Below are 115,343 nucleotides of genomic sequence, written 5' to 3'. Positions count from 1 at the left end.
CATCCGTTCGCCGCAAGGGGAGCGGCGACAGGTCGATACGCCAGTCAGTCATATCGATTTACTGCCGACAATGATGGCGCTGGCAGATATTGAAAAACCAGAGATTCTGCCGGGGGAAAATATCCTTGCCGTGAAAGAGCCACGCGGCGTAATGGTGGAATTTAACCGCTACGAGATTGAGCATGACAGCTTTGGCGGTTTTATTCCGGTGCGTTGCTGGGTGACGGATGACTTTAAACTGGTGCTCAACCTCTTCACCAGTGATGAACTTTACGATCGCCGTAATGACCCAAATGAAATGCATAACCTGATCGATGATATCCGTTTTGCAGACGTTCGCAGCAAAATGCATGACGCCTTATTGGATTACATGGACAAAATTCGCGATCCGTTCCGCAGTTATCAATGGAGCCTGCGTCCGTGGCGTAAAGATGCACAGCCGCGCTGGATGGGGGCATTTCGTCCACGCCCACAAGATGGCTATTCGCCAGTAGTACGCGACTATGACACCGGCCTACCGACACAAGGGGTGAAGGTGGAAGAGAAAAAACAGAAGTTCTGACGATAATGCCCGCTGATGATCACCCGGCGGGCATTATTCAGGCTGCTTAAACCAGCGAACCGCCGGTCAGGAAGGAAAAGATAAGGAATATCAGCAAAATGCTGCACACGATGCCGATACCAAAAAGCAAGGTATGGAAAGCCAGCGTCCCGCCGCCAAAAACCAGCGCGCCGCGAATGCCCCAGCGATTTTCCTTACGCATACCGCCAACAAATGCGCAAAGTAGCGCAGCAATGGCCAGTGCGATACCGCTTTGATCGAGGATTTTATCGACATCCACGTCCTCTTTTTTCTCCACGGTGGTAATTTTTTCGCCTTTTATTCCGGCGAGAAGACCTCTTTTAATTTCAGCCGTTTTATCCGCCACGATGCTTTCAAGCGTTGGCTGTGGTGCGGAAAAAGGGCCGAATGAAAAGTGGATAATCCCCATCATTAAAGCGATGGCACCGAACAGCATGCCCAATGAACTGATTTTAGTTTGCGCTATGATACCCATCTGACCTCCTTGTAGCGGATGGCAAAAGCATATCAGGAAACGGGCGGACGAAATTCTTAAAAAAATCGCTAAAGATAGAGCGTTAGTGAAATTGCAAAGGAGCAACAATGAAAATTTCCCGCCTCGGAGAAGCGCCCGATTACCGCTTCTCGCTGGCTAATGAGCGTACTTTTCTGGCGTGGATCCGTACCGCACTAGGATTTCTGGCGGCGGGGGTTGGGCTTGACCAACTTGCGCCAGATTTCGCCACGCCCGTCATTCGCGAACTGCTGGCGTTGTTGTTGTGTCTGTTTTCCGGCGGGTTAGCGATGTATGGCTACTTGCGCTGGTTACGCAATGAAAAAGCGATGCGTCTGAAAGAGGACCTGCCCTATACCAACAGCTTATTAATCATCAGTTTAATATTGATGATCGTGGCGGTGATCGTCATGGGACTGGTGTTGTATGCCGGATAGCCGCAAAGCCAGACGCATTGCCGACCCAGGGCTGCAGCCGGAGCGTACATCACTGGCGTGGTTTCGTACCATGCTGGGCTACGGCGCGTTGATGGCGTTGGCTATCAAACACAACTGGCACCAGGCGGGCATGTTATTCTGGATTTCGATTGGCATTCTCACCATCGTGGCGCTGATCCTCTGGCACTACACCCGTAATCGCAATTTAATGGATGTCACGAATAGCGATTTTTCCCAATTTCACGTAGTCCGTGACAAATTTTTGATCTCCCTCGCGGTGTTATCTCTCGCAATACTGTTTGCTGTAACGCATATACATCAACTTATCGTATTTATTGAGAGAGTCGCATGACAGGAAGTCAGGTCATTGATGCTGAAGAGGACAGGCATAAACTGGTTGTAGAGTACAAGGATGCTCTGCAACCTGCCGATTTTTATCACAATTTCAAACAACGGGGTATCCGCTCCGTACAGCTCATTCCCCATCTTGAATTTGATGACCGGGGCGATCTGACGGCCGCTTCGGTGACAGCAGAGCTGTGGGGGAAATTTTTAATTACCCTGTTTGAGTGTTGGGTGCGGGCAGATATCAGTCGTATTTCGATTGAGCTTTTTGACGCCACCCTACAAAAATGGTGTGGCAGCGAAAACCCGCACTCGCGCCGTGACTGCCAAACGTGCGACTGGCATCGGCTGTGTCCGCACGCTCGGGAGGAGACGCCAGACAGCGTGCTATGTGCGGGCTATCAGGCGTTTTATTCTTACTCCGCACCGCATATGCGGGTGATGCGTGATCTGATAAAGCAGCATCGTTCTCCCATGGAGCTGATGACGATGCTGCGGTGATGTGCGCTTAAACGGGCTGCCCCTGATGCGACATCCGCGTCGCCAGCGGTAGCCAGCACAGCACGATCAACAATCCCATTAAGGTCATCAACAACCCCAGGCTGCCCTGACCGGTTTGCGGCAACATCGCTGATAGCGACGCCAGCACGCCGGAACCAATGTTTTGCAGACCGCCGACCAGCGCGCCTGCGGTGCCCGCCAGGAAGGGGAACGGTTCCATCGCGCCGCTGGTCGCCAGCGGAAACAGCATCCCGGCACCGAAAAAGAACAGCGCGGCGGGAACGAGCAGCGTCCAGACATTCATCACGCCAAACCAGTCGGGGATCCACATCAGCAAGCCAGCCAGCAGGCAGCAGATAACCGACTGCCACATCAACGTTGAGAAGCGTTTATTAGGACGTCCGGCAAACCATGCCCCAAAAAATGCCGCCGGAATCGGCAGAATAAACAAAATACTGACCGTCATACTGCTCAGCCCTAATACCGCGCCCATCAGCACGCCGGAGCAGGCTTCAAAGGCGGCAATCCCGGCCAGACCGCCAATCAGCATCAGCAAATAACAGTTAAAACCGCTGTTACCGAAAAGCGTTTTATAACTGGTAAGCAGGCGTGTGCGCGGTGCGTCGACCGGACGCGTTTCCGGCATCCAGCGGGCCATACTGAAGGTCACACCGGCGCAAAGTACCAACAAAAAGAGATAACAGGCGCGCCAGTTCCACATCGTATCCAGCAGACCACCGATTAGCGGTGCGAGCAACGGACTGACAAGAATCCCCATGTTTAACAAGCTGTTAGCGTGGCGCAACTGTGTCCGTTCATATAAATCACGCGGCAACGTACGCGCCATTACACCGCCAACGCCGGTGCCCATGCCCTGCATCGCGCTGGCGGCAATCAATACCGTCAAACTGGAGGTCGTGACCGCGACTAGCGTTGCCAGCATAAAAATGGACATTCCGATGAGGATCACCGGTCGGCGGCCCACGCGGTCGGAAATCGGGCCATAAAACAGCTGCGAGACACCGTAAGTCAGCAGATAAGCGCCCATTACGCTCTGCACCGCCCCTTCACGGACGTTGAGATCGCGCGCCATATCGGCAATAGCTGGAATATAAATGGTTTGCGCCATCTGACCGACGGCCACGAGTAATACCAACATCAATAACAAATTGACGTTTCTATGCCTTTTCATTATCACGGATGCTTTTATAAAAATAATTAGAATAAGTCACTACGCATTCCCATAAATGCGGGAGAGGAATCTATCACATTGATAAATGTTAGCCAGATATACGCCAGGAATGGGGAATTGTTTAGCGGCAGAATATGTAAACAAAAGCGGCAATAAATGTTGCCGGGAGGGATGGTAGGGCGGATAAGATGCATCAGCATCGCATCCGACACCAACCCGCACGCTAAATATGAAAGGGGAGCGGTTACCCGCTCCCCTTTGGTGCGACTTGAATCTGAATTACTTCAGGTATTTCAGAACAGCATCAAGCAGTTGCAGTGCTGCAACAATGAGTTTGAGGATAAGAATGGCGATATCCACCAGGCTCATACGCGTCTCCTGTGGTTCAGGAGCACTGCCAGCTGACGTACCTTTCCGCTGCCTGTTGCCAGCTGTTGTGCACGCGGTATCTCAAGGAGAAACGTTGTGCTTGTTGACATAACACAGTGTGCTCACGCGGGGTTAAGGCGCTGACGGCACCACCCGTTTCAGCCAGGACTTAGTGCGCCGGGTAACGATGCGGCCCCCACATAACACATTGCGTACAGTGATATTATAGAAGTTTACTGTATAAATAAACAGTAATATTTGGACAAAACGCAAACTATGATCGATACTCAACTATGCACTAAATACGTCAAAATTCGTGCCGAAATTGCGCGTTCTGCGCGGAACACGTATACTTTCAGTGTTGACATAATACAGTGTGCTTTGCGGTTACCAGCCGCAGGCGACTGACGAAACCTCGCTCCGGCGGGGTTTTTTGTTACCTGCAATTCAGTACAAAACGTGATCAACCCCTCAATTTTCCCTTGCTGAAAAATTTTCCATTGTCTCCCCTGTAAAGCTGTGCTTGTATAAATATTGTTAAACACAAAACCAACAAGGTCCCCAATGACTACTTCCATGTTCAACGCAAAACTACTACCAACTGCGCCATCCGCCGCAGTGGTCGTCGTGCGTGTGGTGGTGGTCGTCGGCAATGCGCCGTAGGGACTGGAACAACACACGATTCCAAAACCCCGCCGGCGCAAACCGGGCGGGGTTTTTCGTTTAAGCACCTCCCGGAAAGTCGGCCCAGAAGAAAAGGACTGGAGCATGGCAAGTTCGGGCACAACATCAACGCGTAAGCGCTTTACCGGCGCAGAATTTATCGTTCATTTCCTGGAACAGCAGGGCATTAAGATTGTGACGGGCATTCCGGGCGGTTCTATCCTGCCTGTTTACGATGCCTTAAGCCAAAGCACGCAAATCCGCCATATTCTGGCTCGCCATGAACAGGGCGCGGGGTTTATCGCTCAGGGAATGGCGCGCACCGACGGTAAACCGGCGGTCTGTATGGCCTGTAGCGGGCCGGGCGCGACTAACCTGGTGACCGCCATTGCCGATGCGCGGCTGGACTCCATCCCGTTGATTTGCATCACCGGTCAGGTTCCCGCCTCGATGATCGGCACCGACGCCTTCCAGGAAGTGGACACCTACGGCATCTCTATCCCCATCACCAAACACAACTATCTGGTCAGACATATCGAAGAACTCCCGCAGGTCATGAGCGATGCCTTTCGTATTGCGCAATCAGGCCGCCCTGGCCCGGTGTGGATAGACATTCCTAAGGATGTGCAAACGGCCGTTTTTGAGATTGAAGCACAGCCCGCTATGGCAGAAAAAGCCGCCGCACCCGCTTTTAGCGAAGAAAGCATTCGTGACGCAGCGGCAATGATTAATGCTGCCAAACGCCCGGTGCTTTATCTGGGCGGCGGTGTGATCAATGCGCCTGCGCGAGTGCGTGAACTGGCGGAGAAAGCGCAGCTGCCTACCACCATGACTTTAATGGCGCTGGGCATGTTGCCAAAAGCGCATCCGTTGTCGCTGGGTATGCTGGGGATGCACGGTGTGCGCAGCACCAACTATATCTTGCAGGAGGCGGATCTGCTGATTGTTCTCGGCGCGCGTTTTGATGACCGGGCGATTGGCAAAACCGAGCAGTTCTGTCCGAATGCGAAAATTATTCATGTCGATATCGATCGCGCAGAGCTGGGTAAAATCAAGCAGCCGCACGTAGCGATTCAGGCGGATGTTGATGACGTGCTGGCGCAGCTGATCCCGCAGGTGGAAGCGCAACCGCGTGCAGAGTGGCACCAGTTGGTAGCGGATTTGCAGCGCGAATTCCCGTGTCCAATCCCGAAAGCGTGCGATCCATTAAGCCATTACGGCCTGATCAACGCCGTTGCCGCCTGTGTCGATGACAATGCGATTATCACCACCGACGTGGGTCAGCATCAGATGTGGACCGCGCAGGCTTATCCGCTCAATCGCCCACGCCAGTGGCTGACCTCCGGTGGGCTGGGCACGATGGGCTTTGGTCTGCCTGCGGCCATTGGCGCGGCGCTGGCGAACCCGGATCGCAAAGTGTTGTGTTTCTCCGGCGACGGCAGCCTGATGATGAATATTCAGGAGATGGCGACCGCCAGTGAAAATCAGCTGGATGTCAAAATCATTCTGATGAACAACGAAGCGCTGGGGCTGGTACATCAGCAACAGAGTCTGTTCTACAAGCAGGGCGTTTTTGCCGCTACCTATCCGGGAAAAATCAACTTTATGCAGATTGCCGCCGGATTCGGCCTCGAAACCTGTGATTTGAATAACGAAGCCGATCCGCAGGCTGCATTGCAGGAAATCATCAATCGACCAGGTCCGGCGCTGATCCATGTGCGTATTGATGCCGAAGAAAAAGTATACCCGATGGTGCCGCCAGGTGCGGCGAATACTGAAATGGTGGGGGAATAAGCCATGCAAAACACAACTCATGACAACGTGATTCTCGAACTCACCGTTCGCAACCATCCGGGCGTAATGACCCACGTTTGTGGCCTTTTTGCCCGTCGCGCTTTTAACGTCGAAGGCATTCTCTGCCTGCCGATTCAGGACAGCGACAAAAGCCATATCTGGCTACTGGTCAATGACGACCAGCGTCTGGAGCAGATGATAAGCCAAATCGATAAGCTGGAGGATGTGGTGAAAGTGCAGCGTAATCAGTCCGATCCGACGATGTTTAACAAGATTGCAGTGTTTTTTCAGTAAGGAGCGACATTAAACCGCTCGGGGGAGTTACTGATGAGCGATTTTTGATAGATCCGTTCAGATATATAGGGTGAAATTGTGCCAGAGACCATCTCAGGCACAATTTATTAGCCCAGGACGTTAATTTAAGTCGCTGCACCGGTAACCTGGGGGGGACAGTTAGGGCTAAAATTTCCAGCGATGGTGTTAAATTCTGATTGCTGTATATACCAGTGGTCATGACCAGCATTCTATTAATTAATGGTTCATCGAGAGGTATATTATGGCAAGCCCTATAAACAGCGGAATAATGATGGCAAATCTCTGCCCTTCCACCTTTTTGGATAAAAATATAAATATCGCTGCTGAGCTTGATATTACAAATAATGAGAGAAAATATTCACCTGGCAGTAATTTTGCAAAATGGATGTTGCAGGAAATAAAGCGCTTAATACTAAATATCATGTCCGGTTCTCGGAGTGTTAACACCGATATTCTTGACTATTTCCACCCTATGCCAGGCACGGAAAATAATGGCAATCGTACCTGGATGGCGGCAACTGGAGAGAACGAATATACCGAAATCAAACAAACAGGTGATAAAGCCTTTAAAGTTATACAGTATGACGCCGGTGAAAAAAATACAAAAAAAACAGTAAAAGAAACATCATATTCTGGAGTGGCTGTGGCGACTATTATCAAGTCGCTGTCTGAAAAAACTGCTGCGTTAGAAACACATTCTGCTGATATGGTTTTGAGGAAAAAATTAGTTAATAGTATTGTTCTGATGAATGCGGATTGTAATTACGAAATGCCTGCAGAAATTTTGAGTAATACATATGATTTATTAAACCTGCGAATTCAAAAAGATGAGGGGCATTTACCTGTTCAGGAAAAAATTGATATTACTGAGAATTATTTACACTCTGTGACTATGGATGCTCATAGATGTATAAAAGAACAAACTAAACCAAGTGGTGCTGCAAAAATAACTTGCTGTGGTGTTGAGTTAAGTAAAGATATTCTTGAAATATTTGCAAGCAAAATTGAAATGATTGAAAAAGATCTAAGTTATAGTCAAAAGACACCTGAACAATTGGTTGCACAGGTTTGCTTTAATGATGATGAATGTGCTCGGGTAAGAGAATTATTAAAACAATCAAATGGTAATATTACGGATGATAAGATTGATGAAATAATCGCTTGCTTAGCCAGTCCTCAGGGGATTGCATGTTTTTATTATTCTTCCGCACAAGGCTATCAGACTTGCTTACAACATACATCTCAAGATGTTCGCGAGTTACTCTCAAAAAGTATTGATACTTTCATTTCACCAACAGTGGATTTAAAAAAATCAGGAAATTCTTTTTTTGGGTCTGGAAAGTATCTTAATGAAATGGATTTTACTATAAATGGGTTTAGTCAGAAGATGTATGTGATGGCGGTTAATAAAATTGAAAATGAAGTTAAACTTCAGTGTGCTCGTTATTTCACTACCGGTATGGTCGACAAAGAAAACTCCAAAATAGATAAAGTCGCTTTTACATTTTCCGCTGCCGCAACAACTGCTGATTTATGATTTTTTCTTGATGAAGCGCGTTTATCATTAAGGTGAACGCGTATTGTTAACCGTCTGTGTGTAAACAGTCTTTTTGAAAAAATGAGCGATTTTTGATAGTGAATAAGTAGTGTTAGTGATGCAATTGCATTGGGAAAATCGTTCGGAAAATAAGCTCCAGTATTATTGCATTTTTCTTAACGAACTGGCACATGGAGGTCGCTTTATGACCAATTGTGGCGCTAATATTAATGCTTTGAATAATATCAAAGTTGTATATATGAATATTGAGAAAAACCATGAGGTTATTATGGGAACTTATAGCGTAACCACCAATCCAGTTAAACAGAGTGTTCTGTTTCACCAAAAACAGCAAAATTTAAATAAGAGTATTAAGCGTGATCTTAATGTAGATTTTTCTAACATTGACGTAATGAAAAAAAGTGGTCTGATTGACAATTGCAGAACAGTACCAACAGAACCCGTGAAGGTAAGCTTTAGAGAATCATTTGTAAATATATTAACTCATCTGCTGGAAATATTGCATCTTTATCGTTATGAGGTTAATTCTAAATTCATCCCTTATTTTCATGTTACACCTGAATCTCAGGATTCGAATAATAAAATATGGATTGCTGTAACGGGTTTAGATAGTTATGTCAAAATTGAACAACTCGGTAGTGACAGTTTTAAAGAAACCCAATTGTATCGTGAATATCATAAGAAAAAAAATGGTAAAACTGAAAGTATAAAGCATGAGGAAGTCAGGGTATTTTCAGGGCCTCACGCACAAGAGTTTTTGCAGCTCTTATCACAACATGATCAACAGGAAAGAGAACAACTCTCAGAATTAACAGTTGCTGCAAATACTCTTAAGCTGGAAGTTGCTAAAAATAACTATGACATGAAATACTCTTTTGATAGGCAAATCGAATGCCGAATGATAGAGCTTTTAAGGGAACAAAAAGATTTAATTCCAGAAAAGTATTTACATCAATCATCTATAAAAAACCTTAAGCTTCGTGAGGAAGAATTTAGCTCACTCCTTGCAGATGTAGAAAGACAAGTTCTGGAGGGAAGTTCATTTGTTTTATGTTGTGGTGAAAAAATAAACGGCACTATAAGTGAATTACTTCGCAAAAAAATTACAGATTCATCACATTCCACCAAATCTCTCACTCTCTCTGAATCTCCTTCTTATGATTTTTATGAGGAAATATTCAAGAAAGCTCTTTTCACACCTGATGAATGTCATCTGGTGAGAGATTCTTTAGTGCAGGATGGTATAAAGCCAGAAAAAATAGCAAAAATTATTTCTTGTTTATCCAGTCGTACCGGGATTGGAAATTTGTTTTATGCCTGTTCACAAGCATTTCATGTTGCTAATGATAACGCTGCACTTGATGTGCGTCGCGCCGCTACGTCTGTTGGCGATACAATAGATGTTTGTCCGAGTTTTGTTGCTTTGAATGGTAGAAATTACCATCAGCATGTCGATTTCTCAGAATACGGATTCACACAAACCCTTTGCGTCTTAGGAGCAGTCGTAAATAACGCGAATGACACCTTTGATGTTGCTAATTATATCTATACCACTAAAGGCGAAAATATTATCCATAACGACGCTGAAAATGATGTCCGCAATCTAAGGAGAAATATCTCAGGCAATATTACGATTGCAACCTACAAATAATTCGCTTTTTCTCAATAACACGCACCAAACGCTTACCTCTCTGGTAAGCGTTTTGACGATAAGCTCAACATCATTAAGCCAATACATACCCCATATCCAACTTGAACAACATCGCGCTTATCGTTAAGGTATGCGCGTTTTTTATCCGCCAGGACCCAATCATGATCACCGTTGCCCTTATAGACGATCACCTCATCGTCCGCTCCGGCTTTGCGCAGTTGCTGGGGCTGGAACCTGATTTGCAAGTAGTTGCCGAGTTTGGTTCGGGGCGCGAGGCGCTGGCGGGGCTGCCGGGGCGCGGTGTGCAGGTGTGTATTTGCGATATCTCCATGCCCGATATCTCCGGTCTGGAGCTGCTAAGCCAGCTGCCGAAAGGTATGGCGACGATTATGCTCTCCGTTCACGACAGTCCGGCGCTGGTTGAGCAGGCGCTTAACGCGGGGGCGCGCGGCTTTCTCTCCAAGCGTTGTAGCCCTGACGAACTGATTGCTGCGGTGCATACGGTTGCCACAGGCGGCTGTTATCTGACGCCGGATATTGCCATTAAACTGGCATCCGGTCGCCAGGACCCGCTAACCAAACGTGAACGCCAGGTGGCGGAAAAACTGGCGCAAGGAATGGCGGTGAAAGAGATTGCCGCCGAACTGGGCTTGTCACCGAAAACGGTACACGTCCATCGCGCCAATCTGATGGAAAAACTGGGCGTCAGTAACGACGTTGAACTGGCGCACCGTATGTTTGATGGCTGGTGATGAAGACGTTGTTCTCCCGCTTAATTACCGTTATTGCCTGCTTTTTTATCTTCTCTGCCGCATGGTTTTGCCTGTGGAGCATCAGCCTGCACCTGGTTGAGCGCCCTGATATGGCGGTGCTGTTATTTCCGTTTGGTCTGCGTCTGGGGCTAATGCTGCAATGCCCGCGCGGATACTGGCCGGTGCTGCTGGGCGCGGAGTGGCTGCTGATTTACTGGCTAACGCAGGCGGTCGGGTTAACCCATTTCTCCTTATTGATGATCGGTAGTTTACTGACGTTATTGCCCGTGGCGCTGATCTCGCGCTATCGCCATCAACGTGACTGGCGCACCCTGCTGTTACAGGGGGCAGCGCTGACGGCGGCGGCGTTGTTGCAGTCGCTGCCCTGGCTTTGGCACGGCAAAGAGTCGTGGAATGCGCTGTTGCTGACTTTAACTGGCGGCCTGACGCTGGCCCCGATATGTCTGGTGTTCTGGCACTATCTCGCCAATAACACCTGGCTGCCGCTCGGGCCGTCACTGGTTTCTCAGCCAATCAACTGGCGCGGGCGGCATCTGGTCTGGTACTTGCTGCTGTTTGTTATTAGTCTCTGGCTCCAGTTGGGATTGCCGGACGAACTGTCGCGCTTTACGCCATTCTGTCTGGCGCTGCCGATTATCGCGCTGGCCTGGCACTACGGCTGGCAAGGGGCGCTGATTGCGACGTTGATGAACGCCATCGCGCTGATCGCCAGTCAAACCTGGCGCGATCATTCGGTGGATTTATTGCTCTCGCTGCTGGTGCAAAGTCTGACAGGGCTGTTACTGGGCGCAGGCATCCAGCGGTTGCGTGAACTTAACCAGTCGCTGCAAAAGGAACTAGCGCGCAATCAGCATCTGGCTGAACGTTTGTTAGAAACTGAAGAGAGCGTGCGCCGCGACGTGGCGCGTGAGCTGCACGATGATATCGGCCAGACTATCACTGCCATTCGTACTCAGGCGGGCATTGTCCAGCGGCTGGCGGCAGATAACGCCAGTGTGAAGCAGAGCGGGCAGCTCATCGAACAACTGTCGCTGGGCGTTTACGACGCGGTGCGCCGTTTGTTAGGGCGGTTACGTCCGCGCCAGTTGGATGATCTCACCCTGGAGCAGGCCATCCGCTCACTAATGCGGGAAATGGAGCTGGAAGGGCGCGGCATTGTCAGCCATCTCGAATGGCGAATCGATGAATCAGCGTTAAGCGAAAACCAGCGCGTGACGCTGTTTCGTGTCTGCCAGGAAGGGCTGAACAACATTGTGAAACATGCTGATGCCAGCGCGGTCACCCTGCAAGGCTGGCAGCAGGATGAACGGTTGATGCTGGTGATTGAAGACGATGGCAGCGGTTTGCCGCCGGGTTCCGGGCAACAAGGTTTTGGCCTCACCGGAATGCGCGAGCGCGTAACGGCGCTGGGCGGCACATTGACCATTTCCTGCCTGCATGGCACGCGTGTCAGCGTTTCTCTACCTCAACGCTATGTCTAAGGTTTGATGATGTTGCCGTTTCTGAAAGCGCCTGCCGATGCGCCATTAATGACTGATAAACATGAAATTGATGCCCGCTATCGCTACTGGCGTCGGCATATTCTGCTGACCATCTGGCTGGGTTACGCGCTGTTTTACTTCACGCGGAAAAGTTTTAACGCCGCTGTACCAGAAATCCTTGCTAATGGCGTGCTCAGCCGTAGCGATATCGGCCTGTTAGCGACCCTGTTTTACATTACCTACGGCGTGTCGAAGTTTGTCTCCGGCATTGTCAGCGACCGCTCAAATGCCCGTTATTTTATGGGGATAGGGCTTATCGCCACGGGCATCATCAACATTCTGTTTGGCTTCTCGACGTCGCTATGGGCGTTTGCCGTACTTTGGGTGCTGAACGCCTTTTTCCAGGGCTGGGGTTCACCGGTGTGTGCGCGTCTGTTAACGGCCTGGTATTCTCGTACCGAGCGCGGCGGTTGGTGGGCATTATGGAACACGGCGCATAACGTCGGCGGCGCACTCATTCCCATTGTGATGGCAGCGGCTGCACTGCATTACGGCTGGCGTGCCGGAATGATGATTGCGGGTTGTATGGCGATAGTCGTGGGGATTTTTCTCTGCTGGCGGCTGCGCGATCGCCCGCAGGCGTTAGGTTTACCTGCGGTTGGTGAATGGCGGCACGATGCGCTGGAGATTGCTCAACAACAAGAAGGGGCAGGGCTGACGCGTAAAGAGATCCTCACCAAGTATGTGTTGTTGAATCCGTATATCTGGCTGCTTTCGTTTTGCTATGTGCTGGTCTATGTGGTTCGGGCGGCGATCAACGACTGGGGCAATTTGTATATGTCCGAGACGCTGGGCGTCGATCTGGTCACGGCGAATACAGCAGTGACGATGTTTGAACTGGGCGGATTTATCGGTGCGCTGGTAGCGGGTTGGGGCTCGGACAAACTGTTTAACGGCAACCGCGGGCCGATGAATTTGATTTTCGCTGCCGGAATTTTGCTTTCAGTCGGCTCGCTGTGGCTGATGCCATTTGCCAGCTACGTGATGCAGGCAACCTGCTTCTTCACCATTGGTTTTTTTGTCTTTGGCCCGCAGATGTTAATCGGCATGGCGGCGGCAGAGTGTTCCCACAAAGAGGCGGCAGGGGCGGCGACGGGGTTTGTCGGCTTGTTTGCTTATCTGGGGGCGTCGCTTGCTGGTTGGCCGCTGGCGAAAGTGCTCGATACCTGGCACTGGAGCGGATTTTTTGTGGTTATCGCCATTGCCGCCGGGATTTCCGCACTGCTGTTACTGCCCTTTTTGAACGCCCAGACACCGCGCGAAGCGTGATGCATCTCACCTTTTCACTTCATATCCGGCAAAACTAAGAAATTTTCCAGGTTTTGCCTGGACGCTATCTCAGGCCTGATTTGCTGCTGATTTTTACAATGCCATCATTCATTAATTCTTTCCCAAAATAATTCAAGTTGCAGGAACGCAGCAAACGCGTGAGTCCCGGGAGCATAGTGAACTATGTGACCGGGAGGAATGCGTGCAGCTAAGGCACCTGCGGCTTGAAGTATGAAGGGAAATCAGGAGTAACCCATGCTGGCTTTCTTAAACCAGGTTCGCAAGCCGACCCTGGACCTTCCGCTCGAAGTGCGGCGCAAAATGTGGTTCAAACCGTTCATGCAATCCTACCTGGTGGTCTTTATCGGCTACCTGACGATGTACCTGATTCGCAAGAACTTTAACATCGCGCAGAACGACATGATCTCGACCTACGGGTTGAGCATGACGCAGCTGGGGATGATCGGCCTGGGTTTCTCCATCACTTATGGCGTGGGTAAAACGCTGGTTTCCTACTACGCCGACGGCAAAAATACCAAACAATTCCTGCCGTTCATGCTGATCCTGTCTGCCATTTGTATGCTGGGCTTCAGTGCCAGTATGGGCAGCGGCTCGGTTAGCCTGTTCCTGATGATTGCCTTCTACGCCTTAAGCGGCTTTTTCCAGAGCACCGGCGGTTCGTGCAGTTACTCCACCATCACCAAATGGACGCCGCGTCGTAAGCGCGGGACCTTCCTCGGTTTCTGGAACATTTCTCACAACCTTGGCGGTGCAGGCGCAGCTGGTGTGGCACTGTTCGGCGCAAATTACCTGTTCGATGGTCATGTCATCGGCATGTTTATTTTCCCGTCGATTATCGCGCTGATTGTCGGTTTTATCGGCCTGCGTTACGGCAGCGACTCCCCGGAATCTTATGGCCTCGGCAAAGCTGAAGAGCTGTTTGGCGAGGAGATCAGTGAAGAGGATAAAGAGACAGAATCTACCGATATGACCAAGTGGCAGATCTTTGTTGAGTATGTGCTGAAAAACAAAGTGATCTGGCTGCTGTGCTTCGCCAACATTTTCCTCTATGTGGTGCGTATTGGTATCGACCAGTGGTCAACCGTGTATGCGTTCCAGGAACTGAAACTCTCTAAAGCGGTGGCGATTCAGGGCTTTACGCTGTTTGAAGCTGGTGCGCTGGTCGGTACGCTGCTGTGGGGCTGGCTCTCTGACCTGGCGAACGGTCGCCGTGGCCTGGTGGCCTGCATCGCGCTGGCGCTGATTATCGCCACGCTCGGTGTGTATCAACATGCCAGCAATCAATATATCTATCTGGCTTCTCTCTTTGCGTTGGGTTTCCTGGTCTTTGGCCCGCAATTGTTGATTGGTGTGGCTGCTGTTGGCTTTGTACCTAAAAAAGCGATTGGCGCTGCCGATGGTATTAAAGGCACCTTCGCTTACCTGATTGGCGACAGCTTTGCCAAGTTAGGTCTGGGAATGATTGCCGATGGGACGCCGGTATTCGGCCTTACCGGCTGGGCAGGCACCTTCGCCGCACTTGATATCGCCGCGATTGGTTGTATTTGCCTGATGGCGATAGTGGCGGTGATGGAAGAACGCAAAATCCGCCGCGAGAAAAAAATTCAGCAGTTGACAGTGGCATAAACGTAACTGGTGACTTTTGCCCGGCATGACGCCGGGCTTTTTTTTATTATTCCGTGACTTCCAGCGTAGTGAAGGCAAACTTCTCGCCATCAAATAGCCCCTGACTGGTTAGTTTCAGCGCGGGGATCACTGGCAGAGAAAGAAACGCCATCTGAATAAACGGCTCATCGGGTAACGGACCGCATTCACGGGCGGCAGCTTTCAAGGCGTCAATTTGCTCCGCCAGTGACTGCGCCGTGTCGGTGCTCATCAGCCCGGCAATGGGCAACGGCAGATGACTCTGTACCTGGCCGTTACGGACCACGCACAACCCACCGCCATCCTGAATCACCTGATTGACCGCCAGCGCCATCTCTTCGGCACTGCGACCGATCACCACAATATTATGGCTGTCATGGCTGACCGTCGCAGCCAGCGCGCCTTCATTCAGACCAAAGCCGCCGAGCAAACCACAAGCCGGAGCCAGACGTTGCCCGTAACGCTCAAGTACGGCAATAAAGCACACATCATCGCGATCAAAACCATTTTCGCTGTAGACGCTGGAGTGGGAGTGCGTAATCAATTCGTTATGGATGACGTCAATGACCCGATAGCGTTTTCCGGGCGTAAATTGCAGGGCAAAGTCGCTGGCGGAAACTGGCTGGCGGGCAATGGTATTGCCATACGGGGGAGCGGATTGTGCCAGTCTCGCCGACTCTTCCGCCTGTAAGGTTTGCGCATCAATCGGCTCGCCTTTCACCAGTACCTGCTGCACCGTGACCTTACGCGCATCGCTCAACAGGACGATATCGGCCTGCTTGCCGGGTGCCAGTAAGCCGAGGTGATTCAGACCAAAATGGCGCGCCGTCGACCAGCTGGCGACGCGATATGCCACATGCAGCGGCACATTGTGTTGTTCGATCAGGCGGCGAATTAAGGCATCGATGTGTCCTTCATGGGCGATTTCCCACGGGTTACGGTCATCGGTACAGAGCATGCATTGCGGGCTGTTAAATTCGTTGATCAACGGTGCCAGCGCGTTGAGATTGCGGGCAGCGGACCCTTCGCGGATCATCAACGACATACCGAGTTGTAATTTCCGGCGTCCTTCTTCCAGCTGATAACTTTCGTGGCAGTTTTCAATACCCGCAGCAATATAGGCGTTAAGTGCTTTACCACCCAAACCCGGGCAGTGACCGTCCAGCGTCAGGTGGCGAAATGCATCCAGTTTATCGAGCAGCGCATTCTGCCCGCTAATTACGCCAGGGTAGTCCATCATTTCTGCAAGGCCGGTAACCTGCGGATGGTCCCGCTAGGCGAGCATCTGTTCAAGGGTAAAACTGGCACCATTAACATCGCAGCCTTCCAGGGCGGGTACGCAAGAGCTGACCTGTAAGTACTGGTTTTGTCTTGCCTGTTCGGCACAGCGGGCAAACCAGGCGAATCCGGCTTCGCCCATCACGTTGACGATTTCATGAGGGTCGCAAATAACGGTCGTCAGGCCACGCGGCAGGGTAGCGGTTTCAAAGGTGACCGGCGTCATCATGCTGGATTCAATATGCAGGTGAGCATCAATAAACCCTGGCACCGCCGTTGCGCCGTGGGCATCAATCCGCTGCAAAGCCGGAGCATCAGTGTATTCTGCGCCAACACCGGCAATGTAACGCCCTTTAATCACAATTGGGCCGGAAATTTCTCCGCCATTGATCAGGTCGAGAATAGAGACATTATCAATAATATAATCGGCAACAGCCTCGCCACGGGAAACGGCTAACAATTCCTGGTATTCCGCCCGGCTAATGTGATGAAATTTATGGTTAATAGAATTATTCATATTTTTCTCATTTTGATTTTATCAATTTGATTATTATTTATCATAAAGAAACGTCGCGAGATTATTAAAGAATATCCATTAATGTGCAATTGAAATGTGATAATTATCACTGAACCGTTGTTGTCATTTGTTTTACAAAAGCAAGGGATTAAATCTCCTCCAATGGACAAAAAAATGAATAATGACAATACCGATTACGTGAGTAATGAATCAGGGACGCTTTCGCGATTATTTAAACTACCTCAGCATGGGACCACCGTCCGCACAGAATTGATTGCGGGGATGACCACTTTTTTAACCATGGTGTACATCGTTTTTGTGAACCCGCAAATCCTCGGCGCGGCACAAATGGACCCGAAAGTGGTGTTTGTTACCACCTGTTTGATTGCCGGTATCGGCAGTATTGCGATGGGGATATTTGCTAACTTACCCGTGGCGCTGGCTCCAGCAATGGGGCTGAACGCCTTCTTTGCGTTCGTGGTCGTGGGGGCGATGGGTATCTCCTGGCAGACCGGGATGGGCGCGATATTCTGGGGCGCAATTGGGCTATTTTTGCTCACGCTATTTCGTATCCGGTACTGGATGATCTCCAACATTCCATTAAGTTTACGTATTGGTATCACCAGCGGAATCGGATTATTTATCGCCTTAATGGGATTAAAAAATACTGGCGTTATTGTCGCCAATAAAGACACCCTGGTGATGATTGGCGATTTAAGTTCTCACGGCGTGTTGTTAGGTATTTTAGGGTTTTTTATTATAACCGTGTTGTCATCACGTCATTTTCATGCCGCGGTGCTTGTTTCTATTGTGGTGACGTCTTGCTGTGGCTTATTTTTCGGTGATGTTCATTTTAGCGGTGTCTATTCCATTCCGCCTGATATTAGCGGCGTCATTGGTGAAGTAGATTTGAGCGGCGCGTTAACACTTGAACTCGCCGGTATCATTTTCTCCTTTATGCTGATCAACCTATTTGATTCATCAGGAACATTAATTGGTGTAACTGATAAAGCTGGCTTAATAGATAGTAACGGTCAATTCCCCAATATGAATAAGGCGCTGTATGTTGATAGCGTCAGTTCGGTGGCAGGCGCATTTATTGGTACCTCATCTGTTACTGCCTATATTGAAAGTACTTCTGGTGTGGCGGTCGGTGGTCGCACGGGGCTGACGGCTGTCGTGGTCGGCGTTATGTTCCTGTTAGTTATGTTCTTCTCACCGCTGGTGGCGATGGTTCCTCCTTACGCAACCGCCGGAGCGTTAATCTTTGTTGGCGTGCTGATGACTTCGAGCCTGGCGCGCGTTAACTGGGATGATTTTACCGAATCGGTGCCCGCATTTATTACCACGGTGATGATGCCCTTTACTTTCTCGATCACCGAAGGGATTGCACTCGGCTTTATGTCGTACTGCATCATGAAAGTGTGCACCGGGCGCTGGCGCGATCTGAACCTGTGTGTGGTGGTGGTCGCAGCTCTGTTTGCACTGAAGATTATTCTGGTGGATTAGTAACTGGCGAGGGTTTCCAGATATCATGAGTTCTGATTACGCAGGAGAACTCATGATCTGGATAATGCTCGCCACGCTGGCGGTAGTGTTTGTGGTTGGTTTTCGGGTGCTGACATCCGGGGCCAGAAAAGCGATTCGCCGTCTCAGCGATCGGCTGAATATCGATGTCGTACCCGTGGAGTCGATGGTCGATCAAATGGGAAAGTCAGCCGGTGACGAATTTTTACGTTATTTGCATCGTCCGGATGAGTCGCACCTGCAAAACGCCGCGCAGGTGTTGCTCATCTGGCAAATTGTCATTGTCGATGGTAGCGAACAGAACCTGCTGCAATGGCATCGGATTTTACAAAAAGCCCGTCTTGCCGCTCCCATTACCGATGCTCAGGTCAGGCTGGCGCTGGGTTTTCTGCGCGAAACCGAACCTGAAATGCAGGATATTAATGCTTTTCAGATGCGCTATAACGCGTTCTTTCAGCCTGCCGAGGGCGTTCACTGGTTGCATTAAAACCGCTTCGTCTTATCAGCCTACAGACCGCGCCTGACCTGTAGGGTGGATAAGGCGTTCATGCCGCATCCGGTATCGGAACTGACAGTAGGTGAACGCATTATCTACGTTCTATTTACAGCAGCACCTCCAGCCCGTGTTTTTGCACAATGCTGAGCAGTTTTAATGAAATGCCATTGGGGCGTTTAGCGCCACTTTCCCATTTTTGTACAGTTGAAACGCTGGTATTGAGATAGTGAGCGAAGACGGGCTGACTCACTTTTAATTTTTCCCGCAGTGCTTTTATCTCAACAGGTTGTAAGTCTTGCACGCTGGTCAGGCAGGCTTTGTCAAAAGTACGCATCGTTTCGGCAGAAATAGCATTGACGCTGGACAATCCAGCCGCTGCGCTGTGAATAGCCTCAAATGCAGGACTTTTAAATTTAGTTTTTGCAGTCATAGCAGATCTCTGTCAGTTCTTTAGTGTTAATCATTGCTGTTAGTTGGGCTTTCGTCAGGAAGGCATAATGCTTTGCAAGTTCACGAAACCCAGCCAGTTCCTGACTATTGATGTTCGACATATCCTGTTTTGCATATAAAAACGTGTAAAACCAATTGCTTCCCCCTTTCGCCAGAATAATTGCACGCTCACGATTTTTGTGAAGGCGCTTTTTAAAAAAGCCACCGCCAAGTGCATCAGCTTTACCTTGTTCTGTTTCTAAAATGGCCCGGCACAACTCTTCATCTGTTATTGCATGAGACCTGGCTTCCCTTGCAAACCATTTGGTTTTAAACACGCGTATATCGTTGAGGTCCTGTTATTAAAGTATATCACCAAGTGCAATACTTTATCCCTTGTTCCCAACACAATCGCGAAAATACATATCACCTTGCCCTATGATTTTTATTTCTTCGAGCAGCCTCGAGCTTTTCCCACAACACCGTAAAAGTTGCAAAAACGTTAAATGCGTCACACATTTCAATGTTAAAGTGGTCGGCTTTTCCCCTGAAACATGCCACGGGTAACACCATGAGTGAATTTATTGCCGAAAACCGCGGCGCGGATGCCATCACCCGACCGAACTGGTCAGCCGTTTTCTCGGTGGCGTTTTGCGTCGCCTGTCTGATTATCGTTGAGTTTTTGCCTGTCAGTTTGTTGACGCCAATGGCCCAGGATTTAGGCATTTCGGAAGGGGTTGCCGGGCAATCGGTGACCGTGACCGCCTTTGTGGCAATGTTTGCCAGTTTGTTTATTACCCAGACAATTCAGGCCACTGACCGCCGCTACGTTGTTATTTTGTTTGCCGTTTTGCTGACGCTCTCCTGTTTGCTGGTTTCCTTTGCCAACTCATTCAGTTTGCTTTTAATCGGTCGTGCCTGTCTGGGGTTGGCGCTGGGCGGGTTTTGGGCGATGTCGGCGTCGCTGACCATGCGTCTGGTACCGCCGCGTACGGTGCCGAAGGCGCTGTCGGTGATCTTCGGCGCGGTTTCTATTGCGCTGGTGATTGCCGCACCGTTGGGCAGTTTTTTAGGCGAGCTTATCGGTTGGCGCAATGTCTTTAATGCGGCGGCGGTGATGGGCGTGCTGTGTATTTTCTGGATTATCAAATCATTGCCTTCGCTGCCAGGCGAACCCTCGCATCAGAAACAAAATACTTTCCGCTTATTACAACGTCCGGGTGTGATGGCAGGGATGCTCGCCATCTTCATGTCTTTCGCCGGGCAGTTTGCTTTCTTCACGTATATTCGCCCGGTGTATATGAACCTGGCGGGATTCGGCGTGGATGGCTTAACGCTGGTGCTGTTGAGTTTTGGTATCGCCAGCTTTATTGGTACGTCGCTTTCGTCGTTCATTCTTAAACGTTCGGTAAAACTGGCCTTAGCAGGCGCGCCATTAATACTGGCTGTGAGTGCGTTGGTGCTGACGTTGTGGGGAAGCGATAAAATCGTTGCTACCGGCGTGGCGATTATCTGGGGGCTAACTTTTGCATTGGTTCCTGTCGGCTGGTCAACGTGGATCACCCGCTCACTGGCCGATCAGGCAGAAAAAGCCGGGTCTATTCAGGTGGCGGTTATTCAGCTTGCTAATACCTGTGGCGCGGCAATCGGCGGTTATGCGCTGGATAATATTGGTCTGACTTCGCCGTTGATGTTGTCTGGCACATTGATGTTGCTGACGGCGTTATTGGTCACCGCAAAGGTGAAAATGAAGTAACGTATTTACAGGAGGGGTTACTGCTCTGGCGGGAAGCTCTCCTGTTCTTCCTCCTGATAATCCTTGATCAGGTATTGTTCTTATCTTGTTGTTATTTCCATTATTCCGCCTGTATTCATCATTTGCTAATCATGAATCATCATTTTCCCTCATGTTAAAGAAAGGTCATTTAATCTGAACGCATAGCGACAGGGATGACAAATGGCAGGGAAAGTGCATGGGAATGGCGATCGTCGGGGCGATAACACCATATGTGGATTGGGGGATCGTTTACGTCGTCTGACCGCCGGTATTTGCCTGATAACACAAACTATTTTCCCTGTTATGGCTGCTGCCCCTACGCATATTAATCCTGCGCACTCGGATACTGCCGCGTCACTGATCCTGCCGAAAGTTAAAACTATTCCATATACCCTGGGTGCGTTGGAATCGCCACCAACGGTCGCGGCACGCTTTGGTATCACCGTTGATGAATTACGTCGCCTGAATCAGTTCCGTACCTTTGCGCGGGGCTTTGACAATGTGCGTCAGGGCGATGAAATAGATGTGCCCCTCATTAACAGTAACAGCCCTGAAGCGCGCAACCTGAAAGCAATGCAGATGGAGCGCGATGGCAAAGATCCGCAAATGCAGGTCGCGGAAGTGGCGCAGCAAAGCGGAACACTTTTAGCGCGCGATATGGACAGCGAACAGGCTGCAAGTATGGCGCGTGGCTGGGTGGCTTCTTCTGCCTCTGCGCAGGCAACGGACTGGCTCAGCCGTTGGGGAACTGCCCGGGTATCTCTTGGTGTGGATGAAGATTTCAGCCTTAAAAGCTCGTCATTTGAATTTCTCCATCCCTGGTACGAAACGCCGGATAACCTGGTCTTCAGCCAGCACACACTTCACCGTACGGATGATCGCACTCAAACCAACCACGGTATCGGCTGGCGTTATTTCACATCGAGCTGGATGTCTGGCGTCAATATGTTTATCGATCATGACCTGACCCGCTATCACACCCGAACCGGGATGGGCGTTGAATACTGGCGCGATTACCTGAAACTGAGCGGCAACGGTTATCTGCGCCTCAGTAACTGGCGTAGTGCACCGGAACTCGACAATGACTATGAAGCACGTCCGGCGAACGGGTGGGATCTTCGCGCCGAAGGCTGGTTACCGGCCTGGCCGCAGCTGGGCGGCAAGCTGGTCTATGAACAATATTATGGCGATGAAGTGGCGCTGTTTGGTAAAGACGAGCGACAAAATGATCCTCACGCGATTACCGCAGGTTTGAGTTACACCCCCGTTCCCCTGATCTCCTTTAGTGCCGAGCAACGGCAGGGCAAACAGGGAGAAAACGACACCCGAATTGGTATGGAGTTGACGTTGCAACCCGGTCATTCACTGCAAAAACAGCTCGATCCGGCTGAAGTTGCAGCACGACGCAGCCTTGTGGGCAGTCGCTATGACCTGGTCGATCGTAATAACAATATTGTCCTCGAATATCGCAAGAAAGAGCTGGTGCGGCTGACGCTGACCGATCCGTTGAAAGGCAAGCCGGGTGAGGTTAAATCGCTGGTTTCTTCCTTGCAAACCAAATATGCGCTGAAAGGTTATGACATTGAAGCCGCCTCCCTGCAATCAGCGGGCGGAAAAGTAGCTGTTTCCGGCAAGGATATTCAGGTCACCATTCCTCCCTACCGATTCACGGCAATGCCTGAAACCGACAACACTTACCCGATAGCGGTTACAGCGGAAGATTCGAAAGGAAATTTCTCCCGGCGTGAAGAAAGTATGGTGGTCGTGGAAAAACCCACACTAAGCCTCGCCGATTCAACGCTTTCTGTCGATCTGCAAATCCTGCTTGCTGATGGAAAATCAACCTCAACGCTGACCTATACCGCGCGAGATTCCAGCGGCAAGCCGATCCCCGGTATGACGTTAAAAACACAGGCAAAAGGTTTGCAGGATTTCGCCTTAAGCGAATGGAAAGACAACGGTAACGGAACCTATACCCAAATAGTTACCGCCGGGAAGACGTCTGGCGCGTTATCGCTGATGCCGCAATTTAACGGCGACAATGTTGCTAAGACGCCGGCGCTGATTGCTATCGTGGCGAATACAGCATCCCGCGCTGACTCCACGATTGAGACAGACCAGGATAATTACGTCGCGGGTAAGCCGATAGTCGTTAAAGTGACCCTGAGAGATGATAACGGCAACGGGGTTACCGGAAGAAAAGAACTTCTTAAACAAGCCGTTAAAGTAGACAACACGAAGGCTGATGCCGTTAGTGCCTGGACGGAAGAAAGTGAGGGAATTTATAAAGCAAGCTATACGGCCCATCTTATTGGCGACAAATTAACGGCCCAGCTGACGATGCCCGGCTGGAAAACCAAACATTCGGATGCGTTCAGTATTGCGGGTGATAAAGATACCGCCAAAATCGCTGCGATGCAGATCACCGCGAATAACGCAGTTGCCAGACGCGATCACAATACCGTCGCTGTGACGGTCAGGGATGTGCATCAAAATTTACTGCAGGGACAAAATGTTACCTTTACGGTCGTGAATGGTGCGGCGGTTTTTGCCGATCCAAATGGCGGTATTGTGACGACAGATAAAGACGGGATTGCCAGCATTAACCTTGCCAGTGACCAGGCGGTAAACAGTCTTATCAAGGCCGAGATCAATGGCAGTAGTCAGTCTGTGGAAGTGAGCTTTATCACTGGCGATATCTCGCAGCTGACCTCCACCATCAAAACGGACGATGTGACATACACCGCGGGTGGCCAGATAAAAGTGTCCGTCACCCTTATGGATGAGCAGAAAAACCTGGTGAAAGGGATGGCTTCGCTGCTGGCGGGTAGCGGTGTGGTCGAGGTGAGCGGTACAGATAAAAATGAAACGGGTAACTGGAGCGAAGAGTCTGACGGCGTTTACACCACCACCCGAACCGCGAAGATTGCTGGCGATCGCCATTACGCCACGCTGAAACTATCGACATGGAGTAGCGCGCAGCAATCCGATGCGTATGCCATCCGCGAAAGCGGAGCTGTGCTGGCTTATTCCTCCATCGTTACCGACAAAACGGCCTACACCGCGGGCGGTGCGATAAAAGTTACGGTGACACTCAAGGATAGCTATGAAAACCTGGTCGGGGGGCAACGATACGCTATCAACCAGGCTATCCAGCTGCCAAATACAAAAGCGGAAAGCATCGCCTGGAATGAAGATCAAAAAGGAATTTATACCGCAACGTATACCGCATTACTCCCTGGCACCGGTTTAAAAGCACAGCTACAGATGTCCGGCTGGGCGAGCGCTTTGACTTCAAATGATTACAGTATTAGTGGCGATGCCGCCAGCGCACAAATTGTCGCGATGCAAGTGACAACGGGTAACCCGGATGTGCTGGCGAATGGCAGCGATCGACATACGGTGAATGTCCGGGTGGAAGATCAGTTTGGCAATGTGCTGCCGGAGCAGACCGTCACCTTTACGGTGACGAAGGGGGCGGCTGTATTTGCCAATGCAGGGCAGAGCGCAGATATCAGGACGGATGCGCATGGCATGGCAGAGGTTGATCTGAGCAGTACCGTAGCGGATGCCAGCACTGTTGAGGCTAAGGTTAATCAAAGCAGCGATAGTAAAACGGTGAACTTTGTTGCTGATGTTAGCACGGCGCAGGTCGCGGAGCTGGTGGTCATTAAGGATGGTTCAGAGGCGGACGGTTCGACGGCGAACACGCTGCGGGTGAAGGTCACCGATGCGTTCGGTAATACGCTTGCCGGGCAGACGGTCAGCGTGTTGGCAGGCAACGGTGCCACGACTGCTCCGACAGTCACTACGCAGCCGGATGGCACGGTGGAGATCTCTGTCACCAGCCAGACGGCGGGCACCAGTGCGGTCACTGCCAGCATCAACACCAGCAGCCAGAGCCGGGATGTGACATTTATCGCAGATGTCGGGACGGCGAAGATCGCTGATCTGGTGGTCATTAAGGATGGTTCAGAGGCGGACGGTTCGACGGCGAACACGCTGCGGGTGAGGGTGACGGATGCGTTCGGGAACACGCTAGCCGGGCAGACGGTCAGCGTGTTGGCGGACAACGGCGCAACGACAGCCCCAACGGTCATCACAGAGCCGGACGGGACGTTGGAGATCTCAGTCACCAGCCAGACGGCGGGAGTCAGTGCAGTCACTGCAACCATCAACAGCAGTACTCAGAGTCAGAACGTGACATTTATCGCCGATGTCAGGACGGCGAAGATCGCGGATCTGGTGGTCATTAAGGATGGTTCAGAGGCGGACGGTTCGACGGCGAACACGCTGCGGGCGAGGGTCACCGATGCGTTCGGTAATGCACTTGCCGGACAGACGGTCAGCGTGTTGGCGGACAACGGCGCAACGGTTGCTTCGACCGTCACCACAGAGCCGGACGGCACGGTGGAGATCAGTGTCACCAGCCAGACGGCGGGAGTCAGTGCAGTCACTGCCAGTATCAACAACAGCACCCTGAGCCGGGACGTGACGTTTATTGCGGATGTCAGGACGGCGCAGATCGCGGACCTGGTGGTCATTAAGGACGGCTCAGTGGCAGACGGTGCAATGGCGAATATGCTGCGGGCGAGGGTCACCGATGCGTTCGGTAATGCGCTTGCCGGACAGACGGTCAGCGTGATGGCAGGCAACGGTGCCACGACTGCTCCGACGGTCACCACGCAGCCGGACGGCACGGTGGAGATCAGTGTCACCAGTCAGACCGCCGGAATCAGTGCGGTCACCGCCAGCATCAACAACAGCAGCCAGAGCCGGAACGTGACGTTTATTGCCGATGTCAGCACGGCGAAGATCGCGGACCTGGTGGTCATTAAGGACGACTCAGTGGCAGACGGCGCAATGGCGAATACGCTGCAGGTGAAGGTGACCGATGCGTTCGGGAATACACTTGCCGGGCAGACGGTCAGCGTGACGGCAGGCAACGGCGCAACGGTTGCTCCGGTGGTCACCACGCAGCCGGACGGCACGGTGGAAATCAGTGTCACCAGCCAGACGGCGGGAGTCAGTGCAGTCACTGCAACCATCAACAGCAGTACTCAGAGTCAGAACGTGACATTTATCGCCGATGTCAAGACGGCGAAGATCGCGGATCTGGTGGTCATTAAGGACGACTCAGTGGCAGACGGTGCAATGGCGAACACGCTGCGGGTGAAGGTCACCGATGCGTTCGGTAATGCGCTTGCCGGACAGACGGTCAGCGTGTTGGCAGGCAACGGTGCCACGACTGCTCCGACGGTCACCACGCAGCCGGACGGCACGGTGGAGATCTCTGTCACCAGCCAGACGGCAGGCACCAGTGCGGTCACTGCCAGCATCAACAGCAGCAGCCTGAGCCAGAATGTCACCTTTGTACCTGGTGATGCATCGCAGCTCACTTCAACCGTTGAAACAAATAAGTCGAACTATACGGTTGGAGAGACAATCACCATCACGGTAACGCTCCGGGATGCGTTCGATAATCTGGTAACCGGTGCAGCTTCACAGTTAGCCGCTGATGGTGTGCTGACGGTGGCTGGCACTGACCCGTCAGAAACGGGAAGCTGGGTTGAATCAGGTGGCGTGTATACCACAACCCGAATGGCGACGATTGCCAGTACCAATCAGCACGCCAACCTGCAATTGCAGACGTGGAGTGATGGCGTAACGTCAGATCGCTATGACATACAGTCCGGTTCTCCGGCGCAAGCCACATCAACTATCGCTACGGATAAAAACGCCTACACCGCTGGTGACACTATAACCGTCGCTGTGACGCTGAAAGACGCGCACGGTAACCTGGTTGAAGGGGGCGAGTCCTTATTGTCTGGTGATAACGTAACAGTAGAAGGAGCCGTACGTTCAGGAGGATGGTCTGAAACTGCCGGTGTTTATACTGCTACATGGTCGGCGCAAATGGCGGGAGACTCTCACCACGCGACGCTGAAGTTGTCTGAATGGGGCAGCAGTAAACAATCAGAGAGTTATTCCATCCACAGCGGTGCTCCGGTGCAGGCAAATTCTGCTATCAGGACAGATAAATTGGCATATATCGCTGGGGAGCCATTAACCGTCACAATAACGTTGCGGGATGAGTTTGATAACCCTGCTTTAGGGCTGACATCAGAAGTCATCGAGTCTTATATCGATAATTTCGCGGTAGGTGGCGCAACTCCCGATTCTCTGCAGTGGGTCGAGCAGAATAATGGTGAATATACCATTGTCTGGACAGCATGGGTTGCCGAGGAAAATCTGGTTGCCAGTCTGAAATTAAAAACATGGGGAACGGAGATTAAGTCCTCATTATACGGGATACAACCAGGTGCGGCGGCAAAATCTCAATCCACGATAGTCACGGACAAAACGAAATATATCGCTGGGGATAGCATAACGGTGACCGTTGTTCTTAAAGATGCCCAGGGTAACTTTATTACTGATGGTGTCGTTCAGCTTAATGAGGAAAACGTACAAGTCAGGAACGCTGATTCTATTCAAGGCAATAATTGGATATACAATGGCAATGGGCAATATCAAAGACAGTATATGGCACATTTTGCGGAAGCGAATTTGAATGCGCAACTGAAGATGGCGGGTTGGGTCGATGCCAATTATTCAAAAAGCTACACTATTAACAGAGGTGAAGTAAGTAAGTTTCGTTCACAGCTTCGTATACACGAAGTTTTAGTGGTAGCTGGGGCGGATATACCTGTCAGTGTTTTATTATCTGATGAATTTGGTAATCCTGTGAATGACGGTCTGGATTTGCTGACAGATGATGCAGTGTACTTACAAAATGTGGAAAAGAAACATTGGTCCAGTTGGACATTTGTAGGTGATGGCAGATATGAGCGTACCTATATGGCCTACAAAGAAGGAGAAAACTTAAACTCATATCTACATATTAATGGTTGGTATGTAGACGGGCAACCGTCTTATACCATCCTTCCTTTTGTGGAAGTCGAGTCGCTGAGTGTTAATGGTGCAAAATTCAGGGCGGCAGATGGTTTTCCAAAAACAGGGTTTGATGGTGCTAAATTTACACTGATATTAACCCACAATATGAAAAACACGGATTATAATTGGACCAGCGGTATACAGGGTATTCAGGTCGATAGTAATGGTATGGTGACTTTAGAATATATTCTAAAGAACGAAATTACTATTACAGGAACGCCGAAAAGCAATAAAGGGAATAAAGTCACATATAGATTCTCACTGCAGAAATGGTTTTTACCCCAAGGGGATTTTCAGGAAGCATGGAGTGTAATTAATTCATATTGTAGTGATAGGGGCTATAGATTACCGTCTAGTACGGATATAGTGGGGAGTGCAACTAGCGGTGCTGTCCCGCGAAAAGTAGGTTCGTTATGGGGTGAATATGGTAATCTGACTTCTTATGACGGAATATTTCGCTCTGAACATTATTGGCTCGACAGCGGTATGATATTTTATCCAGGAGATGGTCATCTCTCGATAGCGTCACGTTCATCCGCATTGTGTTTGCAAGAGTTCTGATGTTACTTATATTTTTGCCCTGCATATGCAGGGCAATTTATCTTAGTTCTTACGCAGAAGTACGCATCACACCGATAGTATTAAATTCATTTTTTACACTGAGCAAACGGGGGTCATGAAGCAAAACATTTGACCATAAATCATTGTCTTTAATTAATTGTTGCCAGCGCTTTTCATATTCTTTTTTACCATACACAGTGTAAATCAACGGCAAAATAACACCATTGATTTTGTTGGTGTTAATATTTGCCAGTAACTTCATAATGTCATTTTTTATAGATGCGCCATAGATCAGAAATTTCGTATAAAGCGAGTTAACACAGGTGTAATCAAGACCATGTTCAGGCTCAAGTTTAAGCAATAAACTTTTGGCTTTGTCATTATGTCCTTTCAGTGCCATGAACATAGCCAGAATAGAGGTAATAATTGGATTATTACAGGTGTTTTGACTGTTAAGATTTAATGCAAAAGATATCGCGTTATCGAGGGGGGATGTGTAATAAAGTATAATTAATTTAAGAATGCTTATACCCATTTTATTGGGTTCAAGAGCAATACTTTTTTCTATTAGATTAAATGCTCTTGCAAGGTCACCGTTCAAAAAACATAGCAGAGACTGATAATAATAAACGTCTGGCGAATTAGGTTTGAGTAAATGTGCTTGCTTAAATAGCACATTAGACACTGAATGTTCATCTTTTAGCCCACTGATTAAACCCAGTAAACCCAATGCCTGAGAATTTGAAGGGTTAATTTCAAGAGCCTTTTCAATGGAGGTTACTGCCGTAGTTATTGCTTGTTTTTGTTCACTGAGTCCAAGGAGGGCTAATGATATATGGCATTCCGCCAGGCAACAGTAGGGCAAGGTATTTTGCGGTTGCGTACTCACACAATCTCTAAATATTACTAATGCTCGTTTCAAACTCTCTGGTGTATAACGATACATTTCCATTCTGCCATTCATATACATAACAGCAGAATCCAGAGATGGCATTTGTTGTGTATTAATAGATTTAAAATTAATATTGGGTATTTTTCAATAAGAATATTAATTACTTGTGATAATAATACGGAAAGAGGATTGTCGGGGTTGAAATCAATACTTTGATGATCAATCAATTTATGTGTTCTGGCATGAATTAACTCAATAAATAAACGCCAGTTTTTACCATAGTGAACGACCTGACCCATAATATAATATTCTGGACCTGTTTTATTGATAAACTGATGGATAGTGGAGAAATCACTGGCCTCATTTGTTACCGAAGCGGGTAAAATATCTAAACCACAAAAAGCATATTTAGAAAGGCCCTGGACAAGTTCGTAATGGAGTTTTAGAACATTGATCGAACCTTCAGTACGAAAGGGAAAAACGGCAAGAGTGGTGGTCGACTTTACCGGTTCATTATCGGTCACAATCACAATAGGTACAGTAAAACGGTATCCACGACCATAGACCGTTTCGATATACTTACACTGTTTATTCTCATGCAAAAGTTTGCGCAATGCATAAATACATCGTGTTAGAGATTCATCACTGGCAACACTCGCGCTCCAGACCTTATCGATAATCTCTTCTTTGCTAACAATTTCACCGTCAGCATTAAGCAATAGAATAATAACGCCAAGTTCTTTCGGGGGAATATGATATTCTTTGTTTTTGAATAATAATATTCCATTGTTTTTTAATACAAAGTCGCCAAATATATATTGTTGTGTGTTATTTTTTCCATGTTGCAGTTGCATAGAACGCTCCTTCCGTTTTCTCTATTCATAGTATTAATTTGATCAATATAAAATAAAGTATTGGCAGAATTGCTCTATCAAAAAACGCTCATTTTGTAAGATTGTGATGAAGAAATGAATGAAAGCTGATGCTTAATAATATGAAACACTGGTCCCATTTTTCGGGACCAGATAGTGGGCGATAATTGTGGGTGTTACTTAATCAGAAACGTAAATAATCTTTTGCTGAATCAAACAACGCAGTAATGGTTGAAGATAATAATTTGATAATTGTATCGTAGGTGGAGTTGGCTGTACTGTATTTAGTCGTGATAACCTGCACGTCGGTTTTCATGTTTTCTGCCTGGCTGTTATAACCCGCAAGCCATGCCTGGTATTCAGCCGTGCTTATTTCGTAGCCGGTGAATTCTTTAGATATATTTTTTTCCTTCCCTTTATCGTCCCTGTGTACCATTGAGTCTGAAGACTGACTCATACTGTCAATAATCTGAGGGTTGGGAATAATAACATACAGACCGCTACCTTGCGGTTCAACTTCGACTATAGGAGAAGGTGTGCGGTGTTTGGGATCGGGTGGAATTACCGGAAGACCTAAAGCGGCGCACCATTTTTCTGCTTCTTCCAGTGGAACACCAATTTTGTCAGCAGGTGCCGGAGGGTATAAAACATACTCTGGATTGTAGTGATAATGAAAGTCACCATTAGGATATTTATCGATATAATAAAAATGCATCAAGGCCTTTTGAAATGCATTGACATCAAAAACTATCGCATCGCCTTTTTTATTAGAGTGAGTCCACTTTCCCATATTGCTTTGGATATGTTCACTGAAGTCCTGCCAGTATGCGCTCATTATCTCAACGCTATTTGCATAGATTTCGAGGTAGTCGCTACCGAGCACACTCATCAAATCAGCAATATCACTGCATATATATTTATCACTTTTAAATTCGTTTGAACTACTGGCCGTTAAAGTACTGCTGGTTGCTGAACTTCTCATTTCAGGCGCAGAACTATCTAAAGAAGCGATAGCGTGAGTTAAGGTTCCTTTGGTCGTTGCCATTGCAATTGACCCGGTTGTGTTGTGAGCAACGTTAGCCAGGGTTTTTCTCACAGAGTTATGCAAGGTCAATATTTTAGCGGGATCCTTTAATTTTCCGTCAATAGTATTAACATTTTCTGTAAGCTGCAGAACGTTTTTTATCAGCGAATAACTTTCGTGTAAGAGCGCAGATCCCTTCTCTGACAGGTTCTCAGTTGGGAAATTTCTGAGCATGTTTTTAACGAAGTTGAGTTGTATGTCATGCTGGCATTTCCAGTCTTCATTTCGCGGGCTACGTTCACTGACTAAAGTTGATAGTTTTTCAACATCTTTCTTGAGCATAGTGCCAATATTATTATCCTTACTGGCGCTGTTATGCAAATTACTCTCGCTTTTGCTGTTTCCCAATTGATGAGGCTCCTCACTTTGCGAGGATGCCTCTTTAAGAGGAATGTTTGCATTCTGCTGACGTAGAATATCTATATTTAAATTATTATCTTTATTAATCATGTGTCATTCCTCCTTAAATATAAGGAACTATTATTGCAATAATTTATGAGCGAATGCCTTGAACGATAGCACTATCAGTATCAATAATGGTTTGTATTATTTGCTGTAATAAATTGAGTGCCTGATCTCTTCCTTGAACATCACGATTAATTTGATCCAGATAGCTACTCATAACTGAATGCATAACATTTTTAGCTTGCTCAGCCAAGTCTTTTTCTGCACGAGTATGTTCTGCTGCCACTGTTCCGCCGTATTGAGATAGATTTGCAATAGACTGAAATAGATTATTGGTATGAGAAATAGAACTGGTAATACCATATCTTAGATTGTGACTATTAATTTTTTCTTTGTCTTTAATTTTATTAGTGATACTTTCTTTTTCTTTTTGTAACTTACTTGATTGCTCTTGTTTGTCATTATCCTCAATATTCTTGTTATTTGATAAATCTTTTTGTTGATTTTCTATTTCGGCAAGTCTGGCTTTCGCATTTGCCATATCTTCTTTTGATTTTATCCGAGTTTGGCTATCTGGTTTGTCTGTATTTTGTTCCTGGTTTTCTGCGATATCATCTATCTTCCCCGCGGGCTTCGCAAGTTCTGCACCTGCCATAAATACAGCTCCCGTAACATTAATAGCTGAGCCTGCTAATGAACCTGCAAAATTTGCCCAAGAAGCATTTTTTGTTTCGTCACTCTGAAGCTTGACAAGCTGTTCAAAAACGATACTCATACTAGCATCAGCCTTAGCAGAGGCATTGTACATTGATGTAAAGACTCTTAGAAAGGCCTCCATAATGTTCTGTTGTCTCATCGTCAAATTATCTAACATATCGAGAATATTAAATGTTATGGTTTTCTCTATTGACTCGGTAGACTGACAGGATGATTTTGTTGCTATGGCAGAATTTTGATTTATATTATGTAGTGTATTCTTAGCATAATTAAGACCATCTAGTACCTTACATTGTAATTCAGGAGAGAGAGCACGGACAGACTCTATCAGACTAATAAATTTAGTATTTGTATCAACTTTAATATAATTTGGCGCAAAACTTTGCAGTATTTTTTTAGCTTGTGATACTCTTGTTTCATAAACAGGTTGTTCATCGAATGTTGTTTTATCGAGATTCTTATTATGAGCTGTATTGTTTATATTGCTAATATTATTGGTCATTTTTGAATCCTCTTATACGATAGAATGAGAAGCAAATTTCAAAGCTTCAGTTCGGTGTTGTAATACACGCACCATCTGAGCTACCTCTTGTTCGACGGTTTTATCTATCCTTTGCATCACTGTAAGCATTTGTTCGCGCGTTTTTGATAGATTGCTTATATCTTGTTGTAGAATTTCGATATCTGCAGACTTACTGGCAGCGTATTGATTCATGCTCGATGTAATTATTGTACAAACGCCCGAGGCAATTTTTTCAAGAAGAATAGTTATTTTTGCAAATATCATTATAAATTGTGATGATGCTTTTATTTTGTCACCGAGAAAATTTAATGCTGACATGATTTTTTTTGATACTGACTTGATCATAGATTCCACGGTGGATTTTATACTGTCAGTTATTTCTTTTGTGATTTCTTCGGCGGCAGTTTTTGAGAGTGCCTTTACAAGTTCACTTATTGCTACTGAACAAATTAATGTTGCACCAATCATTAATGTTACCATAACAATAGAAGCGGCTGCAGATGAGTAAATATCTTGTACTAAATCAATAGTCGTTTGTTGGACACCCAAGGCGTCCAGAAGAGCGCAGATTGCGAGTAGTGTGGGGTCATATTTAGAAATAATACCCGCAAGACCTTCAGTTAGTTTTCCCAAAATCCAACCGGTAGCCGTGGTACCCAGAGTGATTTGACAAATAATATCAACACCTAATACTACTGCCCCCGCGATTCCTCCAATTAGTGCCAGCGCTCCAGCAAAGCTTGCCCCAGCACTTGGAACTGCTGCGACAATACCAATCACAATTAAGGCTGCACTTACGGCAAAGGTAACTACAGTAACGACCTCATTAATAATGTTTAAAACTTTTGTCCATGTAGTATAGCTGCGTGCTGTTTTATTGAGTTTATTTTCCCTGACATGGTTAATCTCTTTCATTACCTCAGACTGATTTTTAATAGATTCGCAATTGGTATCGCCAATAACTTCCATTACTGAAGTAATCAAAAGGATAAATGTGGCTGTCGCGTTTCTGTTTTTCTGGTTTTCCTGGGTCAGGCAAATATTGGTGGTGAAGTTATTAATCTGTTCTTGCTGTTGAATTTCATCAAAAATCTCCATACTTTGGCCGATCGCAGCATCAGCATCCATAATGGCTGTATTTAACGATTTCTCAGCTAACGATTTTTTTTGTAATGACAGCGTGAGTATTTTTTCAGCCGCATTTTTTTGCGTCAGTACTTTATTATATTGCGGATCGCCAGGTTGCAGTTGCGACAGCTCTTGATTCAATGTATTGACTTTTTTCTCCAGCGATTGCACCTTTTTATCGACCGTATTGTAATTATTATTGGCCTGATGCATGATGTCGTCGGCTTTTTGCGCGGAATCTAATGACGAGGAGTAAGCGTCACTTAATTCACGAAACTTATTATGCGCCATTTCGTGTCGAAGCAGGGTGCTGTCAAGGTTATTATGCAAACGTGTTGTAATATCCTGATCGGCAATGCCTGTTAGATTACCCAAAATCATCGTCAGGCGGGCATCGTTCGTCTTTGCTGTAGTGGCGTTGTCGGAATCTGAAACCTGCATTTCAGGTGGAGCAAGCATAGGTTTGTTTTCAAGACGAGCGCGAATATCGTTATCAAGGGACTTCGGGTTTTTATTAAGCCGCATGGGATCAACTTGCGTTTTGTTGCTGTCCTGCAGTCTTTTTTCCGCATCGCTATACTGTGTGCGCAATGTTTCGCTGATTTGTTCAAACGTGATCGTTTGTCCCGTAATTGGTGCCGACATAATTCACCTCCTTTTTAAGCTATCATCGGGTGTAATTAATTCTTTTTTATTTAACTCATGGCAGATGTTTATTCCCATCTAAAATGGCATCAACGGGAAAGTAAGTAATGTGTTTATTGTTATTCTTCTCATTTATTTTATCGCCATGGTTATTTTTTAAATCAACCGGGGCTTCCTCATGATATTTCCTGATTAACTCTTCAGGCGTAAAAGAAGACTTTTTTCCGTTTATGTTCATTTTGCCGACTCACTCTGTTTGAACTTCTTCTTCGGTATTTGCTGTCAAGAGTTCAAGATAAGCAGTAGCCATCTCTTTAACTTTTTCATTTTGGCTGTAGGTTACGACTGTATTAAATAACTCCGTGGCCATTTTAGTGTTTTTTAAGCCCATCTGGCATTGGCCCATATAATAAACTAAAGAGAAATCGTTATCGGGAGATAGCATTAAACAGATATGATACATGTCGAATGCCTTTTGATAATCTTTCTTCAACTGACAGACGGCGGCATATCCTTTTAAATAGTTATAATTTTGGAAATCATAAATACAGAGAAATTTAAAAAAGAGCTCAGCTTCGTCAAGTCTTCCTTTTTCATAAAAGTTATAAGCGTAAGCATAAACGCCTTCAAGGGTATCCGGAGTAATGCCATGCAGCTCTGCAAGTGTTGCTCCCATACCTAATGCACGTTCGAACTTACTGGCAATTTCTTTATTTTCTTCTAAATCCAGATTTGCGCTTTCCATCTCTACTCTCTCCTTTCGAACATTCTTTGTTCAGACTTCACCATTTTTTAGAGGGGGGTGATATCAAAATTCGCTCATTTTTATGCCCATCCGTTGGGCTTCCTTTTCTGCATTAAAAACAAGTATTGTTTCAATGAGATAAGATTTTCTATGTGATGAAATGAAAACAATGTAGAGGGAAATTTATCCACAATCCTGATGAACGGGTTCAATTTTGATTGGAATTTGAAAAAGCAGGTGATTTACTGATGTGCGAGCGTACGTCAGCGGCTGCTGGCCTGAGCGCGGAGGTGTGCGAAATTCACATATCCGGGCATTCCACCTTACCCAGCGCTTCCCAGTAGTTATTCTGATTATTACGCTCCATCGCCACAATAGCTTCGCGGATATGTTGTTTGTTACTCTCATCAGACAACATTAATTTTTCCCACGCTTCGTCTGATAATGACGCCTGTGGCGTGCAAATTTTACGTAAATCTTGCAATACCGTAGTTTTCTCTTTTGCCGACTGTAGCGAACTGAATGGCGACTCGGCCTGAGAAATGGCTGGAAAAGTCAGGAATACGGTAATCATGAGTAGCATCGTTAGCTTCATAGTTGCAACCTTCTGCAAATGTGCATCGAATGAAGCATAAGTGTAGTTTGCTTTTGCCGCTCTCATCATGCTGTACGAAAGGTGTTTGCGTGGTCAGTAAGAAGTGCCAGTTTTATATACCTTTTTCTTCTATTCGATAGCTTTTCGTTTTTTAAATCGTAGTGATCTTGCCATTATAGTCAGTTAACGATTAAAAAAAGGATAAAAAAGTGAAACTGACAACACATCATCTACGGGCGGGGGCCGCATTATTACTGGCAGGAATTCTGCTGGCAGGTTGCGACCAGAGCAACAGCGATGAAAAGCACATTAAAGTGGGCGTTATTAATGGCGCAGAACAAGATGTCGCGGAAGTCGCTAAAAAGGTGGCAAAAGAGAAATATGGCCTCGATGTTGAACTGGTAGGATTTAGCGGTTCGTTGCTACCGAACGATGCGACAAATCATGGCGAGCTTGATGCGAACGTCTTCCAGCATCGGCCCTTTCTTGAACAAGATAATCAGGCACATGGTTATAAACTGGTAGCGGTGGGAAATACGTTTGTCTTCCCTATGGCGGGTTATTCCAAAAAAATCAAAACCGTGGCGCAAATAAAAGAAGGCGCGACAGTGGCGATCCCCAACGACCCGACCAACCTTGGTCGCGCGCTTTTACTGTTGCAAAAAGAGAAGCTAATTATTCTGAAAGAGGGAAAAGGGTTATTACCTACCGCGCTGGATATAACCGATAATCCTCGTCATTTGCAGATTATGGAACTCGAGGGGGCGCAGCTCCCGCGCGTACTGGATGATCCCAAAGTTGATGTGGCGATTATCAGCACCACTTACATTCAGCAGACCGGACTTTCTCCGGTGCACGACAGCGTATTTATTGAAGATAAAAATTCGCCGTATGTGAACATTCTGGTAGCACGGGAAGATAATAAGAATGCAGAAAACGTGAAGGAATTTCTGCAATCTTATCAATCATCCGAAGTCGCTAAAGCGGCAGAAACCATCTTTAACGGTGGCGCGGTGCCTGGCTGGTAATTCTCACTCATCCCGCGCCGGACGATTTATTTTTCTGGCGCGGCGACGGGAATCCATTGAAATCAAAATCACCGATGACAGAATCAGTAGCGTTCCCAGCCAGTCCGTTAATGTGAACGTGATCCCCAGCAACAGCAAAGAGAGCAGCGCGCTACTTAATGGTTCTGCACAGCTTAAAATGCTGGCTTTTGGTCCACCAATTAATTGTGCACCTTTCAGGTACAGACTAAATGTCAGGGACGTACCAATGACGACCAAATAAAAAAACGCCAGAATCAAACTGCCGTTAACGACAAAGTTTGTTCCTTGTCTGGCATAAAAAGGCAACAGAATCAGACCGCCGATCAGCATACTCCAGCCGACGACAGGCAACGTGCCATAGCGGGCAATCAGCGTTGAGGGATAGGTGGTATAGAATGCAGCAGCAAATGCCGAGGCAATGCCCCAGAATAACGCGGCCGGAGAGATCGATAATGACGTCGGATTACCGTGTGTCACCAATAAAAAAGTCCCGATCAGCGATGTCAAAATAGCGCAGAAAACCAGAATGCCCGGGCGAGATTTACGCACCAGTGAGAACCAAGCGACGATAATCGTCGGTGAGAGGAATTGCAGCACCGTTGCCGTGGCAGCATTCGATTTTTCAATGGTTAGTAAAAAAGTGAGCTGTACGGTTAGCGCACCAACCACGGAAAAAATCAGCAGACTAATGGCATCTTTGTGATTGTTAATAATAGAAAAGATTTTATCGCCATGCACAAATGACAGCGTCAGCAGAATCAAACCGGCGAATATCAAACGCGTCATAGTCAAAAACTGCGACGACATCTGGCTTTGCTCCATGATGTATTGCGCGCAGACCCCTGAACTTCCCCACAACACGGCGGCAATCAGAACGTTCAGCATCCCCTTTCTGGTGGAACCCATTTTTCCCTCTGCATACTGTTTTGTCGTTTATGTATGCAGGCATGATAGCAAAAATGGCGAGGATGGCTTTGTTTGCGCCACGCCGATTTTTCTTAGCCCAGACTGGTGAGCTAAATATCTTTAATAAACAGCAGGCAAATCATCGCAATACCCAACATCCCTATCGCCAGCCAGAACAACGCGTGGTAGCTCCAGATTTCAACCATAATTCCGTCAACAGAGCCGGCGATAATCCAGCCGACGCGTGAAGTGTTTGCATATAACGTTGTCGCAGAGCCTATTTTTTCAGGCATCAGGTCCTGAAAATAAAGCATGCCGATACCACAGAGAATACCAAGGAAGATGGCATTAAGAATTTGCAATTCCAGCTCAACTGCCGGAGTCGTCGCCATGAGTACGCTGGCGTAAAAACACATTCCACTCATGATAGCAATGAGCATTAATAGCCGCTTGCCAATACGTTTCATGTAATAGCCTGCGATTAACATCATCGGAATTTCCAGACCGGCAGCAATACCAATCATTTCTCCAGCCAGTTTATCGGTTAGATGCAGTTCATCAATAATAAATAGCGGCATATTTATCATGTAGAGATTATTCGCCGCCCACATCATTGAACAGACCACAAAAAGTAGCCGCGTATCCCGCTTCCTGTGGGTGGAGGGTAAAATTTCTACGGGTTGGGTAACGACAGGAATATTTCTTTGTATTGATGGCAAAAACAACCAGACTATCAGTCCGCAAACAACAAATGCGATGGCAGCGGTGAGATACATCACTTTAAAACTAAATCCCATTGCCAGTTCATAAGCGAGCGGTGGCCCGATAACCCAGGCAAGCGAGATCTGAGCACGTAAAAATGTACTGAACATTACCGTCTCACGGCCTGTTCTGTCGGCGTGTTCACGGGCGAGGGCGAACATTTGCGGGTTTGCGGTGGAAGCAAAACTACTCAGAAGTACGCCCGTTGAGAGCAGAATGAAGTAGTTGCGATTCCACGCAAAAAGCGTGCAGGCCAGCACTCCAAATAAGCAACATAGCAGAATTAGTAATTTACGGTCGCCTTGTTTATCGGAGTGCCTTGCCAGAAATTGACTGACCAGAATTCCCATAATAGCGCTACCGGTGAAGAAAAAACCTACCATTATAGGACGGGCTTTTAGTTCATCTGCGAGGAATATACTTAGGGTGGGAGTCTGGAGAGCGCCCGCAATACCCGTCAGAAAGGCGACAAGTAAAAATGCCGCGGCAGTGAGATCAAGTATTTTTGATGGAGTGGTAGCCGTTTTTTGCATTCTTCTGAATCACCGGGCGACAAAATATAACTGAGTTACAAATAAGTACCAGTCGAATGAGTATTGTATTAAGAATTTTTGAGTATCGCTGATACAACCAGAAAGCAATGCTAGCGCAATATTATAGGGCCAGCAATTGAGATTATTAGCAAAAGCATGTTAAGAATTAATCACCGAATTTATATATTAATTATAGTAAGGCAATGAGCTATTTTTGATAGTAAAAATAAAACAAGTTGATTTGATATATTAAATGAAAAAATTAATCTTGATGACAGTCTGATTATTGGTGAAGTTTACAGGTCAGTTTTTTTCGCCAGCTGTTAAAGGAATAGAATAGTCGTATAAAAAAGGGTGTTATGGAGCGTGTAAAACAATATCTTCACCTTAATGGCGATACAGTTGGCTGAGAGTCAGCAGGGGGCAAATCACCTGCAATTAAACACGGCGCATGCTGGTGCGAATATCGCGGATGCGTTCGAGGACAGAAGAACCGACAGGCGGATTCTTCAGTCGCTCATCGTCCATCATAAAACCTTTGATCAGGTATTCCTGAAGCCGATTGAATATTGAGCAGTAGAAAATCTCTGGATTGACAGTATTACAAGGGGTTGGAGAACGTATGAAGAGGCATTTTGGCGGAAGATCACAGGAGTCGAACCTGCCCGGGACCGCTGGCGGCCCCAACTGGATTTGAAGTCCAGCCGCCTCACCGGAGACGACGATCTTCCGCGCCTCGATTGCTACATGGAGGCGGGGCGCATTATAGCTACTTCCTTGAGTTTCTACATCCCCCAGATCAGTTTTTTCCGCCTAATACACGCAGCGTATTATCACGAAAGCATTATAATTCATATAAAATCCATATTTTACAATGATATATGAGCGGAATTAACGCTACCACGATCACATAAAACAAGAATCATAAATTAATAACCAGATATCGGAATATTCGCTCTCACAGGGATGGTTTACAAAATGCGTTATCGGTCTCAGCACCCCTATAGCATCAAGGAAAAGCAGATGAAGAGTGAAGTGTTGTCCGTTAAAGAGAAAATTGGTTATGGCATGGGAGACGCCGCCAGCCACATTATTTTCGATAACGTAATGTTATATATGATGTTCTTTTATACCGATATTTTTGGCATTCCTGCCGGATTTGTCGGAACCATGTTTTTGGTCGCTCGTGCACTGGATGCGATTTCCGATCCTTGCATGGGGTTGTTGGCCGATCGAACGCGCTCTCGCTGGGGTAAATTTCGTCCGTGGGTACTGTTTGGCGCACTGCCATTTGGGATCGTCTGTGTACTGGCCTATAGCACGCCAGATCTCAGTATGAACGGAAAAATGATTTATGCAGCAATTACTTACACCCTACTTACCTTACTTTATACCATCGTTAATATCCCTTACTGCGCATTGGGTGGTGTAATCACCAATGACCCGACTCAGCGTATCTCGCTGCAATCCTGGCGTTTTGTGCTGGCGACCGCGGGAGGCATGCTCTCTACTGTGCTGATGATGCCGCTGGTTAATTTAATTGGTGGTGATAATAAACCACTCGGTTTCCAGGGCGGTATCGCGGTCCTTTCTGTGGTGGCATTTATGATGCTGGCATTTTGTTTCTTCACCACTAAAGAACGCGTTGAAGCACCACCTACAACGACGTCTATGCGGGAAGATTTACGTGATATCTGGCAAAACGACCAGTGGCGGATTGTCGGTTTACTAACCATTTTCAATATCCTGGCGGTGTGCGTACGCGGTGGAGCGATGATGTATTACGTCACATGGATTTTGGGTACGCCGGAAGTGTTTGTCGCTTTTCTCACCACTTATTGCGTGGGTAACCTGATTGGTTCCGCTCTGGCAAAACCGCTGACCGACTGGAAATGTAAAGTCACTATCTTCTGGTGGACGAACGCCCTGCTGGCAGTGATTAGCCTCGCGATGTTCTTTGTTCCTATGCAGGCCAGCATCACCATGTTTGTCTTCATCTTCGTGATTGGTGTGTTGCATCAACTGGTGACACCTATCCAGTGGGTAATGATGTCCGATACCGTCGACTACGGCGAGTGGTGCAATGGTAAACGCCTGACCGGGATCAGTTTTGCTGGCACGCTGTTTGTGCTCAAACTGGGGTTGGCCTTCGGCGGCGCTCTTATCGGCTGGATGCTGGCTTATGGCGGATATGATGCAGCAGAAAAAGCGCAGAACAGCGCCACGATTAGCATCATTATTGCGCTATTCACGATTGTTCCAGCGATCTGTTATTTGCTGAGCGCGATTATCGCTAAACGCTACTACTCACTCACGACGCACAATCTGAAAACCGTTATGGAACAGCTGGCCCAGGGCAAACGCCGTTGCCAGCAACAATTCACCTCTCAAGAAGTGCAGAATTAAGGAAAGGCAATGAAAATTAGCGACGGAAACTGGTTGATTCAACCTGGCCTCAATTTGATTCACCCGCTTCAGGTGTTCGAGGTTGAACAGCAGGGTAATGAAATGGTGGTCTATGCTGCCCCCCGTGATGTGCGTGAACGTACCTGGCAGCTTGATACGCCTTTATTTACGCTGCGCTTTTTCTCCCCACAGGAAGGTATTGTCGGTGTACGGATTGAGCATTTTCAGGGGGCGCTGAATAACGGTCCTCATTACCCGCTCAATATTTTGCAGGACGTGAAGGTCACAATCGAAAACACAGAACGTTACGCTGAGTTTAAAAGTGGCAACTTAAGTGCGCGAGTCAGCAAAGGTGAGTTCTGGTCACTGGATTTTCTGCGTAACGGCGAACGTATTACCGGTAGTCAGGTGAAAAATAATGGCTACGTGCAGGACACGAATAATCAGCGAAATTATATGTTTGAGCGGCTGGATCTTGGCGTTGGCGAAACAGTTTACGGTCTGGGAGAGCGCTTTACTGCCCTGGTGCGCAATGGCCAGACGGTAGAGACCTGGAACCGGGACGGCGGCACAAGTACTGAACAGGCGTATAAAAATATCCCGTTCTATATGACTAACCGTGGCTATGGGGTACTGGTCAATCATCCTCAATGCGTCTCTTTTGAAGTGGGATCGGAGAAAGTCTCCAAAGTGCAGTTCAGCGTTGAGAGTGAATATCTCGAATACTTTGTTATCGACGGCCCGACGCCGAAAGCGGTACTTGATCGTTATACCCGTTTTACTGGTCGTCCGGCGCTGCCGCCCGCGTGGTCCTTCGGCCTGTGGCTAACCACTTCATTTACCACCAACTACGACGAAGCGACGGTAAACAGCTTTATCGATGGTATGGCGGGACGCAATCTGCCACTGCATGTTTTTCACTTTGACTGTTTCTGGATGAAAGCCTTCCAGTGGTGCGATTTTGAGTGGGACCCGCTGACTTTCCCGGACCCGGAAGGGATGATCCGCCGCCTGAAAGCGAAAGGGCTAAAAATCTGCGTCTGGATTAACCCCTATATCGGGCAAAAATCCCCTGTCTTTAAAGAGTTGCAAGAGAAAGGCTATTTACTCAAACGCCCGGACGGTTCGTTATGGCAGTGGGATAAATGGCAGCCAGGTCTGGCGATTTATGACTTTACCAATCCGGATGCCTGCAAATGGTACGCCGACAAACTGAAAGGTCTGGTCGCGATGGGCGTTGATTGCTTTAAGACCGACTTTGGCGAACGTATTCCAACCGATGTTCAGTGGTTTGACGGTTCCGATCCGCAGAAAATGCATAACCATTATGCGTACATCTACAACGAACTGGTGTGGAAAGTGCTCAAGGAAACCGTTGGCGAGGAAGAAGCCGTCTTGTTTGCTCGCTCGGCCTCCGTTGGTGCGCAGAAATTCCCGGTACACTGGGGTGGTGACTGTTACGCTAACTACGAATCAATGGCGGAAAGCCTGCGCGGTGGTTTGTCTATTGGCCTTTCAGGTTTTGGTTTCTGGAGCCACGATATCGGCGGCTTTGAGAATACCGCTCCGGCGCACGTTTACAAACGCTGGTGCGCGTTTGGTTTGCTCTCCAGCCATAGCCGTTTACATGGCAGCAAATCTTATCGTGTGCCGTGGGCCTATGATGATGAGTCCTGTGATGTGGTGCGCTTCTTCACGCAACTGAAATGCCGCATGATGCCGTATCTGTATCGTGAAGCTGCTCGTGCGAACGCGCGGGGTACGCCGATGATGCGGGCCATGATGATGGAGTTCCCGGACGATCCGGCTTGTGATTACCTTGACCGTCAATACATGTTAGGCGACAACGTGATGGTTGCTCCGGTGTTCACTGAAGCGGGCGATGTGCAGTTCTACTTGCCGGAAGGTCGCTGGACACATCTGTGGCACAACGATGAACTCGATGGTAGTCGCTGGCATAAACAGCAGCACAGCTTCCTGAGTCTGCCCGTTTATGTGCGTGATAACACCCTACTGGCGCTGGGCAACAACGAGCAACGTCCCGATTACGCGTGGCACGAAGGCACGGCATTCCATCTCTTTAATCTGCAAGACGGGCATGAAGCTCTTTGTGAAGTGCCCGCTGCTGACGGTTCGGTGATCTTTACTCTAAAAGCAACACGTACTGGTAACACGATTACTGTGACTGGTGCGGGCGAGGCGAAGAACTGGACACTGTGCTTGCGCAATGTTGTGAAAGTAAATGGTCTGCAAGGCGGTTCGCAGGCTGAAAGTGAGCAGGGGCTGGTGGTGACGCCTCAAGGGAATGCGCTGACAATTACGTTGTAATCTATTGACGGAATGCCGGGTACGTCTGAGTCGTACCCGGCGAGATTGATTTTTACTGCACCGGCTCCGTCGACGTAACTTCACCACTGGAAACGACGCCCGCATTCATGGTTTGAGTCACTTGCTGCTTTGCGGCGTTCACGGCATGGAGTTGCCCGCTAACCGTAGGTTTCAGCGGGATATTGGCCTGAATATCGCCGCTGGCGGTAAGCTGAATATTGCCGTCGCCAGTCAACGGTAATTCAGGCCATCCCCACTGTTGCAAAATATTCACCGGCACACCGCGTCCATTCAGGCTGATATGGGTCTGACGTTGTGGCGTTTGTGAAACACTGGCGGTGGCTTCCAGAATGCCTTTTTCAGTAAATGCACTCAGTTCGCTGATATTCACCGTGCTGCTGTTGGCGGTCAGCGCCAGCGATGGGCGACGAACATCAACACGATTGAATGTCGCGGCGGCGGCATTCAGATTCGCCGAACCACTCCAGACGCCCCATTTATGATCGGTAACCAGCGTCAGGTTGGCACCGTAACCATCGAGCGCGGTGAGCTGCCACGGGAAGTCAGGGTCGATATCAATGATCAGATTGCGGCTGGCGCTAAATCTCTTCAGTTGCAGGCTGTTTAACCAACCCGGTGTCGTTTCCATCCACAACTGTTGCCAGTTTTTTGGCAAGGTATATTCCAGTCCGGCAATTGCCGCATCATCAAGGATCAACGTTTTCCCGTTGCGCAGCCAGTTCCCGGACGTTCTGACCATGCCCCCTTCCCAGCGGCTGGTGAACTGGCGCAGCGCTACGCCCTGCGGGGAAAATTCCGCGTTTATAATCGGGTCAAATAAATGCAGCGAACCATAAATGAACTCGCTAGCGTTCATCGACAGTTTGCCTTCCTGTGTCTGCCAGTCATCTTTACTGAAGGTCATGTTGCGCAAGCTGAGATCGAGGTCGGTCACCGCCCAGTCCGGACCTTGCAGGCGAGCGTCGATGACTTCCAGGCGACCAATCTGCAACGACGGGACAGAGAGTAATGGCGCAAAGAAGTCGGTTAGCGATTTTTCGCTTTGTAGACGGATATCCGCCATGCGCAGATTTTCCACTTGCCAGCTGCCGTCGGCGTTACGCTGCGCGTTTCCGGTTAATGTCCCGCGGGCGATGTCGGCACCCAGGTTAGTCAGCGTAACGCGATCGTTATCAATACTGCCTTCAATCAGTACATTGGTGGCAGGAACATCATTGAGCGAAAGCGATCCGGCACTAAACTGAATCTGCGCCTTCGTACCCAGCACTTTACCGGCTTCTGGTGACCACGGAACCACGCCGCCATTTACCCGCTGCGCGCTCAGTTTCCATTCGCTATTCGGGCTATTAAACGCCATATCACGCAGTTGCAGACGATCGGCTTTGAACGGTAGCGGCGCGGTCTGGTCGGTGAGATTCAGCGTCCCGTTTTCCAGCAGGATGGTATCGACATGGCGTGGTTCGGTCAGTTGGCGACTGCTTAGCGCAATGTCGACACTTTTGGCCACCAGGGTCGCGGGCTGACCATCACGACCAAACGTGACGTTCTCCAGCACGATATGAGATGGCGCGGAAAAACGGTGATCCATCGCCCCGAAGGCCAGATGATAGTCACTATTTTCGGAAACCCATGCGCTGATATGTTCTGCTCCCCAGCGGGTTTGCAGAAGAAAATAGAGGCCAGCGATCACCACTAACAGAGCGATGAGAATGTAGAGAAGCAGCTTCCCAATAAATTTCATGGTCTTCCATCCCGTGAAATGCACATAAGGGAGTTATGCACGATTTACGCGCAATCCTCAAGGCGGGAATGGTGAAAGAGGTGAGACTGCGGCGGTAATTATCTTACCGCCGCCAGTGAATTACTGTTTTTCTGGTGGGAAAATCAGATTCAGCACGATGGCAGTAATACCGCCCGCGGCGATCCCGGAGGAGAGCAGGTTTTTCAGCCATTCAGGGGCAAACTGCAAAATCAGCGGCTGCTGAGACACGCCCAGACCGACCGCCAGCGACAGCGCGATAATCAGAATCGCCCGACGGTTCAGCGGCTCACGAGACACAATGCGCACACCGGAGGCGGCGATGGTGCCAAACATTACAAGCGTTGCGCCGCCCAGAACCGGTTCTGGAATATGTTGTACAAAACCGCTCACCGCCGGGAAGAGACCCAGCACGATCAACATCAGCGCGACGACAAAACCGACATAGCGGCTGGCAACACCGGTCAACTGGATCACACCGTTGTTCTGCCCGAAGCAGGAGTTCGGGAAGGTGTTAAATACCGCCGAAACAAACGAGTTCAGGCCGTTTGCCAGCACGCCGCCTTTCAGGCGTTTCATGTACAGCGGACCGGACACTGGCTGTTCGGAAACGTCAGAGGTCGCCGTGATATCGCCAATGGTTTCCAGCGAAGTGATCATAAAGACCAGCATCAGCGGCAGCAGCAGACTCCATTCAATGCCAAGGCCGTAATAGAGCGGCGTTGGTACCATAATCAGTTCTTGCGTCATCGGTTCGTTGCTTTCTGGCAACATGCCCATAAACCACGCCAGCGCATATCCGGCCGCCATCGCAATCACCAGTGAGGCCACGCGCAAATATGGGTTACGTTGACGGTTAAGCAGGATAATTAAGGCTAAGACCACGCCTGCCAGCAACAGATTTTTCGGTGCGCCGAAGGTGTTATCGCTCATGGCTGCGTAACCGCCGCCAATGGATGTTAGCCCCACCTGAATTAGCGACAGGCCGATAATCATCACCACAACGCCAGAAACCAGCGGCGTAATAATGCGGCGCGCCAGATGCAGAACACGGGAGATCACCATCTCGGTGCAACTTGCCAGCATCAACGTGCCGAACAAAGCCGCCATCATGGTAGGAACATCAGCACCACCGGTTTTCAGCGCGGTACCGCCCATAATCAGCGGGGCAACAAAGTTGAAGCTGGTGCCCTGAATAGACAACAGCCCGGAGCCAACCGGACCCCAGGCCTTAATTTGAATAATCGATGCCACACCGGAGGCAAACAGCGACATACTAATAATGTGTTGCGTGTCTTGTGCCGGTAAACCCAGCGCCTGGCAGATTAATAGCGCTGGCGTGATCACCGCAACGAACATCGCCAGCAGATGCTGACAGGCGGCAAACAGAGTTTGAGGAAGCGGCGGACGATCTTCAAGACGGTAAATCAGTTCGCTGTTTTGAGTCTGCGCAACCGGTTGCGCATTTTCTGACTCGAGGGTGGAAACAGACATCGAAAACAATCCCGTGGTAGCAAAGCGGGCATTTTAGCTGACCGAAAGATAAAAGCAAACGTTTGCCACATCCTCATCTAAATATTTAAATGAGATAAATGCACTTTTTTATATAACTTTTGGTATTTTTCTGCTTAAAATCCATGCCATTTGTTCATTAACAGCTGAGAATTTGACCCAGGAAAGCATAACTCGATACCCGTCATAGTTCATAAGTTGCCACTGCGCGATGAAGTATGACGAGTATGAAAGAGTGATGCGGATACAAAGGAGTAACTATGTTTCATCTCGATACTTTAGCAACGCTTGTTGCCGCAACGCTGACGTTGCTGCTCGGGCGTAAGTTGGTCCATTCCGTCTCCTTTTTGAAGAAATACACCATACCGGAACCAGTTGCGGGTGGTTTGTTGGTGGCGCTGGCGCTACTGGTACTGAAAAAAAGCATGGGCTGGGAAGTCAACTTTGATATGTCCCTGCGCGATCCGTTAATGCTGGCATTCTTCGCCACCATTGGCCTGAACGCCAACATTGCCAGTTTGCGTGCCGGTGGGCGTGTGGTTGGCATCTTCTTGATTGTGGTTGTTGGTCTGTTGGTGATGCAAAATGCCATTGGCATTGGTATGGCTAGCCTGTTAGGGCTTGATCCGCTGATGGGGCTGCTGGCCGGTTCTATTACGCTTTCCGGCGGTCACGGTACGGGAGCTGCATGGAGTAAATTGTTCATTGAACGTTATGGCTTCACCAATGCGACGGAAGTGGCGATGGCCTGTGCGACGTTTGGTCTGGTGCTGGGCGGCTTGATTGGCGGTCCGGTAGCGCGCTATCTGGTGAAACACTCCACCACGCCGAACGGTATTCCGGATGACCAGGAAGTCCCGACGGCGTTCGAAAAGCCGGATGTGGGCCGCATGATCACCTCGCTGGTGCTGATTGAAACTATCGCGCTGATTGCTATCTGCCTGACGGTGGGGAAAATTGTTGCGCAACTTTTGGCTGGCACTGCTTTTGAACTGCCGACCTTCGTCTGTGTACTGTTTGTTGGCGTGATTCTGAGCAACGGTCTGTCAATGATGGGCTTTTACCGCGTCTTTGAGCGTGCGGTATCCGTGCTTGGTAACGTAAGCCTGTCGTTGTTCCTGGCGATGGCGCTGATGGGGCTGAAACTATGGGAGCTGGCTTCGCTGGCGCTGCCGATGCTGGCGATTCTGGTGGTACAGACCATCTTCATGGCGTTGTATGCCATCTTCGTTACTTGGCGCATGATGGGCAAAAACTACGATGCGGCGGTGCTGGCTGCGGGTCATTGTGGTTTTGGCCTCGGTGCAACGCCAACGGCAATCGCCAACATGCAGGCGATCACTGAACGTTTTGGCCCGTCGCACATGGCGTTCCTGGTAGTGCCGATGGTCGGTGCGTTCTTTATTGATATCGTTAACGCGCTGGTGATTAAGCTGTATTTAATGTTGCCGATTTTTGCGGGCTAAAAATGAAAAAGCGTCGGAAGGAACCGGAAACGCTACGTGAACACTGTCGCCATATTTTTGGTGATGAGCCGCCAGTACTCTGTGTATGGGAAACGGAATTTGATTACGCAGATGCCGAACTCAAGGCGCTGGCAGCTAAAGAGTGGCAACAGATAGGCGAATGGGATTTGAGTGCTTACTATGTACTCAATCTCGTTTATAACGAACCGATGCAAATAGAGCTGTTTCGCTATCTGTTTCCGCTATGCTTGGCGCAATGGCATGAAGCCGTTTTGGCAGGTGGTTATGGCGATCACTTCGAAGAATCCTTAATGAAGGCATTGCGTCGGCCCTATCTCTGGCAGGAGATGATGAATGCTTCCCAACGCCAGCAGGTACGGCAATTTTTACTGGAAACCGCGTTGCAGCGTATGGATAACGAGCGTGGTTTCAATAATGTTCTTTGCTGGCTGGCGGTGTTCAATACTCTGGGCGGGGCCGCGCCGTTAATTCATTCTCTCTGGTCACGCTGGTGGGGGCTGGATACGCCCGGCAAAGCAGTGTGTGCTATCCAATATGCCGCGCATCTTATTTATCCCATAGAAGCAAATCCGCTTTGGCCGAAAGGATGGTTTGGCTGGGAGCATCCATTAGGCCATAAAGATGGCTGGTCCTCTGAGAATCGCGCTTTTCTTCGCCAGATGTTAACACCTGAAATGATTGTGGCTGGCGTACAGGCAGCGGCTGAAATTCTGCGTGGTGAACCGGAAGGCGCAATGGCGGCGCGAATTGCGCAGGATGCGTATGAGGCAATGGATATCATCACTATCCAGATTGAAGATTTACTGCGTGACTTGTCTTGCGATGAGTCAGGTCATGCGTTGGAGTAGCGTTCTGTTTCTGGCATCCAGCGTTCTATCAGGGCTTTTGCCTGCTGTGGGTAACGTTCGTGAATATGGCGTGCCAGGCGCTGAACTTCCGGGATCATCGCCTGATCGCGCAGTAAATCCGCCACTTTAAACTCAGCATTACCCGTCTGACGCGTACCTAACAGTTCACCCGGTCCGCGAATCTCTAAGTCTTTCTGTGCAATCACAAAACCGTCGTTGCTGTCGCGCAGCACTTGCAGCCGAATTTGCGCGGTTTTGGAGAGCGGCGTTTTGTAGAGCAGCACGCAGTGAGAAGCCACCGCACCACGACCTACACGCCCGCGAAGCTGGTGTAACTGCGCCAGACCCAGACGCTCAGGGTTTTCGATAATCATCAGACTGGCGTTAGGCACATCAACACCGACTTCAATAACGGTAGTGGCAACCAGCAGGTGTAGTTCACCTTGTTTAAACGACGCCATCACCGCCTGTTTCTCGGCAGGTTTCATCCGCCCGTGTACCAGGCCGACGTTCAGTTCCGGCAACGCCAGTTTCAACTCTTCCCAGGTAGCTTCCGCCGCCTGCGCTTCCAGTAACTCTGACTCTTCAATCAACGTACAAACCCAGTACGCCTGACAACCTCCAGTCATGCAGGCGTGGCGCACGCGGTCAATGATGTCGGTACGGCGAGTATCAGGAATAGCGACCGTAGTCACTGGCGTGCGGCCTGGCGGCAGTTCATCAATGACCGAGGTGTCGAGATCAGCATACGCAGTCATCGCCAGCGTGCGGGGGATCGGCGTGGCGGTCATGATCAACTGATGCGGATGGAAGCCTTGCTGCTGGCCTTTCTCCCATAACGCCAGACGCTGATGCACGCCAAAACGATGCTGTTCGTCGATAATCACTAGCGCCAGGCCGTTAAACTGCACCTGTTCCTGGAAGATGGCGTGTGTTCCGACAATCATCTGCACCTGACCGCTGGCGATGGCTTCCTGCTGTGCCAGCCGCGCTTTACCTTTCTGCTTACCGGCGAGCCAGCCCACTTCGATACCGAGCGGTGCAAACCAGTTACGGAAGTTATTGGCGTGCTGTTCGGCGAGTAATTCGGTTGGTGCCATCAATGCCACCTGTTTGCCGTGGGCAATCGCACGCAGCGCGGCGAGGGCGGCGACCAGCGTTTTACCGGAACCTACATCGCCCTGTACCAGGCGCATCATCGGCACATCCAGCGCCATATCGCGCTCGATCTCCGCCGCTACGCGTGCCTGTGCGCCCGTTGGCTTGAACGGTAAGGCTGCGAGGAGTTTATTTTTCAGCGCGTCATTGGCGCTCAGTGGCTGGGCATGGAAACGTTGTGCACCAGCGCGTAACGCCAACATGCTGAGGTTGTGCGCCAGCAGTTCTTCCAGAATCAGACGGCGTTGTGCCGGATGCTGGCCGGTTTCCAGATCGCTAAGCTGTAGCGTCGGCGGCGGTCGGTGCAAAGTGCGCAACGCTTCCGGCAACGTCATCATTCCTTGTGACAGTTCCGGCGGCAGGAGTTCTTCAATGGCGCAGGTGTCGAGCAGATCCAGCGCCTGATCGGTTAATTTACGCAGCGTGGCCTGCTTTACGCCTTCCGTAGTTGGGTAAACCGGCGTTAGCGTTTCCTGTAATTCTGGCGTGCTGAGATCGCCCTGCACGCGGTATTCCGGGTGGATCATCTCCGCACCATATTTGCCGCGCTTTGCTTCGCCATAGGCCAGCACGCGGCGGCCTGTCGCCAGGCTATTTTTCATTGCCGCATTGAAGTTGAAAAAGCGCATGGTGAGAATGCCGGAACCGTCGCTGATCTGGCAGGTCATCATCCGCCGACCTCCGAAGGAGATATTGCAGTTCAGCACTTCGCCTTCCACCGTGGCATAAACGCCTGGCAGTAGTTCTCCGATGGGGTAGAGATGGGTGCGATCTTCGTAGCGCAGGGGAAGGTGTAAGAGTAGATCCTGCACGGTATGCAGGTTGATTTTCGCCAGTTTGTTACTAAGTGCTGCGCCAACGCCCGTTAGGGAACTGAGTGGGACAGCATCTAACAGGCGACCTTTCATGGCACTTACCCTGCAGCCTGCATAGTAGCCCACCAGTCAGCATCGGCTTCAATTTCGCCTTGCTGATTAACGTGGGGGTAAGGCAGGCCTTTGCGTTTTGCGACTTTCGCCAGCACCGGATAGCCGCCTTCAAACAGCAGGCGTTGTTGCTCTGCTTCCGGCAACATGCTGTTTTCACGCAGGTACATGCCTGCATTTTGCCGCTGGCGCTGGGCTTCATAAAGAATGAGGGCTGAGGCAACGGAAACATTCAGCGACTGCACCATGCCGATCATCGGTATGATGATGTCCCGATCCGCCAGGGCTAACGCTTCCTGAGTGATGCCCGTTTTCTCCTGACCCATCAAAATACAGGTCGGGCGGGTGTAATCAATTTCGCGGAAATCGACAGCGTTATCAGAAAGATGGGTTGCCAGAATCTGCATGCCCTGGCCTTTCAGATGAGCGACGGCATCGCCAATGGTGCGGTGCGTTTTCACCTGCACCCAACTGTTACTACCCGCAGCTGCCGAAGCCATGGTGCGCATCCGGCTACCAGGCCAGACAGCATGAACTTCATGTACACCAACGGCATCTGCGGTACGAATAATCGCAGAAACGTTATGAGGTTTGTGGACCTGCTCCATGCAGACGGTCAGATCAGGCTGCCGCCTGGCGAGCATTTCGCAGATGCGTGCATAACGTGTTGGGTTCATAAAACATTAATTTCGGTTTCGGGTGACTTTAATCACGTCTGGCATCACGCGGATTTTGCGCATGATATTTGCCAGATGTACGCGGTCACGGGCGGTCAGACGAATAAAGGCGCTGTAGACGCGACCATCTTTTTCTTCTGTATTCAAACTTTGAATATTCGAGGTGGTGGTGTTAATTGCCGCCGTCAGGTTTGCCAGCGCACCCTGATGATTGAACATCTCCACCTTGATTTCGGTGATGAACTCCTGCGCCGTCTCTTTATCCCATTCCACAGCCATAAACTTCTCTGGCTCTTTCTGGTAGCCACGGATGTTACGGCAGGATTCATGGTGGATCACCAGACCTTTACCGGGGCTGACGTGGGCGATAATCGGGTCGCCAGGAATAGGGCGGCAGCATTTCGCAAAGGTGATCAGCACGCCATCGGCACCTTTAATGGGCAGATGTCCGTGACTTTGGGTTGCCGGTGGAATGGAGGCGTCCCCATGTTGCAGATTTTTCGCGACCACCACGCTCATTGCGTTACCAAGGCCGATTTCAGCCAGCAGATCGTCAAGCGTTGCCAGCTTCATGCGGTCCAGCTCGCGCTGAATATTTTCCTGCGGGATTTCATTGAGCTTGCGGCTGCCACCCAACGCATGGTTGAGCAGACGACGGCCCAGGCTTACAGAATCATCACGCTTGAGGTTTTTCAGCAATTGACGAATTTTGGCGCGCGCTTTCGAGCTAACGACAAAGTTCAGCCACGCGGCATTCGGGCGAGCGCCCGGTGCGGTAATGATTTCAACGGTTTGACCGCTGGTAAGCGGCTGCGACAGCGGGTAAGGCTGGCGGTCAACGCGTGCGCCCACGCAGGCATGACCGATATCGGTATGCACCGCATAAGCGAAGTCGACGGGCGTTGCACCGGCAGGCAGCTCGACAATTCGCCCTTCCGGTGTGAAAACGTAAATCTCATCCGGGAAGAGATCGGATTTAACGCTCTCGATAAATTCAAACGAACTACCGGCGCTCTGTTGCAGCTCCAGCAGGCTTTGCATCCAGCGCTGGGCGCGGATTTGTGCGGTAGTACTGGTTTCGCCGTGCTCTTTATAAGCCCAGTGCGCGGCAACACCCATCTCCGCCATCTGATCCATATCTTCGGTACGGATCTGGACCTCAACCGGCACGCCGTGCGGGCCAATCATCGAGGTGTGCAAAGACTGATAGCCGTTCGCTTTTGGAATGGCGATATAGTCTTTCACGCGGCCCGGACGCGGCTTGTACAGGCTGTGCATCTGGCCCAGCACGCGATAACAGGTGTCAGAATCATTGACGATCACGCGGAAAGCGTAGATGTCCATGATTGAGTGAAAACGCTGCTCTTTGAGCACCATTTTGCAGTAAATCGAATAAAGATGCTTTTCGCGACCACTGACGCGGCACGGTATTCCCGCTTCCTGCAAACGCCCTTCGATTTCAGAAAGAATCTTCTGGATCATCTCTTTACGGTTGCCGCGCGCGGCTTTCACCACTTCTTTGATTACGCGATAACGGTTGGGATACAGCGCCTCAAAACCCAGCTCTTCGAGTTCGGTTTTAATGTGGTGGATACCTAAACGGTGCGCCAGCGGGCTGTAAATTTCGAGAGTTTCACGTGCGATGCGGCGACGTTTGTCCGGGCGAAGTGAGCCCAGCGTGCGCATGTTGTGGGTACGGTCGGCAAGTTTGATGAGGATGACGCGGATATCCTGCACCATCGCCATAATCATCTTGCGAAAGTTTTCGGCCTGCGCCTCTTTCTTATCGCGGAACTTGAGTTTATCAAGTTTCGACACCCCCTCTACCAGCTCGGCGACGCTTTTACCAAAAAGCTGTTCCATGTCCTGGTAGGTGGCGGGAGTATCTTCAATCACGTCATGCAGCAGCGCCGCCATTAGCGTTTCATAGTCGAGTTTCATCTCGGCCAGAATGCAGGCAACCGCTACCGGGTGCGTGATATAGGGTTCACCGCTTGAACGTGTTTGCCCCTCGTGAGCATCACGTGCAACGAGATACGCCTGCCGCAGACGCTTGATTTGGTCTTCCGGCAGGTAGGTTTGAATCAGTTGATTCAGGCTTTCAAACAGATACAAGGGCGACCCGCTTTGTGATTAACGACGACCTTCAGCAATAGCGGTAACGGCTTGTAATTCAGCGGCTTCCTGCTCTTGCTGTTCCTGGCGTTCACGAACGTCGAGGATCTGGTTGTTGATCAGACCTTCTTCGATTTCGCGCAGCGCGATTACAGTGGTTTTATCGTTTTCTTCCGGTACCAGCGGATCCTTTCCGCCTACCTGCATCTGACGAGCGCGACGCGCGGCGACCAGTACCAGGTCAAAACGGTTACCAATTTTCTCTACAGCGTCCTGAACAGTTACGCGTGCCATACTTAAAAAGCTCCACAGGTGAAGAAATGACTGGGCATGATACTGAAATCAGGTTCAGTCTGCCAACAATTTGCTGATTAAAGCGTCATGACGCTGCTTTTGGCGGCTCATGCGCAGACGTTCGGCGCGAATAATGGTCTTCAAATCGGTCAACGCGGTATCGAAGTCATCATTCACAATCAGGTAATCATATTCGGCGTAATGGCTCATTTCTGCAACAGCTTGCGCCATACGCTTTGCAATGACCTCTTCGCTGTCCTGACCGCGACCGCGTAGACGGCGGTCCAGTTCAATTTTGGACGGCGGTAAAATAAAGATACTCCGCGCGTGCGGCATCTTCTGGCGAATTTGCTGCGCACCCTGCCAGTCGATATCGAGAAAAACATCGACACCGGTCGCCAGGACTTGCTCAATGGCCTCACGCGAAGTGCCATAGTAATTACCAAAAACTTCTGCGTGTTCGAGGAACGCATCTCTGCTAATCATTTCTCTAAATTCATCATGATTAACAAAGAAATAATGTTCACCGTGGACTTCACCAGGACGCGGTTGGCGTGTGGTGTGTGAAACAGAAACCTGGGTGTCATACAACGGTTGGGTTTTTAATAAAGCCTGAATCAGGCTGGATTTACCCGCGCCACTGGGGGCAGAAACAATATAAAGCGTGCCTTGAGCCATGAGTATCTTTCGTATGTGATTAGCGAAATAAAGCCTACATACGAGCTTATTATACACGGCGTGGGCATGTGACGTAGCCCTTGCTCACACTTTTTGCGCAAAGTTGTTGCGTTTTGCGTAGCTGCTTCCGCATTTGCCTGTCATTCACTGCAATAAAGACGATTCTCAGGAAGCGTCCTCGCAGACTCCGTTTTTGCCACTCGGCTTTGCTTTCATCACGTTGTATATCTGCCTGACTATCTACAGCGGAGGTGATGATGAAAGTATGGATGGCGATATTAATAAGTATCTTGTGCTGGCAATCATCTGCGTGGGCGGTCTGTCCGGCCTGGTCGCCAGCCAGAGCACAGGAAGAAATTTCCCGCCTGCAACAGCAAATAAAACAGTGGGACGATGACTACTGGAAGGAAGGGAAAAGTGAGGTTGAAGATGGTGTTTACGATCAGTTAAGCGCCCGTCTTACGCAGTGGCAACGCTGTTTTGGGAACGAGACCCGCGATGTGATGATGCCGCCTTTAAACGGTGCGGTTATACATCCGGTAGCCCATACGGGTGTACGCAAAATGGCGGATAAAATCGCATTAAGTCTGTGGATGCGCGAACGTAGCGATCTTTGGGTGCAGCCAAAAGTTGATGGCGTTGCGGTAACCCTGGTTTATCGGGACGGGAAACTGAACAAAGCAATCAGTCGCGGCAATGGCCTGAAAGGCGAGGATTGGACGCAGAAAGTTCGCTTAATTTCCGCTGTGCCGCAAACCGTTAGCGGGCCTTTAGCCAACAGTACGCTTCAGGGGGAAATATTTCTCAAACGCGAGGGGCATATCCAACAACAAATGGGGGGAATAAATGCCCGCGCAAAAGTTGCTGGCCTGATGATGCGCCAGGACGATAGCGACACGCTGAATTCTCTGGGCGTTTTTGTCTGGGCATGGCCGGATGGACCGCAGTTAATGACCGATCGTTTAAAAGAGCTGGCTACCGCTGGTTTTACTCTAACGCAGACGTATACCCGTGCGGTGAAAAATGCTGATGAGGTTGCGCGCGTACGCAATGCGTGGTGGAAAGCGAAATTACCCTTCGTCACCGATGGCGTGATTGTGCGAGCGGCTAAGGAACCCGAATCCCGTCATTGGCTACCGGGCCAGGCGGAGTGGCTGGTGGCCTGGAAATATCAACCGGTAGCTCAGGTTGTCGAAGTGAAGGCGATTCAGTTTGCGGTGGGTAAGAGCGGTAAAATATCGGTGGTTGCGTCACTCGCATCTGTCATGCTGGATGATAAAAAAGTCCAGCGGGTGAATATTGGTTCCGTCAGGCGCTGGCAGGAGTGGGATATTGCGCCTGGTGATCAGATCCTCGTCAGCCTTGCCGGTCAGGGTATTCCTCGCATTGATGATGTGGTCTGGCGCGGTGCAGAACGTACAAAACCGACACCACCAGAAAACCGCTTTAACTCGTTGACCTGCTACTTTGCTTCTGACGTTTGTCAGGAACAGTTCATTTCACGCTTAGTCTGGCTGGGGTCAAAACAGGTTCTTGGGCTGGATGGCATTGGTGAGGCCGGCTGGCGCGCGCTGCATCAGACTCATCGCTTTGAGCATATCTTTTCCTGGCTTTTATTAACGCCAGAGCAATTACAGAACACGCCGGGGATCGCGAAAAGTAAAAGTGCGCAGTTATGGCATCAGTTTAATCTGGCTCGTAAGCAGCCTTTTACTCTCTGGGTGATGGCAATGGGAATACCGCTAACCCGGGCGGCGCTTAATGCCAGTGATGAACGGTCCTGGTCGCAACTTTTATTGAGCACGGAACAGTTCTGGCAGCAGCTGCCGGGGACTGGATCGGGGCGCGCCAGACAGGTTATTGAATGGAAGGAAAATGCGCAAATCAAGAAGCTGGGCAGTTGGCTGGCTGCCCAGCAGATCACAGGTTTTGAACCTTAGTGTCCTTCGTGGCTGTAGTAAAAGACCGGTAATCCCAGCTTAAGGCGTAGCGCCAGTAAGCGGGCAAAAAAGCCGAATACCAGGGTGGAGATAATTACCACATCATGGTTAGAAACATAGTGTTGCAGCGCGATGTAAAGCACGGCGGAGGCAAATGAGACACCGGCATACAATTCTTTCTGGAATACCAGCGGGATGCGTTTACAGAACATATCGCGCAAAACGCCGCCAAATACGCCGGTCGTCACAGCTGCGACAACGGCAATGATCGGGCCGTGTCCCATATCCAGTGCAACCTGTGCGCCAATGATAGAAAAGACCACCAGTCCGAGCGCATCGAGCACCAGAAACACTTTGCGCAGGTAAGGCATTACAGGAGCAACGATAGTGGTGAGTACTGCGGCGGTAGCGACAATAATCACATATTCCGGGTGTTTGACCCAGCCGAGCGGATAGTGGCCCAGCAGAATATCGCGCACTGACCCTCCGCCAATTGCGGTGGCGGTCGCAATAATAATTACGCCAAATGTATCCATGCGCCGTCGTCCGGCCGCCAGCGCCCCCGTCATGGCTTCGGCAGTAATGCCAACCAAATACAAAATGTGTAACAGCATGGTTCTCTCCCTAAAAATCTGTCTGGCAGGGTAGCGATTTGTGCGTATTGTCACGATTGAGATTTTTTAAGGTGAGAGGAAATTGATAACTTGTAGTTATGTGAAATCGCTATTTTCTGTAGCGTAGATGCATTCTTCTGACTTCTTGTCTGAGAAAATGCATAAGAAAAAATAGGTTAAAATTGAGGGGTGGAAAAGAAAGGTGCAATGTTTAGCCATTGTGTTCACCGCACCTGGACTTTGGCTTACGCATCGGGTATCTCAATCAACAAAAAGAGTTTTTCGTTTCTGCTATTTCTTCTCTGTAATTTTTACACTGTTTTCCAATTGCTTGATGCTGACCTGCGGGGTCGGCAACTTAATACAACCATTTTGGTGGTTTCAACGAAATGGTCAGATGCAGCTTGATTACTGGCTTCGCACGCTTGAGTCGCGCGGGCCAGTACCTTTTGAAAATTGCGCCAGTCCCGATAATCCAGTAACGGTGCCAATTCTCTCGCTGACCAAAATTCTTGCCCTTCAGTGCCATAATGCCGTATTTCTTCAAAAGGTTGATGATGTTCGTTCATTGCCCACTCCATGTGATATCGATTGCAAGGAAAGTAAGTTTACAACTGTGTTTATATACAGTTGTGAGTATCTCACCTTCTCACTGCGCTGGGCAAAAAAACATCGCAAAATCTGGAGCAGGCACGCAAAACAGAATTGAATGTTGCGGGGAGGAAAAATGCCGCTCTGTTTGAGTGGGCGGCATTTGTGAAGGCTGAAAAGGAAGAATTGGCGTTACGAGTTATTCAATGTTCTGGATCTGCTCGCGCATCTGCTCAATCAACACTTTCAGCTCGATGGCAGAATTCGTCACTTCGGCATTGATAGATTTCGACGCTAGAGTGTTCGACTCGCGGTTGAACTCCTGCATCATAAAGTCCAGACGACGACCAACCGCTTCTTTTTTCTTCAGAATGTTGTAGGTCTCTTTGACATGCGCTTCGAGGCGGTCCAGTTCTTCGGCAACGTCAATTCGTTGTGCCAGCAGAACCAACTCCTGCTCCAGACGGTTGTTTTCCAGTTGCACCTGAGCATCTTCCAGCTTCGCGACCAGACGCTCACGCTGCCATTGCAGGATTTCCGGCATATGGGCGCGGACTTTGACCACTTCGGCGGTGACGCCTTCCAGACGCTGCTCGATCAATGCTTTCAGCGCCTGACCTTCGGTTTCACGTGCGATGATAAAGTCGTCCAGCGTACCATCCAGCGCCGCGAGAATTTCAGCAGCAATCGCGTCGAGATCCTGCTCCTGGGCTGCCATCACGCCCGGCCAGCGCAGAATATCAACCGGGTTGATTTCCCCTTCGTCACTCTGCATTTTTACCCAGTTCGCGGCAGTTACCAGCTGTTTAGCCAGTTTTTCGTTGAGGATCAGCTCACCTTGTGCGCTAACATCTGGCTCATAACGCAGGGTACATTCCACTTTACCGCGCGTCAGGCGAGAACGAATACGCTCGCGAACGACAGGTTCAAGGCTACGGAACTGCTCCGGCAGACGAAAGTAAGTTTCCAGATAACGCTGGTTTACCGAGCGCATTTCCCAGGTTGCGCTCCCCCATTCACCCTTGATTTCACGCCGGGCGTAGGCGGTCATACTGCGGATCATAGACGTTCCTGTTTATAAAAGGAGAGGTGGAAGGATTATAGCCATCGATGCCTTGTCAGGATAGGAATAACCGCCGGAAGTCCGTATAATGCGCAGCCACATTTGTTTCAAGCCGGAGATTTCAATATGCGTCCAGCAGGCCGTAGCAATAATCAGGTGCGTCCCGTTACCCTGACTCGTAACTATACAAAACATGCAGAAGGCTCGGTGCTGGTCGAATTTGGCGATACCAAAGTATTGTGTACCGCCTCTATTGAAGAAGGCGTGCCGCGCTTCCTGAAAGGTCAGGGCCAGGGCTGGATCACCGCAGAGTACGGCATGCTGCCACGTTCTACCCACACCCGTAACGCGCGTGAAGCAGCGAAAGGTAAGCAGGGTGGACGCACAATGGAAATCCAGCGTCTGATCGCCCGTGCTCTTCGCGCGGCAGTAGATTTGAAAGCGCTGGGTGAGTTCACTATTACGCTGGACTGCGACGTGCTTCAGGCCGATGGTGGCACGCGTACCGCGTCGATTACGGGTGCCTGCGTGGCGCTGGCAGATGCGCTACAGAAGCTGGTGGAAAACGGCAAGCTGAAAACCAACCCGATGAAAGGGATGGTAGCCGCAGTTTCTGTCGGAATTGTGAACGGCGAAGCGGTTTGCGATCTGGAATACGTTGAAGACTCAGCCGCAGAGACCGACATGAACGTAGTGATGACCGAAGACGGGCGCATCATTGAAGTGCAGGGGACGGCAGAAGGCGAGCCGTTCACCCATGAAGAGTTACTCACCTTGTTGGCGCTGGCCCGAGGGGGAATCGAATCCATTGTAGCGACGCAGAAGGCGGCGCTGGCAAACTGATTTTTAAGGCGACTGATGAGTCGCCTTTTTTTTGTCTGTAGAAAAGTAAGATGAGGAGCGAAGGCATGAAACCATATCAGCGCCAGTTTATTGAATTTGCGCTTAGCAAGCAGGTGTTAAAGTTTGGCGAGTTTACGCTGAAGTCCGGGCGCAAAAGCCCCTATTTCTTCAACGCCGGGCTGTTTAATACCGGGCGCGATCTGGCACTGTTAGGCCGTTTTTACGCTGAAGCATTGGTGGATTCCGGCATTGAGTTCGATCTGCTGTTTGGCCCTGCTTACAAAGGGATCCCGATTGCCACCACAACTGCCGTGGCGCTGGCGGAGCATCATGACCTGGACCTGCCGTACTGCTTTAACCGCAAAGAAGCAAAAGACCATGGTGAAGGTGGCAATCTGGTCGGTAGCGCGTTACAAGGACGCGTAATGCTGGTGGATGATGTGATCACCGCCGGAACGGCGATTCGCGAGTCGATGGAAATTATTCAGGCCAATGGCGCGACGCTTGCTGGCGTATTGATTTCGCTCGATCGTCAGGAACGGGGGCGCGGCGAGATTTCGGCAATTCAGGAAGTTGAGCGTGATTACAACTGCAAAGTGATCTCTATCATCACCCTGAAAGACCTGATTGCTTACCTGGAAGAGAAGCCGGAAATGGCGGAACATCTGGCGGCGGTTAAGGCCTATCGCGAAGAGTTCGGCGTTTAAAGAAACTCGCCGGATGAAAAGTCATCCGGCGTCATATTACTGCAACTGTGCGGCAATTAGCGGCCAGCGGGCGTCAAAATCATCCGTCGGGCGGTATTTAAACTCGCTGCGGACAAAGCGTGACAGCATACCTTCACAGAAGGCCAGGATCTGGCTTGCCAGCAGGGTTTCATCGGTGGTGTAACCTTCACCCTCACGCATTCTCTTTTCGCGCAATACCTGACGCAACTGCGCTTCAATACGCTCGAACAGCTGGTTGATGCGCCCTTGCAGGCGATCCTGTTCAAACATTAGTGCATGACCAGTGAGGATGCGGGTCAGGCCAGGATTACGCTCACCAAAACCGAGAAGCAGCAACACAATCAGACGCAGGCGCGCTGTGGTGTCCTTCTCATCTTTCAGAATCAGATTGATGCGAGTAATCAGGCTATCTTCGATAAACTCAATCAGGCTATCGAACATGCGGGTCTTACTGGGGAAGTGGCGATACAGTGCCGCTTCGGAAACGCCGACAGAGGCGGCCAGTTTTGCCGTCGTGATACGTTGGCTTCCATCGCTGGATTCCAGCATCAGCGCCAGAGACTGAAGTATTTCCTCGCGACGGTTCCTTTTCGCAGTTTGTTTTTCTGCCATGTTACAAAATACCCCTGAAAATAAGCACTTGCCAGGCGGCACCCACGCTATGACCGCAAACGAAATGTTTGCGGCTATGTTATGACGTTATTCGGATGCGTATGTGTTACTGACGACCAGAGTGACCAAAGCCGCCTTCACCGCGGTCGGTGGCGTCGAAATCTTCCACCAGATTAAATTCAGCCTGTACTACCGGAACAAAAATCATCTGGGCGATGCGTTCGCCAGGTTGAATGGTGAAGCTGTCCTGACCACGGTTCCACACGGAAATCATCAACTGGCCCTGATAGTCAGAATCGATCAATCCTACCAGGTTACCAAGCACGATACCGTGCTTATGTCCCAATCCGGAGCGCGGCAGCATCATTGCCGCCAGTGAAGGATCGGCAATATGAATCGCCAGCCCGGTCGGAACCAGCGTAGTGTCACCCGGAGCCAGTTCTACGGCGTCGTCGAGACAGGCACGCAGGTCAAGTCCGGCAGAGCCAGAGGTGGCATAAGTCGGGAGCGGAAATTCCTTCCCAACGCGCGGGTCCAGAATCTTAACGTCGATTTTTTTCATCATAACGGGTCACGATCTCGTCGAGTAATAATTGGCCAAGGAGCTCTTTGCGCTCAAGCGGTAAGACTTTATCTCCGTCCTGCCAGAAAAGGTGTAATGCGTTGTTGTCGCTGTTAAATCCTTGAGTTGGCTGGGAAACATCGTTCGCGCAGATCAGATCAAGGTTTTTACGGATACGTTTTTGCCGGGCGTATTCTTCCACATTATTTGTTTCGGCGGCAAATCCAACGACGTAGGGTCGATGGTCTTTTAGTGCGGCAACGCCTGCGACGATATCGGGGTTTTTAACCATTTTTATTGTTAATTCATCACCCTGCGTGGCCTGCTTTTTGATTTTCTCTGGGGCCACGGTAGCTGCGCGATAATCCGCCACGGCGGCACAGCCGATAAAAATATTTTGCTGCTGTACAGAAGCATTCACGGCCGCTTCCATTTCCAGCGCGGTCATCACATCAACACGTTTAACAAACGGTGGCGTCGGTAGTGAAACCGGACCTGATACCAGCGTGACGTTCGCGCCACGACGGGCAGCGGCGGCGGCGATAGCAAAACCCATCTTGCCGGAGCTGTGATTAGAGATATAACGCACCGGATCGAGCGGTTCACGCGTCGGGCCGGCGGTAATCATAATGTTCAGATGTTTCAGGTCGTTGACGGGCGAAAAATGCGCTACCGCCATATCAACAATGGTTAACGGATCGAGCATTCGCCCAGGGCCGATATCACCACAAGCCTGACTGCCACTGTCTGGCCCCCAGATAAGCAAACCACGGGAAGCAAGCACCTCTAAATTATGCTGCGTGGCAGCGGCACGGTACATCTGCTGGTTCATGGCGGGGAGCACGGCTACAGGCGCAGGTGTGGCCAGACAAATCGTCGATACCAGATCATTCGCCATTCCGGCAGCAACACGGGCAATCAAATCTGCCGTGGCAGGGGCGAGAATCACTAAATCAGCCCATTTACCCAGCTCAATATGGCCCATAGCGGCTTCGGCTGCCGGGTCCAGCAGACTGTCGGAAACGGGATAACCAGAAACCGCCTGCAAGCTAAGTGGGGTGATAAAGGCTTTTGCCGCTTCGGTCATGGCTACGCGGACGTCGGCCCCGCGATCGCGCAAACGACGCACCAGTTCAGGGGTTTTATAGGCAGCAATACCGCCGCTAACGCCGAGAACGATTTTTTTACCGGCCAGGCTCATGATGATTTTTCCTGTTGGGTGACACCAGAAGTTGGCGATTTTATCACAATACTTTTGTTGTCGTGCCTTCACCTGAGAATCACTTTGCGAGGCGCTTTCCTGGATTGAAAACTGGCCGTCGATTTAACGGAACGGCTATGACAGGATGCGAGCACCACAAAGGAGGTGAAGGTGAAAAACAATGCACAGCTGTTGATGCCGCGCGAAAAAATGCTGAAGTTTGGTATTAGCGCCTTAACTGATGTCGAGCTGCTGGCGCTATTTCTGCGTACCGGAACGCGCGGTAAAGATGTATTAACCCTGGCAAAAGAGATGCTGGAGAATTTCGGCTCTCTTTATGGCTTGTTAACCTCTGAATATGAACAATTTAGTGGTGTTCATGGAATTGGCGTGGCGAAATTTGCCCAGTTAAAGGGGATTGCTGAACTGGCGCGGCGTTACTACAACGTGCGGATGCGTGAAGAAAGCCCTTTACTCAGCCCGGAGATGACGCGGGAATTTTTACAAAGCCAGCTCACGGGTGAGGAGCGGGAGATCTTTATGGTGATCTTTCTCGACTCACAACACCGGGTTATAACGCATAGCCGTCTTTTTTCCGGCACGCTAAACCATGTTGAAGTCCATCCTCGGGAAATTATCCGCGAAGCGATAAAAATAAACGCCTCGGCGCTGATCCTTGCACATAATCACCCTTCGGGTTGTGCTGAACCCAGTAAAGCGGATAAACTCATTACTGAACGGATAATAAAGAGTTGTCAGTTCATGGATTTACGCGTGCTCGACCATATCGTGATTGGGCGTGGAGAGTATGTTTCTTTTGCCGAACGCGGCTGGATTTAACCCGCTATGCGCGATCCTTCGGGATCTTTGTCTGTTCGGGACTTGAGCACATCGCTGAGTCAGCGTATACTACGCCACCTTTGAGAATCTCGGGTTTGGCATTTGGGCCTGGCAATCGAGAGTTCACATAGAACTGCGATGACCGGGCTGTAAAGCCTGACGAGGCGCCAATACCCCATACGAAGCTCGAGCTAATTTGATTTTTGGAGAATAGACATGTCCCGAGTCTGCCAAGTTACTGGCAAGCGTCCGGTGACCGGTAACAACCGTTCCCACGCACTGAACGCGACTAAACGCCGTTTCCTGCCGAACCTGCACTCTCACCGTTTCTGGGTTGAGAGCGAGAAGCGTTTTGTCACCCTGCGCGTATCTGCTAAAGGTATGCGTGTAATCGATAAAAAAGGCATCGATACAGTTCTGGCTGAACTGCGTGCCCGTGGCGAAAAGTACTAAGTACTTAGAGGAAATAAATCATGGCTAAAGGTATTCGTGAGAAAATCAAGCTGGTTTCTTCTGCTGGTACTGGTCACTTCTATACCACTACGAAGAACAAACGTACTAAGCCGGAAAAACTGGAACTGAAAAAATTCGATCCAGTTGTTCGCCAGCACGTGATCTACAAAGAAGCGAAAATCAAATAATTCTCGCTTTGATGTAACAAAAAACCTCGCTCCGGCGGGGTTTTTTGTTATCTGCTTGCCCCCATATTGACTGCATCTGTTCATTCCTGGAGATGCTATGCCTGAATTACCCGAAGTTGAAACCAGCCGTCGCGGCATAGAACCGCATCTCGTTGGTGCAACCATTCTTCATGCGGTGGTGCGCAACGGACGCTTGCGCTGGCCGGTTTCAGAAGAGATTTACCGATTAAGTGATCAACCAGTGCTTAGCGTGCAGCGGCGGGCTAAATATCTGCTGCTGGAGCTGCCGGAGGGCTGGATTATCATTCATTTGGGGATGTCTGGCAGCCTGCGCATCCTTCCAGAAGAATTTCCCCCTGAAAAGCATGACCATGTTGATTTGGTGATGAGCAACGGTAAAGTGCTGCGCTACACCGATCCGCGCCGCTTTGGTGCCTGGCTGTGGACCAAAGAGCTGGAAGGGCATAATGTGCTGGCCCATCTTGGACCGGAGCCGCTTAGCGACGATTTCAACGGTGAGTACCTGCATCAGAAGTGCGCGAAGAAAAAAACGGCGATTAAACCGTGGCTGATGGATAACAAGCTGGTGGTAGGCGTAGGGAATATCTATGCCAGCGAATCTCTGTTTGCGGCGGGGATCCATCCGGATCGGCTGGCGTCATCACTGTCGCTGGCAGAGTGTGAATTGTTAACTCAGGTGATTAAAGCGGTGTTGCTGCGTTCGATTGAGCAGGGCGGTACAACGCTGAAAGATTTTCTGCAAAGCGACGGTAAACCGGGCTATTTCGCTCAAGAATTGCAGGTTTACGGGCGAAAAGGCGAGCCGTGTCGGGTGTGCGGTACGCCGATTGTGGCGACTAAACATGCGCAGCGGGCAACGTTTTATTGTCGGCAGTGCCAGAAGTAATTCATGCGCGCCGGATGGCATACCATCCGGCATAAACGCTACGCTAACTTCGCCATCAGCGCCTGATGGACATTCTCCGGCAGGAAATGGGTGACATCGCCCTGATGGCGCGCCACCTCTTTCACCAGGGATGAAGAGATAAACGACCACTCTTTCGACGGCATCAGAAACACACTTTCCAGTTCCGGCATTAAGTGGCGATTCATATGCGCCAGCTGCATTTCATATTCAAAATCCGCCACCGCACGCAGGCCACGAATCAGCACCGTAGCGTGTTGATTGCGGGCGAAGTTCGCCATCAAATCACTAAACCCGACCACTTCCACGTTCCCCAGATGCGCGGTTGCCTGCTGTGCCAGCGCCACACGCTCTTCCAGGGTAAACATCGGTTTTTTACTGGGGCTGGCGGCAATCGCCAGAATAACGTGATCGAACATTTGCGTGGCGCGCGTCACGATATCGATATGACCATTGGTAATGGGATCGAAAGTACCCGGATAAATCGCCCGTTTTTGCATAACAACCTCAATGCGTTTTCGGTGGCAGGTAAGGTTCCAGCAGTTGAAGCAGACGCTGTAGCGCGCCCTGGTTTTGATACAGTACTTCAACGGCATGACGGCCATAGAAACTACGGTAATCGGCGTCGGTGAGTAAAGAGGAAACCTCTTTTGCAAGCGTAGTGGCATCGGTAACGGTAATCAGCCCGCTTGCCTGCTCCAGCCGCGCGCAAATGTCTTTAAAGTTAAAAGTATGCGGCCCCATCAATACCGGAATAGCGTGTGCGGCAGCTTCCAGCGGATTATGCCCACCACGTTCAACCAGTGAACCGCCAACAAAGGCGAGATCGGCAATACCGTACAGTAACATCAACTCGCCCATCGTATCGCCAACCACAACCTGCGTGCTGGTGGAGGGGACTTCCCCTGAAGAGCGTGTGATATAGCTTAGTCCAGCCTGGCGGACAAGGTTAATCGCATCCGGGAAGCGTTCCGGATGACGGGGTACCAGGATGAGCAATAAATTCGGGAATTGCTGTAACAATGCCTGATGTGCGGCGATCACCACACTCTCTTCGCCTTCGTGAGTGCTGGTGGCAATCCATACCGGGCGGTGTGGTGCCCACTGGCGGCGCAGCGTCACTGCTTTAGCAGCCAGTTGCGGCGTTACAGAAATATCGAATTTCAGGCTACCGGTAACGGTCACCTGATTATTTTTTGCGCCCAGTGATACAAAACGTGCACCATCTTCTTCATTTTGCGCAGCAATCAGCGTAATACGACGCAGCAAGCGACGGACGAATTTGCCCAGTTTGGCATAACCTGCGGCCGAGCGGGCAGAGAGTCGCGCGTTAGCGATCACCAGCGGAATTTTACGTTTATGTAGCGCCGCAATCAGGTTAGGCCATAGTTCGGTTTCCATAATCAACACCAGTTTAGGGTCGACTTTATTCAGGAAACGATTAAGTGCATCGGGCAGGTCATACGGCAGATAAACGTGCTGAACATCCTTCCCGAAAGCCGATTGTACGCGCTCCGAACCAGTTGGCGTCATGGTTGTAACGGTAATCGGTAAATCAGGATAACGATGACGCAGCGCGCGCACCAACGGGATCGCCGCCAGAGTTTCACCGACGGAGACGGAGTGCAGCATGATGCCGCCTGGTTTTAGCGGATGGCGGTAAAAACCGTAACGTTCACCCCAGCGTTTTCGATAGGCCGGAGCCTTACGTCCGCGCACCCAGAGCCGTATCCAGATCAGCGGCTGAATAAGGTAGAGAAGGGCGGTGTAAAGCAATTCGAGCATAGTAAATAGCTGACTTATGGATGTGCTGGGGATTCTATGTATTTAGCTGTGGCTTTACCATTACTTTTCCCGTTTTTGACTTAAATAGCAATTTACCCGCCAATTCTTGCTGAACATCTATACTTTTTTTGTATTTTTATGCGATTCATTGATTTCTGCAGTACGTGCAGGAAGGAATCGCAGAGCAACAGTGAAAGAATATGGTTGCTAATGATTTTATTTGATTGATTTCTTTATTGAAAATCAACAATGTGCTTAAAAATCATTCGGGTCGGATTGCCGCGAAAGAAGTGATACACTAGCGCGTCAATATCAGTGCGGTATCAGTATTCAGGTAGCTGTTGAGCCTGGGGCGGTAGCGTGCTTTTTCTGCTTCACCTTAATCGGATAATCTCAACAAAAAGAGTTACTTGTGGATAAGCCATTTCGAAGAATTTTGCTCATTAAGATGCGTTTTCATGGGGATATGTTATTAACTACTCCCGTCATTAGTTCGCTGAAAAAAAATTACCCTGACGCAAAAATCGATGTGCTGCTTTATCAGGACACCATCCCGATCCTGTCTGAAAATCCAGAGATTAACGCGCTCTACGGCATAAAAAATAAAAAAGCAAAAGCCGCAGAAAAAATTGCCAACTTTTTTTATCTCATCAAGGTATTACGTGCCAATAAGTATGACCTTATCGTTAATCTTACCGATCAATGGATGGTTGCTATACTGGTTCGCTTATTAAATGCCCGTGTGAAAATTTCCCAGGATTATCATCATCGGCAGTCTGCTTTTTGGCGTAATAGTTTCACTCATTTGGTGCCGTTACAGGGTGGAAATGTGGTGGAAAGTAACTTATCCGTGCTGTCGCCATTGGGACTTGAATCGTTGGTGAAGCAGACAACCATGAGTTACCCGCCTGCAAGCTGGAAACGTATGCGTCGCGAACTTGATCACGCTGGTGTTGGACAAAATTATGTGGTTATCCAACCTACGGCGCGGCAAATCTTCAAATGTTGGGACAACGTCAAGTTTTCCGCTGTGATTGATGCCTTACATGCTCGTGGTTATGAAGTCGTTCTGACGTCCGGCCCAGATAAAGACGATCTGGCCTGCGTCAATGAAATTGCCCAGGGATGCCAGACGGCACCAGTAACGGCGCTGGCCGGAAAGGTGACCTTCCCGGAACTTGGTGCGTTAATCGATCATGCGCAGCTGTTTATTGGCGTTGATTCCGCACCGGCGCATATTGCCGCTGCAGTTAATACGCCGCTGATATCGCTGTTTGGTGCGACAGACCATATTTTCTGGCGTCCCTGGTCAAATAACATGATTCAATTCTGGGCGGGAGATTACCGGGAAATGCCAACGCGCGATCAGCGTGACCGAAATGAGATGTATCTTTCGGTTATTCCGGCGGCAGATGTCATTGCTGCTGTCGATAAATTACTGCCCTCCTCCACGACAGGTACGTCGTTATGATCGTTGCTTTTTGTTTATATAAATATTTTCCCTTTGGCGGTTTGCAGCGCGATTTTATGCGTATTGCTCAGACAGTCGCCGCCCGAGGTCATCATGTTCGGGTTTATGCCCAGTCGTGGGAAGGCGAATGCCCTGATGTATTTGAACTGATCAAAGTGCCGGTTAAATCGCATACCAATCACGGGCGCAATGCGGAGTATTTTGCCTGGGTGCAAAAACATTTACGCGAACATCCCGTCGATAAAGTCGTTGGATTCAACAAAATGCCGGGGCTGGACGTTTATTATGCCGCTGATGTTTGTTATGCCGAGAAAGTAGCGCAGGAAAAAGGCTTTTTCTATCGCTTGACGTCACGTTATCGCCATTATGCCGCCTTTGAGCGGGCAACCTTCGAACAGGGCAAGCCGACACAGCTGCTGATGCTGACAGATAAGCAAATCGCCGATTTCCAGAAACATTATCAGACTGAAGCGGAGCGTTTTCATATTCTGCCACCGGGGATTTATCCTGATCGTAAATATAGCCAGCAGCCAGCTAATAGCCGTGAAATCTTCCGTAAGAAGAATGGAATAACCGAACAACAATATTTATTGTTGCAGGTCGGTTCAGACTTCACGCGTAAAGGTGTCGATCGTTCCATTGAAGCACTTGCTTCGTTACCGGATTCGCTGCGCCACAACACATTGCTATATGTTGTTGGGCAGGATAAACCGCGAAAATTTGAGGCGCTGGCAGAAAAACGCGGCGTGCGCAGTAATGTTCACTTCTTCTCGGGGCGCAACGATGTCTCGGAATTAATGGCGGCGGCGGATTTATTACTGCATCCTGCCTACCAGGAAGCGGCGGGAATTGTGCTGCTGGAAGCGATTACTGCAGGATTACCGGTACTAACGACAGCCGTTTGTGGCTATGCGCATTATATTGTTGACGCCAATTGCGGCGAGGCTATTGCTGAGCCATTCCGCCAGGAAACATTGAATGAGATTTTACGCAAAGCGTTAACGCAATCTTCATTGCGCCAGGCCTGGGCGGAAAATGCGCGACATTATGCTGATACACAAGATTTATACAGTCTGCCAGAAAAAGCGGCGGATATCATAACGGGTGGTCTGGATGGTTGAACTTAAAGAGCCGTTTGCCACGTTATGGCGTGGTAAAGATCCTTTTGAGGAAGTTAAAACCTTGCAGGGTGAGGTTTTTCGTGAACTGGAAACTCGCCGCACTCTGCGCTTTGAAATGGCGGGCAAAAGCTATTTTCTCAAATGGCATCGCGGCACGACCCTGAAAGAGATAATCAAAAATTTACTCTCATTGCGGATGCCAGTATTAGGCGCAGACCGCGAATGGAATGCGATTCATCGACTGCGGGATGTCGGCGTTGATACTATGTATGGGGTGGCATTTGGCGAAAAAGGCATGAATCCGCTTACCAGAACTTCATTTATTATTACCGAAGATCTGACACCAACCATAAGTCTGGAAGATTACTGTGCTGACTGGGCGACTAACCCTCCAGATGTTCGCGTAAAGCGTATGCTTATTAAGCGTGTCGCGACGATGGTGCGCGATATGCATGCTGCGGGCATTAACCACCGTGACTGTTATATCTGTCATTTCCTGCTGCACTTGCCTTTTTCCGGTAAGGAAGAGGAGTTAAAAATTTCGGTAATTGACCTGCACCGGGCGCAGCTTCGCACGCGCGTTCCACGTCGTTGGCGCGATAAAGATCTTATAGGGCTTTATTTTTCTTCGATGAATATTAGCCTGACTCAGCGGGATATCTGGCGGTTTATGAAAGAGTATTTTGTCGCCCCGCTTAAAGACATTCTCAAGCAGGAACAAGGGCTGCTGTCGCAAGCAGAAGCAAAAGCCACAAAAATCAGGGAAAGAACGATTAGAAAATCGTTGTAATTTCCGGAGAGAAATATGAGTGCCCACTATTTTAATCCACAAGAGATGATCAATAAGACAATCATCTTCGATGAAAGGCCAGCGGCGTCAGTGGCATCATCATTCCATGTTTCTTATGGCATTGATAAAAACTTTCTTTTTGGTTGTGGTGTTTCAATCACGTCAGTTTTGTTACATAACAACGACGTGAGTTTTGTTTTCCACGTTTTTATTGATGCTATCCCTGAAGCCGATATCCAGCGTTTAGCCCAATTGGCGAAAAGCTATCGTACCTGTATCCAGATCCATCTAGTAAATTGTGAACGGCTTAAGGCATTACCGACGACCAAAAATTGGTCTATTGCCATGTATTTCCGTTTTGTAATTGCAGATTACTTTATTGATCAACAAGATAAGATCCTTTACCTGGATGCTGATATCGCCTGTCAGGGAAACTTAAAGCCGCTGATAACAATGGATCTTGCCAATAACGTTGCTGCTGTTGTTACTGAACGCGATGCTAACTGGTGGTCGTTACGGGGTCAAAGTCTGCAGTGTAATGAACTTGAAAAGGGTTACTTTAATTCAGGTGTCCTGTTAATTAATACACTAGCGTGGGCGCAGGAGTCCGTTTCTGCTAAAGCGATGTCGATGCTTGCTGATAAAGCCATCGTTTCCCGTTTAACCTATATGGATCAAGATATCCTTAATCTTATCCTGTTAGGGAAAGTTAAATTCATTGATGCTAAATACAATACGCAATTTAGTTTAAATTATGAATTAAAAAAATCATTTGTTTGTCCAATTAATGATGAAACCGTATTAATTCATTATGTCGGCCCGACAAAACCCTGGCATTACTGGGCCGGTTATCCAAGTGCGCAACCTTTTATCAAAGCCAAAGAAGCATCGCCCTGGAAAAATGAACCGTTAATGCGGCCAGTTAACTCAAACTATGCTCGTTATTGCGCCAAGCATAATTTTAAACAAAATAAACCAATTAACGGGATAATGAATTATATTTATTATTTTTATTTAAAGATAATAAAATGAAATTGAGAAAAGTTAAATGAATGAATTTATAAAAGAACGGTTTTCGTATTTAGCAGATAATAAAAAAGAAAACGCCCCAGAGCTAAATGTTTCCTACGGTATCGATAAGAATTTTTTGTATGGTGCTGGCGTTTCAATTTCTTCCGTTTTGATTAATAATTCAGATATTAATTTTGTCTTTCATGTTTTCACTGATTATGTGGATGATGATTATTTAAAGTCATTTAATGAAACAGCAAAACAATTTAATACCTCAATTATTGTATATTTAATTGACCCCAAATACTTTGCTGATCTGCCGACGTCACAGTTTTGGTCGTACGCGACATACTTCAGGGTATTGTCTTTTGAATATCTGAGTGAAAGTATTTCCACACTGCTGTATCTGGATGCCGATGTTGTTTGTAAAGGAAGCCTGAAACCTCTCACAGAAATTATATTTAAAGATGAGTTTGCTGCGGTCATTCCTGACAATGATAGTACTCAGGCGGCATGTGCAAAACGCCTCAACATTCCCGAAATGAATGGACGTTATTTCAATGCAGGCGTTATCTATGTCAATCTTAAAAAATGGCATGAAGCAAATTTGACACCGTATTTACTCAAACTTTTACGAGGGGAAACTAAATATGGCTCTCTTAAATATTTAGATCAGGATGCGTTGAATATCGCATTTAATATGAATAATATCTACCTTGCGAAGGATTTTGATACTATTTATACCCTGAAAAACGAACTTTATGATCGTAGTCATCGAAAGTATCAGCAAACCATTACCGATAAAACAGTGTTGATTCACTATACAGGGATAACTAAACCATGGCATAGCTGGGCTGGATATCCGTCTGCATCATACTTTAATATCGCGCGTGAACAATCTCCCTGGAAGAAATATCCTCTTAAAGAGGCGCGGACTGTTGCAGAAATGCAGAAACAATATAAGCATCTGTTTGCCCATGGTGAGTATATAAAAGGCATAACTTCATTAATTAAGTACAAGCTTAAGAAATAAATTACTCTTATGATTACAAGTATACGTTATCGCGGCTTCTCATTTTATTACAAAGATAATGATAATAAATATAAAGAAATCTTTGATGAAATACTGGCCTATAATTTTAAAACAGTAAAAGTATTACGTAATATTGATGATACCAAAGTATCGTTGATTGATACGAAATATGGTCGCTATGTTTTTAAAGTCTTTGCTCCGAAAACGAAAAGGAATGAACGTTTTTTTAAATCTTTTGTAAAAGGTGACTACTATCAGAATTTGATCGTTGAAACCGATCGTGTCAGAAGTGCAGGTCTTACTTTTCCTAATGATTTTTATTTTCTGGCTGAGCGTAAATTTTTCAACTATGCCAGTGTTTTTATCATGCTTATCGAGTATGTCGAGGGCGTAGAGCTCAATGATATGCCGATTATTCCAGAAAATGTTAAAGCAGAAATTAAGGCTTCAATGGAAAAATTGCATGCCTTAAATATGCTATCGGGCGACCCACACCGGGGTAACTTTATCGTTAGTAAAGATGGTGTCAGGATAATTGACCTATCCGGTAAAAGCTGTACGGCAGAGCGTAAAGCTCGTGATCGTCTGGCCATGGAACGTCACCTGGGTATTGCCAACGAAATAAAAGATTATGGCTACTATTCAGTAATCTACAGAACCAAACTACGCAAATTTATTAAAAAATTAAAAGGCAAAGCGTAAACCACACAGTCAAAACGGAACCAACATGGATTTATTAGCTGAGAGTATTACTGAAGTCACTGTCTCTGGGAAAATTACTAACACCGATCGTGTGTTAAATATCGCTTACGGTATTGACCGCAACTTTTTATTTGGTGCGGCAGTATCTATGCAATCAGTTATTATGCATAACCCGGACCTTGCGGTTAAGTTTCATCTCTTTACCGACTACATTGATGAAGATTATCTACAACGTGTTAACGCTTTTACCAGCAAAAATGCTAACGTTGAAGTAAGAATTTATAAAGTCTCCAGTGCCTTTATTGATATCTTCCCCAGCCTGAAACAGTGGTCTTATGCAACATTCTTCCGTTTAGTTGCGTTCCAGTATCTGAGTGAAGTTATTGAAAATCTGTTATATATCGATGCTGATGTCATCTGTAAAGGCTCATTAGCTGGATTGCTTGATATTAATTTTGATGGCGATAAGTTCGCAGCTGTTATTAAAGATGTGCCTTTTATGCAGGAAAAACCAGCGAAGCGTCTGGCTATAGAGGGACTTCCAGGTAATTATTTCAACGCCGGTGTAGTATATCTGCAGCTTGAAGCATGGGCGAAAAATGATTTTATGAATAAAGCCATTGCTATGCTGGCAAGTGACCCGCAGCATACGAAGTATAAATGCCTTGATCAGGATATTTTAAATATTCTGTTCTTTGGTCATTGTATTTTTATTAGCGGCGATTATGATTGCTTTTATGGCATTGACTATGAGTTAAAAAATAAAAGCGATGAAGATTATAAAAAGACCATTACCGATGATACTAAGCTGATTCATTATGTTGGCGTAACGAAGCCCTGGAACGACTGGACGAATTATCCCTGCCAGAAGTATTTTAATGAGGCTTATCAGGCTTCTTGCTGGAATGATGTGGCGTTTATTCCAGCCACGAATGAAAAGCAGTATCAAGTGAAATCCAGACATTTGAAAAGAAATGGTAATATTGCATCTTCATTTTACTATTTCATGCTCTATTATAGTAAGAAAATAGCGCGTAAGCATTTTTCCAAATAATTATTAAGATTAATCACCCTGAGATTTTTTAATGAACTTGCCCATTTATATTGTCTCACTTAAAAGAGATATTGAGCGAAGAAATAAAATAAATGATGTTTTTCATCGATTAAATATTAATTTTGATTTTTTTGATGCCATAGATGCTAAAGACCCTCAAAATAAAGAAATTATTGATAAAATGAGATTAAGTGGTGTCGGCGCAGAAATGACTGATGGAGAAATTGCTTGTACATTAAGTCATCAGCTTATATATAAGGATATGATAGATAAAAATATAGAATGGGCAGTCATTCTCGAGGATGATGTTATCGTCAATGAGAAATTTAAAAAATTTCTGCAATATTTTAATCTTCCTGAAAAAGACAAGTTAAAACATAATAATTTGTATTTGCTTGGAGGACAGAAAGGATTACATGATTATCCGGTATTGGGGCAAAGCCTTTTTAGTAAAGTTAAGGTAAGTACTTGTACTTTTCGGCGTGTTAATTTCAATAAAAATAAAATTCGTCGTACATGTTCATATTTGATGAATAAAGATATGGCACAAAAGTTGCTCAAATTGACAAAGGATTATGGCACCTATCGAGCTGATAGCTGGAAGTTAATGCATCAACATAATATTATAAAAGAGTTTTATTTAGACGAAATAATATTACATCCTATTTTAAATGAGTTTAATAGTCATCTTGAAAGTGAAAGGCTATTAACATCGGAAAAAAAACAACCTAGAACAAGGCTTCAGAAAAGAATGAAGTTTATACGCTCCTGGATAAAGGTGGCTTTTTTTTCTCTTTTGAAATGAGATTGTTAATTTCAATTTGTTGTGAGATATTAACGTGGAAGTAAAAATTGAGCAATTTCGAAATAATAGCTGTAATTTTATTTTTTTATTGTATTTAATCGGTTTGTTGTTTGTGCCAATTGATCTTAATATCACCACTAAAATAATTAATGCGACAGGTGCATTTTCTCTTTTCTTATTAATTGTAAATAAAAAGCACAATTATAATAAAAATGTCATTATATTAATTCTTGGTTTACTTCTTTTGGGTGCAATGAACCTTATATGGTATGAATTTTATAAAACAGAAGATGTAGTATATAGAAATGCTTATCGAGGCTACCTTGAGTCTGGAAAACTATTAGTATTTAGCTCGTTGACATTTTTATTACTAAGTAAAAATAAATTCAGGCAAAATGAAAAACTACATTTTATTTCAGCTATCTTAGTTCAAATAATCATGCTATGTAGAGCATATTATCAAGGGATATATTTGCATGCAGACCGCATTCCCCTCTCCGCCATGAATGGGAATATTGGTCAGATGGGGGCAGCGACTATTGCGGCTTATGTGATTACATTTACAACTTTATATTCTTCAATTGTATTCATAAAAATGCAATCGAAATATAAATGGTTTCTATTTTATGCTAACTTTGCTTTAAGCTTTGCAGCAGTAATGATGACAGGAACGCGTGCGGCAATTTTCACATTCCCACTTATGATTATGGTCATATTATTTCTTCAGCATCGTGATCAAAAAGTGTTTTTATTTAAAGGATTGAGTGGTGTTTTTATATTGCTACTTGCTTGTGGTTTGATATTTAATAAGGAAATTGATAGGCGAATTAATTCATTAAAAGCTGATGTTATTTCATATGCTACAAAAAATAACAGTCAATCCTCGGTCGGAGCACGTTTTGCAATGGTTAATGCAGGAATTAAAGGAAGTCCTGATGGTTTTAATTGGCAATCTCTTGAGCAGCGTGCTGAAAAGATAAAAGCATTAAGTGCAGAAAATAATATTTATAGTGGAGCTTTATTATTCCTTGATGTACATATGCATAACGAAATTGTGGAATCTCTTTCCACGAAAGGAAAAATTGGTCTTCTTGTTCTTATTATGTTCTATGTTGCAATGATCTATTACTGTATACGAGAGAAAAAATATATACTCTTGGTTTTCCCTGCTTCTATTATGTTATTTGGCATTAGTGATGTCATTACACATGCTAAACCAATACCGGCATCGTGGATTGTGTGCCTCTTCCTGTCTATATCGTTTTTGAGTAAAAATGAACCACAATAATAAAAGCGTTGACTAAGTAAGTGGGTATAATGCCCACTTACTATTTATTAAATTAATGTGATTTTTTTATAAACAGCCGCTGCTTCTAAATTATTTAAATTCATTAGCGGAGCCCTACAAACCACCTGATTCTTCCCATATCCGCCAATTAATCCCGGATCGGTTGGTCCATAAACCGTGATATTCGGTCTATCCAGTGCCGCCGTTAAATGGCTTAACCCCGTATCCACCGACACTACAAATTTAGCCCCAGCCAGCACGCGGGCAACGCCTTCCAGACTCATCTTCGGCAATACTTCAACATAAGCAAATCCTTCCGCCAGTCGTTTCGCCCGTTCTTCCTCATGCGGCGCGCCCCACGGAAGTTTAATCCGTATTCCTGAATCTGCCAGTAAACCAATCAAATCTCGCCAGTGTTCTTCCGGCCAGTGTTTATCATCACGGGTCGTCGCATGAAGAAATACGGCATATTCGCCAGCATCTGTAGGCAGGTTCGTCAAGAAATGCTGTGCAATAGCATAATCGCCCTGGGTTTGCGGTTTGCTATAGCCCAGACTTTTGGCAAACAGTTCGCGGGTGCGTTCTACGGCGTGCTGCTGTTTTGCAATATGATGCTTACGATTGTAAAACAGGCTGGCTAAAGGTTCGCGAGCGGTTTGCCAGTCCATTCCATGCTTTACGCCATGCGCCAGACGCGTCACCAGCGCCGCGCTTTTTACCAGCCCCTGAGCGTCGATAACTGCGTCATAGTTCTCTGCTTGTAGCGCTTCACGAAACGCTTTCCGTTCAGCTTTTATGGGGGCCGAGAACCAGGCTTTACGCCAGCGACGTATTGCCACAGGAATAACTCGCTCAACGGCGGCGTGCCAGGAAGGAATCTGTGCGAACCCTTCTTCCACCACCCAGTCAAACTTAATCCCTGGGATTGCCTGCTGGGCATCAGTGAGTGCGGGCAGCGTATGGAGAACATCGCCCATCGACGATGTTTTAACGATCAAAACCCGCATCCGTCAGGTTTCCTCTTGTAACAATAGCGCGTTGAGTTCTTCCAGTACGCGCTGGGGAGTAATGTCGATCAAGCTCTGGTGATAACCCTCCGCAGCGTCACCTTTACGCACTTTGTGATAGCCGGTAATCAGGCGGATCACGCGTGCTTTATGGGATAGCGGCGGTGTGAAGTCCGGGCTACTCGGACCATACAAGGCAACCAGCGGACGATTGAGCGCCGCCGCAACGTGCATCAGGCCAGAATCGTTAGTGACAATGGCTTTACAGGCTGCAATCAGGATAACCGCTTGATCAAGCTGTGTTTCCCCTGCCAGGTTCCGGCACCATGCCTGCTGCTCGGTATTTAAAGCGGCAAGAATCTCATTGCCCGCTTCATGATCTTTCGCCGAGCCAAACAGAACCACCTGATAACCTTCATCAATCAGTTGCTTTGCCAGTTCTGCATAGTGGTAGTGTGGCCAGCGTTTTGCCGGACCAAACTCCGCACCCGGGCAAAAGCCAATCATCGGACGTTCTGATGAAAGCGAAAATTGATTACAGGTATATGATTTTTCACCTTCGCTCACCTGCAACTGCGGCCATAACAATGGTTGCGGCAGATCTTGTGCTGTGCGCATAACGCCTTTGTCATAGGCCAGCGCGACATAGCGTTCCACCATTAGCGGCCAGGCTTCTTTATCGAGCACACGTACATCGTTGAGTAAACCGTAGCGCATCTCGCCGCGCCAGCCGGTGCGATGAGGAATACCCGCGAAGAAAGGCACTAATGCAGATTTGAAGGAGTTGGGTAAGATGTAGGCGCGGTCGTAGCGCTTTTCACGCAGGCTATGACCCAGTTTGCGGCGTTCGCCGATTTCCAGCGCTCCGTGACCGAGAGGCATAGGGATAGCTTCGTTAACTTCCGGCATCCGCGATAATAATGGACGGCACCATGCCGGTGCCATCACATCGATTATCGCCTGGGGATAGCGCGCCTGGAGCGTGCGATAGAGACTTTGCGACATCATCATGTCGCCAACCCAAGACGGGCCGATCACCAGTATTTTCATGCAGAGCTCTTATGCGTCGCGATTCAGCCAGGCCATATATTCCGTTACGCCTTCGGCAACGGTTTTGAACGGTTTGTCATAACCCGCCGCGCGCAGATTCGTCAGATCTGCCTGCGTGAACGCCTGATAGCGGCCTTTCAGTTTATCCGGGAACGGAATGTATTCGATCTGGCCTTTCTTGTGATAAGCAAGCGTTGCATCGGCTACCGCCTGGAAGGATTCCGCACGACCAGTACCGAGGTTGAAGATGCCGGAAACGCCATTTTCCAGGAACCACAGGTTTACATCTGCCACGTCGCCCACATAGACGAAGTCACGTTTGAAGTTCTCGCTACCTTCGAACAGCTTCGGTGATTCACCGTTGTTAAGCTGAGTGTTGAGATGGAAAGCGACGCTCGCCATGCTGCCTTTATGGCCTTCACGCGGTCCATAAACGTTGAAATAGCGGAAGCCAACAATCTGCGAGTTGGCTTCCGGCAGGATTTGGCGAACATATTCATCAAACAGGAATTTTGAGTAACCGTAGACATTCAACGGTTTTTCATATTCGCGGGATTCAATAAAGTCGGAGGTGCGACCGCCGTAAGTGGCTGCAGAAGAAGCGTACAGGAACGGGATTTCGCGCTCCAGGCAGTAGTGCAGCAGCTCTTTGGAGTATTGATAGTTGTTATCCATCATATACTTGCCGTCCCACTCGGTGGTGGAAGAGCACGCACCTTCGTGGAAAATCGCTTCGACATCGCCGAACTCTTCGCCAGCCATAATCTGGATCAGGAAGTCTTCCTTATCCATATAGTCCGCGATATCCAGATCCACCAGGTTCACAAACTTGGTGCCGTCTTTCAGGTTATCCACCACCAGAATATCGGTGATGCCTTTGTCATTCAGGGCTTTAACGATGTTGCTGCCGATAAAGCCCGCGCCGCCGGTAACGATGATCATAACTGTAACCTTCGAATTATGGAGTCAGAGACAATCTCAGACACGAATGCTTCTATCATATCACTACACGGCGTTGGCTTCAGCCATTCGCCAAAAGTGAGATTGATGGACGTTATTTATCCTGAATTTTGCAGAAGTGTTAACGCGTCATCTCGTCGCGACCTATAAGTTTGGGTAATATGTGCTGGAATTTGCCCTGTCTGGAGAATCGCAATGCGTGGAGAATTTTATCAGCAGTTAACCAACGATCTGGAAACCGCACGGGCGGAAGGGTTGTTTAAAGAAGAGCGCATTATTACGTCTGCGCAGCAAGCAGATATCACTGTGGCTGATGGAAGCCACGTCATTAACTTTTGTGCCAATAACTATCTCGGACTGGCGAATCATCCGGATCTGATTGCGGCGGCAAAGGCGGGAATGGATTCTCACGGTTTCGGCATGGCTTCGGTGCGTTTTATTTGCGGCACTCAGGACAGCCATAAAGAGCTTGAACAAAAACTGGCGGCCTTCCTGGGGATGGAAGATGCGATTCTCTACTCTTCCTGCTTTGATGCTAACGGTGGCCTGTTCGAAACGCTGTTGGGCGCGGAAGACGCCATTATCTCCGACGCACTGAACCACGCGTCTATTATTGATGGTGTGCGTCTGTGCAAAGCTAAACGCTATCGTTATGCCAACAACGATATGCAGGAGCTGGAAGCACGTCTGAAAGAAGCGCGTGAAGCCGGTGCGCGTCATGTGCTGATTGCCACCGATGGTGTGTTCTCAATGGACGGCGTGATTGCCAACCTGAAGGGCGTTTGCGATCTGGCAGATAAATACGATGCCCTGGTGATGGTAGACGACTCCCACGCGGTCGGTTTTGTCGGTGAAAATGGTCGTGGTTCCCATGAATACTGCGATGTGATGGGCCGGGTCGATATTATCACCGGTACGCTTGGTAAAGCGCTGGGCGGGGCTTCTGGTGGTTATACCGCGGCGCGCAAAGAAGTGGTTGAGTGGCTGCGCCAGCGTTCTCGTCCGTACCTGTTCTCCAACTCGCTGGCACCGGCCATTGTTGCCGCTTCCATCAAAGTGCTGGAGATGGTCGAAGCGGGTAGCGAGCTGCGTGACCGTCTGTGGGCGAACGCGCGTCAGTTCCGTGAGCAAATGTCGGCGGCGGGCTTTACCCTGGCGGGAGCCGATCACGCCATTATTCCGGTCATGCTTGGCGATGCGGTAGTAGCGCAGAAATTTGCTCGTGAGCTGCAAAAAGAGGGGATTTACGTCACCGGTTTCTTCTATCCGGTCGTTCCGAAAGGTCAGGCGCGTATTCGTACCCAGATGTCTGCGGCGCATACCCCTGAGCAAATTACGCGTGCAGTAGAAGCATTCACGCGTATTGGTAAACAACTGGGCGTTATCGCCTGAGGATGTGAGATGAAAGCGTTATCCAAACTGAAAGCGGAAGAGGGCATCTGGATGACCGACGTTCCTGTACCGGAACTCGGGCATAACGATCTGCTGATTAAAATCCGTAAAACAGCCATCTGCGGGACTGACGTTCACATCTATAACTGGGATGAGTGGTCGCAAAAAACTATCCCGGTGCCGATGGTCGTGGGCCATGAATATGTCGGTGAAGTGGTAGGTATTGGTCAGGAAGTGAAAGGCTTCAAGATTGGCGATCGCGTTTCTGGCGAAGGCCATATCACCTGCGGTCACTGTCGCAACTGTCGTGGCGGTCGTACCCATCTGTGCCGCAACACGATCGGCGTCGGTGTTAACCGTCCGGGCTGCTTCGCCGAGTATCTGGTGATTCCGGCGTTCAACGCCTTCAAAATCCCTGACAATATCTCCGATGATCTGGCTTCCATTTTTGATCCCTTCGGTAACGCCGTGCATACCGCGCTGTCGTTTGATCTGGTGGGCGAGGATGTGCTGGTCTCTGGTGCAGGCCCGATTGGTATTATGGCGGCGGCGGTGGCGAAACACGTTGGTGCACGTAACGTGGTGATTACTGATGTTAACGAATACCGCCTTGAGTTGGCGCGTAAAATGGGTATCACCCGTGCGGTTAACGTCGCTAAAGAGAACCTCAATGATGTGATGGCAGAACTGGGCATGACCGAAGGCTTTGATGTCGGTCTGGAAATGTCCGGTGCGCCGCCAGCGTTTCGTACCATGCTCGACACCATGAACCACGGCGGTCGTATTGCGATGCTGGGTATTCCACCGTCTGATATGTCTATCGACTGGACCAAAGTGATCTTTAAAGGATTGTTCATTAAAGGTATTTACGGTCGTGAGATGTTTGAAACCTGGTACAAGATGGCGGCGCTGATTCAGTCTGGCCTCGATCTTTCGCCGATCATTACCCATCGTTTCTCTATCGATGATTTCCAGAAGGGCTTTGACGCCATGCGTTCGGGCCAGTCCGGGAAAGTTATCCTGAGCTGGGATTAACACAAACAAGGGCTGGTATTCCAGCCCTTTTTCCTGAGGATAATCTGTTAAATATGTAAAATGCTGTCAGTAAAATAAAGAATGGGTAATTGCGCTGATCTCTTATATAGCTGTTCTCATTATCTCTCTACCCTGAAGTGACTCTCTCACCTGTAAAAATAATATCTCACAGGCTTAATAGTTTCTTAATACAAAGCCTGTAAAACGTCAGGATAACTTCAGAGGTCGTCGGTAATTTATGATGAACAGCACCAATAAACTTAGTGTTATTATCCCGTTATATAATGCGGGCGATGATTTCCGCACGTGTATGGAATCTTTAATTACGCAAACCTGGACTGCTCTGGAAATCATTATTATTAACGATGGTTCAACGGATAATTCTGTTGAAATAGCAAAGCATTACGCAGAAAACTATCCGCACGTTCGTTTGTTGCATCAGGCGAATGCTGGCGCATCGGTGGCGCGTAATCGTGGGATCGAGGCGGCGACGGGCAAATATGTCGCTTTTGTCGATGCTGACGATGAGGTGTATCCCACCATGTACGAAACGCTGATGACCATGGCGTTAGAGGACGACCTCGACGTAGCGCAGTGCAACGCTGACTGGTGTTTTCGTGAAACGGGAGAAACCTGGCAATCCATCCCCACCGATCGCCTTCGCTCAACCGGCGTATTAACCGGCCCGGATTGGTTGCGGATGGGGCTTTCTTCCCGCCGTTGGACTCACGTTGTCTGGATGGGGATTTATCGCCGCGATGTTATTGTAAAAAATAACATTAAATTTATTGCCGGATTACATCATCAGGATATTGTCTGGACAACAGAATTCATGTTTAACGCGCTGCGTGCGCGATATACCGAGCAATCGTTATATAAATATTATCTGCATAATACGTCAGTGAGTCGGTTGAACAGACAAGGGAATAAAAACCTTAATTATCAACGTCACTATATTAAGATTACCCGCCTGCTAGAGAAATTAAATCGAAATTATGCCGACAAAATTACGATTTATCCGGAATTTCATCAGCAAATAACTTACGAAGCATTGCGTGTTTGCCATGCGGTGCGCAAAGAGCCGGATATTATTACCCGCCAACGGATGATTGCCGAGATATTTACTTCCGGTATGTATAAGCGCCTGATTATCAATGTGCGCAGCGTGAAGGTGGGTTATCAGGCGTTACTGTGGTCTTTCCGCTTATGGCAATGGCGCGACAAAACGCGGTCGCACCATCGCATTACGCGTAGCGCCTTTAATTTACGCTAGCGTTAAGCTTCGCCGCTTCAGGCTGTTTGCCCCAGCCTTGCCACTGATGCTGGAAGTAAACGATCAGCGTGCTCTGGCTGATGCTTTCGCTTAATACTTCAAAGAAGCGATTAGCATAAACAGGTTCTATCGGTTTCTTCGGTTTGCAGAGCTTCACGCCACGGAACGGATTACGCGGTGTGTCGGGCACAGTGTTTTTCGGCGGTGTAGACGTATCAACCTGCGGTTCATTCAGCAAGCTGCTGGCTTTCACCAGCGTAATGTCTGGCGGCAGGTTATAAACCATCTGTTGTAACACGCGTACCGTGGAAGGGTGAGGATGCCCAATGGCAATGGTCGAACCGTTGCGACGTGCCAGGTCAATTGCGCGATTGAATTGCACACGGATGTCCGCTTCATTTTGCGAATCGTCGAGGAACACTTTCCGTTTGATCACCTTCACGCCAGTGCCTTGCGCTGCGCGCATCGCCTGGGTATTACCGATGGTTACGCTGTCGAGGAAGTAAAGATTGTAACGCTCCAGCGCCTGCATCACTTTCTGCATACCAAACAGGTTAGAGGTCATCTTGCTGCCCATGTGGTTGTTGATCCCCACGGCATAGGGCACGTTATTGACCGCACTACGAATAATGCGCTCAATTTCGTCGCTGCTCATCTCCGGGCGTAGCGTATTTTTCTCCAGCGGCTGTTTACTCAGTGGTGCCATCGGTAGATGAATCAACACTTCGTGACCGCTGTTATGCGCTTTGGTCGCCATCTCTCTGGCGTGCGGTGAATCGGGTAATACAGCGACGGAGATAGCGGAAGGCATCGCCAGCACCTGGTTTTCGTTGTGCGGGCGATACCCAAAATCATCAATGACGATGGCAAGCTTGCCAGCAATTACGGGGGAGGAGAGCGCCAACAGAGCGGCAAATGCAAGAACGTTACGACGAAATGGAAACAAAACTTATCTTCCCAACCACGGCTGTGGATTGACCGCCTGACCCTGGCGGCGAATTTCGAAATAGAGTGAAGGCCGACCCTGACCGCCACTGCTGCCCACCAGTGCAATCGGCTGGCCCGCGCGAACCTGCGAACCAACGCTCACCAGTGCGCTCTGATTATAGCCGTAAAGACTCATGTCGCCTTTACCATGCTCAACCACCACCACCAGACCGTAGCCTTGCAGCCAGTCAGCCAGAATCACCCGACCGTCGGCAATTGCTTTAACTTCAGTACCTTCAGAGGCACCGATAACCATTCCTTTCCAGCGTAATTCACCCTGTAGCTGCTCGCCATAGCGATGCAGCGTCGGCCCGCGAACTGGCCAGAATGCCTGACCACGCGGCGCACCCAGGCCACCAGTTCGGGACATCAGCGATTTTTCGCTTTCGGTCGGTTTGTAGGTGGTGCCTTTGCGCGTTGCTTCTTTCTGGCGGTCGCGAACCGCCTGGGCCTCACGCGCTTCTCGTTCAGCACGCGCTTTCGCCGCGGCTTCCGCACGGGCAATGCTGTTACGCAGACGGGATTCGTTGGCGCGCAGCTCGCTCAACTGTTGCTGACCTTGCTGGATGGAAGACTCCAGCCCTGCCAGCGTCTTTTTACGCTCGTTCAGCGCCTGGGTCAGCTTCGCCTGTTGGGCGCGTTGTTCGTATAACAGCGTTTGCTGCTCGCTCTGTTTCTCTTCCAGCTCGGCGCGTTGCATAGCGACTTCTTCACGCGTTTGTTTCAACTGAGCAATGGTTTCTTGTCGCGCCTGGTTGAGATAGCCGAAATAAGCCTGTAAACGCTGTCCACGCTGGCTTTCTTCACCGCTGAGAATCAGCTGAATACCGGTATGCTCGCCCTGACGGAATGCGGCATCCAGTTGCGCGGCGAGGCTGCGCTCCTGGGCGGCTTTTTGCTGCTCCAGTTTGGCAATCGACGCGTTCATCTCATCAATCTGTTTATTCAGTTGATTGAGCGTGTTTTGCGTTTCGCGCAGCTTACGGGTGGCTTCCGAGATCGCTTCTTCCTGCTTTTTCAACTGAGCAAGCAGGCTGGAGCGTTGTTGTTGCTTTTGGCGTACCGCGCGCTCTTTCGCGGCGATATCGGCCTGAATAGATTTGAGTTGGTCACGCTCATCCGCGTGGGCGGAAAAGGCGCACAACAATACGCCAGCGCTAAGAACGCTGGCGTAGATGATGGGCCTGATTGCAAACCTGCGCGGTTTCACGGCCCGTGTCATGGTATTAATCGCCTTTCCCCTCATGGGGAGGGATTATTCCACGATGAACAGCGGCTTACCAGTCATCTCTTGCGGGATTTCCATACCCATCAGCGACAACATGGTCGGCGCGATGTCAGAAAGTTTGCCGCCTTCAACCGCTTTCACGTTCTTATCACCAACATAAATCAGCGGAACTGGCAGGTTGGTGTGTGCCGTGTGTGCCTGACCCGTTGCCGGATCGCGCATCTGTTCAGCGTTACCGTGGTCAGCGGTGATCAGCAGTTGTCCACCCACGGACTCAACTGCTTTCGCGACTTCTTCCACGCAGTGATCCAGCGCTTCAACCGCTTTAACCGCCGCTTCCATCACCCCGGTGTGACCTACCATGTCGCCGTTCGGATAGTTACAGATAATGGTGTCGTATTTGCCGCTCTTGATTGCCGCAACCAGTTTTTCGGTCAGCTCTGCGGAGCTCATTTCCGGTTGCAGATCGTAGGTAGCCACTTTCGGTGAGTTGATCAGAATGCGATCTTCGCCTTTGAACGACTCTTCTACGCCACCGTTGAAGAAGAAAGTAACGTGGGCATATTTTTCGGTTTCGGAAATACGTAACTGAGTTTTGTCGTTTTTCGCCATCCACTCGCCGAAGGTGTTAACCAGGGAAGCGGGTGGGTAAGCAACCGCAGTTTTGATGTCAGCGGCGTATTCGGTCAGCATCACGAAATCGACGTTAACCACTTTCTTACGCGCGAAGCCATCGAAATCAGCGTTCACGAATGCACGAGTGATTTCACGTGCGCGGTCAGCACGGAAGTTCATGAAAATCAGCGCATCGCCGTCTTCCATTGCCGCGTCTGGCTGACCTTCTGCACGGATAACGGTCGCTTTCACGAATTCGTCGTTTTCGTCGCGAGCATAAGCAGCCTGCAAACCAGCAACGGCGGTATCGGCCTGGAACTCACCCTGCGCCAGAGTTAGCAGGTCATAAGCTTTTTCAACGCGATCCCAACGGTTATCGCGGTCCATGGCGTAGTAACGACCAATGATGGACGCTACGCGGCCTTTGCCCAGTGCGGCAAATTTTTCTTCGAATTTTTTCAGCGAGGATTCGGCACTGCGCGGTGGAGTGTCGCGACCGTCAAGGAATGCGTGCAGGTAGATTTTTTCTGCGCCGCGTTCAGCGGCCAGTTCTACCATCGCCATGATGTGATCTTCGTGGCTGTGTACGCCGCCTGCGGACAGCAGACCCATAATGTGAACTGCTTTGCCTGCGTTTTTCGCTTTATCTACCGCGCCAGTCAGTACCGGGTTAGCGAAGAAAGCGCGATCTTTGATTTCAACGTCCAGACGAGTCAGGTCCTGATACACGATGCGGCCGGCACCCAGGTTAACGTGGCCTACTTCGGAGTTACCCATCTGACGGTCAGGCAGACCGACTTCCAGACCGGAAGCGTCGATCAGGGTATGCGGACGATTGGCCCACAGTGCATCCATTACCGGGGTTTTAGCACTAAAAATGGCGTTATCCTGCTGTTCTTCACGATAGCCATAGCCATCCAGAATCACCAGTACCATAGGTTTTTTAGAAACCGACATTGCGACAACCTCATACTCAAGAGTCAAAATTTGCGTAATTTTACTACAGCTGAATCGATAAAATAGCCTCTGAAGATCAAAATATACGACCGCTCGCAGCAAGCCGATGCCAGATTTGCGCTTTTTTTTCGTCGCGCCCCGCAAAATTGCATTCCAGTTAACGCGCTGGCTGTATTTGCCGCACCGCGCAGGTATACTCCTTTCCTGGTTTTTTTAATCACTACGTCGGGAGTTGTTACCCCCCATGCAAGAAATTATGCAATTTGTTGGCCGTCATCCCATACTGAGTATCGCCTGGATCGCGTTACTGGTGGCGGTTCTTGTGACTACGTTTAAGAGCCTGACCTCGAAAGTGAAGGTGATTACTCGTGGTGAAGCTACGCGTCTGATCAACAAAGAAGACGCTGTGGTTGTGGATTTACGTCAGCGTGATGACTTCCGTAAAGGCCATATCGCAGGTTCTATCAACCTGTTGCCGAGCGAAATCAAAGCCAACAATGTTGGTGAGCTTGAGAAGCACAAAGACAAACCGGTTATCGTGGTAGACGGTTCTGGCATGCAGTGCCAGGAGCCTGCAAACGCGCTGACGAAAGCTGGTTTTGCGCAAGTATTCGTGCTGAAAGAGGGCGTTGCTGGCTGGGCTGGCGAAAACTTACCTCTGGTGCGCGGCAAATAATTTACCTGTCGTCTTTCATGATGCAGGCCGTTAGCTGCAATTAGGCCCCCAGCGACTTATTGTTATAAGCTTCTGGGGACACTCCATTTTGCAGCCGCCCTGCAACATGAAATTTCAGGGTAAAAAAACAGGAGCTAAGTTATGGCCAATGTTGAAATCTATACCAAAGAAACCTGCCCGTATTGCCATCGTGCGAAAGCACTGCTGAGCAGCAAGGGCGTGAGTTTTCAGGAGTTGCCGATCGATGGCAACGCCGCTAAGCGTGAAGAGATGATCAAACGCAGCGGGCGCACCACGGTTCCCCAGATTTTTATTGACGCACAGCACATTGGCGGCTGTGATGACTTGTATGCATTGGATGCACGTGGTGGACTGGATCCCCTGCTGAAATAACGTGTGAACGTTGGCATTACATTGCGCAGTATTTAAGGACAACACTTAAGGGTTTTCTACACATGTCAGAACAAAACAACACCGAAATGACTTTCCAGATCCAACGTATTTATACCAAGGATATTTCTTTCGAAGCGCCGAACGCGCCGCACGTTTTCCAGAAAGATTGGCAGCCAGAAGTTAAACTTGATCTGGATACGGCATCTTCTCAACTGGCAGATGACGTTTACGAAGTGGTACTGCGTGTTACCGTAACGGCCTCCCTGGGCGAAGAAACCGCGTTCCTGTGTGAAGTTCAGCAGGGCGGTATTTTCTCCATCGCGGGTATCGAAGGCACCCAGATGGCACATTGCCTGGGTGCATACTGCCCGAACATTCTGTTCCCGTATGCTCGTGAGTGCATCACCAGCATGGTATCCCGCGGTACATTCCCGCAACTGAACCTTGCGCCGGTTAACTTCGATGCGCTGTTCATGAACTATTTGCAGCAGCAGGCTGGCGAAGGTACTGAAGAACATCAGGATGCCTGATGAACCAACGTAATGCTTCAATGACTGTGATCGGTGCCGGCTCGTACGGCACCGCTCTTGCCATCACCCTGGCAAGAAATGGCCACGAGGTTGTCCTCTGGGGCCATGACCCTGAACATATCGCAACGCTTGAACGCGACCGCTGTAACGCCGCGTTTCTCCCCGATGTGCCTTTTCCCGATACGCTCCATCTTGAAAGCGATCTCGCCACTGCGCTGGCAGCCAGCCGTAATATTCTCGTCGTCGTACCCAGCCATGTCTTTGGTGAAGTGCTGCGTCAGATTAAACCGCTGATGCGTCCTGATGCGCGTCTGGTGTGGGCGACCAAAGGTCTGGAAGCGGAAACCGGGCGTCTGTTGCAGGACGTGGCGCGTGAGGCGTTAGGCGATCAAATTCCGCTGGCGGTTATCTCTGGCCCAACGTTTGCGAAAGAACTGGCGGCAGGTTTACCGACGGCTATTTCGCTGGCCTCGACCGACCAGACCTTTGCCGATGATCTCCAGCAGCTGCTGCACTGCGGCAAAAGTTTCCGCGTTTACAGCAACCCGGATTTCATTGGCGTGCAGCTTGGCGGCGCGGTGAAAAACGTCATCGCCATTGGCGCGGGGATGTCCGACGGTATCGGTTTTGGTGCGAATGCGCGTACGGCGCTGATCACCCGTGGGCTGGCTGAAATGTCGCGTCTTGGTGCGGCGCTGGGGGCCGATCCTGCCACCTTTATGGGCATGGCGGGGCTGGGCGATTTGGTGCTGACCTGTACCGACAACCAGTCGCGTAACCGCCGTTTTGGCATGATGCTCGGTCAGGGCATGGATGTACAAAGCGCGCAGGAGAAGATTGGTCAGGTGGTTGAAGGCTACCGCAATACGAAAGAAGTCCGCGAACTGGCGCATCGCTTCGGCGTTGAAATGCCAATAACCGAGGAAATTTATCAAGTATTATATTGCGGAAAAAACGCGCGCGAGGCAGCATTGACGTTATTAGGTCGTGCACGCAAGGACGAGCGCAGCAGCCACTAATCCCAGGGAACTTTGTTACCGCTATGACCCGGCCCGCGCAGAACGGGCCGGTCATTATCTCATCGTGTGGAGTAAGCAATGTCGTGTGAAGAACTGGAAATTGTCTGGAACAATATTAAAGCTGAAGCCAGAACCCTGGCGGACTGTGAGCCAATGCTGGCCAGTTTTTACCACGCGACGCTACTCAAGCACGAAAACCTGGGCAGTGCACTGAGCTACATGCTGGCGAACAAGCTGTCATCGCCAATTATGCCTGCCATTGCTATCCGCGAAGTGGTGGAAGAAGCCTACGCCGCCGACCCGGAAATGATCGCCTCTGCGGCCTGTGATATTCAGGCGGTGCGTACCCGCGACCCGGCAGTCGATAAATATTCGACGCCATTGTTATATCTGAAAGGTTTTCATGCCTTGCAGGCCTATCGTATCGGTCACTGGCTGTGGAATCAGGGCCGCCGCGCACTGGCAATCTTTCTGCAAAACCAGGTTTCTGTGACGTTCCAGGTTGATATTCACCCGGCAGCAAAAATTGGCCGCGGTATCATGCTTGACCATGCGACGGGCATCGTCGTCGGTGAAACGGCGGTGATTGAAAACGACGTATCGATTCTGCAATCTGTGACGCTTGGCGGTACGGGTAAATCTGGTGGCGACCGTCATCCGAAAATTCGTGAAGGTGTGATGATTGGCGCGGGCGCGAAAATCCTCGGCAATATTGAAGTTGGGCGCGGCGCGAAGATTGGCGCAGGTTCCGTGGTGCTGCAACCGGTGCCGCCGCATACCACCGCCGCTGGCGTTCCGGCACGCATTGTCGGCAAGCCGGATAGCGATAAACCGTCAATGGATATGGATCAGCATTTCAACGGTATTAACCATACGTTTGAATATGGGGATGGGATCTGACGTCCTGTGATTGTGCCGGATGCGATGTAATCATCTATCCGGCATACAGTAACTAATCTCTCAACACCGCTCCCGGATATCCCAGCTGCCGCCAGGCTTCATACACCACGACCGACACCGCATTGGACAGGTTCATGCTGCGGCTGTCCGGCACCATTGGAATGCGAATTTTTTGTTCAGCGGGCAGGGCATCAAGAATGCTTGCTGGCAGGCCGCGTGTTTCCGGGCCGAACATCAGATAATCGCCATCCTGATAGCTTACGGCGCTGTGAGCAGGCGTACCTTTCGTGGTGAGGGCAAACAGGCGCTGGGGATTTTCTGCTTCGAGGAACGCGCGATAGTCATGATGACGCGTAACGGCGGTAAACTCGTGATAGTCCAGCCCCGCGCGGCGCAGGCGCTTATCGTCCCAGGCAAATCCCATTGGTTCGATGATATGCAGACGAAAGCCGGTATTAGCGCAAAGACGGATGATGTTGCCAGTATTTGGCGGAATTTCTGGTTCGTAAAGTACGATGTTTAGCATACTGCCCCCTTAGTGCGGGGGCAGGATAGCAGATATTCGTCTAACCCTTAAGCTGCATTCCCTTTCGCCATCGGAGCTAGTGCCGCAGGCAATTCTTTACCCAGCCCCTGCACCAGCGAATCTTGCGTAATTTCGCTAATCGATTTCGCGCCAGTCAGCGTCATTGCCACTTTCATCTCTTTTTCGATTAGATTAAGCAGATTTGCCACGCCCGCCTGGCCCGCTGTTGCCAGCGCATACAGGAAAGCACGACCCAGCAGTACGGTGTCGGCACCGAGCGCAATCATACGCACGACATCAAGCCCGTTACGAATCCCGCTATCTGCCAGAATGGCAATATCACCTTTCACCGCATCCGCAATAGCGGGCAATGCACGAGCGGAAGAGAGTACACCGTCCAGCTGGCGGCCACCGTGGTTAGAAACCACAATCCCATCAGCACCAAAACGTACTGCATCGCGCGCATCTTCCGGATCGAGGATCCCTTTGATCACCATCGGGCCATCCCAGAAATCGCGGATCCACTCAAGGTCTTTCCATGAGATGGACGGATCGAAGTTATTCCCCAGCCAGCCGATGTAATCTTCCAGTCCGGTCGGTTTGCCGAGGTAAGCCGAAATATTACCTAAATCATGTGGACGACCGTTCAGGCCCACATCCCACGCCCATTGCGGATGCGTCACCGCCTGCAAATAGCGGCGCATTGCCGCGTTCGGGCCGCTCATCCCAGAATGTGCATCACGGTAACGTGCGCCCGGTGTCGGCATATCCACGGTGAAAACCAGCGTCGAACAACCCGCTGCTTTTGCTCGCTCCAGCGCGTTACGCATAAAGCCGCGATCGCGCAGCACATAAAGCTGGAACCACATCGGACGTTTGATAGCTGGAGCGACTTCTTCAATCGGGCAAACGGAAACCGTCGAGAGAGTAAACGGAATACCATGCGCATCCGCCGCTTTGGCAGCCTGAACTTCGCCACGACGCGCATACATGCCACACAAACCCACCGGAGCCAGCGCCACCGGCATCGACAATTTCTCATTAAACAGCGTCGTTTCCAGGCTTAAGTCAGACATGTTTTTCAGAATACGCTGGCGCAGCGCCACTTCTGACAAATCATCCACGTTGCGGCGCAGCGTGTATTCAGAATATGCACCCCCATCCATATAGTGGAACAGGAACGGCGGCAGAATGCGTTGTGCTGCGGCGCGATAATCGCTGGCTGCGGAAATAATCATGCGTTTTTCTCCCTCGAATGCTCATTATGGTCACCAGGCAGGCGGGTAATGCGTGCATGGCGAGCTTGATCTTCATCGAATCGTTTCATGGTGGTGTGAACAAAGCTAAGGTGCGCCATCATTGCTTTACGCGCCCCGTCAGCATCACCGGCAAAAATGGCGTCAATGACTGCCTGATGTTGTTCGGTCAGCTGTGAAAAAACCGGGGGTACCAGATACATCCGCTGGCGGCTATGCTTCACAGAGGATTGCAGGACATCGAAGAAACCGCGCATGGTTTGCAGCAGCACGATGTTATGTGAGGCTTCGGCAATCGCCAGATGAAAACGAACGTCCGCTTGTGAGGCGAGATCCGGGTCTTCACTTAGCGTTGCTTCAAAGCAAAGCTGAATTTTCTCTTTTTCGCCTGGTGTGGCGCGCATTGCCGCATGCCACGCGGTGCTGGCTTCAATGGCGTAGCGGGCTTCCAGAATATCGAAACTGTAATCCGGATCATCGGCCATCAGCGTTTTCAGCGGCTGGACGATGTTTTGCTCCGACCATGTGTCATGACGCCAGCGAATAAACGTCCCGCCGCCGCGTCGACTAAGCAGCACGCCTTCGCTCACCAGTTTTGCCAGCGCCTCGCGCAGTGAATTACGCGATACGCCGAGTTGCATCGCCAGTTGACGTTCAGCGGGCAACTTCATGCCCGCCTCCAGGTTTTTTTCATCAATCAGCGCCCGCACTCGATCGGCAACCTCGTCTGACAGGCGTCTGGGTAAAACAATCATTAAGGAATCATCCACGTTAAGACATAAGCCTGAAGCGTGGTGATCACGCCCACCATACAGGTGAAGATCAGGCTGTGTTTGACGGTAAAGCGGAACAGATCTGACTCTTTGCCTACCAGGCCTACCGCCGCACAGGCGATAGCGATAGATTGCGGAGAGATCATCTTACCGGTGACACCACCGGTGGTGTTGGCGGCAACCAACAATAGGTCAGAAACGCCAATTTGTTGTGCTGCAGTGGCTTGCAGGGCGGCGAACAGGGCGTTAGATGAGGTATCCGATCCGGTCAGGAAGACACCAAGCCAGCCGAGGAACGGCGAGAAGAAGGTGAATGCATGGCCGGTGTGCGCCAGTGCCAGCGCCAGCGTTGATGACAGTCCGGAATAGTTCGAGATAAAAGCGAACGCCAGCACCATACCGATGGAGTAGATAGGCAGAGCCAGTTCTTTCAGCGTGCTGCCGAAGGTGCTGATAGCGTCAGATGGTTTCATCTTCAGCCAGACAATCGAGAGCAGGGCAGCAAAAAGAATGGCGGTACCGGTGGCAGAGAACCAGTCGAACTTAAACACGGCGGCATACGCTGTCGCTTCGCTGACCACTGGCGGCATACGGGCAACCAGTTTATCGAGGTACGGCACCGGAATATTGATCACCCATTCATACAGCGCACCACCCGAAGCGAACAGGGCTTTAAACGGTGGAATACTCCACAGCGTTACGGTGGCGGTCAGGAACAGGAACGGTGTCCAGGCGCGAAGCACCTGACCTGCGGTGTAACCGGTGTGAGCCAGCGTCATATCAACCTGTGACGCCCCCAAGTCACCGAAGCGGAATACGCGCACTGGTTGCCAGCGTTTGAGGAACAGCGTCAGGCAGAGCAGTGATACCAGCGAAGAGATAATGTCTGGCAGTTCCGGCCCAATGAAGTTAGAGCTGAGGTATTGAGCAATGGCAAACGAACCACCTGCAACCACGACCGCAGGCCACGTCTCTTTGATACCGCGCCAACCGTCCATAATCGCCATGATCCAGAACAGCACGATAATGGTCATAAACGGCAGCTGACGCCCCACCATCTGACCAATCTCAAAGCTGTCGATGCCTGTTACCTGCCCGGCGACCAGAATCGGAATACCCATCGCGCCAAATGCCACTGGCGCGGTGTTAACAATCAGGCACAGCCCGGCGGCGTACAGCGGTTTAAAGCCCAGGCCGACCAGCAATGCGGCGGTAATTGCTACCGGTGCGCCAAAGCCTGCGGCTCCTTCAAGGAAAGCGCCGAAACAGAAACCGACGATCAGCATTTGCAGGCGCTGGTCAGGGGTTATCGAAAGAATAGACGAGCGGATGATGTCAAACTGCCCGGTTTTCACCGAGATCTTATAGACGAACACCGCTGCAATAATGATCCACGCGATGGGCCACAAACCGTAGAAGAAGCCATAAATCACCGAGGCCAGCGCGTTAGCGACCGGCATTTTATAGAACAGCAAAGCCACGGCAAGGGCGATTGCCACCGTCCATGAGGCGGCGACATAACCTTTGAGTTTGAGCTTAATCAGCGCAAAGAAGAAAAACAGGATGGGAAGCGATGCTATCAGACTGGAAAGCCAGATATTCCCGGCGGGATCGTAGTTTTGTTGCCAGAGATTCATTGCAGGTCTCCTGGAGTCCACGCACATCGTGTAATGAGTCTGATGCTCATCTCCTTGTCACACGTTGTGTAAAAGTGGTACTGCCAATTGTGTTGTGTAGGGATAATGACAATGAATGGTTAACTAAATGTTATGCATTGGCAATATTGATGTGAGTTTTAATTGGGGAATTGTGAACCAGAGGTCAGATAAGCGAAGAATTGGTAGGGCCAATTCTTGGTGGAGGGAGATGTCTGGTAAAGAAAAGGGCAATCCTCATCAGAGAATTGCCCTTAGTCACACTAAGTTAATGGAGCATTACCACTGAATACCGGCACCGAGCGCGGCGGAGTATTCACCCTGGCTATTGGTACTACCTTGTAATTTGTAGACCCAACGACCATTGGCGCTCACCATCGACACACCTAAAGCAACAGCCGATTCACCATTGTAAGTACCGCCACCAATAGAGGCCATGCTGGCACCTGGAGTGTAAGCCTGCGGCAGACCGGTCATTGCCATTGCAGAAGCGATACCACCGCTCAACTTGCTTTCGGTTTTGGACAGTTTGTTATCCATCTCAACCATCCGCTGATCGGTATATTGCTTCGTTTCCTGCACGCTTTGCTTCAGCTGCGCATAGTTCACTGCGTCGTTGTTGTTGACGCCAGCGGAGACGTTGCTGATGCGAGTCGTACCGCCATTACCACCACCGAGAGTGATGTTGCTGTAGTCTATAGAACCATCAGCTTTGGTGTCGTAACGAACGCCGCCTGCCTCAGAAGACTTCAGCTGCGAAACGTTAACCGCATCGGTGGCATTAACACCTGCAGCAACGTTGGTGATACGACGCTGGTTGGTAGAAGAACCCACAGAGATGGTGTTTTCTTCGTTGGCCACGGAACCGGTACCCAGCGCGACGCTGTTGTCAGCGGCAGCAATGGAACCAGAACCAATCGCAACACTATCTTTACCCTGCGCGTTGGCATCTACGCCATCGGTGTTGGTCTTGAAGTATTTGGTGCTACCGGTGGTTACGATATCGCCAATGCCGTTTTCGATATTGGTAACGCGAGTATCCAGATTCGTCACCTGATTGTTCAGGTTAGTAATGCTCTGGGTATTTTGCGCTACGCGCTCATCAGTGACTTTCAACTGACCTACGTTAACCGCATCGGTATCCGCTGAACCAGCCGCGACGTTGGTGATCTGACGTTGACCGTCTTCGCTGCCGACAGAGAATTCACCGACAGAATTCTGCGGCGCGTCCATGTTGTAGGCGGTGTAGTCAGTCTGCGCACCACGGGTGGTCTGGGAACCACTACCCATCGCAATACTGTTTGCATGATTTGCACTCGCGTTGCTACCGATAGCAATACCGTTGATTGCATCAGTTAACACCAGAGTGTTCAGGCCAATACCGATCCCTGCATCACCATTAACAATGGTTTTCGCACCCATTGCCAGCGAGTCTTCACCGACAGCCAGTGAATCTTCAGCTGTTGAGTTAGCGTGGAAGTATTTGGTCGGCGTGGTAGCGACTGCACCAATGGCATTTTGCAACTGGCGAACCGTAACGGCGTCATGGGCTTCGGAACCATCGGCTACGTTGATGATTTGACGATATTTACCGTCATCACCAATAGACAACGCACCAAGTAGTTCGCCATCCGTGGTGTCATAACCAATCACAACACCTTCTTCCGACACGCTGGTGTCACGAGAACCTTTAACTATTACACGGCTGGAAACGGAACTGCTACCCAGGGCGATACCCGTATCAACGGAGCTGCTGCTACCTTGACCAATGGCTACGCTGCTTTCGCCTGAGGCGACAGCGTTATAACCCACAGCCATAGCGCCAATACCTGAAGCGCTGGCATCGTTGAACGCTAAGCCGTTGTCGTTGGTACGTACATAGTTAATGCCCGCACCGTTATCTTCGATGTAGGTTTCGCTGGTGTTACCGGCAAGCTGATTGATGATTTCGCTGTTCTGCTGGATCAGCATATTGGTGTTAAACAGCTGAGAACCGTTGATGGCGTCAGTGCTGCCTTCGCCAATGTTACCATCAGCAACATTTGTGATGATGCTGGCCTTGCCGTCATGGCTGGCGTTGTAGGCACCTGCGCCGTCATTGGCTGTTGCATCCCACAGCAGAGCGTTATCGTCGAGCGCATCCAGGGCGTCACCGACGTTGTTGTACTCGGCATTTGCAATGGTGTAAGTCGGCGCAGTAATAGAACCATCAGCGTTAACTTCTGCGTCACCACCCAGGGCATCGGCAATGTACTTGTTGGTGGTATACAGTTGTGAACCGTTAATGGCATCGCTGCTGGTGGCAGAGATTGCACCGTTAGCGACGTTAGTGATTACACTGGCTGTTTTATCTTTTCCGTGAGCGGCGCTAAATGCACCATTGCCATCATTGGCTGTTGCATCCCACAACAGAGCGTCATCCAGCGTGGTATCGATCGCTTCCAGCGCGTCACCGACGTTGCTGTAACTGCCGCCAGCGATGGCATAAGTCGGTGCGGTGATTGTGCCGTCAGCATTGACTTCTGCGTCACCACCCAGAGTATCGGCAATGTACTTGCTGGTGTCATAGAGCTGTGAGCCGTTAATAGCGTCGCTGCTGGTAGAGGAAATTGCACCGTCTGCAACATTAGTAATGATGCTGGCCGTGTTATCTTTTCCGCGACCGGCGCTAAACGCACCGTCACCGCCCTTGGCGGTCGCATCCCAGAGTAGGGCATCACCGAGTGATGTGCTAAATGACGTGTTAATGGCAGCCAGAGCATCACCGACGTTATTGTAGTCAGTACCACCAATAGTGTAGGTTGGCCCGGTTAATACACCCGCATCACTGATATCAGCACCACCGCCAAGGTATGACGTAAATGAATCAGCTAAGCCATAAAGTTGTGAGCCATTAATGGCGTCAGTGCTATCAGAGGATACAGTGCCTGCCAGTAAGTTGGTGATTTTGCTGTCAGTACCGTTGGTGCCGTGTTTGGCACTGAATGCACCCGCCGTAGCGTTCCACAGCAGAGAGTCATCACCGAGACTGTCAACAGCGTCAGTCAGGTTGGTGATGTTGGTGGTATTCGTGGCGATATTGGTGGTGTTGGTTGCCACATTATCGTTGGTGGTTTTGAGCTGAGAGCCGTTAACCGCGTCAGTGCTGCCAGCCGTCAGGTCACCGTCTTTGACGTTAGTGATTTTGCTGGTGGCATCAGTACCGTGCGCGGCGCTGAATGCTTTCGCTGCATCATTCCACAGCAGAGAGTCATCACCGAGACTGTCAACAGCGTCAGTCAGGTTGGTGATGTTGGTGGTGTTCGTGGCGATATTGGTGGTGTTGGCTGCCACGGCATCGTTAGTGGTTTTGAGCTGAGAGCCGTTAACCGCGTCAATGCTGCCAGCCGTCAGGTCACCGTCTTTGACGTTAGTGATTTTGCTGGTGGCATCAGTACCGTGCGCGGCACTGAATGCCCCCGCAGTAGCGTTCCACAGCAGAGAGTCATCACCGAGACTGTCAACAGCGTCAGTCAGGTTGGTGATGTTGGTGGTGTTCGTGGCGATATTGGTGGTGTTGGCTGCCACGGCATCGTTAGTGGTTTTGAGCTGAGAGCCGTTTACCGCGTCAGTGCTGCCAGCCGTCAGATCACCGTCTTTGACGTTGGTGATTTTGCTGGTGGCATCGGTACCGTGAGCGGCGCTGAATGCGGTGCCATTCCACAGCAGGGCATCGTCTTTAAGGTCGCCAACGGAATCAGTCAGGTTGGTGATATTGGTGGTGTTGGTCGCTACGTTATCGTTGGTGGTTTTCAGCTGAGAGCCGTTAATGGCGTCTTTACTGGTAGCCGAAATATCGCCATCTTTTACATTGATGATTTTGTTTTCTGCTACGGTACTGGCAATCGTTCCATCAGCATTTTTAACAATATAACTGGCGCTGAAAGCCCCTTTAGCTGAGTCCCAGTGCAGAGTTTCATTGTCAAGGTACTGGAGTGCTTCACCAACGTTATTGAAATCCCTTTTCTTCAGTTTATAAGACATCCCCTTTATTGTTCCGTTACTGGCTACATCTGCTCCGCCTCCCAGCCTGTCTGCTACCGACCGACTAATGGCGTAAAGTTGTGAACCGTTAATGGCTTCTTTACTGTCTGTTGAGATTTCACCTGCCGCCATATTGACGATGCGACGCTGTGCTGACCCTGAGCCGACCGACACAACGTTGTCTTCATCTGCAGTAGAGCTTGCACCAATCGCGACGGAATTATTCCCTCCTGCAGAAGATGAACTTCCCAATGCAAGACTGTTTGATCCAACCGCAGAACTTCCTGTACCGATCGCAATAGCATTTGCGGTTGATGCGCTGCTGTTCTGGCCTAATGCAATGGTGTTTGTGTTTGATGCTTGCGCATTTTGCCCCAAGGCAAGAGCACTTGCGCCAGCAGCCGCTGCTGTATATCCCAGGGCAACAGAACCTTCACCTGTTGAATCACTGTTTGCACCTAATGCAAGACTGTTTTTGCCTCGAGCTTTCGCTTTAGTACCTACAGCCGTCGCATTTTCAGCGGCTTCGCTTTCAGCACCAATCGTAATGGCGTTCGCTGCACTGGCAAGTGATTGTCTACCTAATGCGAGGCTGTCTACGCCAGCAGCAGCACTGTTGCGGCCTACTGCAATCGCGTTAGCCGCAGATGCGGCGCTACTTGCACCCAGCGCCATTGAATATTCTTTTGACGCATTGGCATTATCACCGAGGGCGATGCTCATAATTTCGTAAGCTTTAGCCGTATTTCCTAACGCAATAGTTTTTTCACCATCGGCAAGGGAGGAGTCCCCAACAGCAAGAGATGTAAAACCGTTCGTCTTTGCGTAACGACCAAGAGCCATCGAACGATCGCCAGTTGCTGTTGAAGATGCACCCAGCGCGACACTTCTGTCACCTAATGCTTTTGCACTAACCCCAAACGCCATGGATGCTCCACCACTTGCGAGGGTTTTTGACCCGATGGCAGAGCTGTACTCACCTTCGGCTATCGCGTCATAACCTAAAGCTGTACTCGCGCCACTTGTGTTTATAAAGGTATTTGCTTTTGAACCTTTACCGATAGCAACCCAGCCGTCACCTGCTGAGCCATCGCCATAATCAGTTGGCTGCCCAGTGTAATTATCTGCACTTGCCCCAAACGACGACAACAGCCCACCCGCAACCAGCGCAGAAATTAACAGCTTACTGCGTCCGCTCTTTTTGCCACGGCTCTTCGCCGTTTCGCTGGCAACGCTGTAACTGCCCGTCGCTGGATTCCAGATAACTTTAAAAATTTTGTTCATTATTGATGCTCTCTATTCCTTGATATAAGCGCAGAAGCTGCATTTATTTTTTGTTTTTTCGCTGCCGAGTTTCAGCAGATTGAACAGTGTCGAACTGGAGATTTGCCATATTGATGGACAACTTCAGATACTTCAGGTTATTAGGCGAAACGCCTTTTAATGTCAGATTAATGTCTTGCCATTGACCAGGCATTAATTGCAGAGTGGAATTCATGGTGGTGTTGAAAAGTAATTGTTGCCACTTCGCCAGAGCTTTGGCATCGGTGGGTCTTTCATTGCCCCATGTCGCATGAAAGCCAATATTTGATACGGGAACGCTTAATAGATTGACTAGTGAAATACGAATAACGCTGCCGTTTTCAACCGCATCAATAGCCAGCACCCGACCTGCCAAACCGACAGAACCGTTATTTAGAATGAAGTATTGTGTTTGTGCCGGGTTAAATTCTGTAAAGACAAATTCGTCCTGTTTGTCTTTAACCGCTTTCACCACGCCAGCGAGCGTCTTGGTACTATTTATGATAGTAGTTTGTTGTTTTTCAAAATGTTCTATCTTTCGCTTATCGAGTTCCTGTTGTTTCTCAAGCGCCTCAATTTTGCTTTTTTGCAACTCTTGCTGTGTAACGAGGTCGTCGACCTTACTCGCTTTTTCAATATAGTCACACCCTGCCAATAAGCAGAGAGGCACTATTATTAACACGCTTAACAGTGTTTTCTTTAGGTTCATAGGATGAATTCCTTTTCATAATCCCGATACAGTTGATAATTACGGCACAATCATTTTTTTTATGAATGATTAGAGTGGAGCATATCCGACAAATAAATTTGTTAGAGAATTTTTGTATTAATTGGTTGTGCGAATATGTTATTAAGTGTCAAACAATTTTGGTTTGTAGCCAATAATATTAATCGCGCGGATTTTAATGATCGGTGTCAATCAATGTCAAATGTTTCACCGGATAAAGGCCCAGGGCAGGGAAAGGTAAATATTCAGTTGAGTGATGTTTTATTGCGAAGTTTGCGATGCTGATAGAAAAATTTAAATAATTAATTATGTTTCAAGCATTGATATGCGGCAATTCATTGTTAATATTGATACATCATTCTTTAATTTGTACCGGATTTTCAGAATTTAGCCTGCTCCGAGCGCTCAGAAGTGTAGGTGGAGTTGAATATATAATGTTAAGAACGTTATAAATATTCGATCGCTAAAACAGGCTCCTGCATGTGCCAGCAGGAGCGAGTAAATCGTGAGTGGCTGTAATTACAGCGACGAGAAAGGAACTTAAAACGCAGTCTTAGAGAACCCTGTCATCTCTTGTAGGCCCATTTCGCGGCCCAGCGCGGTCATTGGGTGCACAACGACCAGTCCGCGAACGCTCTTCTTCAGTTTGCCCATATCAGCTTGCTCTTTTTTAGTAATCGCGCGCTGGAACGGCATCTTCATCAGCTTCTGTGCTTCCTTACTGAGTTTCTGGCTGTGAACTTCGCGCAGGCGAGCAATTTCTGCTTCCAGAGTGGCTTTCTCTTTTTCCAGTTCAGCATATTTGTCTGCGGCTTCAACCAGCGACAGATCGGCCTGCTGGTGGCGGATGGCGTCCAGACGATCGCTGAGACGTTTGATTTCGTTTTTTTCGACTTCTTTCATGTGATGGCTTCTGATAAAGATAAATTTATAGCCCCTAGTATGCGCGACCAGGTGCTTTGTTCACAACTGATGACATTGCAATAGTTCTATAACGTAAACATTAACATGCTTAAAAACTACGCAATTTATTGATTAATTAAGAAATTTAAAGAAAAAAGATAGTTAATAGAAACGGATGATTATTGAGGATTGAGCACGTTTTCCTTAATGTCATTTATACCGGGATCTAAACTAAAATTGGCGGCCGCGCATTCCCGGCGCGGGGTAATACGGAGATATCATCATGGGCAAATTAGGTGAAAACGTTCCGCTTCTTATCGATAAAGCCGTAGATTTCATGGCATCGAGCCAGGCGTTCCGGGAGTATCTGAAAAAACTACCTCCCCGTAACGCGATTCCGTCCGGAATACCTGATGAAAGCGTGCCGTTATATCTACAACGTCTGGAGTATTATCGTCGGCTTTATCGGCCGAAGCAGGTAGAGGGGCAGTAAGCAGACGTTGCTTACTTTTGGAAGGCTTTTTTTAAGCTGATTTTGGAAATCAGCTCTGTCAGTGAAAGGACCATTGTTGATCGCACAGCCTGTTGGTAACGCTGAATTTGCATTGCATACAAACTGGAGTCTGCAGGTTCAAACTGTGGCGGCGGTGGTAACGCCGCCACGCAATGCAGTTCACCAAAGGGTCCAAGGATTTCGTCGTCGGTAAACGCGTACTCGTTGCCGTCGTGATTTAGCTCTTCACGCAATGCCATCAGCAGTTCCGCATCTTCGTATTCCTGGCGGTTAATGACGCCCAACCCGTAAATGAGTTTTAAACGCACAGAAAGATCGCCCAGCGGACCGTCGCCGTCGAGTAACGGTTCTACAGCATACTTCACCGCGTAATCGTCTTTGCGGAATACCTGAAGCACCAGAAGATTTACCGCCTCGGTCAAAAGCTCGACGGCGGTGATCAGAAAGCTTCGCACGGTTTTGCCAGCATTCAGACGCTCAAGCACACGGTTTTCAAAGGCCTGGGTTTGTTCCATTGTTGCCTGCATATCTGACAATCTGTTATTCGGGCGCAGGGTGTCCTGCGCCTGGTCCACCATTATTGCATTGCTTTATAAGCGGTTACCGCCTCGGATACAACCTCGCTGTTGGCATCAAGACCGGAAATCTGTGCCAGCGCGGCTTGTGGGCCTTTGTCGGCAATCAGCGCTGCCAGTTCCTGAGCCTGCGGATCATCTTCACTGCGGAAGTGCATTGCAGCGGCAATACCTTCAATCAGGTTTTTATGTGGCAGACCATATTCCAGCGTTCCGAGCAGTGGCTTGATCAGACGGTCGCCAGCACTCAGTTTACGCAGCGGCTGACGGCCTACGCGCTCTACATCATCTTTCAGGTACGGGTTCTCGAAACGACCGAGGATTTTCCGGATGTACGCCGCATGTTTGTCTGCGTCAAAGCCGTAGCGCTTGATCAATACTGCACCACTTTCTTCCATCGCACCTTTTACCACCGCGCGGATTTTCTCGTCGAGAATAGCGTCACGAATGGTCTGATGACCGGCCATTTTTCCGAGGTACGCGGTTATAGCATGACCTGTATTCAGGGTGAAGAGTTTACGTTCGACAAATGCCATCAGGTTGTCGGTTAACTCCATGCCTGGAATGTTCGGCAACGCGCCTTTGAACTGGGTTTTATCAACAATCCATTCGCTGAATGTTTCTACCGTCACTTCCAGCGGATCGTTGGTTGCAGAAGCCGAAGGCGGCACGATGCGGTCAACGGCGGAATCGACAAAGCCAACGTGTTCTTCTACCCACGCTTTGGCATCTTCCGGCAGGGCGTTCATTATATGGCCTTTCAGCTGCGTGGTGCCGCGTACCATGTTTTCACAGGCGATGATGTTCAGCGGGGATTCATTACCTTGTTCTTTACGTTTCACCAGCCCTTTGGCGATTGCCGGGGCAATACGTTCCAGCACAACCGGACCAACGGCGGTAGTGACTAAATCAACCTGAGCAATCAGATCAACGACATCATCACCAATGCTGCTGACGGCATTGACGCCGGAAACGGTATCTACCTGCTCGGTTTCACCGACCACATGAACCTGATAGCTATGACGGGCATTCAGGGCATCAAGTACCACCTGATTGACATCGGCAAACGTCAGTTGGATACCCGCGTCTGCCAGCAGTTTACCGATAAAGCCACGACCGATATTACCTGCGCCAAAATGTAATGCTTTCATAGTATTAACCTTCATCAATGTTTTTACCCGAGAGGGCTGGGGTGAGGCTTTTCCCTCACCCAAACCCTCTCCGTGAGGAGAGGGGCCGCGCCGGATGCGGCGTAAACGCTTTATCCGGCCTACAAGAACGTGCAAATTCAACAAACTGCGCTTTGTTTTGTAGGCCTGATAAGCGTAGCGCATCAGGCAATAAGCCCCACCTTCTCCATGTGGAGAGGTGGGATTGGATTACTTACGACCTGCCAGCAGTTCCAGCACTTCATCCACGCTGGTGGTGTGTGCCAGACGCTCGATGACGGATTCATCATCCAGTGCATTGGTCAGGCTGGTGATAACCTGAATGTGCTCGTTGTTACGGGCAGCAATACCAATCACCAGACGGGCAATGTCATCTTCTTCTTCACCGAAGCGCACGCCTTCCGGGTACTGGCAGAACACCACGCCCGTTTTGAGTACGCGATCTTTCGCTTCAACCGTACCGTGTGGCACCGCGATAGACTCACCCAGATAAGTCGGGGTCAGTTTTTCACGATCCAGCATCGCCTGAACGTATTCTGGCTCAACGTAACCGCCTTTCACCAGCTGCTCGCCAGCAAAACGAATCGCTTCTTCTTTGGTTGCCGCTTTGCGACCGAGGAAGATGTTCTCCGCGCCCAGTTTGAACAGGTTAGCACTGGAATCGTCAAAGCTGTCTTTCAGACTGTCTTTCACTTTTACTTCGTTTTCAGTATGGCGCTGGGCAGCAACCAGACGTTCGGTCAGGCTGGTGTACAAGCCGCTGTCGAGGAAGTTGGTCAGCGAAATATGCTGTGCCTGCGGAACCTGGCGCATAGCGCGTTCGGTCAGGTCACGGTGAGTGATGACCAGGTCCACATCTGGCGGCAGGTTGTTGATCGCGCTGTTAGTAACAGAAATCTGCGACAGACCTGCATCCTGAATTTTCTTACGCAGCACACCTGCGCCCATCGCACTGGAACCCATACCGGCGTCACAGGCAACGATGATTTTACGTACGTGGCTCAGGTCGTTAGTCACATCGCCCGCAGACAGCGGGGACGCACCTTTAGACTCAGCTTTCATGTCCTGCATACGACGAGTTGCTGCTTCAATATCATCTTCTTCTTTCACTTTGCTGGTTTTCAGCAGAATGGCAGAGACAACGAAGGAGACAGCCATCGCCGCACACACACCCGCGATGTTAGCGAAATAAGCACCTTTTGGTGTCATCGCCAGTACCGCAAGGATAGAACCCGGAGATGCCGGAGAAACCAGACCACCGCCCAGGATAGTCAGCGTGAACACGCCAGTCATACCGCCGAGAATAACGGCCAGAATCAGACGTGGATTCATCAGCACATACGGGAAGTAGATTTCGTGGATACCGCCCAGGAAGTGGATGATTGCCGCACCGCCCGCAGACTGTTTAGCGCTACCACGACCAAAGAACATGTACGCCAGCAGCACGCCCATACCCGGACCTGGGTTAGCTTCAATCAGGAAGAAGATGGATTTACCCAGTTCATGGGACTGCTGAATACCCAGCGGCGAGAAGATACCGTGGTTAATGGCGTTGTTGAGGAACAGGATTTTCGCCGGTTCAACAAAGATAGACGCCAGCGGCAGCATGTCATGGACAACCATGAAGTTAACGCCCGCAGCCAGCATTTTGGACAGGGCTTCAACAATCGGGCCAATGCCGAGGAATGCCAGAATAGCGAGGATCATCCCGATGATGCCTGCGGAGAAGTTATTCACCAGCATCTCAAAACCGGATTTGATCTTACCGTCTACCCAGCGGTCGAAGTGCTTAATGCACCAGCCGCCCAGCGGACCTGCAATCATCGAACCGAGGAACATCGGCATATCTGCGCCGACGATAACGCCCATGGTGGTGATGGCACCGACTACACCGCCACGTTCGCCGCCTACCAGCTTACCACCGGTATAACCGATCAGCAGCGGCAGGAGATAAGTGATCATCGGCCCGACCAGCTTCGCCAGCGTTTCGTTCGGTAACCACCCTGTTGGAATAAATAACGCGGTGATGATACCCCACGCGATAAACGCGCCGATATTTGGCATCACCATGTTGCTGAGGAAACGACCAAAGCTTTGCACTTTGATCTTAATATCGGATGACATAAAAACACCCCTTCTTATGTTTGCTGTCGCGCAGGCTGGAAGCCCGAGGTTTTTTGTTAATGTGGCGGCAGAGGTAGCCGGACCTTGTAGATACTGCGAAATCTGGCACTGAATCGGTTAACTGTCCAGTCGACGGCCTTTTGTGTGATATCGGTCACATAAATATAGGGGGTAGAGAGGTAATTGACGTGATGCTCATCACAAAACGCTTGTGTAAAAAAGCAACAAGGCGGCGATTTTCGCTAAAAATGGCATTTAAATGTGAGTAATGTCACATTTTTGTTTTGTTGGTTTGTTGAATCTTTGTGATCTGAATCACAAGATATTTTCTTACGACGTTCACCTGATGTGATCTGCAGCATGTTATGCCCTCGTCATAAAATCGTTATGTAACTAAGCAACTCATCACCTCTAAAAATTATTCTTTGGTGTTATGGCGAGAATCGCGAACCCGAATTATTGTCAAAATATCAGCCTGACTCCCTTCTGGCTGCCAGCCAAAAAACAACACTGATAAACGTGAATCCGAGGCAGATATGTTTCTAAACTATTTCGCGTTGGGAGTGCTGATCTTCGTCTTTCTGGTGATTTTTTATGGAATCATCGCGATACATGACATCCCTTATCTGATTGCCAAAAAGCGCAACCATCCCCATGCCGACGCTATTCATACGGCGGGCTGGGTGAGCCTGTTTACTCTGCATGTTATCTGGCCGTTTCTGTGGATCTGGGCGACGCTCTATCAACCGGAGCGTGGCTGGGGTATGCAGTCACATGTTGCGTCGCAGGAGAAAGCGACTGACCCGGAAATCGCCGCACTTTCTGACCGAATTTCCCGGCTGGAGCATCAACTCGCCGCCGAGAAAAAGACTGACTATTCCACGTTCCCGGAGATCTAATTATGGATCTATTGATCGTTTTAACTTACGTGGCGCTGGCGTGGGCGGTCTTTAAAATCTTCCGCATTCCGGTGAATCAGTGGACGCTGGCGACGGCGGCGCTGGGAGGCGTGTTTCTGGTGAGTGGTTTGATTTTGTTGATGAACTACAATCACCCTTACACTTTTACCGCGCAAAAGGCAGTGATAGCGATCCCCATCACGCCACAGGTGACGGGAATTGTTACTGAAGTCACTGACAAGAATAATCAGCTTATTCAAAAGGGCGAGGTGCTTTTTAAACTCGACCCGGTTCGTTACCAGGCGCGAGTTGACAGACTTCAGGCTGACCTGATGACGGCGACGCATAATATAAAGACGCTGCGCGCGCAGCTCACTGAAGCGCAGGCCAACACCACCCAGGTTTCAGCGGAGCGCGACCGTCTATTTAAAAATTATCAACGTTATCTGAAAGGCAGCCAGGCGGCGGTGAATCCGTTCTCGGAACGTGACATCGACGATGCGCGGCAAAACTTCCTCGCGCAGGACGCGCTGGTGAAAGGCTCGGTGGCGGAGCAGGCGCAGATCCAGAGCCAGCTCGACAGTATGGTTAACGGCGAGCAATCGCAGATTGTGAGCTTAAGAGCGCAACTTACTGAAGCAAAATATAACCTTGAGCAGACTGTCATTCGCGCACCAAGCAATGGCTACGTTACTCAGGTACTGATCCGCCCAGGTACATACGCAGCTGCCTTGCCGCTACGTCCGGTGATGGTTTTCATCCCCGAGCAAAAACGGCAAATTGTCGCCCAATTTCGGCAAAACTCGCTGTTACGTCTGAAACCCGGCGATGATGCGGAAGTGGTGTTTAACGCGCTACCTGGGCAGGTGTTCCACGGCAAACTGACCAGTATTTTACCTGTCGTGCCAGGCGGTTCGTATCAGGCGCAAGGGGTATTGCAATCATTAACGGTCGTGCCCGGCACGGACGGTGTGCTGGGAACCATTGAACTGGACCCTAACGCTGATATCGATGCCTTACCCGACGGCATCTACGCCCAGGTGGCAGTTTACTCCGACCATTTCAGCCATGTTTCGGTGATGCGGAAGGTGCTGCTGAGAATGACCAGTTGGATGCATTATCTTTATTTGGATCATTGAGTAGGGAAGGGGGAGATTATGGAACTTTGCTCCCTGTAAGGACTAATTATTTTTGCATATTACTTCATTGGCTGCGATGATTTTTCGTTAATATCTATTATGTTAAGAAGTTCGGGATGAGTGTGAACTCATTGGATTTTTTATCCGTCTTGATCTGCCGAAGGATCAGACCATACATTGTCGAGATCGCAATGATGATATGAGTTGTTCCTCTGCCACGGCTCTAATCAAAAAAGAGCAGGAGTGCTTTTCCATCTATTGCAATGATGGCTTTATTATCTGAAGGATGACAGTCACATTTAAAAATATTTAATTTATAGATCACAATGTAGGTTCATGTAATATATGTATACAACTATTTTTCTCTTCACTTTTAATTATCGTATTCATTATAACACTAAGTTAAAAAACTCCTGGAGAGTGAGTCATTAATATATTTTTAAATATAATTAAGTTATTATTCATCGATGCATTTTATAGAATCATCAATGGCTACAATAGTACTATTAACTCTCCAATTTATATTTTTATTATCATTGCAAATATTAACTGAATCTATATCAATGATTTTTTTATTTTTATCTTTTATTTACAGTTTCAATGCAATCAGCGACAAGTTGGTGTGGATTTAGATTCTTCAGATATGGTCTTATGATCTTTCCCTTGCTTAATAAATAGCATGTATAGGATTCGGAAAGTCCAGCATCTATTTTGTACATCATTATTCTAGATAAGGATGTGAGAAATGCCTTGTTATCATTAGCAGCCATATATGCCAGTCCGAGTTCAGCCTCTGCGGCTTTACATGAAAAATAGCTAAGTGAACACGCTTTTCGTCCCTCTTGGGTACTGGCTGATATTAGTGCCCATAATATTGCCTTGTCTGCCAAATCCAACTCTCTCTGAAATTGGTTTACAGTAACTGCATTCGCAGAAATAGAGAAAAAAAGCACAATTGTTAATAACCTTGCCATATTTCTAGTCCGTCACTGTTAATGTGCTATCTGGCTCTGAAAATATTAGCTCATTTAATTTTTGCATGTCATTAGATGAACCAGTTATACAACCCTCGGAACAGAATCGAGGTCCTAAAGATGGACCGAAAGCGTTTAAACAACTATGTGTTAAAAATCCATCACGATTATACGTTTCTGTATTTGCTGACGGTACTAAACGTATACCATTAGGTTTTCTATTAGTTGCTCCAGGACCATTAACATTCCAGCTCCATACCCCTGGAGGTATTGGGCCTCTATTTTGTAAGTGTGTACAACCAGGATTATTTTTACATTGCATATTATTACCATTATTACCAGAGGCGACTGAAATAGTAAGCACACCATAAGAATTATCATCACTTGGCGTATCTGAAACGCATGAAAGCATACCTAAAGTTATGCTGTATAAACAGGTCGCTAATCCCAACGGGTCAATATCAGTTATCGGATTCAACGGATACTGATAAAAATTCCATCCCCCCTTCAGTCCAATCGGATCCTGAGTGATATACCGCCCCTGCAGCTGGTGCGGGTTCTCTTCATTCAGCAGGTTGCCCCACTCATCGTATTCTGCGCACCATTCTGTTGCCCCTTCCGTGCTGATAAGCACCAGCGGCAGGCCGCGATGGTCGCAGTGGTACAGGTGGATTTTTCGCGCCGGCGTGTACACCGGGTCCATCTGGTTTTGCATCTGCGCCACCGTCAGGCCGCACGATGCCAGCCAGCGTCGGCTTTCCTCACTCACCCGGTCAGCCAGGATTTCACTTTCCAGCCGGTCGAGCATCTGCACCGTGCCGGCGGGAATACCTCACTGTGCATAGGCAACTCACGCTATGAACGCTTCAGCTTATCAATAACGGAAGTTATAATTTCATTGTCATCAAACTTGTACAACATAGTATCTAAAACAGGAAGTAGCGTTTTATCACCTAATTCACCCGCAGCTTCAATGATATCATCATAAACAGTATTTTTTTTTAACTCATCGCATAAAACAGATAAAACCCTTTTATCTTTTCTGTAGGAAAGTCCGATTATTGCTTCAATACGGACTTCCTCATTTTTATCCTGAAGCATCTCCACAAAATAATCCCTAATATCACTATTATCATATTTATTGATATTTATTGCAAATGCGGCCCAGTTTCTGACATCTCCATTTGGATCTTTTAACAGATTAATCAATAGTGGAATTGTTTCTTTATCATTGATAACAGAAATAGCAAATGCCGTAGCACGTCTGACATTAGCCGATTTATCAAAAGCAGTAATTTGAGATTGTTCTACTATTTTAGGTGAATAAATTGGGTTTTTCTTGCATCGCTGAGCAGTTGACTCGATTGCTGTAGCTCGAACGCAAGCACTTTTATCATTCAGTGCCATCTTTTTTAAAATATTAAAAACGCTATCTTCGCATTTTTTGCAAACTTTTATTTGCCCGAGTATAAATGCTCCTATATCTCTACGGATATAATTTTTGTCAGCGCAGAATTCAATTGCCAATCTAACAGCGTCTTGCCCACCTCTTAGCTGCAATACTCTGGCAGATGAAATCCTTTTCAATGAATTGCGATTATCAAGTAAGCGAAATAATTCATCATCATTTAGTTTCTTACATTGATTGTATAAACCATACTCTTTACTTGCCTTTCTTTTCTGGTATGTATTCGACATTGCAGGAACCTCCATAAAGACTATCTTTTTCTATCGTTTGACTGTCTGGAGTCCTCCACCTACTCTGCCATCAGCACACACGATGTTTGTTTATCCTTACATACTTATTTTCCGTGGCCAAAATTTAGAATTCTCCCGTCATTTTTGCCTATTTCTATAATAAAAACCCTACCAGCAATTTGGTCTGATTCAATGGTGCCTTCAACAATCCAACTTGTTGGTAATTCCATGATTTTGTATGGTTTTTCTTCTTCTTCGGCATCATGTCCATAACGATTTTTAACATACATCTCAGCTAATTCCAATGCTATAGCTTTATTTTTGACCAAATTTCTAACGGTGTATTTCCCCTCACTTTCATACTTGCGCATTATAATAATATTATTACACTGCGCCCATGTGTTGTATGTAAAAATAAAGATACAATCACATAGGTTCTGAATAATATTTTCTTATACGTTGTCATGTATTTTGCAAACATTAGGCAATCCTTTTCCATTTATTATATCTTTCCCATGATTATCTATTGCTTTAAAATTTTCACCTATTGACCTTGAATTACTACAATCACTTCCAGTGAAATCTGAGTTATTCAGAATAGCATTCATCAGAGCCGCATTGCGAAAGACAGCATTTCTAGTTGATGTATGTTGAATCATTACATTTCTTAAATGAGTTTTTTCAAATTTCGCCCCATCAAGACAATAACCATTGAGGGTGGCACGATGTAGATTCATCCCGCTAAAATCATATCCAGCAAGAGTGGTACTATCTATCTCAAGAAATTTATTGGTTATTAAAAATGCGATTCTTATCATCTGTTCCTCCAATCATCTAACTCCCGAAAAATTTGAAAACCAGAACCTCGCTTAGGCCTGTGTCCATACTACGTGGGTAGGATTATTCTACGTACTACGCTGTTGTCCCTTACGTGCTGATAAGCGCCAGCGGCAGGTTATTCGGTTTGCGTCGTTGAGTTCACTACACTAAAACTCCGTGCCCATATAACCCAAGTCGGAGGCATGCCTTCCTCTGGTTCGTTCCATCTAAAATGTCTATACATAACATGGTTATTCAATTATTTTTTCTTTGAGTTTATTCTCAATCCAGCTGTCTTTATACCTGATGAAAATTTGACATTCACCAATATTATCAATGTCACCAACATTTGTGTTTCGAATTTGACCAACAGCAACTATAGTTGATTCAAAATATTCAACATTGACATTATCTGTAATTATTGAAATTATATAATCATCTGGAATAGAGCCATTAGGAGTTATATTGAAGAAACTAACATCTGAAAATACCAAATAACCATCTTCTAAGTCTTCATTATTATAAAAATTCCATTCTGTTGTACCATAGGCTATCCTTGAGATTAAATTAACCTGAATTCTAATTTGTTTACTCCATAAATCAAATTCAATTTTTTATTGCTCGATCACCAAGATATATTCTATCAAACATATTACCCCCCTATTCTAAAAATACTCAGGCATTCCGCACATTATATCAGCCTCATCTTGATTGCTTCCCGTTTCCCAATACGGCGGCGCGGGGAGTCATAAAGGTAAGAAATTTCCAGCAGTACGGCGTCCTATTGTTCACGGCGGTAATGCACCAGCCAGTATTGGCTATCGTAGTGATAACCGTGTAACCTGCCGCCGCATCGCGTATCTAATGTTCATTCTTTTCCATAAACCGTCCGTACACATTGTGATAGTAAAAATACAATACATCTTCGCTGATGCGGTTATTCTGCTGCATGTGGGAAGCGCCGAATACTGCTCCCGGTATGGCCAGTAATTACTATTTAGTACGACGTTAGGGGGAGTCACTTAATCTCACAGATACTTCAAGTAACAGATGAAAATCGCTCCTGAAATGAAAAAGAAATTTTTTTGAATGTGTTCCTGTCAAATCAAGTGGTTTTTTCGTCGATATGTAGAGTCATATTGTACACAAAATAGTTACGAAACACACCTTGGTAAAATATTTGAATCGTCTGAACAGTGGATTATTTTGTGTATTACATCCAACGCTTGCCCATCTTTTTTCGCTATTAGTATTGTAAAATTTCCTCCTAACGTCTTCGGTTGTTTTCCCTCGATTTTCCAACAATTATTGTCATCTGTAATACTATATGGTTTCTGAAATTCTGCTTTTTCTTTCCCGTATATATATTTAATATAAACATATGATAATTCCAAAGCCATTTCACGACTATTTACTAAAATTTCCGCTGAATTTTCTTTTCCAAATACTGAGTGTGATATTGTAAACAATATCATAATAAGTAATATTAGTGAGTTTCTCATGCTCTACACCTATCGAATCTCAAAAGTTGTGGGTAAAACATTACATTCAGAATATATGATATTCTTACCATCGGAATCCATTTTTCCAAATCGACCTTCTGGTGTTCCTGGATACCCATTAAGAACATATTTTTTCGAATAGTTAATTTATTTTCTCAGGAAGAGATTTTATTTTTCTTCACTACGAAGCAGTTCATGCTGTACTTTTGTTAAACATTCGTAAGACTCATCTTTGTTCGGGAGATGTGCTGTCATTCGAGCATAAGTTGGCTTCTCATCTTTAAAATATTTAACCATGATTGAATTATCAAGGACTGCCAACAACTGAGCTGGATCACTGCTCTTTTTTTGATAGATACCCGCTCTTATATAACTTCTAAACCGATCGCCGAGAAACGCCGTTTTTTCTGCTGTATTTAGCAACTCCTGCAACGTTCCTTTGGTTGCATGATTTTCATTAAGGCGTAGTGATCCGACGCGAATTAAGAGTCTCGCCCCGCTTGGTGTGAATTTGTTATTTTTACATATACCAAGCTCTGTTTGCCAATAATACTCACCTATGTCCTCATTCTGATACCATCTCCACATGGTTTTATTATTTAAGACAGGAAACGCGGAAAAAATAGTACCCTTAGTGAAAATGGTAAAGCAATCTTGATCTTTAGCTTGTGTTTCGCAATTAGCTATAACACCAAAACTAACGAATATCATCAGCAAAAAGAACAAAGCTCTTTTCATTTTCTTATTCCTCTCGATGTTCTCTGTTTCATTTTAGCTAAAATTTCACCCAAATCATCTATCCCTGCTGTTGCTGGCCCATCGGGTTTATTAATGTCTGGGAATAAATAGGGTTCTGCACAAGTATATCCTGGTGGTAATTGAGTTGTTGGCCAAGTTGTCTGTGGCAGGTAATCACTTGCTGTCTTTGTCTCCATCCCTGGATACTGGGGATCATCCTGCGGCGTACAAGTCAGATTGGGTTTTACCCACTTCCTGCAATACAGTGTGTAATCGTAAGGACTTAATGCTCTGAAGAATGTTTTGAAAACATTAGGCGCACTACTGGCCTGGTCAATAGGATATGGCAGTCTTAATTGTTTCGCTATGTCTGGCAACTTACTTGGATCGGGCGTAGGCGGTTTGTTGGGTCTCGCTCCATATCCGCCATTATTTAAGTGTCCATATTTAGATGCCAGTCCCATTGAATCTATATACTGAACCGGATTTAACGGATACTGATAAAAATTCCATCCCCCCTTCAGCCCAATCGGATCCTGAGTGATATACCGCCCCTGCAGCGGGTCATAATAGCGGTGGCGGTTGTAATACAGGCCTGACTCCTCATCATACTGCTGACCCGGCAGGCGGAT

99 protein-coding genes, 1 tRNA gene and 10 pseudogenes (1 of these 110 running past the window's edge) are annotated in these 115,343 nt (G+C 48.6%); 50 read left to right on the top strand and 60 right to left on the bottom strand.

Annotation, left to right across the window (positions count from 1 at the left end):
- On the top strand, positions 1 to 562 hold the 3' portion of the coding sequence (locus ACJHX3_RS10250; protein WP_000828513.1) for a sulfatase-like hydrolase/transferase. It extends 932 nt beyond the left edge of the window; only the last 562 of its 1,494 coding nucleotides appear in the window; its start codon lies off the left edge, out of view; it ends in the stop codon at positions 560 to 562.
- Positions 563 to 608: 46 nt separating this feature from the next.
- Here the strand turns inward: ACJHX3_RS10250 and yidI are convergent, their stop codons facing one another.
- The gene (gene yidI, locus ACJHX3_RS10245; RefSeq protein ID WP_000511310.1) at positions 609 to 1,058 is read right to left on the bottom strand and encodes a protein YidI; all 450 of its coding nucleotides are present in this window, start codon (positions 1,056 to 1,058) and stop codon (positions 609 to 611) included.
- A 107-nt stretch (positions 1,059 to 1,165) separates the two neighbouring features.
- Between yidI and ACJHX3_RS10240 the strand changes: the two genes are divergently transcribed.
- Genes ACJHX3_RS10240 through ACJHX3_RS10230 form a run of 3 tightly spaced genes read left to right on the top strand, consistent with a single transcriptional unit; the run spans position 1,166 to position 2,359 of the window.
- Entirely contained in the window at positions 1,166 to 1,513 is a 348-nt protein-coding gene (locus ACJHX3_RS10240) for a YidH family protein (protein WP_000703955.1), read from the top strand.
- On the top strand, positions 1,503 to 1,865 hold the full coding sequence (locus ACJHX3_RS10235; RefSeq protein WP_001113437.1) for a DUF202 domain-containing protein: 363 nt from the start codon (positions 1,503 to 1,505) through the stop codon (positions 1,863 to 1,865). The genes ACJHX3_RS10240 and ACJHX3_RS10235 overlap by 11 nt, the downstream gene beginning before the upstream one ends.
- Positions 1,862 to 2,359: a radical SAM protein gene (locus ACJHX3_RS10230; RefSeq protein WP_000148049.1), complete on the top strand. Its 498-nt coding sequence runs from the start codon at positions 1,862 to 1,864 to the stop codon at positions 2,357 to 2,359. Before ACJHX3_RS10235 ends, ACJHX3_RS10230 begins: the two co-directional genes overlap by 4 nt.
- A gap of 7 nt (positions 2,360 to 2,366) precedes the next feature.
- On the opposite strand, the gene emrD is transcribed toward ACJHX3_RS10230, so the two are convergent.
- A complete protein-coding gene (gene emrD, locus ACJHX3_RS10225) occupies positions 2,367 to 3,551 on the bottom strand; it encodes a multidrug efflux MFS transporter EmrD (RefSeq protein ID WP_001604975.1) in 1,185 nt (394 codons plus the stop codon).
- Positions 3,552 to 3,632: 81 nt separating this feature from the next.
- Between emrD and ysdE the strand changes: the two genes are divergently transcribed.
- Positions 3,633 to 3,707 (top strand): protein YsdE, encoded by a 75-nt coding sequence (gene ysdE, locus ACJHX3_RS10220; protein WP_211180519.1) that lies wholly within the window; start codon positions 3,633 to 3,635, stop codon positions 3,705 to 3,707.
- A 123-nt stretch (positions 3,708 to 3,830) separates the two neighbouring features.
- Here the strand turns inward: ysdE and tisB are convergent, their stop codons facing one another.
- Positions 3,831 to 3,920: a type I toxin-antitoxin system toxin TisB gene (gene tisB / locus ACJHX3_RS10215; protein ID WP_000060506.1), complete on the bottom strand. Its 90-nt coding sequence runs from the start codon at positions 3,918 to 3,920 to the stop codon at positions 3,831 to 3,833.
- A 564-nt stretch (positions 3,921 to 4,484) separates the two neighbouring features.
- On the opposite strand from tisB, the gene ivbL reads away from it, so the two are divergent.
- The 9 genes from ivbL (at position 4,485) to uhpT (ending at position 15,131) form a co-directional block, all read left to right on the top strand.
- Entirely contained in the window at positions 4,485 to 4,583 is a 99-nt protein-coding gene (gene ivbL, locus ACJHX3_RS10210) for an ilvB operon leader peptide IvbL (RefSeq protein WP_001312198.1), read from the top strand.
- A 105-nt stretch (positions 4,584 to 4,688) separates the two neighbouring features.
- Positions 4,689 to 6,377 carry an acetolactate synthase large subunit gene (ilvB, locus tag ACJHX3_RS10205; protein ID WP_000168458.1) on the top strand — a complete coding sequence of 563 codons (1,689 nt, stop codon included), beginning with the start codon at positions 4,689 to 4,691 and terminating at the stop codon, positions 6,375 to 6,377.
- A 3-nt stretch (positions 6,378 to 6,380) separates the two neighbouring features.
- A complete protein-coding gene (gene ilvN / locus ACJHX3_RS10200) occupies positions 6,381 to 6,671 on the top strand; it encodes an acetolactate synthase small subunit (protein WP_001181706.1) in 291 nt (96 codons plus the stop codon).
- A gap of 1,075 nt (positions 6,672 to 7,746) precedes the next feature.
- Entirely contained in the window at positions 7,747 to 8,229 is a 483-nt protein-coding gene (locus ACJHX3_RS10195) for a hypothetical protein (protein WP_140427138.1), read from the top strand.
- A 412-nt stretch (positions 8,230 to 8,641) separates the two neighbouring features.
- Positions 8,642 to 9,901: a hypothetical protein gene (locus ACJHX3_RS10190; RefSeq protein WP_227467295.1), complete on the top strand. Its 1,260-nt coding sequence runs from the start codon at positions 8,642 to 8,644 to the stop codon at positions 9,899 to 9,901.
- 161 nt (positions 9,902 to 10,062) lie between these two features.
- Complete coding sequence (uhpA, locus tag ACJHX3_RS10185; protein ID WP_000633667.1) at positions 10,063 to 10,653, top strand: transcriptional regulator UhpA; 591 nt, start codon at positions 10,063 to 10,065, stop codon at positions 10,651 to 10,653.
- Complete coding sequence (uhpB, locus tag ACJHX3_RS10180; RefSeq protein WP_001469012.1) at positions 10,653 to 12,155, top strand: signal transduction histidine-protein kinase/phosphatase UhpB; 1,503 nt, start codon at positions 10,653 to 10,655, stop codon at positions 12,153 to 12,155. Before uhpA ends, uhpB begins: the two co-directional genes overlap by 1 nt.
- A gap of 9 nt (positions 12,156 to 12,164) precedes the next feature.
- Positions 12,165 to 13,484 (top strand): MFS transporter family glucose-6-phosphate receptor UhpC, encoded by a 1,320-nt coding sequence (gene uhpC, locus ACJHX3_RS10175; protein WP_001301991.1) that lies wholly within the window; start codon positions 12,165 to 12,167, stop codon positions 13,482 to 13,484.
- A 255-nt stretch (positions 13,485 to 13,739) separates the two neighbouring features.
- Positions 13,740 to 15,131 (top strand): hexose-6-phosphate:phosphate antiporter, encoded by a 1,392-nt coding sequence (gene uhpT, locus ACJHX3_RS10170; RefSeq protein WP_000879199.1) that lies wholly within the window; start codon positions 13,740 to 13,742, stop codon positions 15,129 to 15,131.
- 46 nt (positions 15,132 to 15,177) lie between these two features.
- On the opposite strand, the pseudogene adeD reads toward uhpT, so the two are convergent.
- Positions 15,178 to 16,944: pseudogene (adeD, locus tag ACJHX3_RS10165) on the bottom strand (adenine deaminase).
- Between the two features lie 174 nt (positions 16,945 to 17,118).
- Between adeD and adeQ the strand changes: the two are divergent.
- Together adeQ and ACJHX3_RS10155 are read left to right on the top strand one after the other, a co-directional pair.
- Positions 17,119 to 18,453, top strand: a complete 1,335-nt coding sequence (gene adeQ, locus ACJHX3_RS10160; RefSeq protein WP_001586450.1) for an adenine permease AdeQ — start codon at positions 17,119 to 17,121, stop codon at positions 18,451 to 18,453.
- A 52-nt stretch (positions 18,454 to 18,505) separates the two neighbouring features.
- Positions 18,506 to 18,958, top strand: a complete 453-nt coding sequence (locus tag ACJHX3_RS10155) for a DUF1198 domain-containing protein (protein ID WP_001295241.1) — start codon at positions 18,506 to 18,508, stop codon at positions 18,956 to 18,958.
- Positions 18,959 to 19,073: 115 nt separating this feature from the next.
- On the opposite strand, the gene ACJHX3_RS10150 is transcribed toward ACJHX3_RS10155, so the two are convergent.
- Positions 19,074 to 19,397, bottom strand: a complete 324-nt coding sequence (locus tag ACJHX3_RS10150) for a helix-turn-helix domain-containing protein (RefSeq protein WP_000125646.1) — start codon at positions 19,395 to 19,397, stop codon at positions 19,074 to 19,076.
- Entirely contained in the window at positions 19,381 to 19,734 is a 354-nt protein-coding gene (locus tag ACJHX3_RS10145; protein WP_001309066.1) for a type II toxin-antitoxin system RelE/ParE family toxin, read from the bottom strand. Before ACJHX3_RS10145 ends, ACJHX3_RS10150 begins: the two co-directional genes overlap by 17 nt.
- 233 nt (positions 19,735 to 19,967) lie before the next feature.
- Here ACJHX3_RS10145 and nepI point away from each other — a divergent pair, with 233 nt between their 5' ends.
- A complete protein-coding gene (gene nepI / locus ACJHX3_RS10140; RefSeq protein WP_001288554.1) occupies positions 19,968 to 21,152 on the top strand; it encodes a purine ribonucleoside efflux pump NepI in 1,185 nt (394 codons plus the stop codon).
- Between the two features lie 201 nt (positions 21,153 to 21,353).
- Positions 21,354 to 28,688: an inverse autotransporter adhesin IatC gene (iatC, locus tag ACJHX3_RS10135; protein ID WP_094322936.1), complete on the top strand. Its 7,335-nt coding sequence runs from the start codon at positions 21,354 to 21,356 to the stop codon at positions 28,686 to 28,688.
- Between the two features lie 49 nt (positions 28,689 to 28,737).
- Here the strand turns inward: iatC and eilA are convergent.
- The 7 genes and pseudogenes from eilA to yicS form a co-directional block, all read right to left on the bottom strand.
- Positions 28,738 to 30,434 (bottom strand): annotated as a pseudogene (gene eilA / locus ACJHX3_RS10130) (HilA family transcriptional regulator EilA).
- Between the two features lie 202 nt (positions 30,435 to 30,636).
- Positions 30,637 to 31,986 (bottom strand): IpaD/SipD/SspD family type III secretion system needle tip protein, encoded by a 1,350-nt coding sequence (locus ACJHX3_RS10125; RefSeq protein ID WP_063086457.1) that lies wholly within the window; start codon positions 31,984 to 31,986, stop codon positions 30,637 to 30,639.
- Positions 31,987 to 32,029: 43 nt separating this feature from the next.
- The gene (locus ACJHX3_RS10120; RefSeq protein WP_094308479.1) at positions 32,030 to 33,160 is read right to left on the bottom strand and encodes a hypothetical protein; all 1,131 of its coding nucleotides are present in this window, start codon (positions 33,158 to 33,160) and stop codon (positions 32,030 to 32,032) included.
- 12 nt (positions 33,161 to 33,172) lie between these two features.
- Positions 33,173 to 34,954: a YopB/SseC family type III secretion system translocon subunit gene (locus ACJHX3_RS10115; protein ID WP_094308480.1), complete on the bottom strand. Its 1,782-nt coding sequence runs from the start codon at positions 34,952 to 34,954 to the stop codon at positions 33,173 to 33,175.
- Positions 34,955 to 35,009: 55 nt separating this feature from the next.
- Positions 35,010 to 35,192: a hypothetical protein gene (locus tag ACJHX3_RS10110; RefSeq protein ID WP_001024517.1), complete on the bottom strand. Its 183-nt coding sequence runs from the start codon at positions 35,190 to 35,192 to the stop codon at positions 35,010 to 35,012.
- Positions 35,193 to 35,201: 9 nt separating this feature from the next.
- A complete protein-coding gene (locus ACJHX3_RS10105) occupies positions 35,202 to 35,699 on the bottom strand; it encodes a SycD/LcrH family type III secretion system chaperone (protein WP_000443173.1) in 498 nt (165 codons plus the stop codon).
- Between the two features lie 301 nt (positions 35,700 to 36,000).
- Entirely contained in the window at positions 36,001 to 36,294 is a 294-nt protein-coding gene (gene yicS, locus ACJHX3_RS10100) for a protein YicS (RefSeq protein ID WP_001626280.1), read from the bottom strand.
- Between the two features lie 209 nt (positions 36,295 to 36,503).
- Between yicS and nlpA the strand changes: the two genes are divergently transcribed.
- Positions 36,504 to 37,322 (top strand): lipoprotein NlpA, encoded by an 819-nt coding sequence (nlpA, locus tag ACJHX3_RS10095; protein ID WP_087890866.1) that lies wholly within the window; start codon positions 36,504 to 36,506, stop codon positions 37,320 to 37,322.
- 3 nt (positions 37,323 to 37,325) lie between these two features.
- Here the strand turns inward: nlpA and ACJHX3_RS10090 are convergent, their stop codons facing one another.
- The 4 genes and pseudogenes from ACJHX3_RS10090 to ACJHX3_RS10075 all read right to left on the bottom strand — a co-directional run bounded on the left by ACJHX3_RS10090 (position 37,326) and on the right by ACJHX3_RS10075 (position 40,275).
- Positions 37,326 to 38,249 (bottom strand): carboxylate/amino acid/amine transporter, encoded by a 924-nt coding sequence (locus ACJHX3_RS10090; protein ID WP_087890867.1) that lies wholly within the window; start codon positions 38,247 to 38,249, stop codon positions 37,326 to 37,328.
- A gap of 110 nt (positions 38,250 to 38,359) precedes the next feature.
- Positions 38,360 to 39,544 carry a sugar efflux transporter gene (locus tag ACJHX3_RS10085; RefSeq protein WP_094308481.1) on the bottom strand — a complete coding sequence of 395 codons (1,185 nt, stop codon included), beginning with the start codon at positions 39,542 to 39,544 and terminating at the stop codon, positions 38,360 to 38,362.
- Positions 39,545 to 39,985: 441 nt separating this feature from the next.
- Positions 39,986 to 40,102: pseudogene (rhuM, locus tag ACJHX3_RS10080) on the bottom strand (RhuM family protein); the annotation flags it as partial.
- A 78-nt stretch (positions 40,103 to 40,180) separates the two neighbouring features.
- Positions 40,181 to 40,275 (bottom strand) — tRNA-Sec (locus ACJHX3_RS10075).
- A 292-nt stretch (positions 40,276 to 40,567) separates the two neighbouring features.
- Here ACJHX3_RS10075 and ACJHX3_RS10070 point away from each other — a divergent pair.
- Positions 40,568 to 41,950: a glycoside-pentoside-hexuronide family transporter gene (locus ACJHX3_RS10070; RefSeq protein ID WP_000834422.1), complete on the top strand. Its 1,383-nt coding sequence runs from the start codon at positions 40,568 to 40,570 to the stop codon at positions 41,948 to 41,950.
- A gap of 9 nt (positions 41,951 to 41,959) precedes the next feature.
- Positions 41,960 to 44,278, top strand: a complete 2,319-nt coding sequence (yicI, locus tag ACJHX3_RS10065; RefSeq protein ID WP_024216297.1) for an alpha-xylosidase — start codon at positions 41,960 to 41,962, stop codon at positions 44,276 to 44,278.
- A gap of 52 nt (positions 44,279 to 44,330) precedes the next feature.
- Here the strand turns inward: yicI and ACJHX3_RS10060 are convergent, their stop codons facing one another.
- Positions 44,331 to 46,040 (bottom strand): AsmA family protein, encoded by a 1,710-nt coding sequence (locus ACJHX3_RS10060; RefSeq protein WP_024211812.1) that lies wholly within the window; start codon positions 46,038 to 46,040, stop codon positions 44,331 to 44,333.
- Between the two features lie 120 nt (positions 46,041 to 46,160).
- Positions 46,161 to 47,552 (bottom strand): xanthine/proton symporter XanP, encoded by a 1,392-nt coding sequence (xanP, locus tag ACJHX3_RS10055; protein ID WP_001295238.1) that lies wholly within the window; start codon positions 47,550 to 47,552, stop codon positions 46,161 to 46,163.
- Between the two features lie 278 nt (positions 47,553 to 47,830).
- Here xanP and gltS point away from each other — a divergent pair, with 278 nt between their 5' ends.
- Both gltS and ACJHX3_RS10045 read left to right on the top strand, forming a co-directional pair.
- A complete protein-coding gene (gene gltS, locus ACJHX3_RS10050) occupies positions 47,831 to 49,036 on the top strand; it encodes a sodium/glutamate symporter (RefSeq protein WP_000468836.1) in 1,206 nt (401 codons plus the stop codon).
- A gap of 2 nt (positions 49,037 to 49,038) precedes the next feature.
- Entirely contained in the window at positions 49,039 to 49,905 is an 867-nt protein-coding gene (locus tag ACJHX3_RS10045; RefSeq protein ID WP_094308483.1) for a hypothetical protein, read from the top strand.
- On the opposite strand, the gene recG is transcribed toward ACJHX3_RS10045, so the two are convergent.
- From recG to gmk, 5 genes are read right to left on the bottom strand one after another with little or no spacing between them, the layout of a single operon-like run.
- Positions 49,890 to 51,971: an ATP-dependent DNA helicase RecG gene (gene recG, locus ACJHX3_RS10040; RefSeq protein WP_087890868.1), complete on the bottom strand. Its 2,082-nt coding sequence runs from the start codon at positions 51,969 to 51,971 to the stop codon at positions 49,890 to 49,892. The two genes, ACJHX3_RS10045 and recG, sit on opposite strands and share 16 nt — an antisense overlap.
- 5 nt (positions 51,972 to 51,976) lie before the next feature.
- On the bottom strand, positions 51,977 to 52,666 hold the full coding sequence (trmH, locus tag ACJHX3_RS10035; protein ID WP_001070187.1) for a tRNA (guanosine(18)-2'-O)-methyltransferase TrmH: 690 nt from the start codon (positions 52,664 to 52,666) through the stop codon (positions 51,977 to 51,979).
- Positions 52,667 to 52,672: 6 nt separating this feature from the next.
- A complete protein-coding gene (gene spoT / locus ACJHX3_RS10030; RefSeq protein ID WP_000280488.1) occupies positions 52,673 to 54,781 on the bottom strand; it encodes a bifunctional GTP diphosphokinase/guanosine-3',5'-bis pyrophosphate 3'-pyrophosphohydrolase in 2,109 nt (702 codons plus the stop codon).
- Between the two features lie 18 nt (positions 54,782 to 54,799).
- Positions 54,800 to 55,075 (bottom strand): DNA-directed RNA polymerase subunit omega, encoded by a 276-nt coding sequence (gene rpoZ / locus ACJHX3_RS10025; protein WP_000135058.1) that lies wholly within the window; start codon positions 55,073 to 55,075, stop codon positions 54,800 to 54,802.
- A gap of 54 nt (positions 55,076 to 55,129) precedes the next feature.
- Positions 55,130 to 55,753: a guanylate kinase gene (gmk, locus tag ACJHX3_RS10020; RefSeq protein ID WP_001469035.1), complete on the bottom strand. Its 624-nt coding sequence runs from the start codon at positions 55,751 to 55,753 to the stop codon at positions 55,130 to 55,132.
- Between the two features lie 257 nt (positions 55,754 to 56,010).
- Between gmk and ligB the strand changes: the two genes are divergently transcribed.
- Positions 56,011 to 57,693 (top strand): NAD-dependent DNA ligase LigB, encoded by a 1,683-nt coding sequence (ligB, locus tag ACJHX3_RS10015; RefSeq protein WP_001469034.1) that lies wholly within the window; start codon positions 56,011 to 56,013, stop codon positions 57,691 to 57,693.
- Here ligB and ACJHX3_RS10010 read toward each other — a convergent pair.
- The 4 genes and pseudogenes from ACJHX3_RS10010 to ACJHX3_RS09995 form a co-directional block, all read right to left on the bottom strand.
- Positions 57,690 to 58,307: a trimeric intracellular cation channel family protein gene (locus ACJHX3_RS10010; RefSeq protein WP_000924289.1), complete on the bottom strand. Its 618-nt coding sequence runs from the start codon at positions 58,305 to 58,307 to the stop codon at positions 57,690 to 57,692. The two genes, ligB and ACJHX3_RS10010, sit on opposite strands and share 4 nt — an antisense overlap.
- A 291-nt stretch (positions 58,308 to 58,598) precedes the next feature.
- Positions 58,599 to 58,667 (bottom strand): annotated as a pseudogene (locus tag ACJHX3_RS10005) (DNA replication protein DnaD); the annotation flags it as partial.
- Positions 58,649 to 58,876, bottom strand: a pseudogene (locus tag ACJHX3_RS10000) (BRO family protein); the annotation flags it as partial. The pseudogenes ACJHX3_RS10005 and ACJHX3_RS10000, both read right to left, overlap by 19 nt.
- 221 nt (positions 58,877 to 59,097) lie before the next feature.
- A complete protein-coding gene (locus ACJHX3_RS09995) occupies positions 59,098 to 59,961 on the bottom strand; it encodes a YicC/YloC family endoribonuclease (RefSeq protein WP_000621326.1) in 864 nt (287 codons plus the stop codon).
- Positions 59,962 to 60,087: 126 nt separating this feature from the next.
- Between ACJHX3_RS09995 and rph the strand changes: the two genes are divergently transcribed.
- Together rph and pyrE are read left to right on the top strand one after the other, a co-directional pair.
- The gene (gene rph, locus ACJHX3_RS09990) at positions 60,088 to 60,804 is read left to right on the top strand and encodes a ribonuclease PH (RefSeq protein WP_001247093.1); all 717 of its coding nucleotides are present in this window, start codon (positions 60,088 to 60,090) and stop codon (positions 60,802 to 60,804) included.
- Positions 60,805 to 60,869: 65 nt separating this feature from the next.
- Complete coding sequence (pyrE, locus tag ACJHX3_RS09985; RefSeq protein WP_000806177.1) at positions 60,870 to 61,511, top strand: orotate phosphoribosyltransferase; 642 nt, start codon at positions 60,870 to 60,872, stop codon at positions 61,509 to 61,511.
- 36 nt (positions 61,512 to 61,547) lie between these two features.
- Here pyrE and slmA read toward each other — a convergent pair whose 3' ends face one another.
- From slmA to coaBC, 3 genes are all read right to left on the bottom strand, one after another.
- Positions 61,548 to 62,144 carry a nucleoid occlusion factor SlmA gene (gene slmA, locus ACJHX3_RS09980; protein ID WP_000818601.1) on the bottom strand — a complete coding sequence of 199 codons (597 nt, stop codon included), beginning with the start codon at positions 62,142 to 62,144 and terminating at the stop codon, positions 61,548 to 61,550.
- 106 nt (positions 62,145 to 62,250) lie between these two features.
- Positions 62,251 to 62,709: a dUTP diphosphatase gene (dut, locus tag ACJHX3_RS09975; protein WP_000976070.1), complete on the bottom strand. Its 459-nt coding sequence runs from the start codon at positions 62,707 to 62,709 to the stop codon at positions 62,251 to 62,253.
- Complete coding sequence (gene coaBC, locus ACJHX3_RS09970) at positions 62,687 to 63,907, bottom strand: bifunctional phosphopantothenoylcysteine decarboxylase/phosphopantothenate--cysteine ligase CoaBC (protein ID WP_000050139.1); 1,221 nt, start codon at positions 63,905 to 63,907, stop codon at positions 62,687 to 62,689. The genes dut and coaBC overlap by 23 nt, the downstream gene beginning before the upstream one ends.
- Before the next feature lie 171 nt (positions 63,908 to 64,078).
- Here coaBC and radC point away from each other — a divergent pair, with 171 nt between their 5' ends.
- The 4 genes from radC (at position 64,079) to mutM (ending at position 66,295) form a co-directional block, all read left to right on the top strand.
- Positions 64,079 to 64,747, top strand: a complete 669-nt coding sequence (radC, locus tag ACJHX3_RS09965; RefSeq protein WP_001297375.1) for a RadC family protein — start codon at positions 64,079 to 64,081, stop codon at positions 64,745 to 64,747.
- Between the two features lie 216 nt (positions 64,748 to 64,963).
- On the top strand, positions 64,964 to 65,200 hold the full coding sequence (rpmB, locus tag ACJHX3_RS09960; RefSeq protein ID WP_000091955.1) for a 50S ribosomal protein L28: 237 nt from the start codon (positions 64,964 to 64,966) through the stop codon (positions 65,198 to 65,200).
- Positions 65,201 to 65,220: 20 nt separating this feature from the next.
- On the top strand, positions 65,221 to 65,388 hold the full coding sequence (gene rpmG / locus ACJHX3_RS09955) for a 50S ribosomal protein L33 (protein WP_001051798.1): 168 nt from the start codon (positions 65,221 to 65,223) through the stop codon (positions 65,386 to 65,388).
- A 97-nt stretch (positions 65,389 to 65,485) separates the two neighbouring features.
- Positions 65,486 to 66,295, top strand: coding sequence for a bifunctional DNA-formamidopyrimidine glycosylase/DNA-(apurinic or apyrimidinic site) lyase (gene mutM, locus ACJHX3_RS09950; protein ID WP_001114528.1), 810 nt, complete (start codon positions 65,486 to 65,488; stop codon positions 66,293 to 66,295).
- Between the two features lie 38 nt (positions 66,296 to 66,333).
- Here mutM and coaD read toward each other — a convergent pair whose 3' ends face one another.
- Together coaD and waaA are read right to left on the bottom strand one after the other, a co-directional pair.
- Positions 66,334 to 66,813: a pantetheine-phosphate adenylyltransferase gene (gene coaD / locus ACJHX3_RS09945; protein WP_001171866.1), complete on the bottom strand. Its 480-nt coding sequence runs from the start codon at positions 66,811 to 66,813 to the stop codon at positions 66,334 to 66,336.
- A 7-nt stretch (positions 66,814 to 66,820) separates the two neighbouring features.
- A complete protein-coding gene (gene waaA / locus ACJHX3_RS09940; RefSeq protein ID WP_000891574.1) occupies positions 66,821 to 68,098 on the bottom strand; it encodes a lipid IV(A) 3-deoxy-D-manno-octulosonic acid transferase in 1,278 nt (425 codons plus the stop codon).
- Positions 68,099 to 68,510: 412 nt separating this feature from the next.
- On the opposite strand from waaA, the gene rfaQ reads away from it, so the two are divergent.
- Genes rfaQ through ACJHX3_RS09895 form a run of 9 tightly spaced genes read left to right on the top strand, consistent with a single transcriptional unit; the run spans position 68,511 to position 77,373 of the window.
- On the top strand, positions 68,511 to 69,569 hold the full coding sequence (rfaQ, locus tag ACJHX3_RS09935; RefSeq protein WP_024045032.1) for a lipopolysaccharide core heptosyltransferase RfaQ: 1,059 nt from the start codon (positions 68,511 to 68,513) through the stop codon (positions 69,567 to 69,569).
- Positions 69,566 to 70,690, top strand: a complete 1,125-nt coding sequence (locus tag ACJHX3_RS09930; protein WP_024045033.1) for a glycosyltransferase family 4 protein — start codon at positions 69,566 to 69,568, stop codon at positions 70,688 to 70,690. The genes rfaQ and ACJHX3_RS09930 overlap by 4 nt, the downstream gene beginning before the upstream one ends.
- Entirely contained in the window at positions 70,683 to 71,480 is a 798-nt protein-coding gene (rfaP, locus tag ACJHX3_RS09925; protein ID WP_001328023.1) for a lipopolysaccharide core heptose(I) kinase RfaP, read from the top strand. Before ACJHX3_RS09930 ends, rfaP begins: the two co-directional genes overlap by 8 nt.
- Positions 71,481 to 71,495: 15 nt before the next feature.
- A complete protein-coding gene (waaO, locus tag ACJHX3_RS09920) occupies positions 71,496 to 72,512 on the top strand; it encodes a lipopolysaccharide 3-alpha-galactosyltransferase (protein WP_001272745.1) in 1,017 nt (338 codons plus the stop codon).
- A gap of 16 nt (positions 72,513 to 72,528) precedes the next feature.
- Positions 72,529 to 73,524, top strand: coding sequence for a glycosyltransferase family 8 protein (locus ACJHX3_RS09915; RefSeq protein WP_001001720.1), 996 nt, complete (start codon positions 72,529 to 72,531; stop codon positions 73,522 to 73,524).
- Positions 73,525 to 73,533: 9 nt separating this feature from the next.
- Positions 73,534 to 74,226, top strand: a complete 693-nt coding sequence (gene rfaY, locus ACJHX3_RS09910; protein ID WP_000633080.1) for a lipopolysaccharide core heptose(II) kinase RfaY — start codon at positions 73,534 to 73,536, stop codon at positions 74,224 to 74,226.
- 25 nt (positions 74,227 to 74,251) lie between these two features.
- Positions 74,252 to 75,280 (top strand): UDP-galactose--(galactosyl) LPS alpha1,2-galactosyltransferase, encoded by a 1,029-nt coding sequence (locus ACJHX3_RS09905; RefSeq protein ID WP_000364807.1) that lies wholly within the window; start codon positions 74,252 to 74,254, stop codon positions 75,278 to 75,280.
- A 31-nt stretch (positions 75,281 to 75,311) separates the two neighbouring features.
- Complete coding sequence (locus tag ACJHX3_RS09900) at positions 75,312 to 76,085, top strand: glycosyltransferase family 25 protein (protein WP_001052917.1); 774 nt, start codon at positions 75,312 to 75,314, stop codon at positions 76,083 to 76,085.
- 34 nt (positions 76,086 to 76,119) lie between these two features.
- Positions 76,120 to 77,373, top strand: a complete 1,254-nt coding sequence (locus tag ACJHX3_RS09895) for an O-antigen ligase family protein (RefSeq protein ID WP_000453196.1) — start codon at positions 76,120 to 76,122, stop codon at positions 77,371 to 77,373.
- Between the two features lie 47 nt (positions 77,374 to 77,420).
- Here the strand turns inward: ACJHX3_RS09895 and rfaC are convergent, their stop codons facing one another.
- From rfaC to rfaD, 3 genes are read right to left on the bottom strand one after another with little or no spacing between them, the layout of a single operon-like run.
- Positions 77,421 to 78,380, bottom strand: a complete 960-nt coding sequence (gene rfaC / locus ACJHX3_RS09890) for a lipopolysaccharide heptosyltransferase RfaC (RefSeq protein ID WP_001264578.1) — start codon at positions 78,378 to 78,380, stop codon at positions 77,421 to 77,423.
- Between the two features lie 3 nt (positions 78,381 to 78,383).
- Entirely contained in the window at positions 78,384 to 79,430 is a 1,047-nt protein-coding gene (gene rfaF, locus ACJHX3_RS09885) for an ADP-heptose--LPS heptosyltransferase RfaF (RefSeq protein WP_000699214.1), read from the bottom strand.
- Positions 79,431 to 79,439: 9 nt separating this feature from the next.
- A complete protein-coding gene (gene rfaD / locus ACJHX3_RS09880; protein ID WP_000587750.1) occupies positions 79,440 to 80,372 on the bottom strand; it encodes an ADP-glyceromanno-heptose 6-epimerase in 933 nt (310 codons plus the stop codon).
- A gap of 213 nt (positions 80,373 to 80,585) precedes the next feature.
- On the opposite strand from rfaD, the gene kbl reads away from it, so the two are divergent.
- The 3 genes from kbl (at position 80,586) to waaH (ending at position 84,090) form a co-directional block, all read left to right on the top strand.
- Positions 80,586 to 81,782 carry a glycine C-acetyltransferase gene (gene kbl / locus ACJHX3_RS09875; RefSeq protein ID WP_001213834.1) on the top strand — a complete coding sequence of 399 codons (1,197 nt, stop codon included), beginning with the start codon at positions 80,586 to 80,588 and terminating at the stop codon, positions 81,780 to 81,782.
- Between the two features lie 9 nt (positions 81,783 to 81,791).
- Positions 81,792 to 82,817, top strand: coding sequence for an L-threonine 3-dehydrogenase (tdh, locus tag ACJHX3_RS09870; protein ID WP_000646014.1), 1,026 nt, complete (start codon positions 81,792 to 81,794; stop codon positions 82,815 to 82,817).
- Positions 82,818 to 83,055: 238 nt separating this feature from the next.
- Entirely contained in the window at positions 83,056 to 84,090 is a 1,035-nt protein-coding gene (gene waaH / locus ACJHX3_RS09865) for a UDP-glucuronate:LPS(HepIII) glycosyltransferase (protein ID WP_094321899.1), read from the top strand.
- On the opposite strand, the gene ACJHX3_RS09860 is transcribed toward waaH, so the two are convergent.
- Genes ACJHX3_RS09860 through gpmM form a run of 3 tightly spaced genes read right to left on the bottom strand, consistent with a single transcriptional unit; the run spans position 84,077 to position 87,877 of the window.
- A complete protein-coding gene (locus ACJHX3_RS09860) occupies positions 84,077 to 85,036 on the bottom strand; it encodes a divergent polysaccharide deacetylase family protein (RefSeq protein WP_000483830.1) in 960 nt (319 codons plus the stop codon). The two genes, waaH and ACJHX3_RS09860, sit on opposite strands and share 14 nt — an antisense overlap.
- Positions 85,037 to 85,039: 3 nt before the next feature.
- Positions 85,040 to 86,299 (bottom strand): murein hydrolase activator EnvC, encoded by a 1,260-nt coding sequence (gene envC / locus ACJHX3_RS09855; protein ID WP_000196271.1) that lies wholly within the window; start codon positions 86,297 to 86,299, stop codon positions 85,040 to 85,042.
- 33 nt (positions 86,300 to 86,332) lie between these two features.
- Entirely contained in the window at positions 86,333 to 87,877 is a 1,545-nt protein-coding gene (gpmM, locus tag ACJHX3_RS09850) for a 2,3-bisphosphoglycerate-independent phosphoglycerate mutase (RefSeq protein WP_000116566.1), read from the bottom strand.
- 244 nt (positions 87,878 to 88,121) lie between these two features.
- Here gpmM and ACJHX3_RS09845 point away from each other — a divergent pair, with 244 nt between their 5' ends.
- From ACJHX3_RS09845 to cysE, 5 genes are all read left to right on the top strand, one after another.
- Positions 88,122 to 88,553 carry a rhodanese-like domain-containing protein gene (locus ACJHX3_RS09845; protein WP_001156181.1) on the top strand — a complete coding sequence of 144 codons (432 nt, stop codon included), beginning with the start codon at positions 88,122 to 88,124 and terminating at the stop codon, positions 88,551 to 88,553.
- A gap of 141 nt (positions 88,554 to 88,694) precedes the next feature.
- Positions 88,695 to 88,946 carry a glutaredoxin 3 gene (gene grxC, locus ACJHX3_RS09840; protein ID WP_000024392.1) on the top strand — a complete coding sequence of 84 codons (252 nt, stop codon included), beginning with the start codon at positions 88,695 to 88,697 and terminating at the stop codon, positions 88,944 to 88,946.
- Between the two features lie 62 nt (positions 88,947 to 89,008).
- Positions 89,009 to 89,476, top strand: a complete 468-nt coding sequence (gene secB / locus ACJHX3_RS09835; RefSeq protein ID WP_000003377.1) for a protein-export chaperone SecB — start codon at positions 89,009 to 89,011, stop codon at positions 89,474 to 89,476.
- Positions 89,476 to 90,495, top strand: a complete 1,020-nt coding sequence (gene gpsA / locus ACJHX3_RS09830; protein ID WP_001076194.1) for an NAD(P)H-dependent glycerol-3-phosphate dehydrogenase — start codon at positions 89,476 to 89,478, stop codon at positions 90,493 to 90,495. The genes secB and gpsA overlap by 1 nt, the downstream gene beginning before the upstream one ends.
- A gap of 78 nt (positions 90,496 to 90,573) precedes the next feature.
- The gene (gene cysE / locus ACJHX3_RS09825) at positions 90,574 to 91,395 is read left to right on the top strand and encodes a serine O-acetyltransferase (RefSeq protein ID WP_001277561.1); all 822 of its coding nucleotides are present in this window, start codon (positions 90,574 to 90,576) and stop codon (positions 91,393 to 91,395) included.
- 52 nt (positions 91,396 to 91,447) lie between these two features.
- Here the strand turns inward: cysE and trmL are convergent, their stop codons facing one another.
- The 7 genes from trmL to ACJHX3_RS09790 form a co-directional block, all read right to left on the bottom strand.
- Entirely contained in the window at positions 91,448 to 91,921 is a 474-nt protein-coding gene (gene trmL / locus ACJHX3_RS09820; RefSeq protein ID WP_000932347.1) for a tRNA (uridine(34)/cytosine(34)/5-carboxymethylaminomethyluridine(34)-2'-O)-methyltransferase TrmL, read from the bottom strand.
- 47 nt (positions 91,922 to 91,968) lie between these two features.
- Positions 91,969 to 93,159, bottom strand: coding sequence for a quinone-dependent L-lactate dehydrogenase (lldD, locus tag ACJHX3_RS09815; protein WP_000586942.1), 1,191 nt, complete (start codon positions 93,157 to 93,159; stop codon positions 91,969 to 91,971).
- Positions 93,156 to 93,932, bottom strand: coding sequence for a transcriptional regulator LldR (gene lldR / locus ACJHX3_RS09810; RefSeq protein ID WP_001304974.1), 777 nt, complete (start codon positions 93,930 to 93,932; stop codon positions 93,156 to 93,158). Before lldR ends, lldD begins: the two co-directional genes overlap by 4 nt.
- Positions 93,932 to 95,587 carry an L-lactate permease gene (lldP, locus tag ACJHX3_RS09805; protein ID WP_001306611.1) on the bottom strand — a complete coding sequence of 552 codons (1,656 nt, stop codon included), beginning with the start codon at positions 95,585 to 95,587 and terminating at the stop codon, positions 93,932 to 93,934. The genes lldR and lldP overlap by 1 nt, the downstream gene beginning before the upstream one ends.
- 297 nt (positions 95,588 to 95,884) lie before the next feature.
- Positions 95,885 to 100,912, bottom strand: coding sequence for a YadA-like family protein (locus ACJHX3_RS09800; RefSeq protein ID WP_410236137.1), 5,028 nt, complete (start codon positions 100,910 to 100,912; stop codon positions 95,885 to 95,887).
- Between the two features lie 43 nt (positions 100,913 to 100,955).
- Entirely contained in the window at positions 100,956 to 101,639 is a 684-nt protein-coding gene (locus ACJHX3_RS09795) for a DUF3251 domain-containing protein (RefSeq protein WP_001049677.1), read from the bottom strand.
- A 558-nt stretch (positions 101,640 to 102,197) separates the two neighbouring features.
- Positions 102,198 to 102,560 (bottom strand): YibL family ribosome-associated protein, encoded by a 363-nt coding sequence (locus tag ACJHX3_RS09790; RefSeq protein ID WP_000665680.1) that lies wholly within the window; start codon positions 102,558 to 102,560, stop codon positions 102,198 to 102,200.
- A 283-nt stretch (positions 102,561 to 102,843) separates the two neighbouring features.
- Here ACJHX3_RS09790 and yibT point away from each other — a divergent pair, with 283 nt between their 5' ends.
- The gene (yibT, locus tag ACJHX3_RS09785; protein WP_000517100.1) at positions 102,844 to 103,053 is read left to right on the top strand and encodes a protein YibT; all 210 of its coding nucleotides are present in this window, start codon (positions 102,844 to 102,846) and stop codon (positions 103,051 to 103,053) included.
- Between the two features lie 11 nt (positions 103,054 to 103,064).
- Here yibT and mtlR read toward each other — a convergent pair whose 3' ends face one another.
- The 3 genes from mtlR to mtlA form a co-directional block, all read right to left on the bottom strand.
- Positions 103,065 to 103,652, bottom strand: a complete 588-nt coding sequence (gene mtlR / locus ACJHX3_RS09780; RefSeq protein WP_000228269.1) for a mannitol operon repressor MtlR — start codon at positions 103,650 to 103,652, stop codon at positions 103,065 to 103,067.
- A complete protein-coding gene (gene mtlD, locus ACJHX3_RS09775) occupies positions 103,652 to 104,800 on the bottom strand; it encodes a mannitol-1-phosphate 5-dehydrogenase (RefSeq protein WP_024042033.1) in 1,149 nt (382 codons plus the stop codon). Before mtlD ends, mtlR begins: the two co-directional genes overlap by 1 nt.
- A 228-nt stretch (positions 104,801 to 105,028) precedes the next feature.
- Positions 105,029 to 106,942 carry a PTS mannitol transporter subunit IICBA gene (mtlA, locus tag ACJHX3_RS09770; RefSeq protein WP_000093252.1) on the bottom strand — a complete coding sequence of 638 codons (1,914 nt, stop codon included), beginning with the start codon at positions 106,940 to 106,942 and terminating at the stop codon, positions 105,029 to 105,031.
- Between the two features lie 536 nt (positions 106,943 to 107,478).
- On the opposite strand from mtlA, the gene ACJHX3_RS09765 reads away from it, so the two are divergent.
- On the top strand, positions 107,479 to 107,841 hold the full coding sequence (locus ACJHX3_RS09765; protein WP_000479624.1) for a DUF3302 domain-containing protein: 363 nt from the start codon (positions 107,479 to 107,481) through the stop codon (positions 107,839 to 107,841).
- A gap of 2 nt (positions 107,842 to 107,843) precedes the next feature.
- Positions 107,844 to 108,980, top strand: coding sequence for an HlyD family secretion protein (locus ACJHX3_RS09760; RefSeq protein ID WP_000364934.1), 1,137 nt, complete (start codon positions 107,844 to 107,846; stop codon positions 108,978 to 108,980).
- A 457-nt stretch (positions 108,981 to 109,437) separates the two neighbouring features.
- On the opposite strand, the pseudogene ACJHX3_RS09755 reads toward ACJHX3_RS09760, so the two are convergent.
- The 11 genes and pseudogenes from ACJHX3_RS09755 to ACJHX3_RS09705 all read right to left on the bottom strand — a co-directional run.
- Positions 109,438 to 109,954 (bottom strand): annotated as a pseudogene (locus ACJHX3_RS09755) (Imm57 family immunity protein).
- Between the two features lie 4 nt (positions 109,955 to 109,958).
- Positions 109,959 to 110,414 (bottom strand): tlde1 domain-containing protein, encoded by a 456-nt coding sequence (locus ACJHX3_RS09750; protein WP_371736995.1) that lies wholly within the window; start codon positions 110,412 to 110,414, stop codon positions 109,959 to 109,961.
- Positions 110,391 to 110,791: pseudogene (locus ACJHX3_RS09745) on the bottom strand (RHS domain-containing protein); the annotation flags it as partial. The pseudogene ACJHX3_RS09745 and the gene ACJHX3_RS09750, both read right to left, overlap by 24 nt.
- Positions 110,792 to 110,809: 18 nt before the next feature.
- On the bottom strand, positions 110,810 to 111,652 hold the full coding sequence (locus ACJHX3_RS09740) for a HEAT repeat domain-containing protein (RefSeq protein ID WP_000072870.1): 843 nt from the start codon (positions 111,650 to 111,652) through the stop codon (positions 110,810 to 110,812).
- 104 nt (positions 111,653 to 111,756) lie between these two features.
- A pseudogene (locus ACJHX3_RS09735) lies at positions 111,757 to 112,133 on the bottom strand (NTF2 fold immunity protein).
- Positions 112,105 to 112,191, bottom strand: a pseudogene (locus ACJHX3_RS09730) (pentapeptide repeat-containing protein); the annotation flags it as partial. The pseudogenes ACJHX3_RS09735 and ACJHX3_RS09730, both read right to left, overlap by 29 nt.
- Positions 112,192 to 112,230: 39 nt before the next feature.
- Positions 112,231 to 112,470 (bottom strand): annotated as a pseudogene (locus tag ACJHX3_RS09725) (pentapeptide repeat-containing protein); the annotation flags it as partial.
- A 252-nt stretch (positions 112,471 to 112,722) separates the two neighbouring features.
- Positions 112,723 to 113,025: a DUF6258 family protein gene (locus tag ACJHX3_RS09720; RefSeq protein ID WP_247180473.1), complete on the bottom strand. Its 303-nt coding sequence runs from the start codon at positions 113,023 to 113,025 to the stop codon at positions 112,723 to 112,725.
- 600 nt (positions 113,026 to 113,625) lie between these two features.
- Entirely contained in the window at positions 113,626 to 113,973 is a 348-nt protein-coding gene (locus tag ACJHX3_RS09715) for an NTF2 fold immunity protein (RefSeq protein WP_001246151.1), read from the bottom strand.
- A 168-nt stretch (positions 113,974 to 114,141) separates the two neighbouring features.
- Positions 114,142 to 114,711: a hypothetical protein gene (locus tag ACJHX3_RS09710; protein WP_000816740.1), complete on the bottom strand. Its 570-nt coding sequence runs from the start codon at positions 114,709 to 114,711 to the stop codon at positions 114,142 to 114,144.
- Positions 114,708 to 115,343: RHS repeat-associated core domain-containing protein (locus tag ACJHX3_RS09705; RefSeq protein ID WP_059333206.1), on the bottom strand; the 636-nt coding region annotated here is incomplete at its 5' end. The genes ACJHX3_RS09705 and ACJHX3_RS09710, both read right to left, overlap by 4 nt.

The organism is Escherichia sp. WS1265 (assembly GCF_046487585.1).
In the GTDB taxonomy this organism is placed as follows: Bacteria; Pseudomonadota; Gammaproteobacteria; order Enterobacterales; family Enterobacteriaceae; genus Escherichia; species Escherichia coli.
This window is presented reverse-complemented; position numbering and strand designations above follow the sequence as displayed.

What these genes read in the sequence shown, in the direction of transcription:
- mtlD (WP_024042033.1), bottom strand. Translation starts at nt 104,800, where the DNA reads ATGAAAGCATTACATTTTGGCGCAGGTAATATCGGTCGTGGCTTTATC.
- yicS (WP_001626280.1), bottom strand. Translation starts at nt 36,294, where the DNA reads ATGAAGCTAACGATGCTACTCATGATTACCGTATTCCTGACTTTTCCA.
- ACJHX3_RS10125 (WP_063086457.1), bottom strand. Translation starts at nt 31,986, where the DNA reads ATGATTAATAAAGATAATAATTTAAATATAGATATTCTACGTCAGCAG.
- cysE (WP_001277561.1), top strand. Translation starts at nt 90,574, where the DNA reads ATGTCGTGTGAAGAACTGGAAATTGTCTGGAACAATATTAAAGCTGAA.
- waaA (WP_000891574.1), bottom strand. Translation starts at nt 68,098, where the DNA reads ATGCTCGAATTGCTTTACACCGCCCTTCTCTACCTTATTCAGCCGCTG.
- coaD (WP_001171866.1), bottom strand. Translation starts at nt 66,813, where the DNA reads ATGCAAAAACGGGCGATTTATCCGGGTACTTTCGATCCCATTACCAAT.
- ACJHX3_RS10105 (WP_000443173.1), bottom strand. Translation starts at nt 35,699, where the DNA reads ATGGAAAGCGCAAATCTGGATTTAGAAGAAAATAAAGAAATTGCCAGT.
- ivbL (WP_001312198.1), top strand. Translation starts at nt 4,485, where the DNA reads ATGACTACTTCCATGTTCAACGCAAAACTACTACCAACTGCGCCATCC.
- rfaC (WP_001264578.1), bottom strand. Translation starts at nt 78,380, where the DNA reads ATGCGGGTTTTGATCGTTAAAACATCGTCGATGGGCGATGTTCTCCAT.
- ACJHX3_RS09800 (WP_410236137.1), bottom strand. Translation starts at nt 100,912, where the DNA reads ATGAACAAAATTTTTAAAGTTATCTGGAATCCAGCGACGGGCAGTTAC.
- ACJHX3_RS10090 (WP_087890867.1), bottom strand. Translation starts at nt 38,249, where the DNA reads ATGGGTTCCACCAGAAAGGGGATGCTGAACGTTCTGATTGCCGCCGTG.
- xanP (WP_001295238.1), bottom strand. Translation starts at nt 47,552, where the DNA reads ATGTCTGTTTCCACCCTCGAGTCAGAAAATGCGCAACCGGTTGCGCAG.
- uhpC (WP_001301991.1), top strand. Translation starts at nt 12,165, where the DNA reads ATGTTGCCGTTTCTGAAAGCGCCTGCCGATGCGCCATTAATGACTGAT.
- secB (WP_000003377.1), top strand. Translation starts at nt 89,009, where the DNA reads ATGTCAGAACAAAACAACACCGAAATGACTTTCCAGATCCAACGTATT.
- coaBC (WP_000050139.1), bottom strand. Translation starts at nt 63,907, where the DNA reads ATGAGCCTGGCCGGTAAAAAAATCGTTCTCGGCGTTAGCGGCGGTATT.
- ACJHX3_RS09740 (WP_000072870.1), bottom strand. Translation starts at nt 111,652, where the DNA reads ATGTCGAATACATACCAGAAAAGAAAGGCAAGTAAAGAGTATGGTTTA.
- ACJHX3_RS10155 (WP_001295241.1), top strand. Translation starts at nt 18,506, where the DNA reads ATGATCTGGATAATGCTCGCCACGCTGGCGGTAGTGTTTGTGGTTGGT.
- ACJHX3_RS09795 (WP_001049677.1), bottom strand. Translation starts at nt 101,639, where the DNA reads ATGAACCTAAAGAAAACACTGTTAAGCGTGTTAATAATAGTGCCTCTC.
- ACJHX3_RS09930 (WP_024045033.1), top strand. Translation starts at nt 69,566, where the DNA reads ATGATCGTTGCTTTTTGTTTATATAAATATTTTCCCTTTGGCGGTTTG.
- lldR (WP_001304974.1), bottom strand. Translation starts at nt 93,932, where the DNA reads ATGATTGTTTTACCCAGACGCCTGTCAGACGAGGTTGCCGATCGAGTG.
- ACJHX3_RS09790 (WP_000665680.1), bottom strand. Translation starts at nt 102,560, where the DNA reads ATGAAAGAAGTCGAAAAAAACGAAATCAAACGTCTCAGCGATCGTCTG.
- nepI (WP_001288554.1), top strand. Translation starts at nt 19,968, where the DNA reads ATGAGTGAATTTATTGCCGAAAACCGCGGCGCGGATGCCATCACCCGA.
- lldP (WP_001306611.1), bottom strand. Translation starts at nt 95,587, where the DNA reads ATGAATCTCTGGCAACAAAACTACGATCCCGCCGGGAATATCTGGCTT.
- pyrE (WP_000806177.1), top strand. Translation starts at nt 60,870, where the DNA reads ATGAAACCATATCAGCGCCAGTTTATTGAATTTGCGCTTAGCAAGCAG.
- rpmG (WP_001051798.1), top strand. Translation starts at nt 65,221, where the DNA reads ATGGCTAAAGGTATTCGTGAGAAAATCAAGCTGGTTTCTTCTGCTGGT.
- grxC (WP_000024392.1), top strand. Translation starts at nt 88,695, where the DNA reads ATGGCCAATGTTGAAATCTATACCAAAGAAACCTGCCCGTATTGCCAT.
- ACJHX3_RS10190 (WP_227467295.1), top strand. Translation starts at nt 8,642, where the DNA reads ATGAAAAAAAGTGGTCTGATTGACAATTGCAGAACAGTACCAACAGAA.
- ACJHX3_RS09915 (WP_001001720.1), top strand. Translation starts at nt 72,529, where the DNA reads ATGAATGAATTTATAAAAGAACGGTTTTCGTATTTAGCAGATAATAAA.
- ACJHX3_RS10070 (WP_000834422.1), top strand. Translation starts at nt 40,568, where the DNA reads ATGAAGAGTGAAGTGTTGTCCGTTAAAGAGAAAATTGGTTATGGCATG.
- rfaP (WP_001328023.1), top strand. Translation starts at nt 70,683, where the DNA reads ATGGTTGAACTTAAAGAGCCGTTTGCCACGTTATGGCGTGGTAAAGAT.
- ACJHX3_RS10010 (WP_000924289.1), bottom strand. Translation starts at nt 58,307, where the DNA reads ATGCTGTTACACATTTTGTATTTGGTTGGCATTACTGCCGAAGCCATG.
- trmL (WP_000932347.1), bottom strand. Translation starts at nt 91,921, where the DNA reads ATGCTAAACATCGTACTTTACGAACCAGAAATTCCGCCAAATACTGGC.
- ACJHX3_RS09995 (WP_000621326.1), bottom strand. Translation starts at nt 59,961, where the DNA reads ATGATCCGCAGTATGACCGCCTACGCCCGGCGTGAAATCAAGGGTGAA.
- yibT (WP_000517100.1), top strand. Translation starts at nt 102,844, where the DNA reads ATGGGCAAATTAGGTGAAAACGTTCCGCTTCTTATCGATAAAGCCGTA.
- ACJHX3_RS09710 (WP_000816740.1), bottom strand. Translation starts at nt 114,711, where the DNA reads ATGAAAAGAGCTTTGTTCTTTTTGCTGATGATATTCGTTAGTTTTGGT.
- ACJHX3_RS10110 (WP_001024517.1), bottom strand. Translation starts at nt 35,192, where the DNA reads ATGAACATAAACGGAAAAAAGTCTTCTTTTACGCCTGAAGAGTTAATC.
- adeQ (WP_001586450.1), top strand. Translation starts at nt 17,119, where the DNA reads ATGAATAATGACAATACCGATTACGTGAGTAATGAATCAGGGACGCTT.
- ACJHX3_RS09905 (WP_000364807.1), top strand. Translation starts at nt 74,252, where the DNA reads ATGGATTTATTAGCTGAGAGTATTACTGAAGTCACTGTCTCTGGGAAA.
- uhpA (WP_000633667.1), top strand. Translation starts at nt 10,063, where the DNA reads ATGATCACCGTTGCCCTTATAGACGATCACCTCATCGTCCGCTCCGGC.
- tisB (WP_000060506.1), bottom strand. Translation starts at nt 3,920, where the DNA reads ATGAGCCTGGTGGATATCGCCATTCTTATCCTCAAACTCATTGTTGCA.
- slmA (WP_000818601.1), bottom strand. Translation starts at nt 62,144, where the DNA reads ATGGCAGAAAAACAAACTGCGAAAAGGAACCGTCGCGAGGAAATACTT.
- trmH (WP_001070187.1), bottom strand. Translation starts at nt 52,666, where the DNA reads ATGAACCCAACACGTTATGCACGCATCTGCGAAATGCTCGCCAGGCGG.
- yidI (WP_000511310.1), bottom strand. Translation starts at nt 1,058, where the DNA reads ATGGGTATCATAGCGCAAACTAAAATCAGTTCATTGGGCATGCTGTTC.
- emrD (WP_001604975.1), bottom strand. Translation starts at nt 3,551, where the DNA reads ATGAAAAGGCATAGAAACGTCAATTTGTTATTGATGTTGGTATTACTC.
- ACJHX3_RS09765 (WP_000479624.1), top strand. Translation starts at nt 107,479, where the DNA reads ATGTTTCTAAACTATTTCGCGTTGGGAGTGCTGATCTTCGTCTTTCTG.
- ACJHX3_RS09900 (WP_001052917.1), top strand. Translation starts at nt 75,312, where the DNA reads ATGAACTTGCCCATTTATATTGTCTCACTTAAAAGAGATATTGAGCGA.
- ACJHX3_RS10120 (WP_094308479.1), bottom strand. Translation starts at nt 33,160, where the DNA reads ATGACCAATAATATTAGCAATATAAACAATACAGCTCATAATAAGAAT.
- gpsA (WP_001076194.1), top strand. Translation starts at nt 89,476, where the DNA reads ATGAACCAACGTAATGCTTCAATGACTGTGATCGGTGCCGGCTCGTAC.
- ACJHX3_RS10045 (WP_094308483.1), top strand. Translation starts at nt 49,039, where the DNA reads ATGAAAAAGCGTCGGAAGGAACCGGAAACGCTACGTGAACACTGTCGC.
- ACJHX3_RS09760 (WP_000364934.1), top strand. Translation starts at nt 107,844, where the DNA reads ATGGATCTATTGATCGTTTTAACTTACGTGGCGCTGGCGTGGGCGGTC.
- ACJHX3_RS10230 (WP_000148049.1), top strand. Translation starts at nt 1,862, where the DNA reads ATGACAGGAAGTCAGGTCATTGATGCTGAAGAGGACAGGCATAAACTG.
- ACJHX3_RS09715 (WP_001246151.1), bottom strand. Translation starts at nt 113,973, where the DNA reads ATGAGAAACTCACTAATATTACTTATTATGATATTGTTTACAATATCA.
- rfaF (WP_000699214.1), bottom strand. Translation starts at nt 79,430, where the DNA reads ATGAAAATACTGGTGATCGGCCCGTCTTGGGTTGGCGACATGATGATG.
- tdh (WP_000646014.1), top strand. Translation starts at nt 81,792, where the DNA reads ATGAAAGCGTTATCCAAACTGAAAGCGGAAGAGGGCATCTGGATGACC.
- gmk (WP_001469035.1), bottom strand. Translation starts at nt 55,753, where the DNA reads ATGGCTCAAGGCACGCTTTATATTGTTTCTGCCCCCAGTGGCGCGGGT.
- ilvB (WP_000168458.1), top strand. Translation starts at nt 4,689, where the DNA reads ATGGCAAGTTCGGGCACAACATCAACGCGTAAGCGCTTTACCGGCGCA.
- waaO (WP_001272745.1), top strand. Translation starts at nt 71,496, where the DNA reads ATGAGTGCCCACTATTTTAATCCACAAGAGATGATCAATAAGACAATC.
- ACJHX3_RS10115 (WP_094308480.1), bottom strand. Translation starts at nt 34,954, where the DNA reads ATGTCGGCACCAATTACGGGACAAACGATCACGTTTGAACAAATCAGC.
- envC (WP_000196271.1), bottom strand. Translation starts at nt 86,299, where the DNA reads ATGACACGGGCCGTGAAACCGCGCAGGTTTGCAATCAGGCCCATCATC.
- rfaD (WP_000587750.1), bottom strand. Translation starts at nt 80,372, where the DNA reads ATGATCATCGTTACCGGCGGCGCGGGCTTTATCGGCAGCAACATCGTT.
- lldD (WP_000586942.1), bottom strand. Translation starts at nt 93,159, where the DNA reads ATGATTATTTCCGCAGCCAGCGATTATCGCGCCGCAGCACAACGCATT.
- uhpT (WP_000879199.1), top strand. Translation starts at nt 13,740, where the DNA reads ATGCTGGCTTTCTTAAACCAGGTTCGCAAGCCGACCCTGGACCTTCCG.
- rpoZ (WP_000135058.1), bottom strand. Translation starts at nt 55,075, where the DNA reads ATGGCACGCGTAACTGTTCAGGACGCTGTAGAGAAAATTGGTAACCGT.
- gltS (WP_000468836.1), top strand. Translation starts at nt 47,831, where the DNA reads ATGTTTCATCTCGATACTTTAGCAACGCTTGTTGCCGCAACGCTGACG.
- ACJHX3_RS10150 (WP_000125646.1), bottom strand. Translation starts at nt 19,397, where the DNA reads ATGACTGCAAAAACTAAATTTAAAAGTCCTGCATTTGAGGCTATTCAC.
- dut (WP_000976070.1), bottom strand. Translation starts at nt 62,709, where the DNA reads ATGATGAAAAAAATCGACGTTAAGATTCTGGACCCGCGCGTTGGGAAG.
- recG (WP_087890868.1), bottom strand. Translation starts at nt 51,971, where the DNA reads ATGAAAGGTCGCCTGTTAGATGCTGTCCCACTCAGTTCCCTAACGGGC.
- yicI (WP_024216297.1), top strand. Translation starts at nt 41,960, where the DNA reads ATGAAAATTAGCGACGGAAACTGGTTGATTCAACCTGGCCTCAATTTG.
- waaH (WP_094321899.1), top strand. Translation starts at nt 83,056, where the DNA reads ATGATGAACAGCACCAATAAACTTAGTGTTATTATCCCGTTATATAAT.
- mutM (WP_001114528.1), top strand. Translation starts at nt 65,486, where the DNA reads ATGCCTGAATTACCCGAAGTTGAAACCAGCCGTCGCGGCATAGAACCG.
- rfaY (WP_000633080.1), top strand. Translation starts at nt 73,534, where the DNA reads ATGATTACAAGTATACGTTATCGCGGCTTCTCATTTTATTACAAAGAT.
- ilvN (WP_001181706.1), top strand. Translation starts at nt 6,381, where the DNA reads ATGCAAAACACAACTCATGACAACGTGATTCTCGAACTCACCGTTCGC.
- gpmM (WP_000116566.1), bottom strand. Translation starts at nt 87,877, where the DNA reads ATGTCGGTTTCTAAAAAACCTATGGTACTGGTGATTCTGGATGGCTAT.
- iatC (WP_094322936.1), top strand. Translation starts at nt 21,354, where the DNA reads ATGGCAGGGAAAGTGCATGGGAATGGCGATCGTCGGGGCGATAACACC.
- rph (WP_001247093.1), top strand. Translation starts at nt 60,088, where the DNA reads ATGCGTCCAGCAGGCCGTAGCAATAATCAGGTGCGTCCCGTTACCCTG.
- ACJHX3_RS10235 (WP_001113437.1), top strand. Translation starts at nt 1,503, where the DNA reads ATGCCGGATAGCCGCAAAGCCAGACGCATTGCCGACCCAGGGCTGCAG.
- ACJHX3_RS10060 (WP_024211812.1), bottom strand. Translation starts at nt 46,040, where the DNA reads ATGAAATTTATTGGGAAGCTGCTTCTCTACATTCTCATCGCTCTGTTA.
- ACJHX3_RS10085 (WP_094308481.1), bottom strand. Translation starts at nt 39,544, where the DNA reads ATGCAAAAAACGGCTACCACTCCATCAAAAATACTTGATCTCACTGCC.
- mtlA (WP_000093252.1), bottom strand. Translation starts at nt 106,942, where the DNA reads ATGTCATCCGATATTAAGATCAAAGTGCAAAGCTTTGGTCGTTTCCTC.
- ACJHX3_RS09845 (WP_001156181.1), top strand. Translation starts at nt 88,122, where the DNA reads ATGCAAGAAATTATGCAATTTGTTGGCCGTCATCCCATACTGAGTATC.
- ligB (WP_001469034.1), top strand. Translation starts at nt 56,011, where the DNA reads ATGAAAGTATGGATGGCGATATTAATAAGTATCTTGTGCTGGCAATCA.
- rpmB (WP_000091955.1), top strand. Translation starts at nt 64,964, where the DNA reads ATGTCCCGAGTCTGCCAAGTTACTGGCAAGCGTCCGGTGACCGGTAAC.
- kbl (WP_001213834.1), top strand. Translation starts at nt 80,586, where the DNA reads ATGCGTGGAGAATTTTATCAGCAGTTAACCAACGATCTGGAAACCGCA.
- mtlR (WP_000228269.1), bottom strand. Translation starts at nt 103,652, where the DNA reads ATGGTGGACCAGGCGCAGGACACCCTGCGCCCGAATAACAGATTGTCA.
- ACJHX3_RS10240 (WP_000703955.1), top strand. Translation starts at nt 1,166, where the DNA reads ATGAAAATTTCCCGCCTCGGAGAAGCGCCCGATTACCGCTTCTCGCTG.
- uhpB (WP_001469012.1), top strand. Translation starts at nt 10,653, where the DNA reads ATGAAGACGTTGTTCTCCCGCTTAATTACCGTTATTGCCTGCTTTTTT.